This is a genomic window from Shewanella polaris (genome assembly GCF_006385555.1).
Classification (GTDB): domain Bacteria; phylum Pseudomonadota; class Gammaproteobacteria; order Enterobacterales; family Shewanellaceae; genus Shewanella; species Shewanella polaris.
Genome location: NZ_CP041036.1, coordinates 2,710,557 through 2,825,899, shown reverse-complemented (window position 1 = coordinate 2,825,899; position 115,343 = coordinate 2,710,557). Strand labels below are relative to the sequence as shown.

Below are 115,343 nucleotides of genomic sequence, written 5' to 3'. Positions count from 1 at the left end.
GAAGCCCGCTGGATGATAGAAGAGTATCGGGTGTCATGCTTTGCTCAAGTACTTGGCACCGCTTACCCAATTTCAGAAAAACGAGTGTTAAATCATATTAGCCAAGTGTAATCGTAATCAATTTTGTTAATTCATGAAGATGTAAATTATACCGATGTTACTTAGGTGATATCGGTTTTTTATTGTTTATGCTTTTGAGTAAAGCTTTTAAATTCAACTTATTAATTATCAAATTGGTTTAAGTAGTTCGGAGGTTTTTTAAGTGAAAATTCAGAATAGCTTTCATTTTAATGTTTTAATTATTAAATGACTTTCATGATTATTAGAAAAAATCACCGATTTAAGGCGTTTTACATACTATCCTTGCAACAGAACTGAAAGTTTTTCGTAATTATGGTTTAAATGTGATCTGACTATTGATATACTCTAAGGCAAGAATAACGTGATTGTTAATCTTCTCTCTGTAAGGTAAATGTCATTCCCAACTTCAGTTTTTGTTGTATGTATTGTGTATATAGCATCATGTAGTTGAATAAAATAAGACAGGCCTTCCCCTACAAAACGACCTAAAAAGATTGGAGTTATTATGGAAGTTCATGAATACGAAAATGCTTACTATCAAGTAAAAGATGACGTGTTAGAGTCTTTACCTTCTGATGAAGAATAAGACGATTGAACGAGCATATTGATGTTATGACTAAAGAGTCGGTACATTAAATACTCCGGCATCGAAATAAAAATAGCAGCTTAGGCTGCTATTTTTATTGGGTTGTTGATGTCTTTCATGATCAATTTAATCAGGATGATGCCTAAATAATAGGTGCCGTTTTGCTATTAGCACTCGATAATGTTTTGCTTTTGAATATTATTAGAATACCAATACCAATACCAATACCAATACCAATTAACGACAAAATATCAACCTTCAATACGACCTTTTTCAAGTAATATATCAACAATAATCCAAGAATTGGCGTTTTTATGGAGACGGATTGTACGATCGTCAATCCAGTTTTCGCCGCCTTTTAACCCTTCTATTTTGACTTTTACAGTAACATCATCGGTAAATTTTCGGAAAAAGTCGATATCAATTTCATCAATAGAGATAGTGACCTGACTCATGGATAAACCTAATACATGTCTTTGCACCTGTGATGCAATATGATAATGATCCATTATTTCTTTGAGATCTGGGGCGACAAACCTTTCTGCTTTCTTAACATCACGTTCAACATAAATAGCATTAAAGAAACCAAGTGTAACTTGTTCTGGTGAGAGTAGATCATCTGATTGACTGCATGCAGTGAGGATGAACAACAGAAACAAAGGCAACATTTTTATGGAAGTTATTTTTAGCATAAAGCCCTTTTACTGTTTATATTATTTTGTTGCTAGTATCCTGATTTATGCCATCGCTGACAAGGATAGGTATAATAAAAATAATACGAGTATGGAACATGATATCAAAACATTTAGGTTCTAAATCCTAAATTATTGGTTTGGTACTTTCGTTTATTGATACTAAATGATATCAATGTTGAGTAGTCCACTTGATGATTAAACAGTGTCGGTGCAAGGTTATTAGGTGTTCTAGTATGATAAATTCCATATTCCGTAACTGACTAAACAATGTTTAGTTTACTACTTGGGATATGGTTGAATAATATTGGGTTGTGATAATAGGCATTGAAGAAGCGATTATGTGTTCGAATAGTTGAGAAAGTGAGCACTTTGATTAGAATGACTTGACGCAATAAATAAGGCGTGTCATATCTTATTAAAATACGGTTAGACAAGGATACACAATTTATAAGATGTTACTTTATAAGTTATGGGTGATTAGCATTTTATAAGGTACTCTTATTAGCATAAAGGAGTAATGTTTGAGCATTAGGTTCTTTATTACTCCTAATTTGTGATACCGGATGTCTAAAATTGTTATCCACAAATTCTGTGGACAACTTTGTTTATCTTCCTAGGTTGCTTTAGTAACCTTATGTATTTATTTGTATTTTTTTTATGGTTAAAAAATAACGCAAATTTAGTATCAGATTGACTTGGCTATAATAAAAAAGCCTCTAAATGAGGCTCGTTTTATTCATTGATGACAATCAACCTACCATTTCTTTTTAGGTTGGAACAACATATCCAGATCATCGCCTTCTTTTTTCTGTTTTGGTGCGCTTGGCTCACTATTCTTTTGAGCTCCCATTATTTCATCGAGCAATAATTTCGCCTCATCTACTTTGCGGGCTATAAAAGGATCATTAGGCGTCTGCGCTTTGATGGTGTGCAATGTGTTTAAGGCTTTAGTGACCATCTGTTTGCTGGAACCGTATTGTTTCATAAAACATGCGGCACGAGCTCGACTAATCATCGACTCAACATTGATCCTCAATTGCAGGCTATCAATACGCATTTCTTCTTGTACAAAAATAGAGGGGTCAACTTTTCCTTTATTATGTTCAGCTCGTAAAATAGCTTTAAGCTTTTTAAGGGTTTTTACTAATTCTAAAACTTGTCTATCATTATCAGGTAAGCGAAAATTCTCAATAGCAGGGACTTGGGCTGGTGAACTTGATACTGTGGATATTTGCGTTTTTATATCAGCTAAACGGCGTTCATAATCAGACTTTAGTTGACCAGAAGAATGGACAATTGATTGCTCTAAAGCATCTTTAATTCGACGATAAAGTACTAGCATTATATGGCTAGAAGATGGGGTCATACCAGTATTAGATAAGACATTATCGGTTTCGTCTATGATGGCTCGTTGTCGAGACATTTCTACTCTACGCTCGGCTTCTGCGCGTTCTTTTTGTTGCTGGACAATACTAAAGCCGATTATCAGCAGTAATAGCGCCCCAATAAGAATTAATATCAAAATTAAGGACATAAAGGTTCCGTTTTATCTTGGATATCACATGGTTAATATAGCCAAATAGCTATAGCTACAAGTTGTTTTGATACTGGATGAAATAATAGAAATAAAATTTCATCAAAAAGAATCTATATCTTAGCGTAAGTTATCGCGGCTGTCGTTGAATAATAAGTCATTTTGTTGATAAATCATTAAACTGTTAACTGTCTATGTTTATGAAAAGCCAACTCAATTCATAACAGCACTATTATTACTTGCTCGTTATTACTATTTACATTACATTTCATTTACTATATAACGTTTTATTATAGTTGAACAATCGTTCCTGCTCAGTGAAATAACATAGATTTTTTCTTATTTGCATATCATGCGGATGAGTGACGGTTAAATCAAGGATAAAACCATGAAACTGCAACAACTTAGATATATTGCAGAGGTTGTTAAACATAACCTTAATGTGTCATCTACGGCTGAGAATCTTTATACTTCACAACCGGGTATTAGCAAGCAAGTCAGAATGTTAGAAGATGAACTAGGCATTCAAATATTCGGTCGCAGTGGTAAACATTTGACTCATGTGACGCCTGCGGGACAACAAGTTATTGATATTGCCAATGATATACTCGGCAAAGTCGATAGCATCAAGAAAGTGTCCGAAGAACATACTCAGCCTAATCAGGGCGAGTTAAATATTACCACCACTGACACTCAGGCTAGATATGCTCTGCCACAAATAATTAAAGAATTTATTAAGCGGTATCCTAAAGTGAATTTGCACATGCACCAAGGTACGCCATCACAAATTAGTGAGCAGGCTGCTAGAGGCGATGCTGATTTTGCTATTGCTACTGAAGCAATGCATTTATATACCGATTTAATTATGCTGCCTTGTTATCATTGGAATCGCTCAATTGTTGTAACTCGTGATCATCCGCTTGCTAGCCAATCCGCAAAAATCAGCATAGAAGATTTAGCGACGTATCCATTGGTGACTTATGTATTTGGTTTCGATAAAGCGTCTGAAATTGAGAAGTCATTTAAACGTGCAAATCTGGATCCACGAGTCGTGTTTAGCGCAACGAGTGCCGATGTGCTTAAAACCTATGTTCGTTTAGGATTAGGAGTAGGGGTGATTGCTTCTATGGCAATTGATCCGGCGGTAGATAATGATTTAGTCGCGATTGATGCGAGTCACCTGTTTGCTCACAGTACAACTAAGATAGGTTTCCGCCGTGGTAGCTTTTTACGCAGCTACATGTATGACTTTATGCGAAATTTTGCACCGCATTTAACCCGCGATGTAGTTGAGAAAGCGGTTGGACTTCGCGATCAACAATTGATCGATGAAATGTTTGCTGACATGGTGTTACCTGTTCGCTAGTTATTATTTACGAAAGCTAATCCATAAAAAAACCTCGCTAATTAGTGAGGTTTTTTATGGATAATAAAGACTTAGTATGAATTATTTGATTTTAGTCTGGTGCGTAACCTGTCAGACCAATTAACTCTCCATCCAAATAGGCTTTACCATCTGTCATAGCTAAACGTCCTAAGCTGAACCATTTCACTACAAGAGGGTAAATGGCATGTTCTTGTTCGTGAACACGTTCGGCTAAGACTTCCGCATTATCTTCAGGATAAATAGGGACTTTAGCTTGTAATATCACTGGACCAGCATCGAGCTCTGGAATAACAAAATGAACGCTAGCGCCATGTTCCTTGTCCCCTGAGTCTATAGCACGTTGATGTGTGTGTAATCCGGTATACTTAGGCAATAATGATGGATGGATATTAATCATTTTACCGAGAAAATGGCTGACTAATTCATCAGTTAAAATACGCATAAATCCAGCAAGAATAACCAGATCTGGTTGGTATTTTTCTATTGCCTTTAATAAGCGCGCATCGTAATCGCTGCGAGCTTCATTGGCATAAGGAATAACACAACTGGTATCAATTTCGCTTTGATGAGCACGAATTAATCCATAAGCATCCGGTTTGTGGCTGATAACACCAACAACGTCAGCATTTAGGTTATCGTCACAGCCATCGATGATAGCTTGAAGATTGCTGCCACTACCGGAAATCAGTACCACAACACGACAGCTTTGGCTCATTTAAATGATCTCCACTTGCTCTTCGTCGTCTTGACGAGTTGCAATTTCACCTATTAACCAAGCATTTTCGCCTTCAGCAGTTAATAACGCTAATGCTGCATCAACTTTATTTGTAGGTAGCGCAATGACCATACCGACACCACAGTTAAATGTTAGAAACATTTCATGTTGTGCAATGTTACCGTTTGTCATTAACCAGTCGAATACAACAGGCCACTGCCAAGAGTTACCTTTAACGACTGCTTTGCAATCATCAGGAAGGACGCGTGGGATATTTTCCCAGAATCCACCGCCGGTAATATGCGCCATTGCGTGAATGTCTGATTGTTCAATCAGTTTCAATAAAGATTTAACATAAATTTTTGTCGGTTCGAGTAGATGGTCAATTAAGGGCTTTCCGGCAAGGTCTTGTTGTGGATCAGCTTTGCTGACTTCTAATACCTTCCGAATTAACGAGTAACCATTTGAATGAGGACCACTTGAGCCAAGAGCGATTAATGAGTCACCCGCTTTGACTTTTGTGCCATCAATAATGTCTGCTTTTTCAACCACACCGACACAAAATCCGGCAAGATCGTAATCTTCGCCTTCGTACATGCCTGGCATTTCAGCCGTTTCACCACCAATTAATGCACAACCTGACTGGAAGCAACCTTCTGCTATGCCACTGACAACTGAAGTTGCAGTTTCAACATCAAGCTTACCTGTAGCATAGTAATCGAGGAAGAAAAGTGGCTCAGCACCTGAAACAATTAGGTCATTGACACACATAGCAACTAAATCAACACCTACAGTGTCATGCTTTTTATAATCAATGGCTAATCTTAATTTGGTACCAACACCATCAGTGCCAGAAACGAGTACTGGGTGTTTATATTTAGTCGGTAATTCGCATAGTGCGCCAAAACCACCTAAATTGCCCATAACTTCTGGACGGCGAGTGCGTTTTACCGCAGATTTAATGTTGTTTACCAACGCATTACCAGCATCAATATCAACGCCAGCATCTTTGTAACTTAGGGGGGTAGTAGTGGTCACGGAGGATCCTCTAGGGTACATCGTTTTATGGAATTTTATGCGCCGATATTCTACCAGTTTGTGTTGCTCGTCGAAAGTCATGTTTTTACTTTATCCCATAAAGAAAACGATGAATCGTCTATTTTTTATTGGTTTAGGTCACGATTTACTGCAATTTTGAAACTTTATGTTTTATACAGAGGATAAATCGACTAACATTTGTCAAATTTGCCTGAAATAGTCAGAAATCTAGGAGAAATAAATGAAAGTCGTTGAAGTAAAACATCCTCTGGTTCGTCATAAAGTCGGTTTAATGCGTGAAGCGGATATCAGCACCAAACGATTTCGCGAACTTGCCACTGAAGTTGGCAGTTTATTAACCTATGAAGCGACAGCTGATTTTGAAACGGAAACGGTAACAATTGAAGGCTGGAATGGCCCTGTTACCATCGAACAACTTAAAGGTAAAAAAGTCACTGTAGTGCCTATTTTACGTGCGGGTTTAGGCATGATGGATGGTGTTCTTGAGCATCTCCCTAGTGCGCGTATTTCTGTTGTCGGTATATATCGTGATGAAGAAACGCTTCAGCCTATACCTTATTTCGAAAAAATAGTCAGTAATGTTGAAGAGCGTATCGCTTTAGTTGTTGATCCAATGTTAGCTACTGGTGGTTCAATGATTGCGACTATTGATTTGTTGAAGAAGCGCGGTTGTAGTTCAATTAAAGCGCTAGTGTTAGTTGCTGCACCGGAAGGTATTAAAGCTCTTGAGCTTGCACATCCTGATATTGAATTATACACAGCAGCAATTGATGATTGCTTAAACGAGCAAGGTTATATCTTGCCTGGTTTAGGTGATGCAGGTGACAAAATATTTGGTACTAAATAATGCTATAACGTAATTATTTGAATATAAAAATGGGAGCCAATTGGCTCCCATTTTTATATCTGTATCATGATTACAACACCATAGCCGCAATCCAACCGAATATCAGTAAAGGAATGTTGTAATGAATAAAGGTTGGGATCACACTGTCGCGAATATGGTCATGTTGACCATCCGCATTAAGACCGGCAGTGGGGCCTAATGTTGAATCTGATGCAGGTGAACCAGCATCACCAAGCGCCGCAGCAGTTCCCACTAACGCAATTGTAGCCGCGGGAGAAAAACCAAAGCTAAGTGCTAACGGCACATAAATGGTAGCGATAATTGGAATCGTTGAGAACGAAGATCCAATTCCCATGGTAATTAATAACCCAACAATTAGCATCAATAACGCGGCTAACGCTTTGTTGTCACCTATGATGTCGCCTAAAGAGGTCACCAGTGTTCCCACTTCCCCTGTTGATTTTACTACAGCAGCAAAACCTGCCGCTGCAATCATAATAAAACCAATATTGGCCATCATAAGCACGCCTTGATTAAACAGATCTTTACTTACGTCATGTTTAATGATCCCTGAAAAACGGAAAATAACAAACCCACTTAAGGCGCCAAATATCATTGAGTCGGTTTGTAACTGAACCACTAAAGTGACCACAATTGCCGAAAGTGAAACCAACAAGCTTTTACGGCTGATCGTGATTGATACATCATCATTGAGCACAGGTTGTTCGATCAAATATTGTCTAGGTTTACGATAACTAATAAATATAGCGGTAAGTAAACCTACAACCATGCCTGTAGCGGGTAATAACATTGCTTTGGGAATTTGTTCAGCTATCGCATTTAACCCATTGGTGTTCAAATTTGCCAACAAAATGTCATTAAGAAAAATCCCACCAAAACCGATAGGCAATATCATATACGTGGTCACCAAACCAAATGTGATAATGCAAGCTATAAGGCGGCGGTCTATATGCAGTTTGGAAATGACATGCAATAACGGTGGAATAAGAATAGGGATAAAGGCGATATGAATAGGCAAAATATTCTGCGATGAAACTGCCATTAATAATATTGTGGCTAATAATAACCATCGCACAACGATAGTATTACTGCTATTGGGTTCTTTACCGAGCTTTTTTATAATAAAGTGAGAAATTAATGTTGTTAAGCCTGAATGCGACAACGCAGCAGCAAATGCGCCAAGTAATGCATAACTTAATGCGATTTGAGCACCGCCACCGAGGCCGTCGTTAAAGGCTGCGATTGTTTGATGAATATCTAATCCACCGACTAAACCTGCCGCCACTGCACTAATTGTTAATGCCACTACAACGTTAATTCGAATAAAGCTTAAAAACAACATTAAGCAAACCGCGATAACAACCGCATTCATAATTATAATTCATAAAAGTAAGTGAGGCGGGTATTCTTGACTGTCTCACCTCTATTTGTCCAGCCTAGATGCATTTTTTCGTTGTTGATGCTTGTTTTGGCGGGTTTCTTCGTCAGAATTACTCGAAAAATGTGATGTAAACAATATTGAGAGTACTTTACGCTTGAGTCATGGATAACTGAAATCAGATTTGATTGTTATATTGGGTTCTCATCTTACGTTAAAAAGCCACATTTTATTTTTCGATAATTAATTTGTCATAGAGTAATTTTATATTAGTGAGTCTGTATGTTTTATTTTTCAGCAGGTAAACCAATTTTCATCTGAAATAACTTATAAGTCAGCTAATTTAGATGTATGGTATACGACTGATATAAGTCCCAACGGTATAATGAATTGCTAAGTTGATCACAGTTACTCATCAAACTAGCCATGAAATAATTCCGTTGTTGAGTGTTTAAGCCATTAAATGGAGATAGATAATGAGCGTATTAGTAGGCCGTCCAGCCCCAGATTTTACAGCCGCAGCCGTTCTTGGTTCTGGCGAAATTGTTGACACATTTAACCTTGCTACCGCAATTAAAGGTAAGCCTGCAGTTATTTTCTTCTACCCACTTGATTTTACTTTTGTATGCCCATCAGAGCTAATTGCTTTTGATCACCGCATGGAAGAGTTCACTAAGCGTGGTGTTGAAGTGATTGGTGTTTCTATTGATTCACAGTTCACTCATAATGCATGGCGTAACACTCCAGTAGACAAGGGTGGTATTGGTCAAGTTAAGTACACTCTAGTTGCTGACGTTAAACATGAGATTTGTAAAGCATATGACGTTGAGCATCCAGAAGCGGGTGTTGCTTTCCGTGGTTCTTTCTTAGTGGACAAAGAAGGCCAAGTTCGTCACCAAGTGGTTAACGATTTACCATTAGGCCGTAACGTTGACGAAATGATCCGTATGATTGATGCACTTCAGTTCCATGAAGAACACGGTGAAGTTTGCCCAGCTGGCTGGTCAAAAGGCGAAAAAGGCATGACTGCTAGCACTGAAGGTGTTGCTGCATATCTAAAAGACAACTCAGCTAAACTATAATTTTGCTGATTAGAATTAAAAAAAGCTGCTTCGGCAGCTTTTTTATTGGGTGAAATTAATGTTTTTTATCGAGAGCTCGCTGTAGATGAATGGCATGAGATAATAAAAAGATTAGTATCCATTATTCGCTTGCTGAGTCGCTATCATCTTCTACAGCCGCCAATGGCCATCCACCTAAGGCTTTCCAACGGTTTACAATGTAGCAAAATAATTCTGCAGTGCGTTCGGTATCATACAATGCAGAATGTGCTTCTTTATTATCGAAATCGATCCCAGCCATTTTACAGGCTTTAGCTAGGACGGTGTGACCAATAGCAAGTCCGGCGAGAGTTGCGGTATCAAAGCTAGCAAAAGGATGAAAAGGAGAACGTTTTAAACTATTTCGTTCAATAGCCTTATTAACAAAACCTAAATCAAAAGCGGCATTGTGCGCGACAATGATACTGCGATGACAATCTGCAGCTTTTTGGGCTTTTTTTACTTCTTTAAAAATGTCTAAAAAAGCGACTTTCTCGTCTACAGCACCACGAAGTGGGTTTGTTGGATCTATACCATTAAATGCTAAAGATTCAGGTTCTAAGTTCGCACCCTCGAAAGGCTCAATATTAAAATGGAGGGTTCTATCAAGTTTAATGACCCCATCACTATTCATTTTTAATAAGCTGACGGCAATTTCAAGCAATGCGTCTGTATTGGCATTAAAACCCGCAGTTTCGACATCGATAACAACAGGAAAATAACCACGGAAGCGGTGTTTAAACTTGTTAGCGTCGCAAATATCAGTCATTACAGTCTTTATCCTCAATAGCTATCATTTATCGGTGCAAATGATGTAAGCCGAGTATTATGCGCAAACTCAAGCGCAGTGTCATGTCTGATTGTGATTTTTATCCTCGATTAAGCATGATTGTTTACTAAAGTAACAGACTTTGTAGCCGATAGTAAAAAGGTAATCAGGTATAAAGGGTAGTTTTATGTGGCGAAAACTGATGGTCCTCGCAAGTTTGTGTCTTTGCTCAACAGCTCATGCTGATTTGAGGTATTACGTTGCGTCACTTGAAAACTCAGCTTGGCGTATTGGTGAGAATAATCCAATTGAGTGTCGTCTTGAACATGATATTCCGGATTATGGTCGGGCGATATTTACGAGTAGAGCTGGTAAAAATTTGAATTTAAATTTCACTTTAGATATGTGGCTTAAGCCTGATTCTGTCACCAAAGCGACATTAATTAGCCGAGCTCCTAGTTGGCGTCCTGGTCACAATTCCAAAGAGATCACACAGCTGACTTACAATAAGCAATTTAATGGTGAAGTGCCTAAAAAAGCAGCTTGGTCGATGTTGAGTGAGTTGAGTCAAGGAATGGAACCGACGTTTTATTATGCGGATTGGTATAACCACAATTCTAAGATTGCAGTAGGGTTATCTTCGGCCAATTTTGGCGGTAAATACCGTCAGTTTCGTGCTTGTTTAGCTAATTTATTACCTTACAGTTTTGATGATATTGCGTTTACTGTATTGAATTATCAAGAAGGTGGGGTTGACCTTACTCGTTCATCTACGCAACAATTACAAAAAGTGCAACGTTACTTGTCTTTTGATCCAGAGGTTGAACTTGTATTTATTGATGCTTATACAGACAGTTATGGAGGACGCTCAGTTAACCAAAGAGTGTCGGATAAACGCGCTGATTCTATCAAAGACATTTTAATTGCTAGCGGTATCCCCAAAGATCGTATCCATTCAGCCGGTCATGGTGAAAAACGTCATGTTACGGGTAATGATCTTGCTGAAGACCGACAAGTGAACCGTCGTGTTGTTATTAAAATAACTAAACCTATATAATGCTATTTCAGCTTTTTAGTTTCTGCTAGTAAAATACAATATTAAATTTCTTTTATACAATAAAGTTATTCGTTTTGTAACAATTGTTGTTGAGGTAATTGTTAATATAAAAATATGATTGTTGAACACCAGCATAAAAATCTCACTTCGAGATGCCCGAATTTAGGCTCCAATATTGAGATGATGGCATATCCACTAGATGCTATTATTCATCAATTCATCAGTACTTTGCATAATTCAAGTAATGACTTTGCCCATTAGAATCTATGTTTAATGATTCTTGCTTGGCATAATCAGTTTTGAAGCTCAATTAATGTCAGTTACTTGCACCTTTAGATTACTACGTTGAGTAATCTAAATACACTTAGGACCTTTACACTGATGAAGTTTGAATTGAAAAAACTCAAAACGTTTTAGTAATTGCTCAAATAGGTAATATGAGTGATATTTTTGCAAAAAAGGATAAAAAAAACCCACTTAATCCAAGTGGGCTAAATAATTTGCAATCAACAAATTTAAGGAAGGAAGTCAAGCATAAGAACTGGGTTTAACTGAGGTATTTGGTTACATCAGTGTAGAGTTCTTTGTTTTCAACATCTGAATCAGACGTGTCCTGAAAACAAGGTAATAATAGAATGAATATACTAATGTGACAAACGAAAAAAAATACCATTTAGCATTATAAAAACTAATGAATTAATGGTTATTTCAATATATATCTTTCAATTTAGTTGTCTATCTCATTGGTTTTCGGTTTGTTATCTATATTCTCTGCATAACTATTCGGATTAGTTAAAGGTGTAACAATATTATTTAACAAATGGCACATCATGCTCAGGGTGATTAGGTAAATTTATTGATTCGTTATTTTATTTAAGCTCCAGTATTATTATCAATTATTGGATGACTGTTTATCATCTTGACTTGATGTTTGATAGGTTTTGCGTTAATGCTTGGCTGAATATGAGTTAAGTATACCTGCCTTGGGATAACCTATGAGTTGTCGTCATTGGTTAAATGATCTCTCATCAAGAATGGATAGGTAATTGTCTTTGGTGATCAATTATTGTGGACTAAAAATGTCTGGCCTCTGTTTTAAAGAAAATATTTGTTGCTTACTGATATCTTGATACTGTTTGGTTGCCTTAAAACATTGCAGGCATCTTAGCTTGTTTAATACCGCGCTAGACATTTCAGTTGAAAACTCTTTTGGAAAACATATCAGCGTACCTAGCAGAGAGAAATGCCAATAATTGATGGCAGTTACTAATAAAGGTAATATTAAGTTGATTTATTATCTGCCTGTTATGCTCCTTCAAATGCCTTCATTTATAGTGTCCTATTAATGTTAAGTCGATTCAATAATAAGGTGCTATCAACCAAAATTAGTTAACGTGGTGTAGCGTATCTTGTTCAACAGATTGTTAATCTTTTGGGGAAATACATTAATAAAGCTTCATCTATTACCGTTATTGAGGTTTTTCGAGTGTTTTAGCGCATTTTGAGCAAAATAAAGTCTATTTTTCACTTGGTGCATTATTCACAAGCGTGATGGTACTAGGTATAGTAAGCCAACTTTTACAACCAAAAAATTGATGTTCAAATTATGTTTGTTTGGCCTATTTCAGTCTATTACGAAGATACCGATGCCGGTGGTGTTGTGTACCATTCGAATTACTTAAATTTTTTTGAACGGGCCAGAACCCAATGGTTAAAATCCATGGGTATTCGCCAAGCTGAACTGTTGGCAGAAGATATTGCTTTTGTCGTTAAACACGTTGATATAGATTTTCGTAAAGCGGCAAAATTTGAACAAGACTTATTGATTGAATCCAAGGTTATAGAATTAAAAAAAGTGTCGTTGGTGTTTCACCAGCGCCTAGTTGATTATCAAGGTGATTGCTATTGTGAAGCGACAGTGGTTGTCGCGTGTATATCTTTATCACGTATGCGTCCCCGCGCTATCCCCCTAAATATTGTTCAGGAGTTTGACAGTGCACGCTGAAATTTCATTTATTGGCTTGTTTTTAGAAGCCAGTGTATTAGTAAAGTTAGTTATGCTGACCTTATTGGGGTTATCGATTGCCTCATGGGCTGTGATTATTCAACGCAACAAATTATTAAACTCCGCAAGAGTGAAGTCATTACGTTTTGAAGATACGTTTTGGTCTGGTGTTGATTTAAACCGTCTTTACAAAGAATTGATTGCTCGTGGCAGTGCTATCTCGGGCTTGGAATCAATGTTTGTCGCTGGTTTTAAAGAATATACTCGGTTGAGTAAAGTAAACAGTAAAGCCCCTGAAGCCGTTATGGATGGCACCACTCGAGCGATGCGAGTAAGTTTGTCGCGTGAAATGGAAAAACTTGATAATCATTTGCCACTATTAGCAACCATTGGGTCCACTAGTCCTTATATTGGTTTATTTGGTACTGTATGGGGGATTATGAATTCCTTTATTGCACTTGGTGCTGTAGAAAATGCCACATTGGCTATGGTTGCACCAGGTATTGCCGAAGCATTGATTGCAACGGCAATGGGCTTGTTTGCTGCTATTCCAGCCGTGATTGGTTATAACCGTTTTACAACGCAAGTTGATAAAATTGAAATGACTTATGCTAACTTTATGGAAGAATTCTCAAACATATTGCAACGTCAAGCATATAGCGAGAAGGAAGCTGTTTAATGTATCAGCGTAAACGTCGTCGTCCAGTTGCTGAAATCAACGTGGTACCTTATATCGATGTTATGTTGGTGTTGTTGATTATTTTTATGGTGACAGCGCCTATTGTATCGCAAGGGGTAAAAGTGGAATTACCTCAAGGTAATGCGGAATCGTTACCTCCTGATAGTAAGCCTCCGATAGTGGCATCCATTGATGCAGCGGGACAATATTTTTTGAATATCGGCAGTAGTTCTAATTCAGATGCTATGGACTTAGAGCAGGTATCGACTGAAGTTGGAGCATTAATTCAACTTGAGCCATTAAGGCCTGTGGTTGTAAAAGCCGACCGCACTATTCCTTATGAAAGTGTTATTCAACTAATGATTAGCTTGCAAGGTGCTGGAGTACCGGCTGTAGGGCTAATGACCGATTCACCAAAGGAGAAATAGGTGGCTGGAAAATCAGATTTAACCTTACCCGTTGCTATTTCTGCTGGTATCCATATTGGGTTTATTGTCATTCTTGCTTTAGGCATCAGTTTTGAGGATAAGCCCAAACAAATGCAAACGGCAGCGGCAAGTGCGCCGGCTGTAAAAGCTATTGTGATTGATCAACAGAAAGTTAATGAAAGAGTTGAGCAATTAAAGAAACAAAAACAAGATGTGGCTAAGCAAGAAAAAGCCCGTCAAGCTGAGTTAGAACGTAAAGCATTAGAAGCTCGTCGAAATCGTGAGCGCGAACAAGAAAAAATTAAAACCTTAGAGATCCAGCGCAAACAAAAAGAGCAGGAAACTCAAAAGGCTAATGATGCTGCTAAAGCCGCTCAAGCAAAACAACTGTTAGAAAAAGACCGAGCAGATAAAGCTGAAGTGGTGCGTAAGCAGAAAGAACAGGAACAAAAAGTAGCAGAAGATGCCGCTAAACAAGCATCTGAAAAACGTAAGCAGGAAGAAGCCGCGGCTAAAAAAGCACAAGAAGAGCGTCAGCGTGCTGATGATGAACGTAAACGTAAAGAAGATGCTGAGCGTAAACGTAAAGCCGAAGCTGATGCCAAGGCACGTCAAGAGCGTGAGATGGCTGAAGCAATGGCTGCAGAACAAGACTCGCTATCTAAAACGCGCAATAAACAAGTTTTATCTGAGGTAGAGAAATATAAAGCAATGATTATCGCCACAATTCAACGTAACTTGGTGGTAGATGAATCCATGAGAGGTAAGAGTTGCCGGGTGTTTATTCGCTTAGCACCAGACGGATTTGTCACAAGCAGCCAAACATTGGATGGTGATCAGGTTGTTTGTCGTGCAGCTAAAGCGTCAATAAATAAAGCGGGACGTTTACCTGTATCGCAAGAACCTGCTGTATATCAACAATTAAAAGAAATTAATTTAACCGTTTCACCGGAATTTAATTAATATCAATCGTATTCTATGATGGAATTGAGTTAAAGGAGTCGCATGAAAAACTTGGCTAAATGGCTAGCACTGACTTTACTAGTGTTAACTACACCCGCTCGCGCAGCGTTAGATATTGTGATTACTGAAGGGGTCGATGTAGCAAGACCTATCGCTGTAGTCCCTTTTGTATGGTTGGGAGAAGGTCCAGCACCGGCATCTATTTCTGATGTTGTCGCATCTGATTTGGCTCGCAGTGGTACATTTAAAACTCTTGATGTGCGTGCATTACCACAATCAACTATTTCATCTGTGAATGGTTTTATTGCTCAGAGTTGGGTTAACGTAGAGGCTGAAGCGGTTGTTCTTGGTTCGGTTAAGCCCTATGGTACCGATCAATATTTAGTCAGCTTTGAGTTGATTGATTTAGTTAAAGCACAACTCCAAGCCGGTAACGGACCACAGAATAACAACGAGTTATTACTTGAAAGCCGTGAAACAGTGATCAGTGCAAATCAATTTAGACAATATGGCCACCGTATTAGTGATATTGTTTATGAAAAGCTTACTGGTATTCGTGGTGCATTTTTAACTCGTATTGCCTACGTTGTCGTTAAGCCTGGTCAAAAAGCACCTTATCATCTAATGATTGCAGATTATGATGGTTACAATGAACAAATGTTATTACGTTCACCAGAACCGTTAATGTCACCAACGTGGTCCCCAGATGGACGTCGTTTAGCTTATGTTAGTTTTGAAAACAGAAAAGCGGAAATTTTTGTTCAGGATATTTATAGTCAAACTCGTACTTTGGTGAGTAGTTTTGATGGGATAAATGGCGCGCCTGCATTCTCTCCAGATGGCAAAAAATTAGCAGTGACCTTGTCAAAGGACGGTCAGCCAGATATTTATATCATTGATATAGCGACCAAAGCTGCTCGACGCATTACTGAACATTACGCAATTGATACTGAGCCTTCTTGGTTCCCAGATGGTAAATCGATTTTGTTTACGTCAGAACGAGGTGGGAAGCCACAGTTATATCGCGTAAATTTAGATACAAATAAAGTCTCGCGTATGACTTTTGAAGGAGAATGGAACCTCGGTGGTTCAATTACCCCAGATGGTCGTAGTATGATTTTTGTAAACCGTACGAATGGTAAATTCCATATTGCCCGAATGGATCTTGCAACACGCTTTATGCAGGTGCTTTCATCAACCCAACTTGATGAATCGCCAAGTGTTGCTCCTAATGGCACTATGGTTATCTATGGTACAACCCATCAAGGTAAACAAGTGTTAGCTGCTGTTTCTATGGATGGCAGATTTAAAGCAAGATTGCCAGTCGGCCAGGGCGAGGTGAAGTCACCAGCATGGTCTCCGTTTCTCTAAATAGATATTGATAAGGATTTAAAATGGATCTGAATAAGTTGTTTAAGGCTATGTTGGTTGCAGTTCCGCTTATGGCACTGAGTGCCTGTAGCTCAACTTCAGACTCTGAAACTGATGCTAGCGGTTCGATGAGTGGTACTAGTAGTGAATACGGTGCCGGTGGCGTTGAAACTGGCGGTGTAGCACCTGTTTTAAGTGCTGTAGAGCAACAACGTTTAAAAGAACAAGAATTGCGTCGTCAAAATATCATTTATTTCGATTTTGACCGTAGTGAAGTTCAAAGCGAAAATGCTGAAATCATTCAAGCACATGGTAATTATTTAGTTGAACACCCAAATGTCCGTGTTCTGATTGAAGGTCATGCTGATGAACGTGGTACGCCTGAATACAATATCGCGCTAGGTGAACGTCGAGCTAAAGCGATTGCTAAGTATTTACAAGGTATGGGTGTACAGCCTAGCCAAATGAGTATTGTCAGCTATGGTGAAGAAAAACCATTAGATTACTCTCGTACAGATACTGGTTTTGGTAAAAACCGTCGTGGTGTGTTAGTTTACTAATAGTTAAAGATGTAAGGCCAACCGGTAACGGTTGGCCTTTTTTAGGAGTAAAAAAATGAAAAAAGTCATATTAGTTGCGGCAATGTTATTCACTACCGCGACTGCGTTTGCTGCCCCAGCACCTGTTTCGGATGCATCGAATGGTTCAAATGATGATCGAATCGCTAAGTTAGAGCGCATCATTAAGGCAAAGCAACAAGGTGACTTTGACATGCAACGCCGTATGGATGCACTGCAAAATGAAGTGTTGGATTTACGAGGCATTACTGAGCAGCAAAATTATCAAATGAATCAAATGATACAGCGTCAACGTCAACTGTATGAGGAAATTGCTAATCTTACTGCTAAGTCATCAACCCCAACAGCTACCATTCCAGCTGATGCTACTACGGTGGCTGCAGCTAGCTCAACTTTGGGTGAAACTGGAAGCTATGAGGCTGCTGTCAATTTGGTGTTAAAAGAGCGCAAATATGATGAAGCAATACCAGCATTTCGTAATTTTATTGCTACATATCCAGATTCTAACTATGCAGCAAACGCTAACTATTGGTTAGGTCAACTTTTATATAATAAAAACGAATACAGTGACGCGAAACAAGCGTTTAGTACAGTGGTTACTAAATTTGCAGACTCTAATAAGCGTAGTGACAGTTTAGTCAAACTGGGAATGATCGCAGAAAAAGAAAATGATTCAGCAGGTGCAAGAGCCCTCTATAATAAAGTCTTAAAAGAATATGCAGATAGTGCATCCGCTCGCCTTGCACAACAGCAATTATCGGCACTGAAAGGCTAATTAAGACAAAAAACAGCCTCTTAGTCTGTTTTTCATGCAAACAACAAGAAATTATAAATTTGCGCTTGCATGAGAAATTGAAAAAGGTATTATAGGCGCCCTCAGAACGGCATAGCTTTCTGAGGGGATTAAAAGCATTAACCGATGTGTATATTTTACAAAACTGAATGGATAGTTAGTTCAGTTGGTCTTGAAATAGAGACGGTTGGCTTTTGTTCCAGCAAGAATATGAATTCATGCAACACCAAGATGGGTCGTTAGCTCAGTTGGTCTTGAAATAGAGACAGTTGGCTTTTGTACCAGTAAGAATAGTAGTTCTTGCAACACCAAGATGGGTCGTTAGCTCAGTTGGTAGAGCAGTTGGCTTTTAACCAATTGGTCGAAGGTTCGAATCCTTCACGACCCACCACTTTTTAAATAGTGTCTAAACAATTTAAATGTTACACCAAGATGGGTCGTTAGCTCAGTTGGTCTTGAAATAGAGACAGTTGGCTTATGTACCAATAAGAATAGTAGTTCTTGCAACACCAAGATGGGTCGTTAGCTCAGTTGGTAGAGCAGTTGGCTTTTAACCAATTGGTCGAAGGTTCGAATCCTTCACGACCCACCACTTTCTAAATAGTGTCTAAAGAATTTAAGTGCAGTACCAAGATGGGTCGTTAGTTCAGTTGGTCTTGAAACAGAGACAGTTGGCTTTTGTTCCTCTCGCAACACCAAGATGGGTCGTTAGCTCAGTTGGTAGAGCAGTTGGCTTTTAACCAATTGGTCGAAGGTTCGAATCCTTCACGACCCACCACTTTTTAAATAGTGTCTAAACAATTTAAGTGCAGTAGCAAGACGGGTCATTAGCTTAGTTGGTCTTGAAATAGAGACAGTTGGCTTTTGTACCAGTAAGAATAGTAGTTCTTGCAACACCAAGATGGGTCGTTAGCTCAGTTGGTAGAGCAGTTGGCTTTTAACCAATTGGTCGAAGGTTCGAATCCTTCACGACCCACCACTTTCTAAATAGTGTCTAAAGAATTTAAGTGCAGTACCAAGATGGGTCGTTAGTTCAGTTGGTCTTGAAATAGAGACAGTTGGCTTTTGTTCCTCTCGCAACACCAAGATGGGTCGTTAGCTCAGTTGGTAGAGCAGTTGGCTTTTAACCAATTGGTCGAAGGTTCGAATCCTTCACGACCCACCACTTTTTAAATAGTGGCTAAATAATTTAAACGTTGTACAAATGGGGCATATACTCCAGTAAGAATGAATATTCTTGCAACACCAAGATGGGTCGTTAGCTCAGTTGGTAGAGCAGTTGGCTTTTAACCAATTGGTCGAAGGTTCGAATCCTTCACGACCCACCACTTAATTTATCCTTTCCACTAATTTATCTCTCAATAATATAAAGTCAGTAAAAACTTCCGCTACTTTTGTTCTTTCTTCGTCGTTAAATCAATAACTATCAATATATCTATCACAGCTTCAATCACTAAAATTCAAACTTCCTCTGTATTTGTTCAAGCAATTAAGTCTATTTAGGTTTGTAATCATTCAACTTTAACTTTCTATAACGGATGTTTACGAACTTACCATTGTATTTTAATTTCACCCTCGAATTGTACATTGGGTTGCCATACAAAATCATGCTTTAGCTTTTGCTTATCTACTTTTGTCTCATAGACCTATTGCTAATGTTACTTGTTTGTTAATTAGCTCATATTGCTCAAGATTAGAACAATATAAATAGGGAGATAATAATGAAAAAACTAAAGTTAAATCTTTTTGTTGCAAGTGCTTTATTGGCTATGAGTGGGGGAGCTCAGGCTGCAACCGATATGACATTTGGTGGCTACATAAAAGCAGATGTGATGTTTAGTGACTACGGTAATGGGGCGCCTGATTCTGGTTCTCTTTCTCGTCAGTTTTATGTACCAGGTACCATTTATGGGACTGAGGGTAATGGTAAGCAAGTTGTTGACTTTCAGGCTCGAGAATCTCGCTTTAACTTTAAAACTGTAACCGATATTGATGGACATAAGTTAACTGGTTTTATTGAGTTAGATTTTATGACTCACAGTGATGGTAATGAGCGAGTATCGAATAGTTACTCACCAAGAATCCGTCATGCATTTATGAGCTATGATGAATGGACCGTCGGCCAAACATGGTCCACATTTCAAAACCCAGGAGCCTTACCTGAAAACCTTGATTTTGTAGGTGCACCGGAAGGCACACCCTTTGTAAGACAATCACAAGTTCGTTATACCAGCGGTAATTGGCAATTCTCTATTGAAAACCCAGAAACCACTGTAACTCCTTATGGTGGTGGCGCTCGTATTACCAGTGGAAGTGGTGTAATTCCTGATTTTGTGGGTCGTTATAACTTTAGTTCTTCAAATGGTTCGACTTTCTCCGCTGCGGCGATTGTCAGACAACTTAACGTTGAGCAAGTCGTTGGTGGTACAGCTTATGACGCATCCGAGTTAGGTTATGGTGCTAGTTTTGCCGGTGTCATCCCTGTAGGTAAAGACGATTTTAAGTTTACCGCAACTTATGGTGAAGGCCTTGGGCGTTATATGGCATTAAACTATGCTAATGCTGGTGTAATTGATGCTAACGGTGATATTCAAGCGATAAAATCATTTGGGGGTTTTGTCGCTTATCGTCACTGGTGGACGGAGCAATGGCGTTCAAGCTTTACGTTCTCAGGTTTTTCTGCGGATAACGATGTTGCGTTAACAGGTGAGGCTGTGAATAAAGAAGCGTATTCAGCATACGTGAATTTATTGTATTCTCCGTCAAAACCGCTCACGTTTGGTGTTGAATTTATGCATGCGTTGAACGAGCGTGAAGATGGTATTGATGGTGATTTAAACCGAGTGATGTTTTCTGCAAAATACGTACTGTAGTGTGATGCTATAAAACAAAAGGCAACCGTATGGTTGCCTTTTTTAATTACTGTATAAACTAATCAATTAAGGGATTAATTTAATAGGTTATTTTGGCGAACATACGCTTCAAATTCAGTGCAACCGCCAATAGGTTGTTCATCAATAAAGATCTGCGGTACTGTTTCAACTGTTTTACCTACACTCTTAGAGAGATCTGCTTTAGAGATACCCTCTGCATGAATATCGATATACTTAAATTTAAAATCTTCACTTTGTGCGGCTAACTTTTCAGATAATTCAACGGCACGGACACAATATGGGCAAGCTGGACGGCCAAAAATAACGACAAACATGGTGACTCCTGTTTAATGATATGAGCAATTTATACCATATGATCTTTTTAAATCATAATTCAGGGCGATTAATTTTGTTTTAACTCATATCGATTTGATATTTTCCTTGATAATCAAAAAATGATTCGATTAAATCCCATCGGTGTTTATTTTTTTTTAAGAGTAGTAAATCGGGTTTTCTAAAGCGATCTTTGTCAGCTAAAACGTCGGCGATGGTGTTGTAGTGTGGGTGTGGTAATCCTGGTGTACGAGTATGACTGAATACAAATACTGCGTAAAAAGCCCGTTGTTGTGCTTTGGTTGAAAACTGAAAACTTTGTTTAAAATCATTACCCTCAATATCGATATATTGGATTAATAATTTACCGTCTTTATCCTGTAGCAGCATTTCTTGGCATTTAAATAAATGATGGTGTTGTGCATTTAACACTTGCTTAAGTCGTTTGTCTGGATCAATTAACGTTGAATTACACTGTTGGCAAATGCGCGCCGCAATATCGTTTTCGGCGCCACAGTCTGGACATAGTTTAGATCTGAATCTAAAGTCACATTGCTCTGTATCATTAATAAGGCCCTGACAGCGTCGCCCAAAATGCTCAATGATGTCACCTTCTGTATCGACTAACCCCCAAAATGTGTTGGCAAATTGACATACCGGGCAGTGTACTTGTACTGGGACCGATTTACTGTTGGGTTTAGGTTGACCCACCTCGGGATAAAATAAATCATAACCATTTGCGGCGTAGTCAATGACAAGACAATCAGTTTTATTTGCTGCCAACCGCAAACCTCGGCCAATCATTTGTTGGAATAAGCTTACTGATGCTGTAGGGCGAAGTATGGCAATAAGATCAACGTGTGGCGCATCAAAACCTGTGGTTAATACAGCAACATTGACAATAAATTTAAGCTTTTTAGATTTAAAACGTTCAATGATGTCATCACGGTCTGCATGTGGTGTTTTTGCTGTTATTAAAGCAGCGTCATCATTCATTAACATCATTATTTCATTTGCATGACGTACCGTCGCGGCAAAGATAAGTACTCCTTGGCGGTGCACTGCTAGTTGCTTGACTTGTTTAATGATTGCGGTGGTGGCTCTGCCTTGGTGATGCAGTAAATTATCAACCTCAGCTTGTGGGTATTCATTGGTTTCGGGTGGCGCTAAGCTACTGAAATCATATTGAGCACTGAATCCATCAAAAATAGTAGGCTGAGTTAAATAGCCTTTTTTGATTAATGGTCGCATCGGTAATTCAAAAATACATTTTTCGAATATCGGTTTATCGGTATTACCGACTTTACCGTGATAATGATGACGATATATCCAACCTATGCCTAGTCTATAGGGCGTCGCAGTAAGCCCAAGTAATTTTATATTTGGATTTTTAGTGCGTAAGTGAGTAAGCAACTGTTGATATTGACTAGTCGACTCATTACTGACTCTATGACATTCATCAATAATAACTAATGAAAAAGGTTGGTCGAATTTGGTTAGTGCTCTGGAGGCTGATTGAACGCTAGCGATAACCGTTTTGCCGCTGGCTTTTTTTTGTTTAAGCCCAGCTGAATAGATACTAGCATCTTGTGTCAGCAGACCAACTTTTTCAGCATTTTGTGCCACTAATTCTTTAACGTGGGTTAGCACTAATATATTACCAGTTGCAATTCTTGCCAGTTCGGCAATAACGATGCTTTTACCTGCACCAGTAGGTAATACTAATACGGCTGATTGTTGGCTTTGTTTAAAATGCGTTACAGCGGCATCTACAGCTTGCTGTTGGTAATCTCTAAGGCTAATGGTCATATGTGTGTTGGTTATGTTTGTGAATGTATGTGAAGTGATGGATCTTATTTGGCAACAGAATAACATAGACCTTCAAGGGTATTTAGCTAGATAATGTTAAATAAGCGTTATTTGTAGTCGATTAATTCGTAGTATTTTGCGAGTTAACCACTGTTTTATCTGTTGGCTTAGTGTAGATTTATCACAAATGTCAGGTAATTATTATAATAAAATCGAAAAATTAGGAGTATACCGCATGAAATATTTATCATTACTTGCATTGCTAGTCGTAAGTCACTGCGCCATGGCGGAGCAAGGATTGGTTGTAGAGATATCGATTGAAGAACATGCCGCACAATCTCAAGATGTGACTATTTCAGTATCCAAAATCGTAATGGGCTTTAATGAATCCGTATCGCTTGATGTTGAAGGGGATTATGGCGTGACCATTGTTTCTGAAAAGTCACAAGCATCTAAAGTTAATTTAGTGGTGAGCTTAAGTGACCAATCTAATGGTGCTCCTGAATTATTAGGTGATAAGTCTCTTAAATTGAATGTTGGTAATTCAGCAAACTATCAGATAAGCCATAATGACCATTCATACAAAGTCACTATTGACACCCGTTACGGTGAATTACCTGCAGTCGAAGAACAAAAATAATCACAATTAATGAATAAAAAAAGCCCCTCAAGGGAGGGGCTAAGAGAGAAATTGGTCAGGATTTCTCTGGGTGGGTAGGACATCACAAATTGGTATGTATTACTCAGTTTTGTTTAAGCGTGACTCAATCAATGTATCAATTACTGCTGGATCAGCCAGAGTTGAAGAATCACCTAAGTTAGTCACTTCGTTTGCTGCAATTTTACGTAAGAATCGACGCATAATTTTACCTGAACGCGTTTTGGGTAAACCACTTGCCCATTGAATCAAATCCGGTGTGGCGAGGGCACCAATTTCTTTACGTACCCATTGACGTAATTCTTGGCGTAATTCTTCTGTGGGTTCAACTCCGCGAGTTAAGGTAACATAGGCGTAAATACCTTGGCCTTTAATGTCATGTGGATAACCCACAACGGCCGCTTCAGCAACGAGATTATGTGCCACTAATGCGCTTTCAACTTCAGCGGTACCTAATCTATGGCCTGACACATTAATCACGTCATCAACACGACCAGTAATCCAATAGTAACCATCTTCATCACGACGCGCGCCATCACCAGTAAAATACATGCCGCGGAATGTTTTAAAATACGTTAGCGCAAATCTATCATGATCACCGTAAACGGTACGCATTTGTCCTGGCCATGAGTCTAGAATGACCAAATTACCTTCTGTTACGCCTTCAACAATGTTGCCCATGTTGTCGACTAAAGCAGGTTGTACACCAAAAAAAGGTCGTGTTGCGGAACCTGGCTTGGTGTCGGTAGCGCCCGGTAATGGACTAATCAAAATACCACCGGTTTCGGTTTGCCACCACGTATCAACGATAGGGCATTTTTCATGACCGATCACCTCATGGTACCAACGCCATGCTTCTGGATTTATGGGTTCGCCTACTGATCCCATAATGCGTAACGAGTCGCCTTTATAGCTGCTAAATTGTTCTTTGCCTTCAGCCATAAGCGCACGAATTAATGTCGGTGCTGTATATAGAATATTAACGTTATGACGGTCAATCATTTCACCAAGGCGGGCAGGTGTTGGGTGATTAGGTACACCTTCATGAATTAATACTGTGGCAGCATTGGCAAAAGGACCATATACCATATATGAATGACCAGTAATCCAACCTACATCAGCAGTACACCAATAGACTTCATCAGCCTTGTAATCAAACACATATTCGTGTGTCATTGATGCATATACCATATAACCGCCAGTGGTATGCAGCACACCTTTAGGGTTACCAGTAGAGCCTGAGGTATAAAGTAAAAACAATGGGTCTTCGGCGTTCATTTCAGCTGGAATACAATGCTCTGAAGCAACGTCCATAAGTGAGTCCCACCAAATATCTCGGCCTTCAACCCAATCTATGTCACCACCGGTGCGCTTTAATACGATGACTTTTTCAACACAAGTCACATCAGGGTTTGATATTGCTTCATCAACGCTACGTTTTAAAGGAATTTTACGACCACCACGAACACCTTCATCTGAGGTGATGATGACTTTTGATTTACCGTCAATTACCCTTGCTGCAATTGAATCTGGTGAAAAGCCACCAAACACCACAGAATGAACTGCACCAATACGAGCGCAAGCTAACATAGCGACGGCCGCTTCTGGCACCATAGGCATATAAATCGTGACGATATCGCCTTTATTTACGCCTTGACTGCGCAGGGCGTTGGCAAATTTACAGACGTCTGCATGTAATTCAGCGTAAGTTATTTTACGCTGTTCATTAGCGTCATCACCTTCCCAAATAATCGCGAGTTTATCGCCATGTTCTTCTAAGTGACGATCTAAGCAGTTAGCAGATGCGTTAAGCGTGCCGTCGTAAAACCAGTTAATTGATAAGTTATGATCGTCAAAAGAGGTTTTTTTAATTTTGGTATAAGGTTTAATCCAATCAATACGTTTGCCGTGTTCTCTCCAAAAACCTTCTGGATTAACGATGGATTCCTGGTACATTTTCTTATATTGATCGTTATTAACCAGTGCGTTTTTTGCAATGTCACTAGGAACTTTGTAAAGAGACTGCGAGCTCATAGGGCTTCCCTTTCTAAAAATGGCGTGGTTAAAGTATCATCTGCAACCGACTACCAACACTATTAGACCTTGGTCTAGTTTTAAAATATCCTTAATATTTAGTCTGTTGCACATGGTAGAATCATAAATCTTGGTAATAGTTTGTGCCACAATTACTCATTTTATCTAATGTAGGTTGTTTTACGTTCAACGTGTTAAGTTGTGATAAAAATAAAATAGATGGTTAATAACAATAAAACGATAGCGGAAGATTGAATGAATTTAACTTTAATAGTAGCAATCATTGCGGTGTGTTACGTGTCATTGTTATTTACTTTGGCGTGGGGTGCTGAACGCTGGTTTAGTAAGATAAGCCAAAAAGTCCAAGTATGGATTTATGGTCTCAGTCTTGCTGTGTATTGTTCATCATGGAGTTTTTTAGGCACAGTAGGGCAGTCTGCAAACGATTTGTGGTCTTTTTTACCGATTTTTGTGGGTCCAATTTTGGTATTTACCCTTGGTTTTGGCATGCTGCGAAAAATGGTCGTGGTATCTAAAGCACAAAACATTACTTCTGTTGCCGATTTTATTGCTGCCCGTTACGGTAAGTCACAGTTACTGGCAGCAATTGTTACCCTCATCGCCTTATTTGGCATCATGCCTTACATCGCTTTACAGCTTAAAGCGATGGTGTTTAGTCTTAATTTATTTCAGCCTGATGATAATCCATTAAGTCCGATCGTTGTGCCGTTATTGATCACCATGCTTTTAGCGATTTTTGCTATTTTATTTGGTACTCGAAAATTAGATGCAACAGAGCATAATCCCGGAATGATGGTCGCAATAGCGTTCGAGTCGTTAGTCAAATTAGCCGCATTTATCATTGTGGGTGCGGTAATCAGTTTTGGTTTTTTCGATGGCTTTGGGGATATCTGGCAACAAGCATCTGCCAAAGGACTCATTGAGAATAGTCATTTACGTCTGGAATCATTTTTGCCGGAGTTATTTGTCGGAATGGCAGCATTTTTGTGTATGCCGAGACAATTCCATGCGATGGTTGTTGAGTGTGGTGGCGAACATATTTTGCAAAAATCACGCTGGATTCTACCTATTTATTTAGCGTTGTTTGGCATGTTTGTCGCGCCGTTGGCATTAGCAGGTAAAGTATTGTTAGGCGATTCTGTTTCTGCCGATACCTATGTGATTAATTTACCGCTTGCGCTCGATCAACCCTTATTGGCTGTCATTGCATTACTTGGTACTTTATCGGCCGCTACCGGTATGGTGATCGTTGCTGTGGTGACGATTAGTGTGATGGTCAGTAACGAATGGTTGGTGCCGTTTTTATTGCGTACAGGGCAGATTCGAGAAAAAAACTTTAGTCAGTTCTCGCAATTGTTATTAAATGTCCGTCGCTTTGCCATTGTGGTGATTTTAGGTTTTGGTTATCTAAGCTATTTAACCTTGGCAGATAGCGATTCGTTGTCGCATTTAGGCATGTTGTCATTTGGGGCGTTTTCTCAGTTAGCCCCTGCATTGGTCGGCGGTTTATATTGGAAAAATGGTAATCGTGCTGGAGTATATTTTGGCCTCGCTGTTGGTTTTTGTTTGTGGTGTTTTATTTTACTACAAGGCGCTGGTCAAGCTCGATTCATTGGCGGTGAGTTTGATTTACTCAATAGTATTACTCCCAATGTCAGTGACACATTAATTGCGTTACTTGCAAATGTGGTGTGTTACGTACTCGGCTCTATTTGGTTCAGAGCTGGTGTTGCTGAGCGCATTCAAGCAAGTAACTTTGTTAAGCCTTGGTCTTCAAAGCAAGGTGCTAACAAGCGTCAGGGGCCTATATCGCAACAAGATTTACTTATTTTAGCTAGCCGTTTTGTTAGTCCTACCCGCGCTTATGAGAGTTTTAGCCGTTTTTCGCCCGATGCAGTAAAAAGTGACAGTTGGTATAAAGCCGCGCCAGAGGAGTTAATCGCCCACACCGAGCACATGTTGTCAGGGGTACTCGGGGCATCAAGTGCTTCGTTAGTGATGGACTCGGTCCTACAAGGGCGAGATCTGGCGTTAGATGAAGTATTTAGCTTAGTAGATGAAGCTTCATCAAAAATTATGTTAAGCCAAGATATGCTCCGTGGCGCTATTGAACATGCCTATGAAGGGATGAGTGTGGTTGATAAGGATCTTAATCTCGTTGCTTGGAATTATCGCTACGCGGATTTATATCAATACCCAGAAGGTTTTTTACAAAAAGGTATGCCCATTGCTGATGTGGTTCGATTTAATGCTTCTCGCGGCTTTTGTGGTGATGGAGATATGGAGAATCAAATCGCAATTCGAGTGCAGCACATGCGTAATGGTACCGCGCATACCTCAGAACGCGAACGTAGAGATGGTAAAGTGATTAAAATTCAGGGTAATCCAATGCCCGATGGTGGCTTTGTGATGACATTTACCGATATTACTCAGTATCGCTTGCAAGAAAAGGCATTACTTGAAGCCAATGAAACCTTAGAAAGTCGTGTGCAAGAGCGTACCTATGAATTAGCGATGCTAAACAGTGAATTACTTGAGTCAAAAGCCCAAGAAGAGCTCGCTAATGCCTCTAAAACCCGCTTTTTAGCCGCTGTAGGGCATGATTTAATGCAGCCATTAAATGCTGCTAGATTGTTTACTGCGTCATTGTCGCAATACCCAAACTTAGACCTTGAAGCTCGTACGATGTTAACACACGTTAACAGTTCGCTAAAAACTGCTGGTGAGTTGCTGACGGATTTATTGGATATCTCAAAATTAGATTCTGGCATGGTGGATGTTAATCGCCGTGATTTTGCCATCTCTGAGATTATCAATGGTTTATCTATTGAGTTTGATGCAATGGCAGGGGATAACCAAATTTCGTTTTCTATGGTGCCATGCTCAGCTACGGTAAATTCTGACCCGTCATTGTTACGCCGAATATTGCAAAACTTTTTAACTAATGCTTATCGTTACGCCCGCGGAGGCAAAGTCTTATTTGGTTGTCGTCATCGCGGTGATTTTATCGAGATCCAAGTATTGGATACTGGCTGTGGAATTGATGAGTACGATACTCAAGAAATATTTAAAGAGTTTAAACGCCTAAATCATCCCAGTAGCCGTAATGTCAGTGGTTTAGGGCTAGGCTTAGCCATTGCTGATAGAATAAGTAAAGTGCTCGATCACTCCATTCAAGTGCAATCAGCGCTAGGACAAGGCTCCATGTTCTCTATTATTGTGCCGCTAGGACAAACTGTTAGCCAAGTGAAAAATAAACCATTGCCGACATTATTACAGCCTCTAGCAGGCGTTAAAGTGTTATGTATTGATAATGAAGAAGCAATTTTGGCTGGACTTGAGTCATTATTAAGTCGTTGGCAATGTGAGGTTATTTGTGCAACAGATCTTGCTGATGCTCGGATTAAGTTGGGACTTAAAGGTGTCGCCCCAGATATTATTTTAGCAGATTACCATTTAGATGATGACCAAAATGGCGTTGATGCTATGGACAATATTCGTTCACGCTATGGTGCCCATTTACCGGGTATTCTTATTACCGCAAATACCAATAAAGACTTGGTAGATGATATTGAACGACGCGGTTATCACTATATGGCTAAGATGGTTAAACCTGCCGCATTGCGTGCGTTAATTTCTAGTTTGGTTAAAAAGTAATTGATCAAACAGATTTGCGGATAAAACATATTAAAACTCGCATTGTACTCGAACGCGCTAAATGGTTTTTAGGCTATCCATTATCAAAATTAAAATGGCTCGATGATAATGAGCATGACGGTGAAATGGTGTCAGAGCGCGCAACTGTGTGATTTATAAATCGGGCCGATGAGAGAATCTACGGCCCTTATTATTAATCAACTAACTAATTTATTAACTTTATACCCCAAGTTGAAGTAAATTAGCTTTTGATGGCCTCAAGCCTGAACTCCAAAATATATTTATTTGAATGTGACTAACCGTGACTAATAAATTGAGCCGTCACGGGGGTAGTATCAATGCCTTTTGCGACCGTGAGCATCGCCGCGGTCAATTTACTTAATTGCTTAGCACTGATGGTGTAGGGCGGCATAAGATAGATATATTTATTAAACGGTCGAACCCAAACACCAAGATCAACAAAGGCTTGTTGTAATTCGGCTGTGTTCACTGTATTGACCATTTCAATCACCCCAACAGCCCCTAGCACACGAACATCATTCACTTGAGGTAAATCAATCGCACTAGCAAGTTCTTGCTTGAGCTGAAATTCAATGTTTTCAACTTGTTGCTGCCACTCGCCTTTAAGAAGTAAGTCTAAGCTGGCTGTTGCTGCTGCACATGCCAATGGATTACCCATAAACGTAGGGCCGTGCATAAATACACCTGCAGGTGAGTCACTAATGCCATTAGCAACTTCGTCACTGCATAAGGTGGCGGCGAGGCTAATATATCCTCCAGTTAAGGCTTTACCTACACACAAAATATCCGCTTCGATATTGGCATGTTCATAAGCGAATAGGGTACCTGTTCGACCAAATCCGGTCGCTATTTCGTCTAATATCAGAAGTACATGGTATTGATCGCACAGTTGACGTAATTTAACTAAATAACCAGGCGAGTAAAACCACATTCCGCCTGCACCTTGCATAATAGGTTCAATAATCACTGCGGCAATATCTTGATGATATTGAATAAATGCGGCTTCTAAAGCAAGTGTATCAGTCTGATTCAGTGGTTCATTAAACTTAGACGTTGGTGCAGGGATAAATACTTGTTTAGTCACATTATTGCCAAACATGGTGTGCATACCACCATCAGGATCGCACACGCTCATCGCCGCAAATGTATCACCGTGATAACCACTTTTTACCGTCATAATCCGTTGTTTTTGTGGTTGATCCCGCCCTTGCCAATATTGAAGCGCCATTTTTAAAGCCACTTCTACAGCAATTGAGCCTGAATCGGCTAAGAAAACCTTCGTTAAGTTATCACTGGTCATTTGCACTAAACGTTTTGATGCTTCAATAGCTGGCTGGTGGGTTATGCCGCCAAACATCACGTGACTAAGCTGTGAAAGCTGTTGTTGCATCGCCGCTAAAATGGTCGGATGACTATAACCGTGTACGCATGACCACCACGAACTCGTACCATCAATGAGTATCTTGCCACTGTCTAATGTCAGCTCACAGCCTTGAGCTGAAACGACGCCATATACAGGCAGAGACTGGGTCATGGAGGTATAAGGGTGCCAAATGTGTTGTTCATCGAAAGCGTAATCAATAGTGGTTTTTTGGTCGGAAAGTGCCATAATTATAGGTGCTCGTTTTTTGACCGCTTGTAAAGCGTGAAGTAATAGCTGCGTTGACAGTTTACGGGCTCAGGGTATCCTAGCCAACATAAAATAAAAAAAGGAATGATCCATGTCGTTAGCTGAAGTTCGTCACGATTGGCAAAAAGAACAAATTGAAGCATTATTTGCGTTGCCTATGAATGATTTATTGTTTAAAGCACACAGTATTCATCGTGAAACATTTGACCCTAACGAAGTGCAGATCAGCCGTCTTTTATCAATTAAAACGGGTGCATGCCCTGAGGACTGTAAATATTGTCCACAAAGCGCACGTTACGACACTGGTCTTGAAAAAGAACGTTTACTTGAAATTGAAAAAGTATTAACAGAGGCTAAAAGTGCTAAAGCAGCAGGAGCATCACGTTTTTGTATGGGGGCCGCTTGGCGTAACCCACGTGACAAAGACATGCCATATTTAACGCAAATGGTAAAAGATGTCCGTGCCTTAGGTATGGAAACTTGCATGACATTAGGTATGTTGTCGTCTGAACAGGCTGATACATTAGCTAATGCGGGTTTAGATTATTACAACCATAACCTTGATACCTCACCTGAATATTACGGCGACGTTATCACCACTCGCACTTATCAAAGCCGTTTAGATACATTAACAAACGTACGGGCTTCTGGGATGAAGGTATGTTCTGGTGGCATTGTGGGTATGGGCGAGCAAGCAACCGATCGCGCAGGTTTACTGCAACAATTGGCCAATTTAGAACAACATCCAGATTCTGTACCAATCAACATGCTGGTTAAAGTGGCCGGTACGCCGTTTGAAAAAATAGATGATCTTGACCCACTTGAGTTTGTGCGCACTATTGCAGTAGCGCGTATTATCATGCCTAAATCACGGGTGCGCTTATCTGCTGGACGTGAAAGCATGAGTGATGAACTGCAATCAATGTGTTTCTTTGCTGGTGCTAACTCTATTTTCTACGGTTGTAAGTTGTTGACGACGCCTAACCCTGAAGAAAACGATGACATGAGTTTATTCCGACGTTTAGGGTTACACCCAGAGCAAGGCCCACAAGCCAATATCGAAAATGATAGTGCATTATTAGCCAAAGCCAGCGCTAAACAAGATAAGTCGACTAAACAGTTTTTTGATGCCGCGGCGTTATAATTTTATATGACCGTATCAGGACAACCTGTCATTGGATTGCACCCATTAACTCAGCGGATAAGTGATAAGCTTGCTGAACTGCAGGCTACTGGCCTTTTACGCCAACGACATATGATGGCAACAAAACAGCATGCGGTGATTGATTTTAGCCATAATGATTACTTAGGCTTAGCCCGTGAACCCGCTTTAGCTTTAGCACTTTATGCTGGGGCACAGCAGTATGGTGTCGGCAGTCGCGCATCACCTCTTGTGAGTGGTTATAACCAAGCTCATGTAGCGCTTGAAAAACGTTTATGTGAACTTACTGGTCACCAAGCTTGCATGTTATTTAGTTCCGGTTTTAGTGCAAACAGTGCGTTAATGAAAACCCTATTTAACAGCGATGACATTGTAATAGCCGACAAATTGGTGCATGCCTCTGTCATAGATGGGTTGCAAGACAGTGGCAGTAAAATTCGTCGTTTTTTACATAACGATATTAGCAGTGCAGAGCGCCTTATTGAGCGTAATCCTCATACTGCTGTTGTTACCGAAAGTGTGTTTAGTATGGATGGCGATATAGCGCCTATTTCTGAACTATCCGCGCTATGCCAACAGCATGACTGTTGGCTGATTGTCGATGATGCCCACGGTTTTGGTTTGCTATCTAGCTCATTTGTTAATGCCGATAATGTCGATATTCAAGTGGTAACATTTGGTAAGGCAATTGGGGGGCAAGGCGCGGCTATTTTAGCCTCGCAAGAGGTGATTGATTACTTAATTGCGACTTGTCGTGAGTATATTTATTCTACCGCGTTGTCACCAGCTAATGCTCAGTTAGCCTTAGCTGCGATAAATTGGCAACAAGCTAATCCACAGCTATTGACACAACTAAAGGCTAATATTGCATTGTTTAGGCAACTTGCAGTGGAAAACAAACTTAATATTACATCTTCAACGACCGCTATTCAGCCGATTATGATCGGTGATAATCATCGCGTAATGGCAATTGCAGAGCAGTTAACACAACAAGGTTTTTTGGTGGGTGCTATTCGTTCACCAACGGTACCAAAAGGGCAGGAGCGTTTACGTGTGACGTTAAACGCACAACATCAAGCTATTGATATTCATGAACTTGTTGCCGCAGTAGCTGTTCTTATTCATCAACATGATAATAATTCGATGCAGGCTGTATTAGTTCCACAAGCAGTTGATAAATCAGTAGTCAAATAAGTCGTACCTTTGAGAGCCCCCATGACGTTAGATAATCCGGTTGCAAACACATTTTCAATAGCTGCTGCTCAATACAAGCAACATGATGTATTGCAACGCATTAGCGCCAAACAGTTGCTACAACAGGCTAACTTGTGTGGCACCTTACTTGATGTCGGAGCCGGTCCCGGGACATGTTTTAAAGCTTTTGAACGAGTAAACCAAATAGTTGCAGTTGATATCTCTCATGGCATGCTTACACAGTTGGTTCAACAGCATCCTGATTATTTGCCTCTTTGCACTGATGCCCAAGCACTAGGTTTGCAAAGTGATTCTATTGACAATATCTATTCCAATTTAGCCTTACAGTGGTGCCAAACCTTACCTAAAGCGTTTGCTGAGTTTCATCGAGTATTACGATCTGGAGGTGAATGTTACCTCAGCGTAGTGGTAGATGGCAGTTTAGCTGAATTGGAAAGCTTAGGTTTCCACGTCAATCAATTTGATTCAGTATCCACGCTTAAGACTGCATTTAACGTATCTCAAGTGACGCCGGATGACTGGCACAGCGTCGATATTAAGGTTGAGAGTATTAAGGTTTATTTCGATGATTTACGCAGCTTACTATATTCAATAAAAGGTGTGGGGGCGTCATTTGATCAACATGGTGCAGGTAAGCAGCGTCACGCGCTCACCAAGCGACAATGGCAGCAACGTGTCGCGTTGGCAGAAAGTCTGCGTACCGATAAAGGCTTGCCATTAACTTATCAAATTGCGTATATCCATGCTAAACGAGGCTGACGCTATGCTATATTTTGTGACAGGAACCGATACTGACAGTGGTAAAACCTTAATTTCGGCAGCTCTTTTAGCTAAAGCCCAAGGCGATAAATGTGGTTTTAAACCGATAGCTTCAGGATGTGTTCCCACCGACGCAGGATTGCGTAACAGTGATGCTTTAATGCTAATTGCGCAGTCGAACATGGATTTGCCATATTCGGCGATTAATCCTATTTGTTTTGAGCCTGCTATTGCACCGCACATTGCCGCTAAACAAGTTAATCAGATTTTAACGGCACAAACAGTACTTGATGCTATGTATCATCCGGCGATGCAACAAGCTGATTTTGCATTAATTGAAGGCGCTGGTGGTTGGCGTTTACCATTAGGTAATGGTGAGTTTTTGTCTGATACCGTTAAATTATTGCAGGCCAAGCTACAAAAATCTCGACTAATTCAAGGTCAACTGGCGGCAGCTAACGTTGGTGTTATTTTAGTTGTAGGCATGAAGTTAGGCTGTTTAAACCATGCATTGTTAACTCAAGAGGCGGTACTGGCCGACGGATTAACGATAGCAGGGTGGGTGGCGAATCAAGTCGATATTGAAATGGCTTTTATTGACGACAACCTCAACAGTTTACAGCAAATGATGCAGGGACCATTTTTAGGTTATGTGCCTCATTTAAAAGCGGCTACAGCGGATAATGCCGCTGCTTATCTGCAATTACCGAAATAATCCGCAGTAGAAAATATTAAGCCCAACTTTTTCTGCTGTTAGCTTTTCAGTATGAGCATGCAAAAGTGGGCGAACAATCAATTGATATTAGCAGAAAGGTTAATTTGCGATTGGCATCACTCTGTTACGACCCAAACGCTTTGCTTCGTAGAGTAACTTATCTGTTGCTTCAATCAACTGGGATACATTTTGTTTCGGCTTCCACTCACATACGCCAAAAGAGGCGGTAATTGAGTCGATGACTTTGTCACTACGCCTATCTTTAACACTGAGTTTCTCTAGTGCTCTTCGAATCCCTTCTGCTAGCTGTCTGGCTACTCTAAACTGGCTACTTGGTACAATAATGGCGAACTCTTCACCACCAAAACGATACAGTTTAATCCCGTCGCGGCAAGCTTCTTGAATCCGTTTTGCGACTGTTTTCAAGACTAAGTCACCAAGTTGATGACCAAAGGTATCGTTGAATACTTTAAAGTGGTCGATATCAATGATAATCAAACATGTTCCAGCAGGAGATAAACTGACTTGTGCTTCAATGTCGTGGTCAAATGCGCGGCGATTTAATACATTAGTTAATGCATCAAATAACATGTCTTTTTCGGACTCTGCTAAGCGAGTTTTGAGAATATTAATTTCGGATTGGGCTTTTTGTAACTGTTCAGTAAAACTCTCGGTACTGGAACGAATGTTAGATGATTCTTTAACAATACTTCTAATAACACCGATGACTTGTTCGAGTGAGAAGCCTTGGTTTTCAAGGTCATTTAATTTTTTAAAATCTTTCTCTATTTGAGTTTGAAAGGTTTCGGTGTCTAAATTAGTATCTTTAAGTGATTGAGATAATTCGCATACCATAGCATCAAGGTTTTTGCGCATATCACGCACATTAAGCTCAACCGGATCTGCCACATGCTTTCGGTATAATAATTCACTGGTCACGGGTGAATAAGTTTGATTCTGTTTGACTGCGGTATCCAATTCTTGGTTAAGTAATGGATTTTGCTCACCGACATAAGCATACCAAAGTGCATAATTTGTTGGTGTAGTGGGGATTTTGTATTTTAACATTAACGGCACCGCTTTTTTTAAATTAGCAGCAGCGGTTTGCAATAAGGTGTTAGACATTAAGTGCCTCGTGAGCAGGACAATGAAAAGACATTAAGATGAATTTAGTATAGTAAAATAAATAATAGGACATTATCATTTTGCCAATCACAAAAAAAGCATCATAAGATGCTTTTTATTGAATAAACGAAGGCTAAAATGCATAAGAAATAGCAAACATGGGGCCTGTAAAACTGTAGTTAATATTGTGATCAAAAGTTTTTATATTATTATCATTTATTCTACGTTGTTTTTCTATTGAGATATCAACATCATAATAATTGTAGGCTAGTTTCAGTGACCAGTTGTCACAAATTTTTGCTTCAACACCTAAACGGACATCGATTAACGACCCGTCAACATCGTCATATTTAATGGTAAAATATTGTGCATGTGCAGAAAATGTTAAATCTGGATAAAACTCGTAAGAACCATAAACGCCTAAATTTGGTAATGGTGCAGTAACGCTGTAATCAACGACGTTTGGTGTAGCGACCACATTACTACATTGACTTGTTAAGCTTGAATCTAGCGCACATGTGCCTATATTTCCCTGAAATTCAATTTCGACAAACATAGTGTGTAAACCCACGGAAACTCCTACTGCATAATTTGATCCTTGCCAAATATCATAACCGTAGCCGATACGTAATATATCAATGTTGAATTCGGTATTGAGGGCTGCTCCTGTTTCAATCAAATAGTCCTGACCGTCAATATCTTCAAGGATAAAGTCCTGACTTATTGAGTTGTTATTAGCTTCGCGATCTAAGGATTTCCAATCGATGAAAAGTTTATGTCGTTGATTAAATTCGTAGGTAAATTCAAAGTAGGGTAGGTATTGTTCTTCAGCGAGTAAAAATTCATCTTCAAAATCTATTAGAAAAATACCACCATTTTTAGGATTTGTGACAGCCATATTTGAATCGGAGTTAGCATAAAACACACCTATGTCTATGGTGTATTTATCTGTTGTTGATGAATGGTCACTCTGGCTCTGAGCTGAAATCGCCGTCTGAGTACCAAATAACATTATGGCAATACAAAAAAAAGGTTTAATCATTGAAACTCCGCATTTATTCTTTTTTACTAGTGTCACAAGATATGCGTCTTCATATGATGCTGTTGTCGTATCTGATACCTAATTTATGTAACGATGATATCCAAAAAGGGATGTTAAATGCATCAACATAAACAATAGACCAGGATAAATAGGACAAACAGTTCGATATACATACTAGCACTTTGTCATTAAATGTGAAGTTTTTGTAGCGAGTTGTTGTGCTAAATCAAGTTTTCATTGGTAGTTTGAGCTCAAACACGTAAAAGTACCCATTTTAGTGTCAAAGTGTGATGTGACAGTGAGTTGTGAATAAATAGAGAAAATATAGAATGATATTTTGGCCAAATGCACCTAAAAGTAGAGTAAATAATAGACTCTACTTTTAGGTAGTTGTGAACTAATTGTTATGCATTGTAAGCGATTGCTTTGGTTGCTTAAATATTGAATCTATTCAGCTTCATCGGTGTCAGATGCATCACTTTCAATATCGTCAAATTCTATTTCGACTTTAGCGCTAGAGGGAGTATGAATCGTGCCTACAACAGCATAAAAGGGTTTGCCTTTTGCTAAGCGACAATATTTAATCCACAATAATTCCATTGCGGTTGAGGCGGGCAATTTACCTTGGGAAACTTGTACAAATTGATCTTCATCAACGTTACATGGAATTTGACTACCTTCAGCCAAATTTTTCATTGCTTGACCGTGTTGTTCAAGCAAATCCGCTTCTTTACTGGTAAAGTCACCACAACGTTTAAATCCTTTAGGGAAATTAACGTCATCATAGAAGCGTTTAGAAGAGTGAAAGCTGTCATTGGTCCCATTGGTATGAGCTCCAATAGCTTGTTTCGCATTGATAAATGATTGCTGAGACATGGCTAATACCTTCCAGATTATGAGATATAAAGATTTGCAACTGGAGTATTGGCTAGTATTATCATTTTTTAAATCAAAATATTTTGTCCTTATTGGTAAAGAATTTTTATGGATACAGATTTATTAAAAACCTTCTTAGAAGTATCTCGAACTAGGCACTTTGGTAAAGCGGCAGAAAACCTTTATCTCACTCGAAGCGCTGTTAGTTTTAGGATAAAACAATTAGAAAATATTTTGGGTATAGAACTTTTTGAGCGCTTACGTAACAATATTCAACCAACACCTGCAGGTGAAAGAATGCTTGGTCACGCTGAAGCGGTTCTTAATGCTTGGGAAAGGGCAAAACAGGATATTACTTTAAACCAACAGCACAACGCTCAATTGACATTATCTACTGGTAATAATATTTGGGATTCGTATTTTCAAGGCTTTTTACAGCCATTACATTTGTGCTTAGAAGGTGTTGCTTTAAGAACTGATGTTTTGTCTACATTGGTAATGAACCGCCAACTAATAGCACGCACTTTAGATATCGCAATCACTTTTGATCCCCCTAAATTGGACGAAGTGACATTGGTTAAGCTTGCTCAAGTCAAACTATACTTAGTGTCTAAACAACAGAACGTTAATCTAACTCAAACACCTAATTTGCCTTATGTTAAAGTGGATTGGGGGACAGCCTTTAATATTACCCACGCTCAAGATTTTACGATGTTACCGATACCGGTATTACATACCAGCTCTGCCCGTATGGCCTTGGATTTTATCCTCAATAATGGTGGTTGTGCATTTTTACCTGAGGCACTTATTCAACCCTTGTTAGATAATCGCACATTATTTTATGTGAATGATGCTAAATGTATTCGCCGACATGTGTATGCTGCTTATTGGGCCGAAAATGAACGACTGGCATATATTGAAAAAGCTATTTCAATTTTGACGCTCAATGAAAGCACCGATTAGTTATTTTGGGTGTCGATTAAGACAGTAATGGCCAAATGATGATACCCCATGTGAACGCGCACAATACTAAACTGATAAAGACTGCTGCTGACGCAATATCTTTTGCCTGTCCACTGAGTGGGTGGATCTCATCACCAACCCGATCAACTACCGCTTCAATAGCTGAGTTCAATAATTCAACAATCAATACAATTAACACGGCCATAATAAGTAAAATACGTTCAGTACTGCTGATGTTGAGTAGCAGTGCAACGGGTAGCATTAGGCAAGCAAGCACTGTTTCTTGTCTAAATGCCGCTTCGTTTTTCCATGCTGACTTTAGACCTAATATTGAAAACCCTGTAGCTCGAAATACGCGTTTTAGACCATGATTGTTCTCTGGTTTCATTTGGCTCATTATCTTTTTGATTTTAATTCTGTAGATTGTAACATTCCGTTCATATGCTTCCAGCAGTAAATTATCTCAAATGTTGTATATCATTTTGGGTTGAAGTTTTGGGTGGACAATCCATTCGAATGTACTAGGCTTTGCTGTGTCCATTTTAACGTTGTTAGGATAATGAAAGTTTGATGCTCGATTGTAGAAAAGCAGATAAATTACGAGTGTCGAAAGGCATATATTAATTTTTATTAATAAATACATTATGTGCCGTTAAAAATGTACCGCTAAGGTAAGTCAGTACTTAAAGGATCTCAACTATCGCAAGGATTGCATATGAGTAAGATAATCTATTTTATATTTTTGATATTATTTGGACTATATTGTTTCCCCACACACTGTGAAGTTTTACCCACACCTCCCATTCAATTAGCAACTCAATATGATCCTGATATAGAGATATCTAAGTATTTAGTCAGCGAAAAACTTGACGGCGTTCGGGGTTATTGGGATGGCAAAAGAATGTTGACTCGCAGTGGCCGAAACATAGTATTACCTGACTCATTTATCATTGGGTTCCCTAATGTCGCTATTGACGGTGAACTTTGGCTGGGCCGTAACCATTTTGAACAGATTTCGGCCTTAGTTCGACGCCAACAAGTCCCTGAAGAAGACTGGCAGGAAGTTAAGTTTATGATGTTTGATTTGCCACAGCATTCTGGCCCTTTTATTGAACGCTATTTAGCGATGAAAATGTTGGTAAAAAGTGCGAACTCTAAACATTTACAGGTTATTAAGCAGGATACAGTGGCTTCAGCTGAAGCTCTATTTTCACAGCTCGATTCTGTCGTTAATGCTGGCGGTGAAGGATTGATGTTACATTATCAGCAAGCTTATTATGCCGTTGGTCGTAGTGAATATATTGTTAAACTAAAACCAAAATATGATGCTGAAGCGATAGTGATTGGCCATACACAAGGGAAAGGTAAATATCGTGGCATGTTGGGAGCTTTGGTCGTAAAAACATCTTCTGGCATAGTGTTCAATGTAGGTAGTGGTCTAAGTGATAAACAACGAGAGAATCCACCTTTAATAGGATCTACCATTACCTATCAATATTTAGGCTTAACTCAAAAAGGCACACCAAGGTTTGCCACATTTTTGCGTGAAAGGCCTAAACAATAATTCGTTTGTCTGATAAGCACACTATAGTCGGTTTTGATTTAGAGATCATATTCTGATTAACCTTGTAAGTTTGATTATATTCATCACCATTTAGTTTCTAATGTGATGATTTTGAGTGATTAAGGCGCAATGAATGATTAAAGATGTTTATCTAGCAAAAATAAACTCCGTGCTATTCGTCTGTATGGGTAATATATGTCGCTCTCCCACTGCGGAGGCAGTATTTAAACAACAGGCAGAGAGACATAATTTACAACTTAATATCGACTCAGCTGGAACCATGGCTTATCACAAGGGTAATGCACCTGATCATCGTAGCGTCGTTGCCGGGGTTAAACGCGGATTAGATTTTTCGGGTATGAAAGCAAGGCAAGTCAGCAATAGTGATTTTGAAGATTTTGATCTTATATTGGCTGCTGATGAAGCAAATTTAGCTGATTTGCTTGAGCGTTGTCCTACAGATTATCAATATAAATTACATTTGATTTTGGCGTTCGCTGACAGTGAGGAGCAGGAGGTGCCTGATCCTTATTATGGCGGTGAGATGGGGTTTGAATTGGTCATCGATTTACTTGAAGCCAGTCTTACAGCGTTAGCTGCTCAACTGGTTGCTGCCAAAAATAGACTTTGATTAAATATGGTGTATGTAACTAATCACTAAAACTAACAACTAATATTGTCATTCTAAAAGAGTTATTACCAAACTAACTATGCACAAAGTTAATCGTTATGACGCTTGCCAGAACGTTTTAACTTTTCTTGCTCAATCTTTTGTTGCTTCAAGGCTTCTTTTTCAGCCATCTTACGTGCCACTTCAGTTTTTTCTTTTTCAGCCATTTCGGGAGTTTCAAGGCTTAATAAGCCGATTTTCCCTGAACGGTATTCATGCAGTAATAGTTCTGACACTTTATGGTAATCAACTCGTCCGCCAGGACGAAGTGCTCCGCGAGATCGACTAATGGCTTCGAGTAATTCAATATCGGTAGCTGGTAGCGATTTAAGCTTATATCGTTCACAAATTTCGTCAGGATAAGCTTTAAGAAAGTAATCGGCAGCGAACATGGCTACGTCTTCATATTCCATCGCGGTATCTTTGATTGCGCCGGTGACAGCAAGTCTATAACTGCTGGCTTCATTATCCACTTTCGGCCATAAAATCCCTGGAGTATCAGACAGCACAATTCCGTTACGTAAATTAATACGCTGCTGATTTTTGGTGACCGCGGGTTCATTACCAGTTTTGGCAATAGTTCGGCCTGCTAACGTATTAATAATTGTAGATTTACCGACGTTAGGAATACCCATTATCATGGTACGGATGTCTTTTTCCATGGTGTCACGATGCGGCACAAGTTTACGGCAAAGATCTGGAATACTTCTTACCATTCCTGGTTGTAAAGTGGTGATTGCTGATGCCTGAACGCCTTGTTCACGCTCTAAGTATTCAATCCACCGAGCAGTGACTTCAGGATCGGCTAAATCAGATTTATTGAGCAATTTAATACAAGGTTTATCACCACGGAGTTGCGACACCATAGGATTTTCACTGCTGTAGGGAATACGTGCATCTAGCACTTCAATAACGAGATCCACTTGAGGCATTGCCTCTTCAATCTCTTTACGTGCTTTGTGCATGTGTCCTGGATACCACTGAATTGCCATGATGTTGCCTTATAATCGAATGCTAGAACGAAGAAAAAAATCTAATCAATATAATGGGCATATTGTACCTTGTTAGATAACTAAAAGCATAAAAAAAGCGCCCTAAGGCGCTTGGTATCTATGCAAATCAGATTAAATAACGCCTAACTCACGTAATCTTTCCATTAAGTAACTGTTGGCTGTGTAGCGCTCAGATAACACCACTTCTGGATTGGGGTGTAAAAATAAAGGTAGTGAAATTCGAGACTTAGTTTTATCAGCACCTTCAGGATTAATGACTCGGTGAGATGTCGACGGGAAGTAACCACCTGAAGCTTCTTGCAACATGTCACCGATGTTAATAATGATACTGCCAAAGTCACTGGGAACATCAATCCATTCACCGCTTTGGGTTTTAACTTGTAACCCTGGTTCATTTGCTGCAGGTAATAAGGTGATGAGATTAATATCTTCATGTGCTGCAGCACGAATAGCCCCCATTTCTTCATCACCTTGCATTGGTGGGTAATGTAAAATTCGCAATAAAGTTTGTTGGCTTTGGGCAATCATGTCTGGTAACGGAATAGTATATTTAACAGCCACTTCTGGTGGAGTGTATTGCTCAATCCAGCTAAGTAACTCTGATGCTAAGGCATTGGCATGTTCATAATAGGCAAGAATATTTGCTTTTAATGAATCAGGAATACGGCCCCAAGGATACACGTGATAATATTCTTTGATATCTTTTACGTTGTTGCCTTTGGCTGTTTCAGAAATCGATGCTGGGAAAAAACCATCATGAGTTTCTGCTTTAAACAAAAAGTCATGTTTTTGTTCGGATTGAAAGAAACTGTACCATTCTTTATAAATATCTTCGACAAGTTGCTTTTGAATAGGGTGGTTTGATAATACCCCAAAGCCCGTTTCACGAAGAGATTCAACAAAGCGCTCAGCACTATCTGGTGCAAGGTAATCAATTGTATTTAGTTTCATTATGTATTTCTTATTAGTGTGTTGACCCACTGCAATGGTAACCTTAGTCACACTTTGTCGCAATTATTTGCGCGTCTTCGCTTTGCAATGGTTGAACTGATGCCGCAGATCTCACGTATTGTTTATTTAAGCGACAAGTAAACTCAATGAGAACAGTAATGAATAATTTAACTGAATTTGAAAAATACGTTATTGAACAGAAAGGCACTGAACGTCCTTTTAGTGGTGAATATGTCGATCATGATGTTCAGGGCATGTATTTGTGTAAAAAGTGTCTTGCACCTTTATATAAAAGTGAACATAAGTTTAATGCTCATTGTGGCTGGCCTGCATTTGACAACGAAATTGAAGGAGCGGTAAAGCATACTCTTGATGCCGATGGTCACAGAACCGAAATTACCTGTGCACAATGTGGCGGTCATTTGGGCCATGTATTTGAAGGTGAACATTTAACAGAAAACAATATTCGTCATTGTGTCAATTCTGTGTCGATGGTGTTTACACCATTGGATGAACTAAGCCAAGTAAGCTCTGCTAGTACGCCAAACGAGAAAGCAACCTTTGGTGCAGGGTGTTTTTGGTGTATTGAAGCCATTTTTTCGCAGCTTAAAGGCGTACAGAGTGTTAAGTCGGGTTATTGTGGTGGCGACGCCAAAGATGCCAATTATGATGCGGTCTGTTCTGGTCGTACGGGTCATGCTGAAGTGATACAAATTGAGTTTGATCCCGCAGTGATTAGTTATGAGACTTTATTAGCAGTGTTATTTGAAAGTCATGACCCAACGACATTAAATCAGCAGGGTAATGACAAAGGACCACAATATCGTTCAGTTATTTTTGCTCATAATAGTCAGCAAATTGATGCTGCTAATCGGTTTATTAACGCATTAACTGAACAACACGTTTGGCCTAAACCAATAGTGACCGAAGTGAGTGCATTTGATACTTTTTACCCTGCTGAGAATTATCATGAAGACTACTTTGCCAAACACGGTGAGCAGCCTTATTGTCAATTAGTGGTTAAACCTAAGTTTGATAAAGTCATGAGTAAATTTGCCGATAAACGTAAAAACTAATCTTGAATTTAATAAAAAGGGGCAACGATTGCATATACAATCGTTGCCCTTTTTTTGTTCTGGATTTTTCAATCAACTCGAATTCAATAATGTCACATGTTTACGCTATCTCACTAATGTCTAACAAGGGCTGACAACCAAGCTATTATCGCTGAATTAAGCGCATTTAATTCACTTGAGTATATTCGGTGTGTTAAATGTATCTGCATGAACTCTTGGTAATTGAGATTACACATGGATACATGACAAATAAAAAAGCCATGCAGAGCATGGCTTTTTTGTTAAGGAGTCGAAAGATACCTTAAGGTGTTACTTACCTGGGCGAGCCATACCTGATGATGCACTATTACCTTGGGCCACTTTTTCGACGTTGGCTTCTGTTGTTTGTGCGTCATAAGAACGTCCTTGCGGAACTGCTTGTTGTTCACGAACATCTACTGTTGGCTTAGTCATATCTGATGACACCATAGAACCAAAGCGACTGGTTTTAGCAACAGTTTTAGGTGCAACGTCTGCCGGTGTAGTTTCACTAACATCGACTTTAACTTCTGGTGCTATTTGCGGTTTAGCCTTGCGTGTAATCGCAGCAGGTTTGGCCATAGGCGCAGAAGCATTTGACGCAACGGCTTTTTCACGTTCATTGTTTCGTGCCGGTTCTGCACTGATGGGTTCTGCTTTAACTTTCACTTCAGCCGTTACCGATACAACTGGTTGCTCTACAACCTTGGTTGGTTCAATCACTTTTTCAGCAGTTGGTTGTACAACAGGCTCGACAGCTTTTGCTTCAACGACATTTTCAACAGCTTTGGTTTCAGCTTTTGCTTCAACGACAGTTTCAACAGCTTTGGTTTCAACTTTTGCTTCTACAGCAGGAGTCTCTACCACTTTAGTTTCTGCTACCACTTCAACTGGAGCGACTTGTGTTTCTGTTTTCGTCTCGTTCACTTTCACTTCGGTAGGTTGGTCTGCTTTTGTTGCAGGCAGTTTACTTTGTGATTGCTCGGCATCTAGTTGCTTTTCTAGCTCATCAACAGAGGTAAATACTGCAGGTTGAGTAGTGTCACTTTCATCACGACGACGACGTTGACCAGCAGCACGAAGGTGACGCGGACTACGACGACTACGACGTTGACCTTCGCGACCTTCAGCTGAGTCATCATCATTTTCTGCAACCGTTTTCTCTTGGCTTGCAGTTTCTTCAGTAGACGCATTTACGGCGGATGATTGTTCATCAGTCTGTTCAGCATTTACCGTGTCGGTTTTTGCTAGTGTATCTTTACCAGTTTGGTCATGACCAGCTTGCTGAGTCATGTCAGTTGTTGATAGCGTCGGTGCTATTTCGGCGTTATCTGCAGCAGTTGAAACTGCCGTGTTTTTCACTTCAGCAGACGATTCACTTCGGTCTTTTCTTGGCTGACGACGGCTACGAGTAGCTTTTGCTTCTGTTTTTTCTTCAGTTGCTTTGGCTTCTACTGTATTGGTTTCTGACACATTAGCGGCTATCGCTGCTGTGTCTTTATCGATGTTATCGGTGGTGTTAGTGTCAGTTGCTTTTACAACTGACTCTTCATTTTGCTCATTTTCAATACGAACTTTACGACGAAGGTTACGACGTTGACGACGCTCTCGTGCGGCTTCTTGCTTAGGCGACTTTTCAGTACTGACTTTAACTTCAGCAGTTTTAGCCTCAGCAACTTTAGTATCAGTAGTTTGCGGTAGTGGCTTATCTACTTTTTCAGTTTGTGGTTTGTTGCGTGCGTTGTCGTCTTGAGTATTGGTTTTGCTATTTCGATCATTACGCTTGTTACGAGTACGCGGTTCTACACCATCTTTTGGCTTATCACTGTCATTACGCTGACGACGATTGTCATTACGACTGTCATTGCGTTTGTCATTACGATTAGCGTTATCGTTGCGGCTGTCATTACGACGTGGACGACGATTATTTGTCTGACTATTGTTTTTAGTCGGAGTGCTGGGTTTAACTTCTTTAGTGTCGGTGCTGCTATCAGAAAATAATGCACTAATAGCGGATACGATACGAGCGAAGAAACCAGGTTGAGTTGGCGCTGCAGCGGTAGGTGTTTTCGCAACTGGAGTAGCAGCTACTGGTGCTTCTGGCGCTTTTTGTGGTGACGCGAAGCCTTTTAACGCTGGTTCTTGCGAAGCTGCACGTTCAAGTTTACGAGGTTCATACAGATTTGCAGCAGGCTGTTCTACACGCTTGTAGCTTGATTCACAGACTTCGTCATCACTTTTACGACGAACGACACGGTAGTCAGGTGTTTGCATATTAGCATCTGGGATGATGTACACTTCAACTTGATGACGTTCTTCTGTAATACGAATTGCTTTACGTTTTTCATTTAATAAGAATGCCGCCACATCAACAGGCACAATAGCTTCTATTTGGGTGGTATTCTCTTTAATCGCTTCTTCTTCCATTAAACGCAGGATAGAAAGCGCTAATGATTCAGTACTTCGAATCGTACCTTGACCATGACAACGTGGGCATATATGTGCCGCTGATTCTTCAAGTGAAGGACGTAAACGTTGGCGTGACATTTCCATTAAACCAAAACGAGAAATACGGCCTAATTGTACGCGTGCACGGTCATGATGCACTGCATCACGTAAACGGTTCTCAACTTCACGCTGATGACGCACTGGTGTCATGTCGATAAAGTCGATTACTACTAAGCCACCTAGGTCACGAAGACGTAATTGACGAGCCACTTCATCGGCTGCTTCAAGGTTAGTGTTTAATGCAGTTTCTTCAATATCGCCGCCTTTTGTTGCACGGGCAGAGTTGATATCGATAGACGTTAATGCTTCTGTTGGGTCAATAACAATTGATCCGCCTGAAGGCAAACGAACTTCCCGTTGGAACGCCGATTCAATTTGTGATTCAATCTGGAAGTGAGTAAATAGTGGCACTTCAGAATCGTATAGTTTTACGCGTTCTACAAAGTCAGGGCGAACCAAACCAATGTGCATTTTGGCTTCTTCGAAAATACGTGGGTGATCGATAAGGATTTCGCCAACATCACGACGTAAATAGTCACGAATAGCGCGTACAATCACGTTACTTTCTTGATGAATTAAGAATGGTGCTGCTTTACTTTGAGCGGCTTCTAGAATGGCATCCCAATGATGTTGAAGTACTTTTAAGTCCCATTTTAGCTCTGTTGATTCTTTTCCTACACCTGCAGTACGAACAATTAAGCCCATACCATTAGGTACATCTAACTCAGACATCGCTTCTTTGAGTTCGGTGCGTTCATCACCTTCGATACGACGAGAAATACCGCCAGCACGAGGGTTATTAGGCATTAATACTAAGTAAGAGCCTGCAAGACTAATAAAGGTTGTTAGTGCTGCGCCTTTGTTGCCACGTTCTTCTTTATCAATCTGAACGATAACTTCTTGGCCTTCCTGAACAACTTCTTTAATGTTTGGGCGACCTTGGAATGAATAACCTTTAGGGAAGTATTCGCGACCAATTTCTTTTAGGGGTAAAAAACCGTGACGATCTGCACCGTAATCAACAAATGCAGCTTCAAGTGACGGTTCTACTCGAGTGATTTTACCTTTGTAGATATTAGATTTTTTCTGTTCGTGACCTGGACTTTCGATGTCTAAATCATACAGCTCTTGCCCATCTACTAGGGCTACGCGCAACTCTTCTGATTGAGTTGCATTAATTAACATACGTTTCATGATGACGTGATTCTTCTGAATGAGGTCATCAAACAACACGATTTTTCTGCATTACGGGCCTGAATTAATCGGTATAACCTCACGGTTAGATCCAGGCAATTAGGTGCTCATTACTGTAAAACGCAGTCACTGCGTGTCGCATCCTATTTATGGCTCATTTTCTAATGTTTACAAAAACAAGGAATTGGTTGAGTTTCAACCAACCCCATAAATTATGGTATTTTAATCCGTTAATGCCCAAGTCGAATCGGTTTGTTTGATAACAAGCTAAAATGTTGTTCGAATTTGGGGCGATTTACTCCAGTTAAATTAAAATCTTTACTAAATACTTACGGTTTAATTGTACAAACGGTTTTTGTCGTTTTTTAATGAATACAATTTGCAAATCAATGAGTTGCTACCGGTAAAGTCTGTTTTTTTAACTGTTAGTTTTTCGCATTTGGTGAAAGTTGTGAACACTTTATCCACTGTTTACTCTCAACCTGTGGGCAAATATAGCAACAATCGTTATTTTCAGCAATCAAAAGCCCATATTCTTTCATGTATTTATTTCAAGTCTTATGTGGCAATAGCCAAGCATTTACAAGATAAGGTACACTATTGGGGTCCCCACTATATGGCGCATCATGAATACTGAAACTACTCCCCAAGTTGAATACGTGACTATCGACGAAGATCATTTTGAACAACGAATCGATAATTTTTTGCTAACTAAATTAAAAGGTGTTCCCAAAAGTATGATCTATCGGATCGTACGTAAAGGGGAAGTGCGGGTGAATAAAAAACGTATTAAACCTGACTACAAATTACAAATAGATGACATTGTTCGTATACCACCAGTTCGAGTTGCAGAAAAAGACAATCGCAAAGCACCTTCGCCTAATTTATCGAGAGTGTCGCAGCTTGAAGACCGTATTATCCATGAAGATAATCATTTAATTGTCCTAAATAAACCTGCTGGTATTGCTGTGCATGGTGGTAGCGGTGTCGATTATGGTGTGATTGAAGGTTTGCGTTCACTGCGTCCGCAGCAGAAGTTTTTAGAATTAGTACATCGATTAGATAAAGATACCTCTGGCGTTTTGCTTGTGGCTAAAAAGCGCAGTGCGTTAAAGCATTTGCATGAGCAATTACGCAGTAAAACCATGCAAAAAGATTATCTAGCTCTGGTTCGAGGTGATTGGCAAGCAAGCGATAAAGTGGTTAAGGCACCATTATTAAAAATCACCTTAAAGTCGGGCGAACGTATCGTACGGGTTAATAAAGAGGGTAAAGAGTCGGAAACTCGTTATAAAATCATGCAACGTTACCAGGGTTGTACTTTGGTTAAGGCGAGTCCTGTGACTGGACGTACTCACCAAATTCGGGTGCATTGTCAATATGCTGGCCATGCAATAGCTTGCGATGATAAATACAGCGAACAGCAATTTGATGACAGTATGCGTGTATTGGGACTAGACCGTCTTTTTTTACATGCGGCGGAGCTTAAATTTACTCATCCTGAAAATAATGAAATCATGCGAGTTAAAGCGCCTTTAGATCCAGTGTTACTCAATACGCTTGATAAATTAAAAAGAGTCTAGCACCCACAGTGGTGTGTAAATGAAGTAAGGAATGGTATTGGATAGTCAAGATAAGGCTTTTGAGCTGGTCATTTTCGATTGGGATGGCACACTCATGGACTCGGTAGGTCACATAGTGTCTTGTATGCAAGATGTAGCACGAGAGCTTAGTTTGCCTATTCCATCAGAACAGCAAGTGAGAGATATTATCGGCTTATCTTTACCTCAAATAATGCCGATTCTATTTGCTGAGCATCAGAATCATCAGCAGATTATTAGTTGCTATCGACGACACCATATTGCTAATGAGCAACCTACGCCTTTATTTGAGGGCGTCGAATCGCTGATCCGCAATCTACATGCCGCAGGTTATCAATTGGCTGTAGCGACGGGCAAAGGACGCGAGGGGCTAGATAAAGTACTTGAACTCACGGGATTAGGTCAGTATTTCCATGCGACACGTTGTGCAGATGATGCTGAAAGTAAGCCGCATCCTGAGATGTTATATTCGCTATTGACTCATTTTGATATTACTGCGGATAGAGCCATTATGATTGGTGATTCGGTTCACGATTTAACTATGGCCAATAACGCGGGTATGGCGGGTATTGGCGTGAGTTATGGTGCCCATAGTGAATCAAGATTGAGAACGTTAAAGCCACGCGCAATTGTCGACCAGCCACTTGAGATACGTCAATATCTTTAACTTTGTTGGCTTATGTTTATGATTGAACTTGACCACGACAACTATAGCAGCGTCGGATAGTACGTACTGTCGACGCTGTATATCATTAGCTTACTAATTTTCTGCGCTGCATGTCCTGTTATTTTACACGTATGTTCACATTTCTAAAGTTAACCATTTCCTCATAATTAACCGGCATTAAACCATTATTTTATGGAGTGTTCAGATTCTTTGCTGAGTACATCAACGCCGTGCTGTTCTAGTAAATAAATAAGCTTAATCAATGGCAGGCCGATTAAAGTATTAGGGTCATCACCTTCTAAACGATCAAAAAGAGCAATACCTAATCCTTCACATTTAAAACTCCCAGCACAATAAAGAGGTTGTTCTGCGTCGATGTAATAGCGAATTTGCGCAGCAGATAAATGCTTAAAATGTACTGTAAATGGTTCAACATACGATAACATTTGTTTAGTGACATTATTGAACACCGCAAGACCAGTATAAAAAGTGATTGCTTGGCCTGAAGCAGCGCTTAATTGAGCTATCGCATTGTCGATTGTATTTGGCTTGCCGATAATCTGACCGTTAATTAACGCAACTTGATCTGAGCCAATAATGAATTGTGTCACTGGTGTTTGACCAATTAAGTTCGCGCCAGCTAATGCTTTTTGTTCTGCCAACCTTTTCACTAAGGCTAATGCTGTTTCATCTTTAAAAGGCGTTTCATCAATATCAGGATTAACACAGTCAAAAGGTAACATTAATTTTCGCAATAATTGCTGACGGAAAGGTGAGGTTGATGCAAGTACAAGTTTGAATTTCATTGGGTTTGTTTCATTATTTCTTGGCTAATAACAGAATATTAGTCAGTTTACTGTATTCATCAATGTAAATGGATCATTTTTCTCGAGTAATGCTTGTGTGATGGGGCTGGGTTCGGTAAAATTTGCCAACTTTTAAATTTAATGCCGGATTGAAGAGTATCTAAAGTTCATTTTTAGGTGAGGTTACCGTATTTTTACGGAAATTTTCTTTGACTCCAGCGTTTTCAAACTATAATATGCGCGCCTTATGCAAACAGTAAAGATACCGGTTTCAATTGATCCTATACGCGCTGCCTCTAGTAGTCTTCGATATGAAGGTTTCATTTTAGGTAAGCAATTAAAGCGATTAAGCGAGTTATGTGCCGGCGACTGTTCCGACGTAGTTGTGTCGTTAGAATGTGGTGTCGATTTACAGGGGATAGTCTACCTTCGCGGGAAGGCTGTGACGGAGCTCACTCTGCTATGTCAACGCTGCATGACACAATTTACTACTGAGGTTACGGTCGACTTTTGTTTTAGTCCTTGTAAGACTGAGGCAGAAATCGATGAGCTCCCGGATGCGTATGATCCAATTGAGTGTAATGAGATTGGCGAAGTACGTCTGCATCAATTGATTGAAGATGAATTGATAGTCGCTATGCCTATTATTCCGATGCATGATGATAGTAATTGTAAGTTGGGATCGAAAGATATAGTTGTAGGCGAGATCGAACCCGCTCATGAGGAGCGTCCAAATCCGTTTGCAGTGTTAGAAAAACTGAAGAGCAAGTAATCGTAGGAGACAGGTCCAATGGCTGTACAAAAGAATAAAAAATCACGTTCAAAGCGTGGTATGCGTCGTTCACATGATTCATTGAGCACTGCTCAATTGTCAGTAGACGCTACTAGTGGTGAAATTCATCAACGTCACAATGTGACTGCTGATGGTTTTTACCGCGGTGTAAAGGTTATCAACAAGTAATTTGTTGTTAATCTAATGAAAGATCTGACGCTTGCGTTAGATGCGATGGGGGGCGATCACGGTCCCCACGTAACAGTGCCTGCAGCCTTGCAGGCATTGAAATTTCACACAAGTTTAAAAATTATTTTGGTTGGTAATGAAACCGAAATAGAAAAATATCTACCTCAAACATCCTCTACTGATTTAGCTCGCATAGAAATTATCCATACCACTGAAGTTGTCACCATGAGTGATAGGCCAATTCATGCTTTGCGTTCGCGTAAAAACAGTTCCATGAGAATTGCGCTTGAACTTGTTCGTGATGGTAAAGCCACTGCTTGTGTCAGTGCCGGTAATACCGGTGCATTAATGGCAATGGCTAAAGTGCTATTAAAAACCTTACCTGGTATTGATAGGCCCGCTTTGGTGTCTTGCTTACCGACTATGACAGGAAAGCCTGTTTATTTGCTTGATTTAGGTGCAAATGTCTCTTGTGACTCCGATACCTTATTTCAGTTTGCAATCATGGGGTCGGTATTATGTGAAGCAGTCCATAAGAAACCCCGTCCTAAAGTGGCATTACTTAATGTCGGTATTGAAGCGATTAAGGGCAATGATCAAGTTCAACAAGCAGGGCAAATTCTTCAACAGACTGAACAAGTCAATTATATTGGCTTCGTTGAAGGGGATGAAATTTATACTGGTAATGTTGATGTGATTGTCTGTGATGGCTTTGTCGGCAATATTACTTTAAAAACGTCAGAAGGGATTGCCAAGTTATTAGTTCACCAATTAAAACGTGGCTTGAATGATGGTTTTTTTGTTCGTTTACTCTCCAAACTCATCGCTCCTCGTATACAAGCTGTTCTCAATAAGATGAACCCCGACCACTACAATGGTGCAAGTCTGATAGGATTGCGCGGAATAGTAGTAAAGAGTCATGGTAACGCGGATGAAGCTGCATTTTTACAAGCATTAAATTTAGCAGCAACAGAAGCAAAACGTCGTCTTCCTGAAATGATTAAAGATCGTTTGGAGTCGATTCTTTTAGACATCAATAGCTGATCTCATATATGCACACAAAAATTCTCGGAACAGGTAGCTATCTACCTGTGCAAGTTCGTAGCAATCAAGATCTCGAAAAAATGGTTGAAACCAGTGACCAATGGATTGTTGACCGAACCGGTATTTCAGAGCGGCGCATTGCTGCATCAGACGAATCGGTTTCAACAATGGGTTATCAAGCGGCATTAAAAGCACTTGAAATGGCTGGGATCGATGCAAGCGAGCTTGATATGATTGTTTGCGGAACCACAAGTGCATCAAATGCATTTCCTGCTGCCGCATGTGAAATTCAAGCCTTATTAGGCATTAAAAATATTCCAGCCTTCGACATTGCCGCTGCGTGTTCAGGTTTTATTTATGCTTTATCGATTGCGGATCAATTCGTAAAAACAGGTTCGGCTAAAAAAATACTGGTTATTGGCTCTGATGTATTGTCACGAATGTGTGATCCTGCTGATCGCTCAACTGTCATATTATTTGGTGATGGGGCTGGTGCCGCTGTTATTGGTGTAAGTGATACTCCAGGTATCATTGCGACACACATTTATGCTGATGGTAGCCAAGGGGATTTATTAAAATGCTCTTTTCCTCCTCGTGCGAATGAAAGTTCTGAAGCTGTAGGCTTTATGACGATGAAAGGCAACGATGTGTTTAAAGTCGCAGTTACGCAATTGTCTAATGTGGTTACTGAAACCTTGCGTCTTAATAATGTCGATAAATCAGAAATTGATTGGCTCGTGCCACATCAGGCTAATTTTCGCATCATTAATGCCACGGCAAAAAAACTGCACATGAGTTTAGATAAAGTCGTATTAACCTTAGCGAAACATGGCAATACATCTGCTGCCTCTGTGCCTATTGCATTAGATGAGGCTGTGCGTGATGGCCGAATTCAGCGTGGACAATTATTATTGCTTGAAGCGTTCGGTGGCGGTTTTGCATGGGGCAGTGCATTAATTCGTTTTTAATATTTACTTTTTAATTCTTTATACAGGTAAGCGTTTATGGAAAATGTTGCTTTTGTATTTCCTGGCCAAGGTTCGCAGGCCGTAGGAATGTTAGCCGAATTGACTCAATCTAACGATATTATTGGGAAAACCTTCGCTGAAGCGAGTGAAGTGTTAGGCTACGATTTATGGGATTTAGTGGCCAATGGTCCAGCTGAAATCTTAAATGAAACAGACAAAACTCAACCTGCGTTGCTGACAGCAAGCGTGGCTATTTGGCGAGCATATCAAGCGTCAAATAAACCATTGCCATCTTTACTTGCTGGCCACAGCCTTGGCGAGTACTCCGCATTAGTGTGCGCCGGTGTGATGGCATTTACTGATGCGGTTAAATTAGTTGAATTGCGTGGTAAGTTAATGCAACAAGCGGTTCCTGCCGGTTCTGGCGCCATGTATGCCATTATTGGTCTTGATAATGATGCTATCGCTGAAGCGTGCACAGAGTCTGCTCAAGGCGATGTGGTGAGCCCTGTTAACTACAACAGCCCTGGTCAAGTCGTTATTGCTGGCGAAAAAGTCGCAGTTGAACGAGCTGCTGCTGCATGTAAAGTTGCTGGGGCTAAAATGACAGTGGCCTTGCCTGTGAGTGTGCCATCACATTGCTTATTAATGAAACCAGCCGCTGATGAATTAGCTAAAGCCTTACTTGAGGTGACATTCTTAGAACCTACAATCAATGTTATTAATAACGTCGATGTCGCAATGCCTACAAGCGCACAAGCAATCAAAGATGCATTGGTGCGTCAATTGTATTGTCCTGTACGTTGGAGCGAAACAGTAGAGTTTATGGCTACACAAGGCGTTACACAGCTAATAGAATGTGGACCAGGTAAAGTATTAACCGGTTTAACGAAAAGAATTAATAAATCGATAGCCGCTAAAGCGGTCAATGATGTTGCCTCATTTGCAGCATTAGTCGAATAAGGGAGTTGATATGAGCTTTAGCATTAGTTTAGAGGGTAAAATTGCCTTAGTCACAGGAGCCAGTCGCGGTATTGGTCGTGCAATTGCTGAATCATTAGTTCAAGCTGGGGCATTAGTTATTGGTACCGCAACCAGTGAGAAAGGCGCTGCAGCGATTCAAGCATACTTAGGTGACAAAGGCTTTGGGATGGTGTTAAATGTCACCGATTCTCAGTCAGTGGCTGATTTATATAGCCAGATCAAAGAAAAGGCTGGTGATGTTGATATTCTTGTCAACAATGCTGGTATTACCCGTGATAATTTATTAATGCGGATGAAAGATGATGAATGGCAAGATATTATTGACACTAATTTGACATCATTATTTAAATTGTCTAAACCAGTAATGCGATCTATGATGAAAAAACGTTTCGGACGAATTATCAGTATCGGTTCAGTTGTTGGTACAATGGGCAATGCCGGCCAAGTAAATTACTCGGCGGCTAAAGCTGGTTTGATTGGATTTACAAAATCTCTTGCAAGAGAGGTTGCATCTCGTCAAATAACAGTGAATGCTATCGCACCTGGATTTATTCAGACCGATATGACAGATGAGCTGACAGATGAGCAGCAACAAGCTATTATGTCGCAAGTTCCGATGGAACGATTAGGGCAAGCACAAGAAATTGCCAATGCAGTATTGTTTTTGGCCTCGGATTCAGCTGCTTACATCACAGGCGAAACCTTGCATGTGAATGGCGGTATGTACATGGTTTAAGAGCGATGGGTAGGCAACTACCTTCATTTGAGTCAGTGTTAGTGACAATTCAATGTTAATTTTTGTGGTTAGACCACAAAATCTAAGCTTGCATTGTTATCTAATTCGAATAAACTACTCGCAATCTTACGCAAGTGCGTAATTTGAATAGGAAAGAAAACTAATGAGCAACATCGAAGAACGTGTAAAGAAAATCATCATTGAGCAACTTGGCGTTAAAGAAGAAGACGTTAAATCAGCTGCTTCTTTTGTAGACGATTTAGGTGCCGATTCTCTAGACACTGTTGAATTGGTTATGGCTCTAGAAGAAGAGTTTGATACCGAGATCCCTGACGAAGAAGCTGAAAAGATCACTACTGTTCAAGCAGCGATCGATTACGTTTCTAAAAATCAGTAATCAAGAATTCACAAAAAAAGGCGGCATTTATGCCGCCTTTTTTTGTTTAAAACATTTGTAAACGCTCGTTTCATTTAATTGCAAGAGAACATCCTTCCTTAACTTTCTTTAGCTATATCGCAATAAATGGCATCGTGGCAGATTTTATTTAAAGGTGAATATCATGTCTAAACGTCGTGTCGTCATCACAGGTCTTGGTCTTGTGACTCCTGTGGGTAATGATGTCGAGTCTACTTGGAATGCCTTACTGGCTGGTAAGAGTGGTATTACTCCCATTACTAAGTTTGATGCGAGTGAGTATGGCACTCGTTTTAGTGGTTCAGTGAAAGATTTTGACGTCGAACAATACCTAAGCAAAAAAGATGCCCGTAAAATGGATTTGTTTATCCAATATGGCATGGCGGCGGGTATTCAAGCCGTTAAAGATTCAGGCTTAGATATGAGCCAAGAAAACCCCGCTCGCATCGGTACCGCTATTGGCGCGGGTATGGGCGGAATGTGGTTAATCGAGCAAGGCCATTCAGCATTATTAAACGGCGGACCACGCAAAGTGTCACCCTTTTTTGTGCCAAGTACTATTATCAATATGATCGCAGGCCATTTGTCGATTATGTATGGTATGACAGGCCCCAACTTTGCGGTTACCACTGCGTGTACTACGGGCGTACATAATATCGGTTTTGCAGCACGCACCATTGCCTATGGTGATGCCGATGTCATGGTCGCAGGTGGCGCTGAAGATGTGACTAGCCCACTAGGTGTTGCTGGTTTTAGTGCCGCTAAAGCATTATCGACGCGTAATGACGATCCCACTGCAGCAAGTCGTCCTTGGGATAAAGACCGTGATGGCTTTGTTATTGGTGATGGCGCAGGTGTTATTGTTATGGAAGAGTATGAGCGAGCTAAAGCGCGTGGTGCTAAAATTTACGGTGAGTTAGTTGGTTTTGGTATGAGTGGCGATGCATTCCACATGACATCACCTCCAAGTGACGGTGCAGGCGCAGCGGCTGCGATGGTTAATGCCATTAATGATGCCCAAATAGAGAAAGAGCTTGTGGGTTATATTAATGCCCATGGCACCTCAACTAACGCTGGTGATAAAGCCGAAACGGCTGCCGTTAAATCGGTATTTGGACCACATGCCTACGAGGTATTGGTGAGTTCGACTAAATCAATGACGGGGCATTTGTTGGGCGCAGCTGGCGCAGTTGAAGCCATTATTACTCTGCTTGCATTACGCGATCAACACGTACCGCCAACAATCAACTTAGATAACCCAGATGAAGGTTGCGACTTAGATTTTGTTGCCCACACATCTCGCCGTCATCAATTTGATTATGCCTTATGTAATTCATTTGGTTTCGGTGGTACAAACGGTTCATTATTATTCAAAAGAATGGATTAATATTATTTGCTCAAAAAAAGCGCCGATGGCGCTTTTTTTATCTCTTTTAATGATTGGTATTAATACAAAGTGTATCGTTAAGTTTCGATATATCTTGCGATGACTAGGAGGCTGTATGGCCGGACAAGATAGGCAGATTACATTACGTTTTTTAGCTGAGCCCGCAGATGTAAATTTCGGCGGTAAAGTGCATGGCGGCGCAGTAATGAAATGGATCGATTTGGCTGCTTATGCAGCCGCCGCTGGCTGGAGTGGTAAGTATTGTATTACAGTTTATGCAGGTGGCATCCGCTTTGTTAAGCCTATTCATGTGGGGAATATCGTCGAAGTGACTGGTAAAGTCATTTATACTGGTACGACATCCATGCACATTGCCATAGACGTGAAGGCGGGCGATCCTAAAGAGTCAGCACGTTATTTAACCACGCATTGTATTGTGATCATGGTAGCTGTCGACGATGAAGGGGAACCGACTCCAGTTCCTGAGTGGATCCCACAAACTGCCGATGATATTCGTCTACGTGACGCCGCTTTACGTTTAATGGATATGCGTAAACGCATTGGGGCAGAAATGGAAGCTCACGTTAAACCTTCAGTTGAATAAATAAGGGGAAAGTATGGCTAAGGTAGCATTTATTGGATTAGGCGTTATGGGGTTCCCAATGGCGGGGCATTTAACTCAGCAGGGTCATGACGTCACAGTGTATAACCGTACCAGCGCGAAAGCGAAAAAGTGGGTAGCACAGTATGGTGGTAAGTCTGCTGATACACCTAAAGATGCAGCTCAAGGTCAAGACATTGTTTTTATTTGTGTCGGTAATGATGATGACCTACGCCAGGTAGTATTGGGTGAGCAAGGTGCTGTTCATGGTATGCATTCTGGCGCTATTTTAGTTGATCATACTACGGCGTCTGCAGATGTCGCTCGTGAAATTGCCGCGCAAATTGAACCACTTAATATCGGATTTTTGGATGCCCCAGTTTCAGGTGGTCAAGCGGGTGCCGAAAATGGTGTATTAACCGTGATGATGGGGGGGGAACAAACTCACTTTGATGTGGTTAAACCTGTTATCGCTGCTTATAGCCGTTGTGCAGAATTGTTAGGGCCTGTTGGTTCTGGACAGTTAACTAAAATGGTTAATCAAATTTGTATTGCTGGTGTGGTTCAAGGCTTAGCGGAAGGGCTTCATTTTGCCAAAAGTGCTGGTTTGGATGGCTTGAAAGTGATTGAAGTTATCAGTAAAGGTGCGGCACAAAGTTGGCAGATGGAGAACCGTTATCAGACTATGTGGCAAGGTCAATATGATTTTGGTTTTGCTATCGACTGGATGCGTAAAGATTTAGGTATAGCGTTAGATGAAGCTCGTCAAAATGGTAGTCATTTACCTGTCACAGCGCTAGTTGATCAGTTCTATTCAGAAGTACAGGCGATGAAAGGTAATCGTTGGGATACCTCTAGTTTACTTGCCCGTTTAGAAAAGTCGCGCAGTTAATATCGATTAATACTTTTGTCGTTCCATTCTAGAATCGCTCGATACTTTTTAAACAAGCCGGTTATGTGAGTAACTGGCTTTTTATGGGTATTTTTCTGTTTCTGGTTAGATTTTGCTAAATTAGTACTTTTTGTTGGTAAGTGGTTTGTTAGCTAAAAACCATCGATTTACATGATGTAGCGCACATATTCAAAGTATTAACACTGCTATTATTATTTGATATAAATTAATTTTGCTTAAAGTGGACTAATTAACTAAGTTTACATTGCCAATCAATTTTAGATTGTTTTGTATATAACGTTGTTGAGTAAACTCTCAAGTAAAGTGTCGTGTTGTAGTGTGGTGATCCGTATCAGATAAAAAGAATGCGGGCACATACTAAATTGGAGGAATGAATAGTGAGCAATAAATTACTAAGCGCATTGTTTGCGGCCGGTTTTGCGGTAATGATGATGTCTTCTGCATCATTTGCTGCTGATGAAACCCTCGCAGAGTTTCACGTTGAAATGGGTGGCTGTGAAACTTGTCACGCAGATGGTGAGCCATCAAAAGATGGTGCATATGAATTTGAGCAATGTCAAAGTTGTCATGGTTCATTAGCCGAAATGGATGAAAACCACAAGCCACATGATGGTATTTTAATGTGTGCAGATTGTCATGCACCACATGAAATCAAAGTAGGCGAAATGCCAACTTGTGATACTTGTCATGATGATGGCCGCGTTGCTAAATAAGCTATTTTAGTCGTTTAAAATTAGTAGCTGAAAAATACCGACATTATGTCGGTATTTTGTTTTTAACGGTATAATAATGAAGTAGACATCCAATACTTTTGTACTAATAAGATTAATTTATTCTCGCTTGTTAGTGGTAATGGTATATACGCACAAAGAACTCTTCGATAGAAAAACTTCATAAACAAACTTATTCATCAATTTTCAATTTACTTGCGTTAATTAGAACGTTATTCCCTAATGTATTGCCTAAAATTCTCATTCAGCATGTATCAACTCATTCAGTTTTAACCTCGTATAATTTGGAAAAATCATCATTCCTTTTAAAAAAATGTTTAATTAAAGGATGAAAGACGGTGAGTTAAACACTCATTTATATTACTCAATATATATTCGCATACCTCTTTATAGGTATTAAAATTCTTTTAATTTCAACTAGATGCGCAACAAAAGTGCGCAGGCATGCACTTTTGTTGCGCAAATGTTGATGTAATAAACTTAACTGAATTTCTATTTCTATTGTAAATCAGCATGTTAACTTTTTGGCACGGCTTTCGCAGTCATTTAATCATGAAATCGTTAATGTGAAAGGGTAGATGTATGTCAACAATCCAGTCTAGTTGTGCTTATTGTGGTGTCGGGTGCGGTGTTAGCGTGTCTTCGACTAAAGCCGATTGGGTTGATGTCGATGTGGCCGATGTATCATTAATGGGTGATAGTAATCATCCTGCTAATCAAGGGCATTTATGTGCAAAAGGAGAGCGTTTACTCGACAGTTTAGCTCAACCCAATGTGCTTCGTTATCCTAAACTTCGTTCAGGTAAACCACTTGATTGGGACAATGCGAGCACCTTGATTGCAGACACGTTTGCGCAAACCATTGCGGAACATGGTCCAGATTCCGTTGCACTTTACTTATCAGGGCAATTACTCACTGAAGATTATTATGTAGCAAACAAGTTTGCTAAAGGTTTTTTACAAACTGCCAATATTGATACTAACTCGCGTTTATGTATGTCGTCAGCGGTTAGTGCTATGCAGCGCGCTTTTGGTGAAGATGTGGTGCCAGGTTGTTATGATGACTTAGAACAAGCAGAGGTCATAGTGCTAGTCGGTGCTAATACAGCTTGGACTCATCCAGTGCTTTTTCAACGGATATTAACTGCGAAAAAAGCCAACAACGCGCATTTAGTGGTTATCGACCCTTTATCAACCGCCACCGCAAAACAAGCTGACTTACATTTAGCCATTAAACCGGGTGCTGACTTAGCGCTTTTTCATGGTTTACTCGGTTATCTAGCAGATCAAAATAGTGTTGACCACGCATACATTGCTGCACACACAGAAGGCTTTGATACTGTGGTTTCCCAGGCGCAACAATTAAGCGCCAATTTAACCCAACTTGCCATTGAAGTCGGTGTTTCAGTCACCCAGCTTACAGATTTTTATCAATTAGTCGTCAATAACAATAAAGTGCTTACGGCATCTTGTCAGGGGGTTAATCAATCAACCATCGGTACCGATGTGACGAATGCGATGATTAATTGCCACCTTGCGCTAGGGCACATTGGTCAAACTGGTTGTGGATTCTTTTCGTTAACAGGGCAGCCTAATGCTATGGGCGGCCGTGAGGTAGGAGGCTTAGCGACTCAGTTAGCGTGTCATATGGGATTTTCACAACCGGAGCAGCAGTTACTAGCTGATTTTTGGCAAACTGACAGAGTAGCAGATCAGAAAGGGTTAGCTGCGGTTGAGATGTTTGATGCCCTTGCCGAAGGTAAAATCAAAGCTATTTGGATTATGGGTACCAATCCTGTGGTGTCTTTGCCCAACAGTGAAAAAATAGCACAAGCATTAGCCGATTGTCCTTTTGTGGTGGTGTCTGAAATCAGCCCAGACTCAGATACAGCCAAGCTTGCTGATGTATTACTTCCTGCTCAAGGCTGGTCGGAAAAATGCGGTACCGTCACAAATAGTGAGCGTACTATTACCCGCCAGCGTGGCTTTATCACAGCCAAAGGACAAGCTAAACCTGATTGGTGGGCGCTTAGTCAGGTAGCGAAAAAAATGGGCTTTGATGGCTTTAATTTTGATGACAACGTTAGTGTATTTAGCGAGTTTGCAGCATTATCAGCTAAGGTTAAACAGGTTTTTCCGACTAAGATGTTTGATCTTACTGGGCTAACAGATTTATCCAAAGCACAATATGATGCATTAGCACCAACTCAATGGCCTATTGCTTTGTCGGCTCAAATTGGTCAACAAAACGTGCGTGTTTTCAGTGATGGTGTATTTGCTACCGCAACGGGTAAAGCTCAGTTTGTTGCGCCAGCCGCTAATATTTCGCAGCAATTGTTACCGAGTAACACACTGTTACTTAATAGCGGCCGCAGTCGGGATCAGTGGCATACCATGACTCGCACTGGGCATATTGCTAGCTTACGAGCTAGTATTCCAGAACCTGTTGTTCTCATCCATTCATCACAACTCAGCACATTTTCTTTAACAGAAGGTGGCTTGGTCCGAATTGAAGCCATTCAAAATCAAATTAAACAATACTCTGCTGAGCTCACTAACCCTGATTTCATTATCCAACCTTCATTCACGGTCGCTCGCGCCGTTGTCGATGATGAAATACCGACAAATATGGCTTTGATGTCGATGCATTGGTCTGCACAGTTTTCGCTGACCAAAGGAGTGAATCAGGCATTAGATGCACGTGTCGATCCAATATCAAAACAACCAGGGTTTAAGTGTCAACCAGTGACATTAAGTCCTGTTGAACTGGCTCTGCAAGGTGTGGTTTTTGGTCAACACGACTCTTCTGCTCACGGGCTATGTTGGCAAGTAACACAAACGCTGGAGAACGGAGTGTGTCATCACATTGGTTTTACAGATATCGACGACGGTTTTGCCTACCAAGCGACAGCCCATTCACTAAAATGGACCTTAACGATAGATGGCCAGCCTTTATATATCCAATGCAATATGGAGAAAGGGTTACTGAAAGCACTAAAGTTGTTATCTGACACTAAAGTGAATGTCGCGTTAACCCAAATGAATGCGTTTATTGGTAAACCTTTAGATAACCAGCTCATTAAGCAATTACATCAACAAATAAAGGCGGGCAACAGCCCATTAGTGTGTGCTTGTACTGGTGTAACCGAAGCGAAGATTAGCGCCGAAATGAATAACCAATTTAATGATCAAGTGATGAGTGATGGTGTCGCTAACATCAGTTTTGAACAGGCATTAGACAACACTCAATCATTATTAGGTTGCGGGCGTCATTGTGGTAGTTGTAACAGTGAAGTAAAGCAGTGTGCCAAGCAAAGTTGGCTGGATGCATTATCGTACACAGAAATTGAACATCAACATGCAGTAGAAGAGGAAGTTGCCTAATGAATAGCGTAGACGCAATGATAAAAGGTCATCAGCCAATTAACTCTTTAGGCAGTATTACTGATGGATTACATACCCGTGAACTGCAAGCTGGCGAAGTCGCCATTGTTGGCGCTGGTTGTGGTCAGTTGGATTTGATGACCATTAAAGCTGCTCGAATTGTCGCCCAAGCAGATGCATTAGTGTTTGATAGCCTTGTGAGCAGCGATATTTTAACGTTGGTGACGCCATCTTGTCAGCGCCACTTTGTTGGTAAACGTTGCGGCCAGCCAAGTGTTAAGCAAGAAGATATTAATACATTATTACTGAGTTTGGCTCAGCAAGGATTAAAAGTAGTACGTTTAAAAGGCGGAGACCCACATATTTTTGGCCGAGGTTCTGAAGAGGCGCTTTACTTGGCACAGCAGGGGATCCGGTCACAGTTTATTGCCGGTGTTACCGCGGCGTTAGGTTGTGCATCAAGTACAGGTATTCCATTGACTTTTCGTGGTATGGCGCGCAGCGTAACCTTGATAACTGGCACTAAGATGACCGATGTCGATAATGTAAATGCGCCTACGCAGTGGCAGGCATTATTAGCGGCACAATCGACATTAGTATTTTATATGGGTAAAGAACAAGCCGCAAGAATCTCTATTGGGCTACTCGATACACTATGCGCAGCTGATTTGCCGGTGGCATTCGTTACCAATGGCGGTAGAGCAAACCAAATTGTTACTTATGCAACCGTAGACTCTATGTCTGATGCCGCGTTAACCATTAAAGACTCTGGACCAACATTAATCATTATTGGTGAAGTGGTGAGTGTCGGGCAACAGCTTGGTGCTTTACTCGACGATATTGATTTTGCTTCACCACAGCCAGCTGATGAGTATGAGGCACTTTATGCCTAAAATTGGCGAGTTAACCCTGACATCAGTCGATGAGTTTGATTTTCGGTTATTGATAAAAGCCTTGGGTAAGGGTGAGAAAGGCTCGCGGGCATTAACTTTTGCTGAGGCCAGCTTATTGCTTGAAGGTTTTTCGAAAGGGAAAGCGACTCGGGTACAGATGGCGAGTGCCATGATGTTAATGCGCGTTCGTGGTGAAACGACAGAAGAAGTCGCTGGAATGGTGGCTGGTTTACGCCATACGTTAGACCATGATTGGCGTTCATTAGCTGTTGACATTGATTGGCCTGTGTATGCGGGTAAGCGTGAGCAGTTACCTTGGTTATTGTTGGTGGCTAAATTATTAGCTAGCCAAGGTATTCGTGTCATGTTGCACGGCGACAGCCTAGCGTTACCACATCGCCGCCATGTTGAATCTTGCTTAAGTGCGGTAAATATTGCTTGTTGTACTACCCCAAAAAGCGCTAATGCGGCATTGCAATCAGATAACATTGTTTATGTACGCGCAGGTGACTTAGCCCCCGTGTTAGATGAGTGTCGTCAATTACATCAAGAATTAGGATTACGCAGTTTAATTCAAACTGCAGTGCGTTGTATCAATCCTGCAAATGCGCCGATAAGTCTGCGCAGTTATTTTCATCCAGGGTTAGATAATTTGCACCAAGGTATTTGTGAGGTGTTATTTGCAAACGGTGAATATCATGATGGCAGTATTGCTATTTTTAAAGGTTTACAAGGCGAAACAGAATGTAATCCAAGAGTGTCGACTACGATAACTGTCGTCAACGGACAGACAGATAATATAGCGGTATCGAGCTTATCTATTCCTACGTTATTAGAAGGCTTTTCTGGTGCAAAAGTGGGTCAAGCAGAATTGTCGAGCGAGATTCTTGCGCTGTTGTGGGGCGAGAAGCAGCCATTTGTAAGCAGTGAACTAACAGCATTAATGTCGCGCACCATGATTGAGCAAGCGCTTAGCAGTATTACGGCCACTTTGGCTACTGTGTTGCTATTAGTGAGTCGTAAATCAGCTATGACAGAACCCAATACAACTGCAATTATTACAGCAGAACAAGCAGTTGATTTAAGCCTGAAATGTTGGGAAAACCGTTTTAATACAACAGATAGTCCACTAAAACAATGGCGGAGCAGGGAGTTTTTATGCGCAGTTTAATATTTTGTGATCCGAGTTTTTCTGCCGTGCCTGTAGTCGATTGTGATGTGGTGCAGTATCAAGCTTGTATGGCGGCATTTGGACATGTCACTGTGCTGACTTCTGTGAGCCAAGTTGAGCAACGATTACATCAACAAACATTTGATACCTTATTGGTATTAACTGACACATTACACGGTCAAATCCAAGGGCTAATTCAACGTACATTAACAAGTAAGCCTATGGTGATAGTTGTCAATGCCAAAACCTGGCAGCAGACAGCGTTAACCGATTTACTTGATTGTGGCCGCATTACTTTTATCCCAGAGATGTTAACGGTAAATCGATTAACCAGCGTGATAAGTTTGGCCCAAGCGCGTTTTGATGCTGCCAGTAAAACCTTAGCTGAATTTAAGAAATTGGATGATGAAATTCGCAGTATAAAACTGCTCAGTCAGGCAAAATTAATTGTCATGGCGCAAGGATTTGATGAAGCTAAAGCACATCAGATTATTCAACAACAAGCGATGCAAAAAGGGTTGTCTTTGGCACAAATGTCGGCACAAATTATTGCCGTGGCCAGACCGCAAAAAAGTCCGTTGGCACCAGAGACTTTAGCTGTGAGCAATAATGGTGCGCCTCATGTTGGTGCGATTATCCCTAAAGTGGACAAGTTATCGTCACAACGTAAAGGTTGTTAAGTTTTAATTTAAGGTAAATCAATCAATTATAGTTTTTTATTTGTTGGCATAAAGCCTGCAACATCACAGTATGATACTGAATGTCGATAATGGTTTTAAACCATTTATGTTCAAACAGTAAAATTTAAAAAATCGGGATTGTAACTGGCAATGGCGCCAACTCTTTAAGCGGAGTTGGCGCCATTTTGTTTTTTTACAGTCCGTGGCATGAAGGAGTAGGATATGGCAGTCTCAAAACCCAAATTAGTGGTCGTCGGTAATGGCATGGTAGGTCATCACTTTATTGAGCAATTGTGTAGTTTAGGGCTTAATAAAACGTTTGATGTACATGTGTTTGGAGAAGAGCCTCGTCCAGCCTATGACCGAGTGCAATTGTCAAAATATTTTGAGACCGGTAGTGCCGATCCATTAATGTTAACCAGTGCACAAGACTATCAAGACTGGGGCATTTCGCTTCACTTAAACACCCCTATAACCGCAATTGATATAGCGGCTAAAACGGTCACGAGTGCCCAAGGTGATAATTACCATTATGATCGACTCGTACTGTCTACAGGATCATTTCCGTTTGTGCCTCCGATTCAAGGTAACGATCGCGCTCAATGTCTAGTCTATCGCACCATTGAAGATCTTGAGGCCATTCAAGCTGCTGCGCAAAACAGCAAAGTTGGGGTTGTTGTTGGTGGTGGATTATTAGGGTTAGAGGCCGCTAATGCCATGAAACAACTCGGAGTGAAAACCCATGTTGTTGAGTTTGCGCCACAATTGATGCCCGTTCAGCTAAATGACAAAGCGGGTGATTTGTTGTGTAGTAAAATTGAACAACTCGGCGTGAGTGTTCATACATCAAAAGCCACCACCGCGATTATCGACGGTGAAACGGCATTACATAGAATGACCTTTAATGATGAATCTTATCTTGAAACTGACATGATTGTCTTTTCTGCCGGTATTCGTCCACAAGATTCATTAGCACGTGTTTCAAATATCAATATTGGTGAACGTGGCGGTATTGAAATTGATGATTACTGCTTAACCTCTGCGCCAGATGTCTATGCTATTGGTGAATGTGCATTATGGCAGCAAAAAATATTTGGTTTAGTGGCTCCAGGTTATCAAATGGCCCGTGTTGTGGCTTCCCATATTGCCTCATTAGGATCAAATACTGTTTCACAGTCATTTACGGGTGCAGACATGAGCACCAAGTTGAAGTTGTTGGGTGTTGATGTAGCCGCAATTGGTGCTAGCCGTGGTTTTGATAATGCACAGTTTGTTGAGTTATCTGATAACCAAGCGGGCATTTATAAAAAATTATGGTTAGACGAAACCGGTAAATTTTTAAAAGGTGCGGTATTAATTGGTGATAACAGCGATTACAGTCGCTTGCTCGATGCCTATTTATCTCAAGACGAGATTGAAGGTTCTGCGGTTGAGTTATTGCTAGCCGGTGCTGAAAATGAAGCTGATTTAAAAGACACTTCTATTGTGTGTTCTTGTCATCAAGTAACCAAAGGTGACATCGTCGAGTCTGTTAATGCGGGTAACCATAAAATAGCCGAGATTAAATCATGCACTCGCGCAGCATCGGGTTGTGGTGGTTGTGCGCCGTTAGTTCAAAAAATTATTGATCAAACGTTGCAAGCTGCAGGGCTCGATTTTAATGCTGGGATTTGTGCCCATTTTGATCATGACCGACAAGCCTTGTATCACTTATGCCAAGTGGAAAGCATTAATGATTTTAATACCTTAATCACTCAGCATGGCAAACCTTCTGCCAGTGGCCACAAATATGGTTGTGAAATTTGTAAACCTGCAGCCGCATCTATCTTTGCCAGCCTACAAAATCATTATGTGCTGGATCAAAATCTTGGCCATGTACAACTTCAAGACACCAATGATGCTTACTTAGGCAATATCCAAAAAGACGGTACTTATTCTATTGTACCGCGAGTAGCTGGTGGCGAAATAACCCCAACAAAACTCATCGCTATGGGCCAAATTGCCCAGGAATATGACCTCTATACCAAAATAACTGGTGGACAGCGTATTGATATGTTTGGTGCACCGCTATCGCAGTTACCTGAAATTTGGAAAAAACTCATTGATGCTGGTTTTGAAACTGGCCATGCCTATGGCAAATCACTAAGAACAGTTAAGTCATGTGTTGGCAGTACTTGGTGTCGTTATGGCGTACAAGATGCAGTCGGTTTCGCTATCGATTTAGAAAATCGTTACAAAGGCTTACGCAGTCCGCACAAATTAAAATTTGCAGTGTCAGGTTGTACTAGGGAGTGTGCAGAAGCTCAAAGTAAAGACATTGGGATTATTGCAACCGATAAAGGTTGGAACTTGTATGTTGCCGGAAATGGTGGCATGCGTCCTCGTCATGGTGATTTATTTGCTACCGATTTATCCACCGAAGACCTATATAAGTACATCGATCGTATTTTGATGTTTTATGTCAAAACCGCTGACAAATTACAGCGGACTTCTACTTGGATGGACTCTTTAGAAGGTGGTCTAGCTTATTTACAATCAGTCGTTATTGATGATGTTTTGGGGATCAACTCGACCTTAGAGCAACAGATGGATCATATTGCCGCCACATACCAATGTGAATGGAAAACCAGTCTTGATCAACCTGAGTTTTTGGCTCGCTTTAATGAGTTTGTTAACCCAAATGATGCACCAACAGCAGATGCTAATGCTTATCAACGTATTCGAGATCAACGTTTCCCTAGCATTAAAGATGCTGGGGCAGGAACGATTGCCGTTAAAGATATTACAGATGATATCGAACAACCCGCAGTGGAGGAATTAGTATGAGTTGGATAAACGTGTGCAGCGAAGCAAACATGCCGAAAGGCACTGGCGTAGCAGCTTGGGTAGCGGGTCGTGCAGTGGCTATTTTTAACCTCGGTAATGACGGTTTGTTTGCCCTTGATAATATCGATCCTGCTAGTGGTGTGAGCTTGTTAGCCAGAGGGTTGATTTGTGAAATTGACGGTGAGCTTTGTGTTGCTTCGCCTCTCTATAAACAACATTACCGTTTGAATACGGGACGTTGTATTGAAAATGATGATTTAGTCGCTAAACCATTCGACATTAAAACTGAGCAAGGCAATGTTTTTGTCTTAGCTCAGTCATAAAGGAGGCAATATGAGTGCTGAAAAATTTAATCTGTTTTCTTTTCGCGGCAAAATGAAAATAATGCATTTGAGCTGGATGGCCTTTTTTATTACTTTTGTGGTGTGGTTTAACGCCGCCCCGTTAGTCAGTGTGATTGCCGACAGTTTAGGGCTAACTAAATCGCAAATTAAAACCTTGTTGATCCTCAATGTGGCGTTAACCATTCCCGCACGGATTATCATTGGCATGGTTACCGATAAATATGGTCCAAGGATCACTTACTCAGCATTGATGGGGATTTGTTCTATACCTTGTTTTATGTTTGCAGTGGCAGATACCTTTGAGCAATTAGCCTTGGCACGTTTTCTGATTGGCTTTATTGGCGCCGGTTTTGTGGTTGGTATTCGTATGGTGAGTGAATGGTTCCCGGCTAAAGAGTTGGGTACTGCAGAAGGTATTTATGGTGGTTGGGGTAACTTTGGTTCTGCCGCTGCAGCCTTTAGTTTACCTGCCGTTGCACTTGCTTTTGGTGGCCCTGACGGATGGCGCTATGCCATTGGTATTACCGGTTTAATGAGCTTATTGTTTGCGTTTGTGTATTACTTCAACGTTACCGACACCCCAAAAGGTTCAACCTACTTTAAGCCGAAAAAAGGTGGTGGCTTAGAAGTGACTAGCAAAAGTGATTTTGTACTACTGATCATTATGAAAGTCCCTATGTATGCGACGTTAGCCCTGTTGGGTTGGAAGTTGTCTCCTGCAGGTGTGAGTATGTTTACTCAAGATGTCACTTATCTGATTTATCTTGGTTTAGTCGTGGTATTTGTGTTTGATTATTATCAAACGTATCAAGTGAACAAACACTTGTTTTCAATTGAAGTCCCAGAATTTGAACGTTATGAGTTTAAGCAAGTTGCTGTATTGAATATATTGTATTTCACTACGTTTGGCTCTGAGCTTGCCGTTGTGTCCATGTTGCCACTATTCTTTGCCGAAACGTTTGAACTGGGGATGGCGCAAGCCGGTATGTTGGCTTCAAGTTATGCCTTTATGAACCTCATGTCTCGTCCTGGTGGTGGTTGGTTAAGTGATAAGTTTGGTCGTAAAACTACCTTGCTTATTCTCACTGCGGGTTTGGCTATCGGTTATTTATCGGTCGCGCAAATTGATTCATCTTGGTCATTAACTTTAGCTGTAATGGTTGTCATGGCTTGTTCGTTCTTTGTTCAAGGTGGCGAAGGTGCTGTATTTGCTGCAGTACCTCTCATTAAACGCCGTTTAACGGGTCAAATAGCCGGTATGACAGGAGCTTATGGTAATGTTGGTGCCGTATTTTTCTTAACGGTTTACTCGTTAGTGTCTACTCAAGTGTTTTTCTATGTGATTGCAGTGAGTGCCATATTTGGTTTTGTGACATTATTTTTTATGAAAGAACCCAAAGGTCATATTGCTGAAGTAAACGAACAAGGTGAAGTGACGTTAATCAGCGTAAGTTAATACTTGATTTAAATGATATTTACAGACGTTGTGATTAAAACTCAAACTGCTTATATTTATGCAGTTTGAGTTTTTATGTAACAAACTTTTTAACCAAACAACGAGAGCTTATATGGCTGAAAAGTCGTTAGAAAAAACACTGGATAATGGTGATGATATGCTTCCTTTTGCAGCAACATTGCAGCTTGTTGTTGGCCAAGCTTCCGAAAAGGGCCGCAAGTTACAAAATGAAGATGCAATAGGAATTCGTATTCCTTCAGGGATACCGCTCATGTCGAAGGGTGTTGTGAGTGTGATCAGTGATGGTGTCAGTACCGCTGAGGGGGGCGCACATGCTTCAGCCATTAGTGTCAGTAACTTTCTAGCGGATTACTATTCCACTCCAGAGACGTGGAGTGTACAAACATCGAGTACTAAAGTATTAACGGCATTAAACCGCTGGTTATATGGATTAGGGCAAGATTATCGGGATGCTAGACGAGGTTTTGTTTGCACCTTTAGTGCGTTGGTGTTTAAGTCTTGTTCTGTGCACATGCTTCATGTAGGTGATTCACGGATTTATCGTTTTCGCCAGAGTGAGTTACTTCAATTAAGTCATGATCATAGTGCCAACATTAGCTCATCAAACCAATATCTTACTCGTGCATTGGGGATGGATGTCAAATTAGATGTTGATTACAAAATTTTGTCGGTAGAAGTCGGTGACCTGTATTTAATGACAACAGACGGGGTTCATGACCAATTTACTGAGTTTGAAATACATCAAGAGTTAAGCGAGTTTTGCCAATCATATCCTCAGTTAACCGATGACTTATGTGAGCAATTTTGCCAATCTTTGATTAGAAAAGCGTTTGATTCTGGTAGCAGAGATAACCTTAGTGCGCAGCTTTTAAGTGTGAGTCAATTACCTAAACAAGCCATCGATGATGTATATCATTGTTTATCTCGACAGCCATTTCCGCCACCGTTAAGTGAAGGAATGAAGCTAGATGGTTATCAGGTTACCCATATCATCCATCAATCACAGCGCAGCCAAGTGTATCGGGTAGTCAATGAGCACGGCCAAGTTTTTTGCATGAAAACCCCTTCTGTTAATTACTTAGACGATGCAGCCTATATTGAACGATTCATGCTGGAAAGCTGGACGGGACAACGTATCAATAGTGCACATGTGGTCAAGGTGGTTGAGCAACAGAAAACGAAGTCTGCCTTGTACTATTTAACCGAATTCTTATCAGGAATAAGTTTAGCTGAGTGGCTGACTCAGCATAAAAAAGCGCCAGTGGAAGATGTGTTATTATTGCTCAAACAAATCGAATTAGGCATTAGAGCATTTCATCGCCGTGAAACGCTGCATCAAGATTTAAAACCCGATAATATTTTTATTACGCGTGAGGGAGTGGTAAAAATTATCGACTTTGGTTCTTGTTACATTAAGGGCATTGCGGAAATAAGCAGTCCGTTAGCGCGTGATCGGATTCTTGGTACTGCAGATTATACCGCTCCAGAAGTGATGTTTGGTTATCAAGCTGATGGGCGTGCCGATTTATTTTCTCTGGCAGTTATTGCTTTTGAGATGTTGGCAGGAGAATTACCTTTTAAAGGTAAATTGGAACGTTGTCGAAATCGGCAAGATTATTTACGGTTAGAATATGTTAGCGTGCATAAATTAAATCCTATGGTACCAGAGTGGATTGATCTGGCATTAAAAAAAGCACTTAATATTGAACCTAATTTACGTCAAGCTGATACCTGTGAGCTTATTCATCAATTAACAACGGCAAGTCTAAATCGAAATGCTAAGCATTTTGTTCCGTTAATTAACCGTAACCCAGTTCGTTTCTGGCAAATCACTTCTATCGTTCTGTTTTTAGCATTGATGGCCAGTTTACTTATTTGATTAAGCGATTAACGATAATTGCTTACTTGAGTAAAGCATTTTGATTTTATGTTATCTAATTTATGCATTATTCAATCTAATTAACTAAAATAGAGTTAAATCGATCAGAATTAAGATAATTACCAAACACTAGTACTAAAGTCTATTTTTGTTCTTATAGCTATCCTTTTGGCTTATTTGCAGATGAGGTGCTGATTGTTAGTATTACCATGTATGAATATAGGCTTGGCATTGAGTCATGTATTTTAATCACATGGAGTGTATGAAATGTTTAAAGTCGTAAATTGGATGATAGTATCAAGGTCTCAGCTGTTAACAGACTTATTGGATTGGCGTTGGCCGCAAGAGTTTTTAGCTAAATTATCTAAAAGCCAGCCAAGCTCTATGGCCAAAATGTTAGCTGTAGAACCTATTTCAATAGTATTTTTTGACTTATCAACCATTGACTTACAACAGGTATATCAATTACAGCGTCTTATTGAACGTGAATATTGTTCTATCCATACCGTCTTTATCAATTTCCCTAAACAACTCGATACTCGATTTCTTATTCACCCCACAACGACGTTAGGGGTATTTTATGCTGACAGCAGCTTAAACGAAATTAGTCTTGGCTTAAATAACATCATGAAAGGTCGTAGAGTCATTCCTCAAGAATTATTACGTTCAGCCCTGAACGATGAAAATGACGAGGACAGTGAACCGTTAACCATCCGCGAGCGTGAAGTATTACAGACTTTATTATCTGGTAGTACTAATTTAGATATTGCTAATCAGCTATTTGTCAGCGAATCAACTATTAAAACCCATTTATACCGAGCATTTAGAAAAATTGGGGTGTCTAGTCGTGGACAAGCAATTGCATGGGCGCAAACTCACATGCATGAGGTGAGAATATAATATCTTTAGTGTTTTTAAGATTGAAATGTAATAAAAATGGGTATCAATTGAATTGGTACCCATTTTTTATTTGGCTTTGTCGTTAACAACCTAACCAGAGCATTGTTTTATTAGCATCCTTGATGCTAAGAGAAACCGTGTCTAAAACCGCTTCACGAATAGGCAGTTGTCCTTGCATTAATTCATCACGTCTAAACCAATGTAAGGTAAGTACCTCACCAATGGGTAAGTTTTGTAGTTGTTGTTCAAATTGTGCGGTAACTTGTAAGTTATCTGCTGCAATCAATAAATCTCCAGCGCTAAGGCCAGCTTGATGTGCCGGACTATTTTGGATTACGCTTAACACTTTTAAACCCATTGATTCAGTCTTTGTTTTAGCACCAAAGCCATTGATATACCCCTTAGCATCACCGCCACCTAAATCAGTATTACCTTCACTTGCTCGAAGAGTCATGGACACCCCGACCTGAGCCAATAAAGCTTCAAGCGGAATATCATCACAGTTGTTAAGATAGGCAAATAGATCATCACAAGGGCGGTTTAGTATCGTTTCGACAATTCGCTGATGACTAAACGGATCGGTTCCGATGCCAGTTAAGCCGTATTGTTGCCAAAGCGTTCGCATTACATCATCTAGGCTGTGCTTACCTTGAGATTCAATACGAATGGTTAAATCCAAAAATAATGCAAACAGTGCCCCTTTGGTGTAATAACTGACAATGGCATTGGCGGCATTTTCATCTTGCTTATAAAATTTGGTCCACGCATTAAAGCTTGATTGCGTTAACGTTTGCTTAAAACGGCCTTGGCCTCGATATACTCGAGTCATAATTTGGCTGAGCAGGGTGAGATAACCTGCTTGATCAATACATTGTGATTTAAAAGTAATTAAATCATCGTAATATGATGTGATGCCTTCATACGCCCATAATTGAGACGTATATGATTCTTGTGATAAATCAAATGGGGTAAATTCAGCTGGTTTAATCCGTTTAACATTCCATGAGTGGAAGTATTCGTGGCTACATAATGATAAATAAGTGCAATAACCTTTATCCACAGGCGCATCTAGCGACAAGGGTAAGTCATTACGCGAACACATCAATGCAGTAGATGCTTTATGCTCTAAGCCGCCAAAACCATTATCTAAAACCGTTGTCATAAATACATAGCGCTTAAACGGTGCTGGAGTGCCAAACAAATCGATTTGATATTCGCAAATCGCTTTTAAATCATTGGCCAATCTAGCCATATTGGCTCGGTGTTTACCACTGAGAACGATATCGTGTGGAACACCGGCCGCATAAAATGTTTCGATGGTGAGTTCACCCATTTCAACTGGATGATCGATTAAATCGTCATAATTTTCTGCGCTAAAATCACCAAAACCAAATTGCTCGCCGGTTGTTCTCGTCATGCTGGTGGCCAGCGTCCAATGAGCTAAGTTTGCAAGAGCAGGCTTGGCAATAGTGACCTTATGTGGCTGAGACTCAAGGCCATTAGCGGCTAGAAACACGCTACTGCCATTAAAAAAACCATGATTAGTATCAAGGTGCGCTGTTCGAACAGACAAATCCCATGCATAAATTTGGTAGCACAAGCTAATGTGGCTACCTTGGTTATCCAATTGCCACGTTTGTTTATCTAATTGAGTGACCGAAAGTGATTGTTGATTCTCTTTGGCATCAATTTCAATGATGTTTTTAGCAAAATCGCGGATCATGTAACTGCCAGGTAACCATGCCGGTAATGAGAAAATCTGAGATGGATTGGCGTTTTTTAGCGTAAAGGTAACTTCAAATAAATGAGCTTTTGGGTCGACCGCATGAATATGATAATGCATAAAGAATTCCGAATGAGTGGCAAGTCGCAATCAAAACGATTGAGCTATAATAACCAATGCTGCCAAAATTGACTCACTTAAGCAAACGAATCCCATTTTAGGTAAAATATTAACCATAAAAAGCGTTTTTACTGGAGTGATAGATCAAAGACTTGATAGTATTATCAATAGTTACAATGCAGTTATTTAATGAGGATCCTCCTAATGGCCGAAGAAACCATATTTAGCAAAATTATCCGCCGTGAAATTCCAGCGGATATTTTATACCAAGATGAGTTAGTCACCGCATTTCGGGATATTGCTCCGCAAGCTCCTACGCATATTTTGATTATTCCTAACCATTTAATCGCGACAACGAATGATGTTAAAGCGTCTGATGAAAAAGCATTAGGGAGAATGATAACAGTAGCGGCAAAACTTGCTGATGAAGCGGGTATTGCAGAAGACGGTTATCGCTTAATAATGAATTGTAATAAGCATGGCGGTCAAGAGGTGTATCATATTCATATGCATCTTTTAGGGGGCAAACCATTAGGCCCAATGCTGAGTCGCGGATAATGAAAACTAACAGTGATTTTTTTCCATTAACAGAAGTTGCTACCCGTTTTGTTAATCAACTTGCTCAATGTCGTCGTTTAGGGCTTACGGTGCAAGAAGCCAGCGAGCATCATGTGTTAATTGAGCTGCCTTACAGTCAAGATATTATTGGTTACCCTGACACCGGAGTCATTCACGGTGGAGTGATCACGACCTTGATCGATACTGCTTGCGGCACCGCAGTGGTATGTGCCATTTTGAAAAAGTATCAATCGTTAGAATTGTCTCCAACATTGGATTTACGTGTCGATTACATGAAACCTGCAGAGCCACATAAATCAGTTTATGCCTTTGCTGAATGCTATCGTTTATCGTCAAGCGTTGCCTTTACCCGTGCGATTGCCTATCAAGACAGCATTGATGAACCTATTGCTCATGCTGTGGGTTCATTTATGCGCATTAGTCCTGAAATGGTCGGTGAAGAGTTTCGTCAAGCGTTAATGGGTAATTTGCCGGGGGCTAAATCATGAGCGAGCCAAGCAAAATAGATCCAGCAAAGGGTTTAGATGTTCAAGATGTGGTTAAACGCGCCATTGAACTGAATGATTATAGTTATCTACTTGAGAAAGTACCTTACTCACAATTCATTGGTATGTCTGTGGCCCGTTTTGGCGATGAAATGGTATTTAGACTCCCCGCTAAAGATGACAATATTGGTAACCCGATTTTACCTGCGATACATGGCGGAGTGATTGCTGGGTTTATGGAGATGTCGGCAATTGTGCAATTAATGGTATTTATGCAAGCCAAGAAAGTGCCTAAAATTGTTGATTTTTCGATTGATTATTTACGTGCTGGTTTACATCAAGATACGTTTGCCGAATGTAAAATTACTCGCCAAGGTCGTCGAGTTGCGAACGTGAGCATTAACTGCTGGCAAACCAACCGTAAACAACTTATTGCCACAGCTCGAGCTCATTTTTTGCTGGATTAGTAATATAGTGAGTTTTATTGTTCCACAAAATTAATTTAGCCAGTTTATTAGAAGGACTATAGTATGAAAATAACATCATTATGCTTTATCGCTTCTGCACTGTTACTGAGTGCATGTGCACACAATACTGCGGGAATTGCTGTCGATTCTAGTGGGCTGGTTAGAGTAGATAGCGCCTCATTTGCGAGCGATATCAAGGTGACAAATATTTCATCACACATGGTGGCTGATTTACTTAAAGCATCGGCATTAATTCAAAGTAAATCTAGTACCGACTTACGGGTACAATATAAATTTACTTGGTTTGATGCTAACGGATTGACTGTTGAAGATGAAGCAAGCAGTTGGAAATCGGTTAAATTACATGGCATGCAACAATTACAAGTGAGCGGTGTGGCGCCAAATACCCAAGCAATTCGCTTTGAGATTTACGTACGCGAAACGTTTTCTTATTAATTAGATAACGTCAGTGTTGTTAACCTAACTCAAGTTAACCGGTAGGGGCAAAAATTTTTAAGGCTAACACTTTATTTATCTTCAAGGTGTTAGCTTCAATACCCAGAATATGTTGTGTTATTAAAATGTATGACTGTTCGTGTAATCAGATTGTAGATAGTTTATAATTATGACCGCCAAGGGGTGTTCAGTAAAACTGAACTGAGATGTCTTTATGACGAACCCTTAGAACCTGATCCGGCTTATACCGGCGTAGGAATGGGCCACACTATCTTTATGTGCACCTCTTATTCGCTACTCTTGCCGGATCTCAAAATAATTATTTGAGGTCCTATGTTCACGAAAAATTCTACTGGGTTATCCCACACGCCAATTGCTTTAGCTGTTATTACAGCATTGAGCTCGCCTGTTGCTATCGCTAAAACCGCTGATGTTGAGCGCGTTACACCTGAATCTGAAAAAATGGAAGTGATTGTTGTTAATGCTGACTTTAGTAATATCAGCCTTGATAAAATGCCGTCAAGTGTGACGGTTATTGATGCACAGCAACTAGAAGACGAAGGGGCGCAACATTTTGAAGATGTGCTCAATTCTATTGCCAACTTTAACTGGTCTGGTGGCAGTTCTCGTCCTAAATATTTCCAAATTCGTGGTGTTGGTGAACAAGAACAATATCAAGGTGCACCCAACTCATCCGTAGGCTTTGTGGTCGACGATATCGATCTATCTGGCCTTGGTATGGTATCGAGCATGTATGACATGCAGCAAGTTGAAGTCTTGCGCGGTCCACAAGGTACCCAATATGGTGCTAATGCGTTAGCCGGATTAATTTACTTAAAAAGTAATGACCCTACAGAATCATTTGAACATGGGGCAAAAATCAGTTTAGGTGACGACAACCTTCGCACGCTTTCTGGCTTTAGTTCTGGTCCACTCAGTGATTCGGGTAAATTGCTCTACCGAGTATCACTAGAACAACATAACCAAAATGGCTATCGTGACAACCTCTATCTTAACCGCGATGATACCAATGAACGTGATGAGTTAACGGCGAGGGCTAAGTTTCGTTGGTACGCGACTGATGACTTACAAATCGACTTAACTTTATTGCACGCCAATTTTGATAATGGTTACGATGTATGGACATTGGACAACAATCGCACTAACACCTTAACCGACCAACCTGGGGTTGATACCCAAAAAACCACAGGGACAGGAATTAAGTTCATTTATACTGGAGTGCAAGGATTTGATTTCACTTCGTTAACTTCATTTGCACAAACAGATCATCACAATGGTTATGATGGCGATTGGGCAAATCCAGAGTATTGGGCAAGCAAGGAATGTACTTTGTATGACGATGACTACAATCCTGTTGGCAGTGAGCCATGCGTTTATGATTATACTTGGGATAAAAAGGGTGACCGTAAAACTTTTACTCAAGAGTTTCGCTTGTCGTCAAAAACGGCTGGACGTATCTGGGCGGGCAGCACTGACTGGTTAGTGGGTGTGTACGCAATGAATTTAAAAGAAGATAACGACTTGTACTCCGAGTACAATTCTTACCCTGATGAAGTGTTACAGTCGAGCTATGATGCGACAAACTATGCTGTATTTGCTCAACTAGACAGCCATTTAGGCGATGATTACTTATTGTCGACAGGGTTGCGTTTCGAGCGTCGCGATACTGATTATAGTGACACTAACGAAGATAATTTTACCCCATCAGAAGATATGTGGGGAGGCCATATAGCATTGTCAAAAGTCATTAATGATAATCACAATGCATATGCTCGTGTTGCTCGCGGTTATAAAGCGGGTGGTTTTAATATGACATTACCTGCTGAATTGTCAGACAAGAAAGAATTCGACACTGAGATTTTATATAACTATGAAGTCGGTTTGAAATCGAGCTGGTTTGACGGAGAAGTGGATTCTACATTGGCGCTATTTTATATGGATCGCCAAGATCAACAAGTCGCCGCATCTTTACAAGATCCAGATAGCCCACAGCGGTTTATTCTATTTACCGAAAATGCAGGCAGTTCAAATAACTATGGCGCGGAACTCGATGCAAAATGGTATTTGACAGAAAACATTGAATTTTATGGCAGTTTCGGTTGGTTAGAAACCGAATATGGCCAATATCAATACAGTGACAAATACGGTTCTACCGTCGATTTATCTGGCCGCGACTTAGCGCATTCGCCTAAATTTACTTACAGTGCAGGTATGACCTATGTTGCAGACTCAGGCTGGTTTGCAAACGTGAATGCCAGTGGTAAAAGCCAGTTTTATTATTCAGACAGCAATGAATCTCAGTCAGAAGCCTATACCATTTATAACGCTCGCTTAGGCTATGAAACGCCAACATGGTCGGCATATTTATGGGGCCGCAATTTGTTTGATGAACAATATGGCGTGCGTGGTTTTTATTTTGGCAATGAGCCAGATCAAGACTGGGCTGACAAGCAATATATTCGTTACGGCGACCCACGCCAAATGGGCGTAACATTAGAAGTTCAATTTATGTAATGGCTTGAGGCCGTTGCAACCTGTGTTGTAGCGGCTTTTAATAAGGAATAAAAGATGAAGTTAACTGCAGAAATCAGCATGTATCCGTTTAATGAAAACTATCTTGATCCGATCCAATGGTTTATCGGCAGAGTGGATAGTTATGACAATATTCAACGAGTCACTAACGCGATGGCAACTCAAGTGTGCGGTGAGTATGCCGATGTAATGTCGATGTTAGCCATTGAAATGCAAGCTGCACATAAAAAATGGGGTAAAGCTGTTTTTGTGTGTAAATTTATTGGTGGTGAGCTCGATCTTGCTCATAGCGAATAACTGCAATGAATGATCTATTTATAACGCTACAACAAGCCTTTAATGAAGCGTCATTAATGACGTTTTGGGAGGCTGTTGCCGTTATGCTAGCGCTTGCTTACTTAATTCTTGCCATGCGGACTAACATCTGGTGCTGGTCTGCAGCATTTATTAGTACCGCCATTTATACTGTACTATTTTGGAATGTATCGTTATTGATGGAGTCAGTCCTTAATATTTATTATATGGGGATGGCGGTATATGGTTATTGGCTGTGGTTGCACGTGCCACCGTCTCAGCAAAGTAATTTGCACAATACAGATTTGCAAAATGGTACTCAGCACAACATCGAAACGAATCATCTTAATATTACCAGTTGGTCTTGGAGTACACATGCTAGGCTCATCGGCGCTACATCATTAGTATCTTTGCTGGTGGGATATGGTATGGCTCATTACACGTCGGCAGCATTTCCCTATGTCGACGCGGCAACCACTTGTTTTGCTATAGTAACAACCTATCTAGTGGCTAAAAAAGTGCTGGAGAATTGGCTCTATTGGGTCGTCATTGATTTTGTGTCTATTTACCTTTACTTTCAAAAAGGCTTAATGCTGACATCGGGTTTGTTTGTTTTATATGTCGCGATGGCGGTTGGTGGATACATGATGTGGCGTAAGAAATATCGTCATCATATAATAACGCAAGACAATACGAGTCAAGAGGTGGTTGGAGCATAGCCAACCACAATACCATTTCATTAGAGAAAATATTTGATGTCCCAACCCTTGTTATCTCTACCCATTGATGTGCTCGACATTATGACGAAAACAATGCCAATGGCGTTGTTTAATAGACTTGAAACACAATGTACCGCCATATCATTGCTCAACGCAGGGATCAGTAATCTTAATATTAAGTTATCTTGTGATGATGGCGATAAGGTTTTAAGGGTTAACCAACGCCATAGTAATTGGTGTGATAGGACACTCGAAATAGAATGTTGGCATACGGCTATTGCGGCTCACATTGCCCCAACCCTAGTTTGGGTCAGTGATGACAACCAACTATATTTAAGTGAGTTTATTCATCAACCCAATATCGACTGGTCAATTTTTTCAGCGATCAACAGTTACTCATCTCTGCAGAATGGACAAAACAAGCCAATTTTAACCGTTGATGCTGTTCCTTTATTAACAACACTATTTAGCACACTTATTACCCTACCAGCACCCAATAAAAGTATTACTGTGACTGAGCAGTGGCAACAATATGCGCAGCAGTTAGACCTATTAAGTTCATCGCAAATCGCTCCACAATGGCATGATGCTTGGCATCAATTGTTACGTTTAAATGGGCTTGTTCGACATTGGTTATCACAATTAGAAGCCTGTATGTTGCTGCCGACTTTTTGTCATCGAGATTTAACCCCGCACAATTTACTGTTTAGTGGCGGTAAATCTAATCAGCTGTTTTGTATTGACTATGAATATGCTGTGGCGAGTCATCCATTGTTCGATTTAGCAAGCGTTGTGGCCAGTCATCAGCTATCAAAAACACAAGTGAACCAATTAATCGATAACGTGATCAGACAATATTGTCAGGTCGCTAGCCTCACAGATGTGGCGGCGGCGAAAGCTGCATTACCCGCTGCAATGAATTGTTTTTGGTTATTTTCAGCAATGTGGGCATTACTGATGGCAGCCAAAGATCCACAAAAAGCAACAAAATACTTACAATATTTTACACATTACTTTACATTAATCACTTGCTAATATGCTCCGATAACGTAAAAGGTTCTTACAAAGTATAAGTGAAGCACGTTTTGATAAAGGAATTATCTGTGTCTAAAAAAGTGATTATCCTACTATTAAGTTGCCTATTTTTTGTTGGCTGCTCAACCAAAATAAGTTATTTCTTTTTGGATTGGGCGATAGAGTGGGAAGTTGAAGAATACGTAGAGTTAACCTCAGATCAGCAAGACAAATTTGATGTCATTATCGAATCATTTTTAATTTGGCATCGCCAACAAGAATTGCCGCGTTATCGTGATCAATTGTCTTTATTATCGACACTGACGAATCAACAAACAATGACCCCAGAGCTATGGCTTAACCAAGTGTCATTGGCAAAGGCACATTGGCATCGTATTTTTGATTTTGTCATGCCAGAACTATTACCTATTATGGCAAGTTTCACTAATGAGCAAGTGAATCAAGTGTTAACCCAACTTAAAAAAGAACAACAAGAATTAATCGAAGAATATGCCGGTAAAGATCAAGCCGAATTAATAAAAGACTCAGACAAAAGAATCGTAAAACAATTAACTGAATGGACCGGCAACGCTACTGATGAACAAAAAAATATTATTCATCAAGCTAATACGGAACGTTTAGCCACGTTAGACATGTGGCTTGAGTATCGCCATGAATGGCTAAGTCAATTTGAACAAGCACTTAAACGCCGTCAGCAAACTGATTATTTTACCCAACAAATGAAGTTGTTAATGATCTCGCCTGACGAACTGAAATCTAAAGTTTATCGCGATAATGTTGATGAAAACACCAGAAAATTTGGTTCAATGTTGATTGCGCTTAATAAAACATTTAGTCAAAAACAACGAAAGCACTTCGACAAAAAATTAACTGAATTAGTAGAAGATTTAACTGAACTACACTTAGACAAATAATGTCAATTTTTATCAATTAATGCTTAAGATGAAATGTTTTTAATCTTCAGCGGGTCTCTTACTACAACAACGATTTCAGTCAGGATTATTTATGCAAACACTAAGTGGATTATATCAACAGTTTTTAAATGTAATTAAACATACAGAAGGCTTAGCCGCTTTAATGCTAAGGCTTTATCTTGCACCTGTGTTAATGCAGGCAGGGTACAATAAATTGTCACATTTTGAAGACACTGCTGCATGGTTTGGTAATCCTGATTGGGGCTTAGGTTTACCAATGCCTGAAGTCATGGCAGCATTAGCAGCAGGCACTGAATTATTTGGTGGTTTTTTAATCTTGATTGGTTTAGCCACTCGACTCGTTGCATTGCCAATGATGGTCACCATGTTAGTTGCTGCTTTTGCGGTGCATTTGCCTAATGGCTGGTTGGCCATTGCCGATCCAAGTTCATGGCTAGCGAATGAGAAAGTGTTGGCTGCAGCGGAAAAGCTAGCAGAGGCAAAATCTATTTTACAAGAGCATGGTAATTATGAATGGCTAACCAGTTCGGGTAATTTTGTTATTTTAAATAACGGTATTGAATTCGCGATAACGTATTTATTCATGTTACTGGCTTTATTTGTGATTGGTGGTGGCCGTTACACCAGTGTTGACTATTTTATAGGACGTCGGTTTTTGAAGTAACCTTGTTTATTGGCAAGTTGATCCAACGCAGTTAACAAGGCTAAGAGCTGTTTGAGAAGCGTTTGCTATCACGAGTTTAGGTTACATAGATCAATCCCAAAAAATCCCACCTTATGCGTGGGATTTTTGTTAATATCGGCGTCATCATTTATTCAAAAGGATTGTATCTTGGACGCCAAACAACTGTTATTGACTCGCCAATCGACGCCTCGTTTAATTGCTCCAGCACCCAATGCCGAACAACTCACATTTTTACTTGATGCAGCAGCAAGAGTACCAGACCACGGTGCACTAACGCCTTGGGAGTTTATTATTGCGGTAGATGATGGCTTAGCTAAGTTGGCAAATATTTTTGTTGATGCGGCTAAAAAAAGTGGTGCAGACGAAACTTTTCTCACTAAAGTCGCCAACATGCCTTATCGTGCACCTATGGTGATTACGGTAGTCGCTAAAACACAAACGCATGATAAAGTACCTGCTTTAGAACAGCATATTGCAGCGGGTTGTGCGACGATGGCAATGCAGCAAGCTGCATTTGCGATTGGACTAGGTGCAGTATGGCGTACTGGTGATTTTGCTTTTGATGCTAATGTACATCAACAATTAGGCTTATCGAAACAAGATCAAATAGTGGGCTTTTTATACGTAGGTACGCCTGCGGTAACCGCGCCTGTAAAACCATTAAAAAATGGTCAACAATTCGCCCGTTATTTATAAGTTAGGTCAACAGAGAGTACGAGCCTTTATTGAAAAAACAGGCTCGTTATATTGTCGTTTAGTCTTACTGGCTATTCGTAAAACTCAAGTGGGATCATGTTTTGATAGACATAATAGCCTAATGGTCCCATTAACAAACTGATCATCGACCACACTATACGTTGAGCATTTTTGATATGTGCTTTCGAGGTAAAAGCTCGATAGCAAAAGTGAATATGTAAAACCAGTAATGCGATAAGCATTAATACTAACGTAATATCCATATTATCCATGTCATGTTCCTTTGCGTTCCAGCAATGACTTATTTAAGTATAACCCTAAATTAGAAATCTGCAGTAAAAATAGAATCCATGTTCTTAAACGGCTATTTACTGCGAGTAAGATTAATTTACTTTAAAAATTAACGGATTAATAGTCTGTAAATCATTAAAGATTCATAATTTTTTAATTCTTGCACAAAGGTACTACTTGTCCATCATCGCTTATCGAATATTTGAATTGAATCATATTTTGTTGGGGTAACCACAATGGATATTTGTACATGGTCACATTAAATAGTGGACTGTTCACTAACGTGGTCAACCAAGCGCTTACTTTTGGGTAGGGAATAGCGTTGAACCATACAGGTTCAACATTAGCAAATTGGCGTATAAACGGAAAAATAGCCAAATCAGCTAGTGTAGGGGTGTTGCTGCACAAATAGTTTTGTTGTTGTAATTGATCTTCCAGCAACTGAATAAATTGTTCAGCTTGTTGTCGATACCAAAGCTGACTGTTTTCAGGAAATCTATCTGCATACTTATATTTATCTAACCAAGGTTTAAAGTCATTATCGTTAGCATTAATGAGTGATTCTGTTAATGGCTTATCTAACCAATACTGTAGTGATAGATATTCGTTTGCTGTTAGGTATTTTGTATCCGGTGCAGGGTATTGGGTTAACGCAAAACGCATAATATCCAGGCTTTCACTGATAACTTGGTTATCTGCCGTCACTAACACCGGTACTGTCCCTTTGGCCGAAATAGCCAACATCTCTGCAGGTTTGTTTTTAAGTTCAATCTCACGTACTAACGGATTCAGTTGACTTAAATGAAGCCCAAGACGAGCCCGCATGGCATAGGGGCAACGACGAAATGTGTATAAAATAGCAGAATTCATTAGGTGTCTATAAAATTAAATCTTGCTAATAGAGTAACGCTTTCTGGCTCAAAACCGCAAAATAAAATCCTAATCGCAAAGTAAAAAAAGGGTTTAGATAGTTTTAGTATTTTTTTGAGTGTGACTTAGGTATACTTTCCGCCGTTTTTTTGAGCCTGTGCACAATGCGTAGGCCTTATTATATGCACTGTAATATGCACTGGAAATTAAGTTCCAGCCAGCGGAGTCAACATTTTTATGCAAGAGCCTAAACACAAAACTAAACTAGATACTATGTCAAAAACCATATCAGCATCATCTCAATCCCAAGTTGCTGTGTGCGCGTTATATAAATTTGTTGCGTTACCTCATTTTGAGGCTGTCCGTCAGCCATTGCTTAGCGTCATGGAACAAAACGACATAAAAGGGACTTTGTTACTTGCTCAAGAAGGCATTAATGGCACTGTTGCCGGAACGTCATCAGCGATTGACATTTTATTGGCTTGGTTGGGCACTCAACCTGGTTTAGATCATATTGTAACTAAGCTATCTTTTGATGCTGAAATGCCGTTTTACCGCACCAAAGTTAAGCTAAAAAAAGAAATCGTCACTATGGGGGTTGAAGGCATCGATCCTCGTAAAGTCGTCGGGACCTATGTAAAACCAAAAGACTGGAATGCACTGATTTCAGATCCAGATGTGGTGTTGGTTGATACTCGTAATGATTACGAAGTACAAATTGGTACTTTTAAAAATGCCGTTAATCCAGTAACCGAGACTTTCCGTGAGTTTCCTGAATATGTAAAACAAAACTTAGATCCAGCTAAACACAAAAAAGTGGCGATGTTTTGTACCGGTGGTATTCGCTGTGAAAAATCTACTGCATATTTAAAAGAGCAGGGCTTCGATGAGGTATATCATCTTGAAGGCGGCATTTTAAAATACCTTGAAGAAGTAGAACAAGAGCAAAGCTTATGGGAAGGTGAGTGCTTTGTGTTTGATAACCGTGTAGCGGTAAATCACAGCCTAGAAAAAGGCCAATACGACCAATGTAATGCTTGTCGTATGCCTATTACTGAAGCAGAAAAGCAAACTGAAGCGTATGTTCAAGGTGTCAGCTGTCCTCATTGCATTGATAAAGTGCCGCAAGAACAACGTCAGCGGTTTATTGAGCGTGAACGTCAAGTACAATTAGCTAAACAACGCGGTGAAGCGCATATTGGCAGCGATGTAAAACAAGTCATTGATGCTCGCCGCCAACAAAAAGAAGCTCAGCGTAAAGCACAAGAAAAAGTACACAGCAAAGGGTAGCATTAATTACTTATTGAATAATATTATATTCAAATAGGCTATTCATTAGGAATAATTTATTAAAAACGTAAATTTATTCCTAATGTTAGCAATCTTTTCTGTTCTTGTTCTAAGTCTCGGCAGAGTAGGTCATTTTGAAAGTATTGATTATTTGATAGTGATAAAGTCACCGTTTGTTCATCAACAATTACTGTAATGAGCTCAATACTGTTCCCCATTCTACCAATGTTGAGCACCATCGCCAGCCTAAAAATAACCAATAATCGGATCAATAATGTTTGTTCATCTTGATCTAGTTGCGCGATAGAATCGATATCTATTCGTTTTCGTTGATTGGTTACTAATAAAGCCAGAAGGTGCTGTTGTTGCTGATTAAAACCGGGAAGATCGCTTTTTTCAATAATGTATCCGCCATGCTTCTGGTGAGCCCGAGAATTAATTTGAATACCAATTTCATGTAAGGTTGCAGCATCGTTAAGTAACCACAAATAGTTGTCGATTTTCCATTTTGATGCAACTTGTGGATATAGATGTTTGATTGAGTTGATCACATTGTTCGCTTGTACAGGGTCAATATGATAAAGCTTAGCTAAGCTGTTGATGGTGTGTTGTTTAACTCCTTCTCGTTGCTCTATGTGTGACAACTCATATAGCACGCCTTCTCGTAATGCCCCTTGGGCAATCTGCATCTGATGTATAGATAATCGTTTAAAAAAACTGATCAAAATACTCAATCCTGATGCTAATAGGGGGATCCGTTTAGGGTCTAGGTATTCGAGCTGTATTTGGTCAATGTGGGAAACATTAATTAGGTAGCGTTTTAATTTATTTAAATTGTCTAAGTTTAATGCCTGCGGTTCATCCGCTAAGCTATTCAATGCATCTGATATTGCTTTAACCGTACCAGAACTGCCTAATACCAATTGCCAGTGAGGTTTAAAGTAGGCATTGCTGAGTTGTGAAAATTGTTTGTCTGCGGCACTTTGAGCTGCTTTAAAATGTTCTTTGGTTAATTCACCTGAAGCAAAATAACGTTGATTATAGCTGATACAACCGCATTTTAAACTGGCTAAGTGACTAGGAGAATTGAATTTTCCTACTATCAACTCAGTAGAACCTCCGCCAATATCAATAACCAAGTTTTGCGCCGTTAAGGTTTGGCTGTGTGCAATACCATTATAAATAAGTCGCGCTTCTTCATGACCAGAAACTATCTCAATGGGATAAGGAATAATATTTAACGCAGCTTTAATAAATTGTTGGTAATTAGTTGCGACACGCAAAGTGTGCGTCGCAACGAGTCTTACTCGAGTTTGTTCAAGCTCAGAAAAACGTTGATTAAACTCAGTTAAGCAAGCTAAACCACGCTCGATGGCTGCATCGTCAAGCGAGCCATCATCCTGAAGCCCTTTAGCTAATTGGACTTGACGTTTTTCTTTATGCAGAATTTGGATTATACCATGCTGCTCACGGGCAATAACCAAATGAAAGCTATTAGATCCCATATCGATAGCAACAAAATGCAGAGATGGTTGTGTGGATGACACCTATTTTTAAGCCTTTTTTTGTGATTTTTGTTCAAGCCATTCGATTTCTGAATTGGCATTATGGTCGGTCTTTTTTTGCGCTATCTTAGTTTCATATTGAGATAAATATTGATGTATTGCAATCTGACTTCGCACTTTTCGCTTATTGCCTCTGGGCTTGTATTGATTATCCTGATACTGATTAATCATCCGCGCTTTAGTATTATCACTAAATTGAATCTGCAAAATATCCATTACCATCTTTTTTAATTTAACATCATAGATCGGCGTGCACACTTCAATGCGCTCATCTAGATTTCGGCTCATCCAGTCAGATGAACCTATATACAATTTTTCTGTTCCGCCAGCATGAAATAACATCACCCGAGAATGCTCTAAAAAACGATCAACAATACTAAATACTTGAATATTATCACTTACACCTTCCATTTGTGGTAATAAACTACACATGCCACGGATCAACAATTTAATAGTGACTCCAGCTTGTGATGCTTCATACAGTTTGTTAACCATAATCTCATCAACTAAGTTGTTCAGTTTTAGAGTAATTGCTGCAGGTTTATTTTGTTTGGCAAATTGAATTTCTTTGTCGATTAACTCAATCCAGCGTTGACGAGAATTAAACGGAGAAACAATGAGGTGCTCAAAATTGTCTTTGTGATATGGCCGTTTAAGTAAATCAAATACTTGTTTAACTTCTTGAGTAATCTGTTGATCTGCAGTGAACAGTGAGAAGTCGGTATAAAATCGAGCCGTGCCTTCATTGAAATTGCCTGAGCCAATATGAGCGTAAAGCACCGTCTTATTATTTTCTTTACGCGAAATAAGACACAGTTTGGAATGCACTTTTAAACTGGGGATACCATGATGTACTTTTACGCCCCCCTCGGTTAAGCGTACAGTCCAGTCAATATTGGATTGTTCATCAAAACGGGCGAGAAGCTCGATTACTGCTGTGACACGCTTGCCATTTTTAACTGCATCAATTAACGATTGCATAATATGACTGTTTTTTGCCACTCGATATAAATTAATTTTAATAGCTGTCACTGCGGGGTCATAAGCGGCTTGACGCACTAGTTCGGTAAAATGAGAAAACTTATGGTACGGATAGTTAAGTAAAATATCGTGTTGACGGATAGCTTCAAAATTATTTGAACAGGCCTTAAACTGTACGCTAGTTAATGCAGGCATTTTGTCATTTAGTAGCTTTTTGCGCCCAAGATTAGGGAAATTAATAAAGTCTTTAAAACTGTGATAACGGCCACCAGGTATTAGGCACTCAGTTGAACTGATGTTAAGTTGTTTTTTTAACATGTTGAGCATGTGTTGAGGCATTTCACGATCAAACACAAGTCTAACGGGTTGAGCATATAAACGCTTTTTAAGACCATTAGACATCTGTTCTAATTGAGTTTTTTCAAGTTCAATTGAAATGTCAAAGTCAGCATCTCTGGTCATTTTCATTGAGAATACTTCAATGTTGTCGTATTCAAAAAAGGGTTTAAATAACTGATCTATACAGTGGCGAATGATATTGTCTAGAAGAATAAGGTGACGGATTTTGGTCTTCTTTTCTGAAGGTAACTCGATAAAACGTGGAATATTAACCGAAGGAATTTCAACAAAAGCATATTGTTTGTCACCACCGAAGTGTAAACAAACACATAAATAAGTGGCGTCATCATTAATGTTTTTGATTAGTTCACTGTTTTTAACTAATACAAATGGAGCAATGTGGCGCATTAAATTATCATTAAAATATTTACGTAACCATTGGCTATGAAATTCATGAAGTTGTAATTCATTAACCAAAAAAATGTTACAACGAGCTAGTTCTTTCATTAAATCGATATAGATAGCATCGAATCGTTCTTGTAAATGGATGACTTTTTGTTGAATTTGATCTAATAAATTTCTGCTTGCATTGGATTCATCAGAAAGGCTTGCCAATAATGTAGATCGTCGGACTGAGGCCACTCGGACTTTAAAAAACTCGTCCATATTACTAGAAAAAATACCTAAAAATCGAACTCGCTCAATCAGTGGCACATTTTTGTCATAAGCTTCTTGTAGAACTCGCTCATTAAAAGATAACCATGATAACTCTTTATCGATATATAGATGATTTGTATTAGTAGTCACAGTTTTCCCTATAGAATCAATGGTTGTAACGTATTGAGTAGCCGTATATTTAGTCGCTATTTTAAGAGAGATAATTAGCCTTCAGTTCTATTTTAAGTGGCTTTGATGACAGAAATATTTATTGGCATAAAATGGTACCGTATAAAACAATGATAAATGGTTTAGCAAGTGTCATAAGTATGTTATTTTGAGCGCTTTTTTCGATTAGACGACAGAAGGTAAGTCAATGTTAGTTGGATTTGATTACGGCAGTGCCAACTGTGCAATAGGGGTAATGATTGATGATGCGGTATCGTTATTACCATTATCAACTCATTCAGATTTTATGCCTTCAACCTTGTATGCAATGGATCGCGAGTTAATTGCCGAAGCGGTATACCAAGGGTTACCAGAACACTTAAAAGCAGAGTATTCTCATTTGCGCAGTTCGCAGTTAATGCGTGCAAAGCAAATGCGTCATGAGCTTGATCTGTCGCCGAATGAACAAGCTGTGTTTGTCGGCCAAGACGCTATTGATGCTTACCTAGAAATGCCAGAAGAAGGGTTTTATGTCCGTTCACCAAAATCATTTTTAGGTGCCAACGGCTTACGACCTGATCAAATCGGCTTGTTTGAAGATATCGTCACATTAATGATGCAACACGTTAAAACCTCGGCCGATAAAGCACTGCATGCTAAGTCTCTGACTGCTGCATCTCATGCTGTGATCGGTAGACCCGTTAATTTTCAGGGCATAGGTGGCGAAGATAGTAATCGCCAAGCAGAGGCTATTTTACGCCTTGCAGCTTCTCGAGCGGGTTTTACTGAAGTGACCTTCTTACTTGAACCATTAGCTGCAGGAATGGATTTTGAAGCTAATCTTGATGCCGACAATACCGTACTCGTTGTTGATGTTGGCGGCGGTACCACAGATTGTTCTGTCGTAAAAATGGGACCATCGCACATTAAGCAACAAGATCGCAGTTCAGATTGCTTCGGCCATTCAGGGCAACGTATCGGCGGTAATGATTTAGATATTGCCCTTGCCATGACGGGATTAATGCCAAGCTTTGGCGCTGATACCTTAATGATAAATGGCAAACCGACACCGCGGGCTCCTTTTTGGAATGCAGTAGCGGTAAACGATATTAGTGCCCAACGTGAGTTTGTCAGTTTAGCGTCGCGTAAGTTGGTCGAGTTATTAATTAAAGAATCGCAACAGCCTGAGCTGTTAGTCCGTTTACAAAAAGTACAAAAGAATCAAATGAGTTATCAAGTTGTACGCCAAGCTGAAGCGGCCAAAATTAGCTTGTCAGATAGCGATAGCACCCAATGCGCTTTAGATTTCATTGAAAAAGGCTTGCTTGTACCATTAACTGCGGCACAATTTGAACAAGCTATTAATGAACCGCTTAATAAAGTAGAAGCTTTGATGAAGCAAGCGATACAAACTGCTGTCTCTAAAGCGGAGCAACAAGATTGTGAGATGCCAAGTACTCCTGATATTGTTTACGTCACTGGCGGTACCGCTCGAAGCCCTGCGATATATAACAGAATTGCTAGCGTGTATCCTAATGCAAAAGTGGTGGTGGGTGACCATTTTGGCTCGGTAACTGCTGGGCTAACACGCTGTGCTCAAACTGCCTTTAACTCATTAACATAGCTATTAATCAACAAGGTTAACCACATTAACGATATAGGTATGAGTGAGCATGATGGTAAGAGATAAGTATTTGTGGCGATAGGTTTTTTACTACGTAATGAATGCCACTGAAAGAATACCAATAAAGCAGATAATGAAAGACATAACATTAATGATGTGGCTTTAATGACATTGCTCGAAACTTTATATACTAATCCTATTTTTCGATAATAAACGTTCAACACGACAAGGTGTTACCGATGAAAAAAATACTAATTGCGCTATGTTTAACGACACTGCTTACTGCCTGCTCTGACAACGAAGTCGGTGATGTTTCACTTGGAATGTTTACTACACAAGACATAAAACTAAACATTTTAAAAGATGAAATTGTATCAGGCGTCACGTGTCACATCGCCTCAATAGAAGAGAACCTCAGTTTTTCAGATCCAAGTGATAGTTCTATCTCTTGCAGGCAAACGGGTGAAATCACCAAAGATATGATTGCAAAAATAGATAAGAGTAAATCTGGTGAAGTTGTATTTAAAAAATCAAAAAGCATATTTTTTAAGACAATGAAAATTAGAAGAATATTCGATGCTGAAAATCAAACATTAATGTATGTTTCATACTCTACCAAAGAAACATCGGGAAGCTTTAAACACAGCCTTTCGACGGTACCACTTTGGGGAACTAAGGCATATATTGAGCCAACACAAGTTCAATAAAGCCAAAGGTCGCTCCCTGGCTCAGGGCGTCTGCGTGGATTATCTGCTATCTCGTCATGCTGAAATATGCATGGAAAGAGGCACGGGAAACTTGCGACTAATGGTGTTGAATAAAAAATTGTTGTAAAAGGCACAAAATATTTGTAAAGGTTTAGCATTATTATGCTAAGTCCTTTCTGCCCAGAAATGTGTTTGGGATATGGTCTGTGGCTACTAACGTCGTAGCGCTTCGCCCACACCAGACCAAGAGGAAACCAACGGCTGTTCCCTCTTAACTCTTTTAAAAAAATGGCCCAGCCGCCCCGCAACATTTTCGCTATTTACAAAACAAGAGCTGCGAAAAGGTCGCCATGGGGATTGATCCAGCTTTTGACTTCAATAGTATGCAGCTTCGGCCCATCTTATTAATAAAGAGTGAAAATGCTAACGCTTCCGATGGTACATCTGATGTGAATGGATTCACGAATATCGTGATGGCAGGACGCCAAAGAACGACCTGTACCGCGAAAGCTAAGCTCACATCTGATAGGCAGGATGCCTGAATGCCTTGTAGCACATGGATGTGCGAGAAAGGCCATGTGAGCATCACGCATTCTTGTATAAAGAGCCTTCAACGACCTCAAATTCAGAGTTGAATTTATCCATTTATAGGTTACAGGCACTAACTCTTTTTTGGACATAAACGTTTTAAAAAGCCAGTGTTTAAATTTACTTTTTATAAAAGTTTACCTTGCCCCCACTAAATTTGAGTGCTCATTTGTTAAATCATCCTGTTGAATTTGCTCGTTGAGAAAATAATAAAAGGTGATCGCAACTCAAATAGAAAGGGGTTATGTTGTTACTACAAAAAGGGTGGTTATGTATTTTCTCTAAAGGTGTAATCAGAACAGACGATTAACAGAAGTGCTGTACAAAAAACGACCATTGTAAAAAGTAAATTCCTACAGCACAAAACATACCGATTAATATGGATGTGGCATTGGCCAAGTCCAACAAGCGATTTATGCGCCGCAAACAACGCGGCGCATAAATACTAAAACGTTAGATTTTCAAATCTGCCGCATTGGGAACCTCGTTAATAAGTTATATGCGGCAATTCAAAGAGGAATAAAGATGACTAAAATAGTTGATGAAGTAACGTCAGCAAATGCTGATTATGTGGCTAACTTCGGTGATAAAGGCAATCTTCCAATGCCTCCTGCACGACAGTTTGCCATTCTTACCTGTATGGACGCTCGCTTAGACCCTGCTAAATATGCGGGCCTTGCAGAAGGTGATGCTCATGTGATCCGTAATGCTGGTGGCAGAGCCAGTGATGATGCAATACGTTCCTTGGTAATTTCATATAAGTTACTTGGAACGAAAGAATGGTTTGTTATTCATCATACGGATTGTGGGATGGAAACATTCAATAATGAAATCATGGGTGATCTGTTATCAGTTAGCTTAAAAACTGCAAGCGTAGATGCCTCTGGTTGGCATGATAGTAATGCCGGTGGTGGTACAACAGATGGGAAGTTCATCGAATGGCTTACCATTAGTGATCAAGCTAAAAGCGTCTTGGCCGATGTTCAACGAATTAAAAGTAGTTCAATGGTTCCAAGTGATATTCCGATTTATGGTTATATTTATGACACTAAATCTGGAAGACTTGTAGAAGTTCCCGAGGCAACAAAAGCCGGTAAAGCAAGTTAGAAAACTAATCGGGTAGCCGGAGGTGTCTGACCTCCGGTCCCAAACAACTCTGGATGAGGCTCCGAAATCCGAGAAAATAAATATGGTGTCATTAACTTAAGTAGCCAAGATGTTCTCCATAGACTGAATATTCCTGCTGACAACTGGTTAAAAATCACTACAGAGTTTGGGGGACTATTCAAAGATGCGGTAGGGGCTTTGCCTGCATTAACAGACTATTGTGAACATTTAGAGCGAAAGCGACGACAAGATGCAGCCAACTGCCAGCGCTGGTTGTGCGCCTAAGCATTAATTCTTGAAAAACCACCATCTTCCTTATACTTGATTTATATCAATATTTTCTGCTGTGCTGAATTTCTTAGATGACCATAAATCACTAATTTAACGATAATATTTTAGCCATATCGATAAAAATTGATGAGTTGATCACATAAAATAATATGGCCACCCATGATTGTTGGCTAAATAACAAACAATAAACTAAGCTTTATTTACCCTTTTTAAATGGTAATTGAAGATGGCCAGACCAAGACAAACTATCGTTAGCTTAGACTATACATAAAATAATATGGCCACCCATGATTGTTGGCTAAATAACAAACAATAAACTAAGCTTTATTTACCCTTTTTAAATGGTAATTGAAGATGGCCAGACCAAGACAAACTATCGTTAGCTTAGACTATACGCCTTACTATCACTGCTGCTCCCGTGTTGTGCGTAAGGCTTTTCTTTGCGGAATAGATAACTCGACAGGTGAGAACTTTGAACATCGGCGAGAGTGGGTAGATTCGCGCATTCTTGAGTTGGCGACCATTTTTGCCATTGATATTTGTGCTTATGCCGTCATGAGCAATCATTTGCATGTTGTTTTGAAGATTGATGCAGATAAAGCAAAAGGCTGGTCAGATAAAGATATTCTGATCCAATGGCATAAAGGTTTTAAAGGCACATTGTTGACTCATAAATTTGTTAAAGGCGAAGACTTAAACGAGTTTGAGCATAAAACGGTTAATGACTGTGTGGCCCAATACCGACAAAGGTTAGTTGATATTAGTTGGTTTATGCGTTCCTTATGTGAGCCTATTGCCAGAATGGCTAATAAAGAAGATAAATGTACGGGCCGATTTTGGGAAGGAAGATTCAAATCCCAAGCGTTACTTGACGAAGCCGCTGTTCTGAGTTGTATGGCTTATGTCGATTTAAACCCTATTCGTGCCAAAATGGCAACGACACCAGAAACCTCAGACTACACCAGTATTCAACGCCGTATAAATTCAGCGATGAAAAGCGAACAACCATCAGAGCTATTACCGTTTGTGGGTAATGAGCGCTTAAACATGCCTAACGGGCTCATGTTCAGCGTGAAAGACTACATTGTACTGGTTGAAGATACTGGCCGGATAATTCGACAAGATAAGCATGGCGCCATTAGCGCAAGCAGTCAGGACATTCTTAATCGACTTAATATTCCAGCCGAGAACTGGATTAAAATCACCACTGAATTTGGTGCATTATTTAAAGGTGCCGTTGGGGCATTACCTGCCTTAACCGAATACTGTGACCATTTAGAGCGAAAACGACGACAAGGCGCTGCAAATTGTCAACGCTGGCTGTGCGCTTAAGCATTAATTCTTGAAAAACCACCATTTTCCTTATATTTGATTGATATCAAGATTTTCTGCTGTGCTGAATTTCTTAGATGACCATAAATCACTAATTTAACGATAATATTTTAGCCATATCGATAAAAATTGATGAGTTGATCACATCGATCGTAACCCTCGCTAAAGCCATGAAAACGAGTTATGTTATTTGTTCAAAAAATGGGTGGCTTCGTTTTGTGACTTACACTGTTTAATCCCAGGCGGAGTGGTCACTGAGCAAGGTCTGTGGCGCAGCGTTAAATCAGACTATTTATTTCCTGTTAAGGCGGTCTCAACCGTGTTCAAAGCTAAGATGTTGGCTGCTCTGCGCCAGCGTGAACTGACCATTCCCGAGGCCAATAACCTCATCAATAAGGCGTGGTGCGTATACAGTAAAGCGTGTCTTTATAAAGCTGAAACCGTAGTGGCTTATCTCGGGCGTTACACCCGAAAAGGCATGCTACATGAATCACGGCTTAAGGCGGTCACCAAAGATCGTATTGATATCAGCTACACCGACTATGTCGATAACCAGCGTAAAATCATGCAACTGACTCCTGAAGAACTCATTAGGCGTTACTTATTACATGTACTGCCTAAAGGGGTGATGCGGATAAGGCATTTTGGTTTTTTAGCCAACAGCTGTCGGCGTAAAATGCTCGCCAAAATTAGAGAGCAACTGGGGAGTAAAGCAAAAGACATCCCAGCAGCAATCACTGACACATTAGGCCACTGGTGTTGTCCGCAGTGCGCCAATGGACGGCTAATGTTTATGGGACTGGTGCCACTACTAACGATGTTAGCGCGTGAAGCAAAGTTGAAGCTGTCAGGTTAGTCAGATTAAGTGGAGGGTGTCAGCAAATAAAGCAGACTCAGCTAATCTTGGATTAGGTGGGACGATGGCACACGATTTGGCATCGAGAAATCAGTAAATAAGGCAATAATCGAGCAATGGAAAAAGATGAAAGCCAACAAAATCCACCCTAAAAGGTTTAATCAGAACAGACGATTAGCCGAAAGGTTGTACAAAATACCACTACCGTTAAAAAGCAAATTCCTATAGCATAAAACATACCGATTAATTTGGATGTGGCATCGGCCAAGTCCAACAAGCGATTTATGCTTTGCAAACAACGCAACGCATAAATACTAAAACGTTAAGAGGCTCTTGGGAGTTGTTCATGGAAAAAATAATGCAAAATAAATCTGGAACAGTAAAAAACCCTTTATCTGTTATTGCGATTTTCGCGGGTATTGCAGAGATTAGTGGAACATTAGTATTGCCTCATATAGCTGCCGAAAATCAGTATCTTTTTATATGGTTCCTGATGATATTTCCATTCACGTTAGTGGTGATGTTTTTTCTTACTCTAAATTGGAATTACAAAGTTTTATATGCGCCTTCAGACTTCAAAGATGAAGAACACTTTATGAATTTACAGAAAGCAAGTACATCAGAAGTCTTAGATAAAATGAGAAAAGAATTAGCTGAAGAAGATGAGCAAAGCCCCTCTTTATCTGAACACTCTACTCAAGATCTAAAGGTTGATTTAGAAGAAGCACAGAGGTTAGCTGAAACAGCTGAGTTAAGATTTTCAACCGGAAGGATCAGCACAAAAGAAGAGAGGGAGAAACAGAAAGAAATTGTAAGAAGCATAAATAAAATAAGAATAATGGAGACTAGGCTATTAGAAGACATTTTGTTTGATAAGCTCCAGAAAGAGTTGGATTGCTCAATTCAGCGAGATATGAAATTAGAGAATAGTAATCTTAAATTCATGTTCGATGGATTCGTTAGGAGAGGTGACAACTTGACGGCCATTGAGTACAAGCGAATGAACCGGAATACAATGAATTCTTCAATGTTTTCATCGTTACCTCATAGATATAATGAAGTTTTTCAAAGTTTGACGGAAACAGAGAAAAAGAACTTTTCACTTATATTAGCGGTTGCCACTGAAGACGACCCAAATTACATGAAAGAATATTTTAATAGAATTCTTGCTCCCCTTAAATTCAAATTCCAAGTGCGCGTCTACTCAGTAGATGATTTATCAGAAGAACAAACGGAAGTGAGTAAAGCCTCTTAACAAGTTACTCAAAAGGACGAAAAACGCTTGGCTTGCGCTCCTTCGTCGCTAATTTTAGCCAAGCATTTTACGCCCATTAGTAAGGCGTTAGGGGTTTTATGTTTCAATCTAATATGGAGAAGTTAAGTCATGAAAGACATTGATCACCCAGTATTGTATTCAACTATGAGTACGTTGGCTTACAATATTAATAAAAAATACTATGGTGATAAACATTACTTATGGTGTACCCCTTATTTTGGTTCAGATTTTCAATCTCCTCATTTCACTGTCCCTCCAAGTTCATCTCCACTTGAAATATACAATACTTTAAAAAATGAAGTTGATGGTTCTGATTTGCATAATACGAAAATAAAACTGAATCGAAGAGGCATAAGAAATGGTGCTGGTATTATGCTTAAGCTTAAAAAAATTAGCCAAGAAATTCACGATGAAATAGTTGTTATCTCAAAGCTTGCAAAAGACCAGCAGTTCAAACCTTTGCTTTGCGTTATATCTAGAACTGAGGCATTACCATTTTATCAAAAGGTTGATGTCAAAAAACGTGCAAACCCGATGTCACATGAGTATATCGTATCTGATTTACCACAGACCGCATTCGATATTATAAGGATTGGATAAAATGAATGAACTAAAGAATATGGTTTCTAATGAGTTAGTGTCTGATGCGAGATCGGCATTCTATTATTTAGGGCGTTATTTAAAACAAGCCACGATTTCTGAAGACTATGAAAAAGATATTTTTGATGATGGTTTAGAAAGTCGACCAAGTGAAGTAGTAAAAAACCTGACTATTAAGCTTATTGAATTTATAGAAAACTCTCAAAAGAAGAAGTGTTTTGATTTTTCGAATAATGAATATAATCATTGGATGGATTTAATTGATTCTGTAGAAAGCCAGCTTGATTCAACTCCTTCAGATGAGTTAGTTGACACAGCTAGGGAATCTATTAAAGAGCTTAGTAACCCTGAACAATATTCACAACTTTGGAGGACAGAATCTGAACAGCTCGAATCTAACAATATTTATGAACAATTATCAAAAATGATTCCCTGTGAAAACACTCTTGAATTTGGCTGTGGTATAGGTAATGGCACAATTCACCTTGCAAAAGACAGAGATGTATTATCTCTGGATAATAACCAAAGTCTCATTGAACAAGCTATGACACGATTAGAAAGCCAAGATATAAAGTATCAAATACATAAATGTGACTTTTTTAATCTTGGTGAGATAGAAAAACAACTTATCTGTACTTTTGAACCCAAAGTGATCGTTGGCTGGTTTATTGGATCTCATGGTGAAGATATATTTAAAAATACAAAGGAAGAGCCTCATCCGATAACAAAATCAAAGTTATATAGAGAAAAAATTGAAGACATAATCATTTCAAGTGATGTTTGCATTGACTCTGTTGAATATATTCATTTAGCTAATAGAGGGGAAGTCGTTGTTGGGTTTAGTGAAAAAGAGATATTTGATTCTCAAAAAGCTGATTACGATACTCACGTATTTAAAAAAATTGGCTTTGAAGTAGTCGAAGTTAATCAATTAGAATGGATACGGGAAAAAAGCGAATTCTCATACGGGCAAGCTCATAATCCCATTCTGGCTAAGGGTGAAAGAGTACCTGTAATCACTTCAATAATTGCAAAGAGAATTTAGCTATCAGGTTAAAAAATCAGACAACCCCTAACGAATAAGGATAGGCCGCGCGAAGCCGCGTCCTATCCCAAGTGTTGAACAAGCCCGAACACGTGAGATGTGACTCTTTATTATGTAATTAACAGTTCGAGAAAACGCGCTGTTTGATGTGATTGTTAGCTAGCTACTTTTCAGTAGGCAGCAAGTTTCCTTAGCCTCTTTGCTAATTAGTTAACTCGCTATATTTCAGTATCTTAAATTAACCCTCCACGGTATTCAGTTAAGCCATTATCCTTATTATCATTTTCAACATTAGGTTCAGGGTATTAAGTTTGTCGGTCGTTTCACTATGCCCATAAAGTGCATTGGTTGCTGACAACAGGGGCAACGGCGTGTTGCTAATCTGCGCTTTATCTCGGGAATGATTGGAAATACAGCCCCAGCAACCGCCAGCATCAGTTGTATTTGTAGCCTGAGTTTTTTGGCATTGCCTCTGAGTAATCCATAGTCTCTCACTCGTCGTAACCCTTTCGGTAATACGTGTTGCAGTATTAACCAGAGAAATTCAGTAGCGGGTAAGGTTCGTACTTTTGTAGACTGAGTTTGACTGTCTTTATACTCAAAACTAACAAGCCCATCGACATCACTTTTGATGCTTTTATCTGGCAGTACGCCGCGATAAAGATAGCGTGATAGATATTGCAGTGCAGGCAAACCTTTACCCATATGCTGGCAATCAGCCACCCACTTTTTCGGCAGTGAGGTTGGCAGTTTGAGATTCAGTTTTGCCAACTGTTCCAGTAAACGTGCGCGCCACACTTTAGCCAAATTGAAAGCGTTGAACAGGTATTTGCCCTTATTCTTTTTCCAGTGTTGTTGGGTTTTGTTGAAACTGCCCGCTGGAATAATAAAGTGAATATGCGGATGTAAATCTCGCCGCCGGCTGTGAGTATGCAGCACGCCAGTGAAACCAATATCACCGGCAAGTTTTGGTGAGTTAAGTGCAAAGTCTTTGAGCACACTGGCAGCCACTGAAAACATGGCTGGATAGAGTGCTTCCGGTTGATATTTAGCCACCACACGCAGCTCATATGGCAAAGTAAATGTCACCATAAAGTAATCGACAGATAACAATTTAGCCTGTTGCTTAGCTAACCAATCCGCTGTGGTGTTGTACTGGCATTGGGGACAACTGCGATGACCACATGACAGCGGGAAATCTGCTGTATGAGTGCAACCCTGACAAACCCAGTGGCTAGCTCTTTGGGTGTGAACGCGACAGCTCAGCATGGCATTAATGGCATGGCGCATTGATGTTGTTATTTGGCCATCATAAGCTTGATTAAACGCATCAAGATGGTCACGTAAAATATCGATAAACTTCATATGTCACACTCCCACTTCAACACCAAATTATTAGTGAGCTGGTTAACCGACAAGGCCGTGTTTTTACGGGTAATATGAGTGAGACGTGTATACCTTGCTGTGGTGTTGAGGCTGTTGTGACCGAGCAAGTGTTGTACTGAGCGTAAATCTAATCCTTGCTCTAGCAAATGAGTCGCATAGCTGTGACGTAAATTATGTGGACTGATAGATTTGTGAATGTTGCACTCAGAAATCACTTTTTTCATGGCCTTTTGAATACCACCGCGGTCCATCAGCGAGTCTGGCTTGCCATCTTTACCGGGAAATACATGCCGAGGATGGCGATGGGTTTGCCAGTAATACCGAAGCGCTAACAATGTGCGTTGTGGTAAAGGTACTAGCCTATCCTTGCCGCCTTTGGCGTCACGAACATGCACCTGCATCAACGCTGAATCGATATCGCCAACCTGTAATGAAATTGCTTCACCGAGGCGCAACCCCATACTGTATAAGGTTAAAAAGCACACTTGATATCGCAGCTTATGGGTGAGGCTAATGACGATTGAGACTTCGGCAGGGGTTAGAATATCCGGTAGGCGTTTGACCTGCGGCGGCTTAACAATGTTGAGCCACTCCCAAGATTGATTAAGGACATACCGGTAGAAAAACTGTAATCCATTGCGGTCGAGTTTTACGGTACTCCAGGAGTGAGAGGCAATTAAATCAGCAAAATAACGCTTCAAATCATCGGTTGAAAGGTTATCAGGGCAACAGTCAAAATAAGCACTAATGCGCCTAACTGCGCGACTGTACGCATCGATGGTAGCAGGCCGCTTGCCTTGCAGAGTTAAATTGGTAAGATGTTGTTCATAAAGAAAATCAAAGCGTTGTTGTTCATGAGTGTCCATGGTGATACTCCTAGGTAATGCCAAGGTAGGCAGGGTCTAGTAAGTATTTATGATGGTGAGAAAGATGGGCTTTTATCTTTTCTGCCGCAGAGCGGCTTCGTTCAACAAGTCACTTAAAAGGGCAAATAACAGTTGGTTTTTGCTCCTGCGTCGCTTATTTTAACCAACTATTATTTGCCTCTTAGTGAGGCGTTAAATGGATTTTATGTATCGGCATTTTCTAATCAAGTATGCAAAACCTGAACATTCACAAAAATTTATTAATCAAGGTGAAATGTTTTTGCAGCCATTAAGCTTCTATCGCAAAGAAGATCACAATGACGAAGTTGGTGATTTAAACGAAGGCGCACACAAAGTTAAACCTTTTTCTAAAGGAATTCTAAAAAGAGTATTAGAGAATGGCGAAACTGAAATTGTTGGTACGATGACAAATGGCATTCATCGTGAGTTTAGTCATGAGTATTCGTCATTAGCTGTTTACTGTATCTATTACTTAATTATGCCTGCTAGCGATTACACCAATGAATTAGATGTTATCAATGAGAAACTTCTTAAAGAATTTGGTGGCTCGGCAACGGTAATCTACAACTTAGAAAAGTTCTTTGATCGTTTAGATATTTACTTAGAAGAAAATTCATATTCTTATAAAAGACAGTCGGTTGAATATATTGATGTTATGAAATACTTAAAAAAACTTACTCCTTTTCAAAAGGATAAGAAATATTAACATCAAAATGAGTTAAGGTTGGCAGTGAAAAACAAAGTAGAAGATGAACCAATGTTATTAAGTATTGGTGATTTAAATGATATAGCGTTTACTGTTAGTTTGGGTGAATAATCCATTTAAAATTTAGTGGGGTCAGTGTAAACTTTACTTGAATTCCATACATTTATTAATCCCAAGACCTACCTTTAGAGCCTTTTTTCTAAAACGTTTATACCCAGAAATGCGTTACGTTCGATTACAGCCAGAAACCAAAATCTCAATTCAGTTTACCGCTATTTTTTCCACCCCAAAAGGGTATCTATCAACTCGATAATAGTGTGCTACACACATTTGGTGGCTTGGATCATTGCCACAGGTACTGGCTAAAATAGCAGGTTGAAAATAGTAGGGTTGAGAGAGTCACTTAGTGCGCTTGAATTTTCACTTAATATGATACAAAAATGCCTGTTAGCGCAACTAACAGGCATTTTAATTCAAATCATTTCGGTTTAAGAAAGAGTTAACATTCGACGATGTTCACCGCAAGACCACCTTTGGCGGTTTCTTTGTATTTGCTGCGCATATCTTTACCGGTATCCATCATGGTCTTAATGACTTTATCCAATGAGACTTTGTGATTACCGTCGCCGCGTAATGCCATACGTGAAGCATTAATTGCTTTTACCGCTCCCATAGCATTGCGCTCAATACAGGGTACTTGCACTAAGCCACCAACAGGATCGCAGGTTAAGCCTAAGTTATGCTCCATACCAATCTCTGCGGCGTTTTCAACATGCTCAACCGTACCGCCCATTATTTCAGTCAGTGCCCCAGCTGCCATAGAGCAGGCTACGCCTACTTCACCTTGACAGCCGACTTCAGCGCCGGATATAGAGGCATTTTTCTTGTACAAGATACCAATGGCAGCCGCAGTGAGTAAATAACGGCTGCAAACGTCAATATCGACTTCTTGGACAAACATATCGTAGTAACACAATACTGCAGGAATAATTCCTGCCGCGCCATTGGTGGGGGCGGTGACAACACGATCGCCTGCGGCATTTTGCTCGTTAACCGATAAGGCAAATAAATCGACCCAATCCATTGCTGTTAATGGGTCAATATTATTACGACCTTCAGCTTTTAAACGTCGATACAGTGCTGGTGCACGACGACGCAATTTTAGTCCGCCAGGTAAAATGCCTTCTTTTTGGTAACCACGGTCGACGCAATTTTTCATGGTTTGCCAAATATTCCACAAACCTTGTTTTACGTCTTCTTCGGACGCAATACTCAACTCGTTAGCCATCATTAGTGATGAAATACTTAAGCCGTTATCGCAACATAGTTGCAGTAACTGTAACGCACTATTGAAATCATAAGGTGCTTGTTCAATAGGGGTTGCCGGAGAGGCATTTCGTTGAGTTATTTCATCTTCATCGAGAACAAATCCGCCACCAACAGAATAATACGTACGCTGAAAAATGCATTCACCTTTTGACAATGCGTATAAGGTCATCGCATTTGCATGGGCGGGTAAGGTTTTACGTCTGTGGTAGGTAACCCCCTCTTCACGAGAAAATTTAACCATCTGTCCATTTGCTAAGATTAATTTTTGACTTGTCGATACCGTTTCTAAAATAGCGTCAATACCGTCGGTGTTGACGGTTTCGGGATCTTCACCCATTAAACCTAAAATGACCGCTTTGCCAGTACCATGGCCTTTACCTGTTTGACCTAAAGATCCAAATAATTCTGTTTGTAATTCATCGGTTTTGTCTAATAAATTAAGATCTGCGACATGTTGGATAAAAATTTTACCCGCCTTCATCGGGCCAACTGTATGTGAGCTAGAAGGACCGATACCAATTTTGAACATGTCAAATACGCTAATCATGTTATTTAACCCTTGCTGAGTCGTTTATTGTTTTAGTTATAAGTGAGTATAATCGTCAAATGGAATGTTGGCGGTTTATCTCATATTCTTGGTAGAGTATCCCACACATTAATCGATGACAGTTCATTAGATTTTTTTATGCATTATTTTCACATTAGCCAGCCTTATACATAATGTGTAATGTGACTTGATTAACCTGACGTAATAGTCAGCTTTATAGATAGGGGGAATGGTTTGAGCTATTTAATGATGGATCTTGCAGGCTTAACAGTCTCTGCACTTGAAACTGAGCAATTACAGCATCCACAAGTGGGTGGAATTATATTGTTTAGTCGAAACCTAGAAAGTAAAAGTCAATTAATTAAATTAGTTAAAGAGGTCCGTCATATTCGACCTGAACTATTAATTGCTGTTGATCATGAAGGTGGCCGAGTTCAACGTTTTCGTGAGGGCTTTAGTTTGATCCCTGCCATGGGGGATATTTTACCTGCTGCGAAAGGGGATATGGCATTAGCTAAACGATGGGCGAAAGAATGTGGTTTTTTAATGGCCATAGAGCTATTAGCCTGTGATATTGATTTAAGTTTTGCACCTGTGTTAGATGTAAATGGCATTAGTGAAGTGATTGGCAAACGCAGTTTTAGTGCCGATCCTGTTGAAGTGAGTGCATTGGCTGAACAGTTTATTGTTGGAATGAATGAGGCTGGTATGGCCGCGGTGGGTAAGCATTTTCCTGGTCATGGTAGTGTCGCCGCTGATTCACATATTGCGATGCCTGTTGACCCGCGTAGTAAAGAGCAGGTAGAAGCTTTTGATATGTTGCCGTTTAAACAGCTCATTGCTAGCCACCATCTACAAGGGGTTATGCCAGCACATGTTGTTTATACCAATATTGATCCTAATCCTGCAGGGTTTTCTACTTACTGGTTACAGACTGTTTTACGTCAACAATTAGGTTTTAATGGGGTGATTTTTTCTGATGATTTAGGCATGAAAGGCGCCAGTTTTGCCGGTGATTATGTTGCACGAGCCAAAGCAGCATTAGATGCGGGATGCGATATGATTTTGCTGTGTAATGACCCTGTTGGTGTTAACGCTTTATTAACTGAGTTTGATTGGCCTGCGGCAGAACCTATGCACACCGCATTATCGCTAAAAGGCAATAACGCACAAACTTTGGTGGCACTTGAGGAGCAAATACGTTGGCAAGCGGCACAACAATTGGCGAAGGACATTAACGTCATTGTCCAGTCGTTGTAAAGTAGTGCCTGTTGAGTAAAAAACCGGATCAATTGATCCGGTTTTTTAGTGTTAAGCTACTTGTGTATTAACCAGTATAAGGTACAGGTTGGCTAGCGGTAGAAGGCTCGATTAAATCAATGGGCTTAACGTTAGTAGGCTGAATCATTTTACGGATTTGCATCACAATACCCAGCTGTGGGTTATCAAAATAGTGGATTTCACCACTGCGAACTCGGCGGTTTTGGATTAACGGAATGCTTTCCAAGAACGGTGCTAATTGCTTTTTACTTTCAATGTCGAGTGCTGCATATTCGTTAAAGGCCAAAGGGCTTGATTCAACCATTTTTTGGGTTACTTTACGCAAGGCCAAATTATTTTCAATATAAAGATAATGGCTGAGATAAATGTTAATTGAACCGTCTAATTCCCATACTGGAGTGATTTTGGGCGCCTCATAAAAACTGCCTAACGCACTGAAATCAGTATTAGGCATCGCGTCTAATTGAGTTGGCTTTTTAACACTTAGACCATGATATTCAAAACTTTTAGAGAAATCCTGGCCGCCAAAAATTCGAATCGGCTTTGCTCGTCGACGTGATTGCATATTTTGTTGCCACGTTAGGTGCACTAGGCTTTTAACATAAGGCTCACGTTGAATAGTTCGAATAATATCGTTAAATTTGCCTTGGCTTTGTGCTAACAGTAATGGTCCTTGCCCTAAGTAAGCCGTTTGTGGCTTGCTGGCTGCAATATTAAATGGTACTTGGCTTGGATATGTGGTTGTAATATTACTGACTTTAGGATCATTACAGTTGCTAGCATCGCTGGCCCAGTCAGTTGAGGAGCAACCATTTAAGCCAACGGCAACCCCAGTAATATCGGTACTGATCACCGGAGTAATGATATCCACGGTGTCTTTGCTTAACTTAGGCGGTGTAGCATCTAACCACTTTTCAACTGAAGCTTGTTGGCGTTCAAATACAAATACTTCTACTTCAAACCATGATTCTGCATGGGCTGAAAAGCTGTGGGATAGCGCTGTGATAGCGGCGATAGCAATCGCAATTTTACGTAGCACTATTTAGTCTCCAAAATTTGATGTTTAGCAAACTGTTCAAGCAAGGTTTTGATTAACTCAAGACGCTCTTTACTTGTCTCAGCAGGAATGTTGAACTTTAACTTATTTGGCCCGTCCATTCGATAGATTTGTGGCTGATTTTGCAACAAACCAATGATAAACATTGGATCAACATGATTTTCTTGGCCAAATTCGACGCTACCACCTTTAGCATGCATTTCTATTTTAACAATACCCAATGCAGTTGCTTGATGTTTGTATAGGGTAATGGCCATTAAATTACGGGTTGGAGTCGGTAGCATCCCAAAGCGGTCAATAAACTCGACTTTTAGCTCATCAAGCATGGCTTCAGTTTCGCAATTCGCAATCCGTTTATACAAGGATAAGCGCATGTTGACGTCACTGACGTAATCTTCTGGCAATAATGCCGGGATCCGTAAATCAATTTCTGCTTTGGCACTCATCATGTAGGCTAGCGAAGGCTCTTTGCCTTCTTTGAGGGCTTTCACCGCAGACTCAAGCATTTCCATGTATAAACTGAAACCAATTTTTGAAATATGACCACTTTGTTCATCACCGAGTAACTCACCGGCACCACGGATTTCTAAATCTTGGGTGGCCAGTAAAAAACCGGCGCCAAGATCTTCAAGTGCATCAATTGCAGCAAGACGTTTACGTGCGTCAGCGGTCATGCGTTTAGGATGTGGTGTCATCATATAGGCATAGGCTTGATGATGTGAACGTCCAACACGACCTCGGAGCTGATGCAACTGTGCTAAACCGAACATATCAGCTCGGTCGATAATGATGGTATTGGCACTGGGTACGTCAATACCCGTTTCAATAATGGTGGTACACACCAACACGTTAAACCGCTGATGATAAAAGTCTGACATGACTTTTTCTAAGTCGCGTTCGCGCATTTGACCATGGGCTGTGATAACACGAGCTTCTGGAATTAAATCACGAATGTTTTGCGCGGTCTTTTCAATGGTTTCAACATTGTTGTGTAAATAATACACTTGGCCACCACGTAAAATCTCACGCAAAATGGCTTCTCGTGCCGTGGCTTTATCATATTCACGTACAAAAGTTTTTACCGCTAACCGTTTGGCTGGTGGCGTGGCGATAATCGATAAATCACGCATGCCTGACATGGCCATATTGAGGGTTCGCGGAATTGGTGTGGCCGTTAAGGTTAAAATGTCGACATTGGCTCGAAGTGCTTTAATCTTTTCTTTTTGTCGCACACCAAAACGGTGTTCTTCGTCGATGACTAACAAACCTAGGTTGTCGAAGTTAGCTTCTGATGACAGTAATTTATGGGTACCGATAACAATATCGACTTTTCCCTCTGAAAGCTGTTGGACCACACCAGTTTGTTCTTTGGTGGTTCTAAAGCGTGACATGACTTCAATAACAATCGGCCAATCGGCAAAGCGGTCTTTAAAGTTTTCGTAGTGTTGCTGGGCCAGCAAAGTAGTCGGTACTAACACCACTACCTGTTTACCGGCATTAACAGCGACAAATGCCGCACGCATGGCCACTTCTGTTTTACCAAAACCTACATCACCGCATACTAAGCGATCCATCGCGGTTGGTGCTTGCATGTCTTCAAGTACGGCATGAATAGCACTTTCTTGATCGACCGTTTCTTCAAACGGAAAGCCTTGGCTAAATTGTGCGTATTCTTGTTCATCAATATTCATCGCTTCACCCGGACGAGCTTGGCGACGGGCATAAACATCGAGTAATTCTGCTGCTACATCCCGAATTCGTTCTATGGCTTTTTTCTTGGCTTTGGCCCAGGTTTCGTTACCCAGTTTATTTAAATGGGCATCACCATCACCACTGGCGTTAAAACGGCTAATTAAGTGCAGTGATGAAACCGGAACATACAGTTTGTCGCCACCGGCATATTCTAGTTTTAAATATTCAGCAACTAAACCGCCGGTATCGAGAGTTTCCAATCCTTGGTATAACGCCACACCGTGTTCAAGATGCACGATAGGTTGGCCGACTTTCAGTTCGGCTAAGTTTTTGACTAATACATCTGAGCTAACTTGTTTTTGCTTCTCTCGGCGGCGTTGCTGTGAGATACGTTGACCAAACAATTCGGTTTCACAAATGATGCTCACGACACCTTTTGGGGTGTCTGTTAACACACAACCACGGGCTAAAGGTGACACGATTAAACCGATATTGTCTTTGGCTGCTAGGTAGTCGCTTAGGTGCTCAAACAGTTTGGGTTTAATGCCAATTTTTGCAAATAAGTCTAATAAGGCTTCACGGCGGCCTTCAGATTCAGCACTGAACAGTAGTTGTGGATGTTTTTGACTGTATTCTTCTAATGCTATAAGAGGTTGTTTGAGTTTGTGATTAGCATTGATATCTGGCAACTTTTCAACATTAGCAATAAGGGCATGTGTTGGTAGTGCGACTTCGGCTAACGGTTCACCGGCATTATTGGTGTCGGTAGCAATATGTTGCTGTAATAACTGGGTTCGATTGTAAGATTTAAATGCCGCAAATAATTCATCATTGAGCAGATAAAGTTCTTTCGGCGCCAGTAATGGGCGCAGAGGATCGACACGTCGATCTTCGTAGCGCACATTAATTTCATGCAAGTGGGCTAAGCTGGCTTTTTCAATATTGCCTATGGTGATGAGTTGACTGTTTTGTGGCAAGTAATCAAACAACGTGGCGGTTTCATCGAAAAACAGCGGTAAGTAGTTTTCAATGCCTGCAGGCATTAAGTTACGGCTGACGAGTTGATAAACCGATTCTGCCTCTTTTGAGATCACTTCAAAGCGACGACGATAACGTTGTCTAAAGCCTTCAATAGCATGGTTGTCGGTTGGGAATTCTTTTGCTGGCAACATCCTAATAGTGTCACGGGCCATGCCTGAACGCTGTGTATCAACATCAAAATAACGGATTGATTCAACTTCGTCATCAAATAACTCTATGCGTAATGGTTGTCTAGATCCTGTCGGAAAAATATCAATAATAGAGCCACGGATAGCAAACTCACCGTGTTCGTATACTTGATCAACTAAATGATAACCCGTGTCTGTAAGGTGTTGTCTAGCTTGTTGTAATCCGTAGGTGTCGCCTTTTTTTAACACCATAACATTAGCGGTCATAAATGATTTTGGCGGTAAACGAACCATTAAGGTGTTTACGGGCACAATCACCACATTATGTTGGCTTTGGCTAATATTAGCTAAGGTTTCCAGTCGCTGGGAAATCAGGTCTTGATGTGGCGAGAAGCTATCGTAGGGCAGGGTTTCACGGTCGGGAAACAGGCACACATTCACATTGATGTGATTTAATAAATAACTCAGCTCGACCTCAAGTGACAAGGCACTGGGCGTGTCATGGGTGACAATAATACTGGTGCCAGGATGGTTATTAATTAAATTGGCTAGGGTGATGGCTTGTGAGACCCCACCTAAGGTTGCCAAAGTTTGTGTTTGTTGGCCTTTTTTTACACTCGGCGGCGTGAGTACACTAAATAGGTTCATTAAAATCTTTTTCAGTTCCGTTTTCGATCAAGTCGTATTGAATGAGGCGAGGCTTCAGCTGCGCTGCTTATCGATATTCTGTTTACGTTTTTTGAGCATTTTTTGCTGTACATTCAAACTTGCTCTGACTAATTGTTCAATATCATCTTCAAGTATTTGACTAAATTCAAGTTCACAACGCCAAAAAGCAGGTTCCGTGTCGTCATCAGTTTGTAAGGGAGTACAGGTTTTTATTTGGCAAACACACAATAATGCGACTAATTCAGTATGCAAATAGATGTGGGTTTTAACGTGTTCATTCAACTCGAGTGGCCGTGATGAAATGATACTGACCCCACTACCACCAAATTGATCGCCTTTAAATAACTCACCATCCTGAACTTCTTTTTCTAGCACATGTTGTAATACTAAATCGACTTTACGTGATTGTAGTTTTAAAAAGTCGACCACAGCTTTTGCATCATTGTCTAAATTTCGCAGTTGCAATAAGCAACTGGCTTCAAGACTTTTCACTTCTGTGAGTAATTTTAAACCGATAGATTGCATGTCGCGAAGTTCATCATCTGTGGGTAAAGGATGATTTTGGTCCCACAAAGTGAGGTACACATTAAAGTGGTGAGGCACACTAAAATAAGAATTGCTGTCAGGTATCAAGGTTTGCCTCTTTATTTATCACACTAATAGCCCTATTATCGTGCCCAAGTTAATGATTTAGCAAGTCATACAGGCTGGCTTATTGTTTTCATTTCCATATTTCGCCTGATTGTCTGATTAATACGCCCAAATGGGCACACAGGATTAGTATTTTTTTATGAATTTAGGATTTTCATTTTTCATCGGCTACCGCTATTGGCGAGCCCGAAAAGCCAATGCTTTTGCGTCTTTTATTACCTTTTTTTCGGTATCGGGTATTTTTCTTGGTGTTGCGGCATTGATTGTTGTCAGTTCGGTGATGAATGGATTAGAAGGTCAGCTAAAAAATCGCATTTTAGGTGCGGTGCCGCAACTGACTCTGATCAGTGACGTTGGCTTTAGGGATTGGCAACAAACCACTCAACGTTTGTTGGCTGATAAAGATTTATTGCAGAATATCCGCGGCATTGTGCCAAGTGCCACAACCCAAGCCATGATCCAATCGAGCAGCAACATTCAAGCGATACAAATGTACGGAGTATATCCTGAACAAGAGCAATCGTTGTCGAGCATTGCATCTCATACCTATTCTGATGCCTTTTCATCGTTACAAGCTGGAAAGTATTCAATTGTGCTTGGTACAGACCTAGCTCGTAAATTAGATGTTCGAGCGGGAGATAAGGTGAGGGTGTTAAGCGGTGATGGGGTGGTGTATTCACCTATGGGACCCGTTCCTAGTCAGCGTAAATTTACTGTTGCCGGTGTATTTGAAATGGGGTCGCAAGTCGATTCGAGTGTGGCTTATGTGCATTATAAAGATGCGCGTAAGTTGATGCGTGAAGACAGTAATAGCGTTAATGAATTACGGGTGTATTTGAACGATCCTTTTTCTGCGCCTGCGATAGCACCGAAAATAGTGGCTGCATTTGCTAAGCAAAATATTGAGATTCAAACCCGGGACTGGCGCCAAGATTATGGCCATTTATTTGCCGCCGTCAAAATGGAAAAAAACATGATGTCGTTGATGCTCAGCTTAATTGTGGCCGTGGCTGCATTTAATATTGTGTCAGCGTTGGTGATGATGGTGGTGGATAAAACCACCGATGTTGCGGTGTTAAAAACCCAAGGATTAACCACCACTTCGGTGATGAACATTTTTATTGTTCAAGGTTCGCTAAATGCATTGTTAGGGTTAATGTTGGGTGCCGCCGTTGGCATAGTGTTAACGCTCAATTTAAATGAAATATTAACAACTTTGGGTATTTCTATTTTAGGCGTAGGCCAGACATTGCCAGTGCAATTATCGCTAACGCAATTAAGTTTTATCATTTTAGGTACTTTGTTTATTACCTTAATTGCCACCCTTTATCCTGCATTGTCCGCCGCAAGGGTTCAACCTGCTACTGCTTTGAGATACGAATAATGAGTCAGACACAACAAGCGTTATTACAAGTTCAACATGTTAGTAAACATTACCATGACGGTGAAGTGACCACTCAGGTATTATCTGGTGTTGATTTAACTGTATACAAGGGAGAACAGTTAGCCATTGTGGGCAGTTCTGGGTCGGGTAAAAGTACGCTGTTACATATTATGGGCACCTTAGACACGCCCACGTCTGGAACTGTGTTGTTAGACGGCGAAGATTTATATCAATTGTCTAGTGCGCGTCAGGCGCAAATACGTAATCAAGATTTGGGCTTTATTTATCAATTTCATCATTTGTTGCCAGAATTTACCGCTATTGAAAATGTGGCAATGCCTGCATTCATTCAAGGTAGAGATAAAAAGCAATCCTTAATCGATGCGCAGAATTTACTTGAACGTGTGGGGTTAGGCCATCGTTTACAACATATCCCTGCGCAGTTATCGGGTGGTGAGCGTCAACGTGTCGCGATTGCCAGAGCGCTCATCAACAAACCAAAGTTAGTATTGGCCGATGAACCTACAGGTAATCTGGATGCCAGCAGTGGCGATAATGTTTATGCGATGATCCGCGAGTTAGCACAACAATTTGGTACGGCGTTTGTGGTGGTGACACATGATCATAAATTAGCCGCAAAAATGGATCGTCAATTGACAATGAAAGATGGCATTTTGCAAGTTGTTGCGTCTTCATCTCCTGCAGGGCTAGCCGAATGAGTAAGTGGTTACCGTTAACAATTGGCTGGCGTTTTTTCCGCGCTAGGCAGTCTAATGGCTTTATCGGCTTTATTTCGTTTGCTTCTACTGCAGGCATTGCATTAGGGGTTGGCGTGCTAATTGTGGTGTTATCTGCCATGAATGGTTTTGAAAAAGAGTTACAAGACCGTTTATTAGGCGTGGTGTCTCACGGTGAACTGGTTGGCGTTAATCAACCGATTGCCGATTGGCATGATATTGCTAAAAGCGCCGCAAATATACCACAAATCACCGGTGTTGCTCCGTTTGTTCGTTTGCAAGGTTTAGTGCAGAAACCCGGCGGTTTTCAAGGGTTAATCGTTAACGGTATTGATATTAACTATGAATCTGATGTGTCGAGTATTGCTGACTATATGTCTGCCGATGCGTGGCAGTCATTAGCCGGTGATGAAAATCATATTGTGCTCGGTCGTAGTTTATTGATCAAGTTGGGCTTAAAAGTAGGCGATACTCTGGCAATGTATACCCCTGACGCCAATAACAGTAAGTTAACCTCGGCCAAAAGCCACCGTTTTGTGGTATCTGGTGTGTATAATTTAGGTGGGGAAATTGAATCGACCCAAGCTTATGTGTCACTTAACTATTTGGCTGATTTACTTGAGTTAGGTTCCGCTGTTTCTGGGGTACGAATTCAAGTCGATAATGTGTTTAATGCGGCGAGTATTACCCGTGATTTAGGCTTTGCTCAAGAGCAATATCTTTATATCAATGATTGGACTCGCAGTCAGGGACATTTGTATCAAGATATTCAGTTAGTGCGATTAATCATGTATTTAGTGTTAGCGCTCGTTATCGCCGTGGCATGTTTCAATATAGTGTCGACACTTGTTATGGCTGTGCGTGATAAAGCCTCTGAAATTGCAATATTAATGACCATGGGGCTATCGCGTGGCGCCATTATGACCATCTTTATTTTGCAAGGTGCGCTAAATGGTGTGATGGGTTGCACTATTGGTGGCATATTAGGGGTTACTCTAGCCTATAATTTAAGTGCAATTGCTAGCAGTATTGAGCAATTACTAGGTGTTCAGTTATTGGCTTCTGATATTTATTTCATTGATTTCTTACCATCTGAATTACATTACCAAGATGTATTTGTGGTGCTGTTCATGGGGTTATTTATGAGTCTTGTTGCCACGATTTATCCAGCGTGGAAAGCAACTAAAATCGCGCCAGCTACTGCATTAGCGGGTAGATAGATTTTATAAACGAATGAGGTTGATATGGACAGTGATTCAAATTTATGTTCACTAAAATGTCCTACGTTAGCCTCGGGTAGTTTAATCATCAGGCCATTTACTCTGGATGATTTAAGCGCATTTACTGCCTATCGAGCGGATCCTAATGTTGCTCGATATCAAAGTTGGACGGATTATCACTATCAAGATGCACTAAGGTTATTCAATTCAATTAATTACCATGATTTTGCTAAAGCAGGGCAATGGTATCAATTAGCCATTAGTGATCAGCATGCGTTGTTAATGGGTGATCTGGCAGTGCATTTTATTGACGACAATCAAGTTGAAGTGGGTTTTACTGTTGCTCCAGCATTTCAAGGGCAGGGAATTGCAGCGCAAGCGCTCACGCGTTTATTGCAATATTTGTTTGTGGACTTATCTCGTCACCGAATTATCGCTCAAACTGATTGCCTTAATTTAGCCAGTGCAGCGCTTTTAGAAAAATTGCAGTTCCGTCGTGAAGGCCATTTTATTAATAATGTGTTTTTTAAAGGTGCATGGGGTGATGAATATCTGTATGCCATGTTGGCGAGCGAATTTGATAATCAATATCTTGATCATGAATGATAAAGAAAACTGTTATGGCTTGTAACCAATGCACTGATTCAATATTTAAACAAAAAATTGGTCGGTGTAAACGCTGCATGTGGCAACTAACGCTACTGAGCTTGTTTACTTGGCCCGTTTGGTGGTATTGCTACGCTGATACTCCTAAGTCAGTAGAATCTATCGCATTACTTTTCTTTGCTATTAGTTTTACGGGGTTACTTATCCTGCACTTGATCGTGTTGACTTATCGTACTCTGACACAACAGAATCAGTAAAATGGTTCAATCTATTTCAGGATAAAAAATGAGCGTTATATATTATCCTGAGCGAAGCTTAGAGCGGATTGATCTGCTTTTGTTGACCAAAGGTGTCAGCGTCAGTACCGAGCTTCCAATAGCCCGTGGC

General features: G+C 40.2%; 101 protein-coding genes, 6 tRNA genes, 2 pseudogenes and 1 riboswitch (2 of these 110 cut by a window edge). Of the genes and pseudogenes, 79 read left to right on the top strand and 30 right to left on the bottom strand.

The features are described 5' to 3' along the window. Positions 1 to 111 carry the 3' portion of an ATP-dependent RNA helicase HrpA gene (gene hrpA / locus FH971_RS12340; RefSeq protein ID WP_140234489.1) on the top strand. Its footprint begins 3,765 nt before the window's first position, so the window shows 111 of its 3,876 coding nt (coding positions 3,766-3,876); its start codon lies off the left edge, out of view; its stop codon occupies positions 109 to 111. A gap of 807 nt (positions 112 to 918) precedes the next feature. On the opposite strand, the gene FH971_RS12335 is transcribed toward hrpA, so the two are convergent. Further along, complete coding sequence (locus tag FH971_RS12335; protein ID WP_140234488.1) at positions 919 to 1,359, bottom strand: nuclear transport factor 2 family protein; 441 nt, start codon at positions 1,357 to 1,359, stop codon at positions 919 to 921. Positions 1,360 to 2,116: 757 nt separating this feature from the next. After that, the gene (locus FH971_RS12330) at positions 2,117 to 2,896 is read right to left on the bottom strand and encodes a hypothetical protein (RefSeq protein ID WP_140234487.1); all 780 of its coding nucleotides are present in this window, start codon (positions 2,894 to 2,896) and stop codon (positions 2,117 to 2,119) included. Positions 2,897 to 3,284: 388 nt separating this feature from the next. Between FH971_RS12330 and cysB the strand changes: the two genes are divergently transcribed. Then, positions 3,285 to 4,262, top strand: coding sequence for an HTH-type transcriptional regulator CysB (gene cysB / locus FH971_RS12325; RefSeq protein ID WP_140234486.1), 978 nt, complete (start codon positions 3,285 to 3,287; stop codon positions 4,260 to 4,262). Positions 4,263 to 4,353: 91 nt separating this feature from the next. Here cysB and purN read toward each other — a convergent pair whose 3' ends face one another. Both purN and purM read right to left on the bottom strand, forming a co-directional pair. Further along, entirely contained in the window at positions 4,354 to 4,998 is a 645-nt protein-coding gene (gene purN, locus FH971_RS12320; protein WP_140234485.1) for a phosphoribosylglycinamide formyltransferase, read from the bottom strand. Next, on the bottom strand, positions 4,999 to 6,036 hold the full coding sequence (gene purM, locus FH971_RS12315; RefSeq protein ID WP_140234484.1) for a phosphoribosylformylglycinamidine cyclo-ligase: 1,038 nt from the start codon (positions 6,034 to 6,036) through the stop codon (positions 4,999 to 5,001). A gap of 241 nt (positions 6,037 to 6,277) precedes the next feature. Between purM and upp the strand changes: the two genes are divergently transcribed. After that, on the top strand, positions 6,278 to 6,904 hold the full coding sequence (upp, locus tag FH971_RS12310; protein WP_137226740.1) for a uracil phosphoribosyltransferase: 627 nt from the start codon (positions 6,278 to 6,280) through the stop codon (positions 6,902 to 6,904). 70 nt (positions 6,905 to 6,974) lie between these two features. Here the strand turns inward: upp and FH971_RS12305 are convergent, their stop codons facing one another. Next, on the bottom strand, positions 6,975 to 8,297 hold the full coding sequence (locus tag FH971_RS12305; protein WP_140234483.1) for a Na+/H+ antiporter family protein: 1,323 nt from the start codon (positions 8,295 to 8,297) through the stop codon (positions 6,975 to 6,977). Between the two features lie 482 nt (positions 8,298 to 8,779). Here FH971_RS12305 and FH971_RS12300 point away from each other — a divergent pair, with 482 nt between their 5' ends. Continuing rightward, positions 8,780 to 9,385: a peroxiredoxin gene (locus FH971_RS12300; RefSeq protein WP_137226743.1), complete on the top strand. Its 606-nt coding sequence runs from the start codon at positions 8,780 to 8,782 to the stop codon at positions 9,383 to 9,385. A 121-nt stretch (positions 9,386 to 9,506) separates the two neighbouring features. On the opposite strand, the gene rnt is transcribed toward FH971_RS12300, so the two are convergent. Continuing rightward, positions 9,507 to 10,172 (bottom strand): ribonuclease T, encoded by a 666-nt coding sequence (gene rnt, locus FH971_RS12295; RefSeq protein ID WP_140234482.1) that lies wholly within the window; start codon positions 10,170 to 10,172, stop codon positions 9,507 to 9,509. A 187-nt stretch (positions 10,173 to 10,359) separates the two neighbouring features. Here rnt and FH971_RS12290 point away from each other — a divergent pair, with 187 nt between their 5' ends. From FH971_RS12290 to FH971_RS12220, 15 genes are all read left to right on the top strand, one after another. Next, positions 10,360 to 11,229, top strand: a complete 870-nt coding sequence (locus FH971_RS12290; RefSeq protein WP_140234481.1) for a flagellar protein MotY — start codon at positions 10,360 to 10,362, stop codon at positions 11,227 to 11,229. A gap of 1,603 nt (positions 11,230 to 12,832) precedes the next feature. Continuing rightward, on the top strand, positions 12,833 to 13,234 hold the full coding sequence (ybgC, locus tag FH971_RS12285) for a tol-pal system-associated acyl-CoA thioesterase (RefSeq protein WP_140234480.1): 402 nt from the start codon (positions 12,833 to 12,835) through the stop codon (positions 13,232 to 13,234). Continuing rightward, the gene (gene tolQ / locus FH971_RS12280) at positions 13,224 to 13,913 is read left to right on the top strand and encodes a protein TolQ (protein WP_140234479.1); all 690 of its coding nucleotides are present in this window, start codon (positions 13,224 to 13,226) and stop codon (positions 13,911 to 13,913) included. The genes ybgC and tolQ overlap by 11 nt, the downstream gene beginning before the upstream one ends. After that, entirely contained in the window at positions 13,913 to 14,341 is a 429-nt protein-coding gene (gene tolR / locus FH971_RS12275) for a protein TolR (protein WP_137226748.1), read from the top strand. The genes tolQ and tolR overlap by 1 nt, the downstream gene beginning before the upstream one ends. Beyond that, positions 14,342 to 15,304 (top strand): cell envelope integrity protein TolA, encoded by a 963-nt coding sequence (tolA, locus tag FH971_RS12270; RefSeq protein ID WP_140234478.1) that lies wholly within the window; start codon positions 14,342 to 14,344, stop codon positions 15,302 to 15,304. It abuts the gene before it with no gap. A gap of 42 nt (positions 15,305 to 15,346) precedes the next feature. After that, positions 15,347 to 16,675 (top strand): Tol-Pal system beta propeller repeat protein TolB, encoded by a 1,329-nt coding sequence (gene tolB / locus FH971_RS12265; RefSeq protein WP_140234477.1) that lies wholly within the window; start codon positions 15,347 to 15,349, stop codon positions 16,673 to 16,675. A 23-nt stretch (positions 16,676 to 16,698) separates the two neighbouring features. Then, entirely contained in the window at positions 16,699 to 17,235 is a 537-nt protein-coding gene (pal, locus tag FH971_RS12260) for a peptidoglycan-associated lipoprotein Pal (protein WP_137226751.1), read from the top strand. A gap of 55 nt (positions 17,236 to 17,290) precedes the next feature. Further along, positions 17,291 to 18,028 (top strand): tol-pal system protein YbgF, encoded by a 738-nt coding sequence (gene ybgF / locus FH971_RS12255; RefSeq protein WP_137226752.1) that lies wholly within the window; start codon positions 17,291 to 17,293, stop codon positions 18,026 to 18,028. Between the two features lie 333 nt (positions 18,029 to 18,361). Next, a tRNA-Lys gene (locus tag FH971_RS12250) sits at positions 18,362 to 18,437 on the top strand. A gap of 125 nt (positions 18,438 to 18,562) precedes the next feature. After that, positions 18,563 to 18,638: transfer RNA gene (locus FH971_RS12245), tRNA-Lys, on the top strand. A gap of 110 nt (positions 18,639 to 18,748) precedes the next feature. Continuing rightward, positions 18,749 to 18,824: transfer RNA gene (locus tag FH971_RS12240), tRNA-Lys, on the top strand. Between the two features lie 125 nt (positions 18,825 to 18,949). Then, positions 18,950 to 19,025, top strand: a tRNA-Lys gene (locus tag FH971_RS12235). A gap of 110 nt (positions 19,026 to 19,135) precedes the next feature. After that, a tRNA-Lys gene (locus FH971_RS12230) sits at positions 19,136 to 19,211 on the top strand. Between the two features lie 87 nt (positions 19,212 to 19,298). Continuing rightward, positions 19,299 to 19,374, top strand: a tRNA-Lys gene (locus tag FH971_RS12225). Positions 19,375 to 19,767: 393 nt separating this feature from the next. Next, positions 19,768 to 20,919 carry a DcaP family trimeric outer membrane transporter gene (locus tag FH971_RS12220; protein WP_140234476.1) on the top strand — a complete coding sequence of 384 codons (1,152 nt, stop codon included), beginning with the start codon at positions 19,768 to 19,770 and terminating at the stop codon, positions 20,917 to 20,919. A gap of 74 nt (positions 20,920 to 20,993) precedes the next feature. Here FH971_RS12220 and FH971_RS12215 read toward each other — a convergent pair whose 3' ends face one another. Together FH971_RS12215 and radD are read right to left on the bottom strand one after the other, a co-directional pair. Beyond that, the gene (locus tag FH971_RS12215; RefSeq protein ID WP_140234475.1) at positions 20,994 to 21,254 is read right to left on the bottom strand and encodes a GrxA family glutaredoxin; all 261 of its coding nucleotides are present in this window, start codon (positions 21,252 to 21,254) and stop codon (positions 20,994 to 20,996) included. A 79-nt stretch (positions 21,255 to 21,333) separates the two neighbouring features. Beyond that, positions 21,334 to 23,061, bottom strand: coding sequence for a DNA repair helicase RadD (gene radD / locus FH971_RS12210; protein ID WP_140234474.1), 1,728 nt, complete (start codon positions 23,059 to 23,061; stop codon positions 21,334 to 21,336). Positions 23,062 to 23,296: 235 nt separating this feature from the next. On the opposite strand from radD, the gene FH971_RS12205 reads away from it, so the two are divergent. Continuing rightward, the gene (locus tag FH971_RS12205) at positions 23,297 to 23,701 is read left to right on the top strand and encodes a hypothetical protein (protein WP_140234473.1); all 405 of its coding nucleotides are present in this window, start codon (positions 23,297 to 23,299) and stop codon (positions 23,699 to 23,701) included. A gap of 99 nt (positions 23,702 to 23,800) precedes the next feature. Here the strand turns inward: FH971_RS12205 and acs are convergent, their stop codons facing one another. After that, the gene (gene acs, locus FH971_RS12200) at positions 23,801 to 25,753 is read right to left on the bottom strand and encodes an acetate--CoA ligase (protein ID WP_137226757.1); all 1,953 of its coding nucleotides are present in this window, start codon (positions 25,751 to 25,753) and stop codon (positions 23,801 to 23,803) included. A 255-nt stretch (positions 25,754 to 26,008) separates the two neighbouring features. Here acs and FH971_RS12195 point away from each other — a divergent pair, with 255 nt between their 5' ends. Further along, positions 26,009 to 29,431: a hybrid sensor histidine kinase/response regulator gene (locus FH971_RS12195; RefSeq protein WP_140234472.1), complete on the top strand. Its 3,423-nt coding sequence runs from the start codon at positions 26,009 to 26,011 to the stop codon at positions 29,429 to 29,431. Between the two features lie 295 nt (positions 29,432 to 29,726). On the opposite strand, the gene bioA is transcribed toward FH971_RS12195, so the two are convergent. Further along, positions 29,727 to 31,061 carry an adenosylmethionine--8-amino-7-oxononanoate transaminase gene (gene bioA, locus FH971_RS12190; RefSeq protein WP_140234471.1) on the bottom strand — a complete coding sequence of 445 codons (1,335 nt, stop codon included), beginning with the start codon at positions 31,059 to 31,061 and terminating at the stop codon, positions 29,727 to 29,729. Positions 31,062 to 31,173: 112 nt separating this feature from the next. On the opposite strand from bioA, the gene bioB reads away from it, so the two are divergent. Genes bioB through bioD form a run of 4 tightly spaced genes read left to right on the top strand, consistent with a single transcriptional unit; the run spans position 31,174 to position 34,933 of the window. Further along, positions 31,174 to 32,226, top strand: coding sequence for a biotin synthase BioB (gene bioB, locus FH971_RS12185; RefSeq protein ID WP_140234470.1), 1,053 nt, complete (start codon positions 31,174 to 31,176; stop codon positions 32,224 to 32,226). 6 nt (positions 32,227 to 32,232) lie between these two features. Further along, the gene (locus FH971_RS12180) at positions 32,233 to 33,438 is read left to right on the top strand and encodes an aminotransferase class I/II-fold pyridoxal phosphate-dependent enzyme (protein WP_140234469.1); all 1,206 of its coding nucleotides are present in this window, start codon (positions 32,233 to 32,235) and stop codon (positions 33,436 to 33,438) included. A gap of 21 nt (positions 33,439 to 33,459) precedes the next feature. Continuing rightward, positions 33,460 to 34,218 carry a methyltransferase domain-containing protein gene (locus FH971_RS12175; RefSeq protein WP_140234468.1) on the top strand — a complete coding sequence of 253 codons (759 nt, stop codon included), beginning with the start codon at positions 33,460 to 33,462 and terminating at the stop codon, positions 34,216 to 34,218. A gap of 4 nt (positions 34,219 to 34,222) precedes the next feature. Then, complete coding sequence (gene bioD, locus FH971_RS12170) at positions 34,223 to 34,933, top strand: dethiobiotin synthase (RefSeq protein WP_137226763.1); 711 nt, start codon at positions 34,223 to 34,225, stop codon at positions 34,931 to 34,933. Between the two features lie 99 nt (positions 34,934 to 35,032). On the opposite strand, the gene FH971_RS12165 is transcribed toward bioD, so the two are convergent. From FH971_RS12165 to FH971_RS12155, 3 genes are all read right to left on the bottom strand, one after another. Next, a complete protein-coding gene (locus FH971_RS12165; RefSeq protein ID WP_137226764.1) occupies positions 35,033 to 36,058 on the bottom strand; it encodes a GGDEF domain-containing protein in 1,026 nt (341 codons plus the stop codon). A 133-nt stretch (positions 36,059 to 36,191) separates the two neighbouring features. Next, a complete protein-coding gene (locus tag FH971_RS12160) occupies positions 36,192 to 37,100 on the bottom strand; it encodes a DUF481 domain-containing protein (protein ID WP_140234467.1) in 909 nt (302 codons plus the stop codon). 447 nt (positions 37,101 to 37,547) lie between these two features. Continuing rightward, positions 37,548 to 37,976, bottom strand: a complete 429-nt coding sequence (locus FH971_RS12155) for a MaoP family protein (RefSeq protein ID WP_137226766.1) — start codon at positions 37,974 to 37,976, stop codon at positions 37,548 to 37,550. A gap of 108 nt (positions 37,977 to 38,084) precedes the next feature. Between FH971_RS12155 and FH971_RS12150 the strand changes: the two genes are divergently transcribed. Then, positions 38,085 to 38,939, top strand: coding sequence for a LysR family transcriptional regulator (locus FH971_RS12150; RefSeq protein WP_140234466.1), 855 nt, complete (start codon positions 38,085 to 38,087; stop codon positions 38,937 to 38,939). A 16-nt stretch (positions 38,940 to 38,955) separates the two neighbouring features. Here FH971_RS12150 and FH971_RS12145 read toward each other — a convergent pair whose 3' ends face one another. Continuing rightward, positions 38,956 to 39,327: a diacylglycerol kinase gene (locus FH971_RS12145; protein ID WP_137226768.1), complete on the bottom strand. Its 372-nt coding sequence runs from the start codon at positions 39,325 to 39,327 to the stop codon at positions 38,956 to 38,958. Between the two features lie 327 nt (positions 39,328 to 39,654). On the opposite strand from FH971_RS12145, the gene FH971_RS12140 reads away from it, so the two are divergent. Both FH971_RS12140 and FH971_RS12135 read left to right on the top strand, forming a co-directional pair. Next, positions 39,655 to 40,503, top strand: coding sequence for a DNA ligase (locus FH971_RS12140; protein ID WP_140234465.1), 849 nt, complete (start codon positions 39,655 to 39,657; stop codon positions 40,501 to 40,503). Positions 40,504 to 40,636: 133 nt separating this feature from the next. Continuing rightward, a complete protein-coding gene (locus tag FH971_RS12135) occupies positions 40,637 to 41,134 on the top strand; it encodes a low molecular weight protein-tyrosine-phosphatase (RefSeq protein ID WP_140234464.1) in 498 nt (165 codons plus the stop codon). A gap of 89 nt (positions 41,135 to 41,223) precedes the next feature. Here the strand turns inward: FH971_RS12135 and ylqF are convergent, their stop codons facing one another. Together ylqF and FH971_RS12125 are read right to left on the bottom strand one after the other, a co-directional pair. Next, on the bottom strand, positions 41,224 to 42,165 hold the full coding sequence (ylqF, locus tag FH971_RS12130; protein WP_140234463.1) for a ribosome biogenesis GTPase YlqF: 942 nt from the start codon (positions 42,163 to 42,165) through the stop codon (positions 41,224 to 41,226). A 132-nt stretch (positions 42,166 to 42,297) separates the two neighbouring features. After that, complete coding sequence (locus FH971_RS12125) at positions 42,298 to 43,137, bottom strand: isopenicillin N synthase family dioxygenase (RefSeq protein WP_140234462.1); 840 nt, start codon at positions 43,135 to 43,137, stop codon at positions 42,298 to 42,300. Between the two features lie 158 nt (positions 43,138 to 43,295). Here FH971_RS12125 and FH971_RS12120 point away from each other — a divergent pair, with 158 nt between their 5' ends. Next, positions 43,296 to 44,213 carry a bifunctional methionine sulfoxide reductase B/A protein gene (locus tag FH971_RS12120; RefSeq protein WP_140234461.1) on the top strand — a complete coding sequence of 306 codons (918 nt, stop codon included), beginning with the start codon at positions 43,296 to 43,298 and terminating at the stop codon, positions 44,211 to 44,213. A gap of 309 nt (positions 44,214 to 44,522) precedes the next feature. Here the strand turns inward: FH971_RS12120 and rne are convergent, their stop codons facing one another. Continuing rightward, complete coding sequence (gene rne, locus FH971_RS12115) at positions 44,523 to 47,933, bottom strand: ribonuclease E (RefSeq protein WP_140234460.1); 3,411 nt, start codon at positions 47,931 to 47,933, stop codon at positions 44,523 to 44,525. Positions 47,934 to 48,559: 626 nt separating this feature from the next. Here rne and rluC point away from each other — a divergent pair. Together rluC and FH971_RS12105 are read left to right on the top strand one after the other, a co-directional pair. Next, complete coding sequence (rluC, locus tag FH971_RS12110; RefSeq protein WP_137226775.1) at positions 48,560 to 49,516, top strand: 23S rRNA pseudouridine(955/2504/2580) synthase RluC; 957 nt, start codon at positions 48,560 to 48,562, stop codon at positions 49,514 to 49,516. Between the two features lie 31 nt (positions 49,517 to 49,547). Continuing rightward, complete coding sequence (locus FH971_RS12105; RefSeq protein WP_140234459.1) at positions 49,548 to 50,201, top strand: HAD-IIIA family hydrolase; 654 nt, start codon at positions 49,548 to 49,550, stop codon at positions 50,199 to 50,201. Between the two features lie 185 nt (positions 50,202 to 50,386). Here the strand turns inward: FH971_RS12105 and FH971_RS12100 are convergent, their stop codons facing one another. After that, the gene (locus tag FH971_RS12100) at positions 50,387 to 51,007 is read right to left on the bottom strand and encodes a Maf family protein (RefSeq protein WP_140234458.1); all 621 of its coding nucleotides are present in this window, start codon (positions 51,005 to 51,007) and stop codon (positions 50,387 to 50,389) included. A 247-nt stretch (positions 51,008 to 51,254) separates the two neighbouring features. On the opposite strand from FH971_RS12100, the gene yceD reads away from it, so the two are divergent. The 20 genes from yceD to FH971_RS12000 all read left to right on the top strand — a co-directional run bounded on the left by yceD (position 51,255) and on the right by FH971_RS12000 (position 73,301). Next, the gene (yceD, locus tag FH971_RS12095) at positions 51,255 to 51,779 is read left to right on the top strand and encodes a 23S rRNA accumulation protein YceD (RefSeq protein WP_137226778.1); all 525 of its coding nucleotides are present in this window, start codon (positions 51,255 to 51,257) and stop codon (positions 51,777 to 51,779) included. Between the two features lie 18 nt (positions 51,780 to 51,797). Next, positions 51,798 to 51,968 (top strand): 50S ribosomal protein L32, encoded by a 171-nt coding sequence (gene rpmF, locus FH971_RS12090; protein WP_137226779.1) that lies wholly within the window; start codon positions 51,798 to 51,800, stop codon positions 51,966 to 51,968. A gap of 15 nt (positions 51,969 to 51,983) precedes the next feature. After that, complete coding sequence (gene plsX, locus FH971_RS12085; protein ID WP_140234457.1) at positions 51,984 to 53,012, top strand: phosphate acyltransferase PlsX; 1,029 nt, start codon at positions 51,984 to 51,986, stop codon at positions 53,010 to 53,012. A gap of 8 nt (positions 53,013 to 53,020) precedes the next feature. Then, positions 53,021 to 53,980, top strand: a complete 960-nt coding sequence (locus FH971_RS12080; RefSeq protein WP_140234456.1) for a beta-ketoacyl-ACP synthase III — start codon at positions 53,021 to 53,023, stop codon at positions 53,978 to 53,980. A gap of 36 nt (positions 53,981 to 54,016) precedes the next feature. Further along, positions 54,017 to 54,943, top strand: a complete 927-nt coding sequence (gene fabD / locus FH971_RS12075) for an ACP S-malonyltransferase (RefSeq protein ID WP_140234455.1) — start codon at positions 54,017 to 54,019, stop codon at positions 54,941 to 54,943. Between the two features lie 10 nt (positions 54,944 to 54,953). Beyond that, positions 54,954 to 55,700, top strand: a complete 747-nt coding sequence (gene fabG / locus FH971_RS12070; RefSeq protein ID WP_137226783.1) for a 3-oxoacyl-ACP reductase FabG — start codon at positions 54,954 to 54,956, stop codon at positions 55,698 to 55,700. A gap of 163 nt (positions 55,701 to 55,863) precedes the next feature. Next, positions 55,864 to 56,097 (top strand): acyl carrier protein, encoded by a 234-nt coding sequence (gene acpP / locus FH971_RS12065; protein ID WP_011496723.1) that lies wholly within the window; start codon positions 55,864 to 55,866, stop codon positions 56,095 to 56,097. A gap of 163 nt (positions 56,098 to 56,260) precedes the next feature. After that, a complete protein-coding gene (fabF, locus tag FH971_RS12060) occupies positions 56,261 to 57,502 on the top strand; it encodes a beta-ketoacyl-ACP synthase II (RefSeq protein WP_140234454.1) in 1,242 nt (413 codons plus the stop codon). Positions 57,503 to 57,617: 115 nt separating this feature from the next. Continuing rightward, on the top strand, positions 57,618 to 58,106 hold the full coding sequence (locus tag FH971_RS12055; RefSeq protein ID WP_137226785.1) for an acyl-CoA thioesterase: 489 nt from the start codon (positions 57,618 to 57,620) through the stop codon (positions 58,104 to 58,106). A 13-nt stretch (positions 58,107 to 58,119) separates the two neighbouring features. Beyond that, the gene (locus FH971_RS12050) at positions 58,120 to 58,995 is read left to right on the top strand and encodes an NAD(P)-dependent oxidoreductase (protein ID WP_137226786.1); all 876 of its coding nucleotides are present in this window, start codon (positions 58,120 to 58,122) and stop codon (positions 58,993 to 58,995) included. 398 nt (positions 58,996 to 59,393) lie between these two features. Beyond that, positions 59,394 to 59,729: a tetraheme c-type cytochrome CctA gene (cctA, locus tag FH971_RS12045; RefSeq protein WP_137226787.1), complete on the top strand. Its 336-nt coding sequence runs from the start codon at positions 59,394 to 59,396 to the stop codon at positions 59,727 to 59,729. 600 nt (positions 59,730 to 60,329) lie between these two features. Beyond that, positions 60,330 to 63,131, top strand: a complete 2,802-nt coding sequence (locus tag FH971_RS12040; RefSeq protein ID WP_140234453.1) for a nitrate reductase — start codon at positions 60,330 to 60,332, stop codon at positions 63,129 to 63,131. Then, positions 63,131 to 64,024 (top strand): uroporphyrinogen-III C-methyltransferase, encoded by an 894-nt coding sequence (cobA, locus tag FH971_RS12035; protein ID WP_137226789.1) that lies wholly within the window; start codon positions 63,131 to 63,133, stop codon positions 64,022 to 64,024. The genes FH971_RS12040 and cobA overlap by 1 nt, the downstream gene beginning before the upstream one ends. Next, a complete protein-coding gene (locus FH971_RS12030; protein ID WP_167496014.1) occupies positions 64,017 to 65,195 on the top strand; it encodes a glycosyl transferase in 1,179 nt (392 codons plus the stop codon). The genes cobA and FH971_RS12030 overlap by 8 nt, the downstream gene beginning before the upstream one ends. Next, entirely contained in the window at positions 65,183 to 65,875 is a 693-nt protein-coding gene (locus tag FH971_RS12025) for an ANTAR domain-containing response regulator (RefSeq protein ID WP_167496013.1), read from the top strand. The genes FH971_RS12030 and FH971_RS12025 overlap by 13 nt, the downstream gene beginning before the upstream one ends. A gap of 222 nt (positions 65,876 to 66,097) precedes the next feature. Beyond that, a complete protein-coding gene (gene nirB, locus FH971_RS12020; protein WP_140234451.1) occupies positions 66,098 to 68,701 on the top strand; it encodes a nitrite reductase large subunit NirB in 2,604 nt (867 codons plus the stop codon). After that, on the top strand, positions 68,698 to 69,024 hold the full coding sequence (gene nirD, locus FH971_RS12015) for a nitrite reductase small subunit NirD (RefSeq protein ID WP_140234450.1): 327 nt from the start codon (positions 68,698 to 68,700) through the stop codon (positions 69,022 to 69,024). Before nirB ends, nirD begins: the two co-directional genes overlap by 4 nt. Before the next feature lie 10 nt (positions 69,025 to 69,034). Further along, positions 69,035 to 70,501 carry a NarK family nitrate/nitrite MFS transporter gene (locus FH971_RS12010; RefSeq protein ID WP_140234449.1) on the top strand — a complete coding sequence of 489 codons (1,467 nt, stop codon included), beginning with the start codon at positions 69,035 to 69,037 and terminating at the stop codon, positions 70,499 to 70,501. 112 nt (positions 70,502 to 70,613) lie between these two features. Then, positions 70,614 to 72,401 (top strand): bifunctional protein-serine/threonine kinase/phosphatase, encoded by a 1,788-nt coding sequence (locus FH971_RS12005; protein ID WP_240778295.1) that lies wholly within the window; start codon positions 70,614 to 70,616, stop codon positions 72,399 to 72,401. Between the two features lie 267 nt (positions 72,402 to 72,668). Further along, entirely contained in the window at positions 72,669 to 73,301 is a 633-nt protein-coding gene (locus FH971_RS12000; protein ID WP_137226795.1) for a LuxR C-terminal-related transcriptional regulator, read from the top strand. An 82-nt stretch (positions 73,302 to 73,383) separates the two neighbouring features. Here the strand turns inward: FH971_RS12000 and FH971_RS11995 are convergent, their stop codons facing one another. Beyond that, positions 73,384 to 75,144, bottom strand: coding sequence for a M61 family metallopeptidase (locus tag FH971_RS11995; RefSeq protein WP_140234448.1), 1,761 nt, complete (start codon positions 75,142 to 75,144; stop codon positions 73,384 to 73,386). A gap of 204 nt (positions 75,145 to 75,348) precedes the next feature. Between FH971_RS11995 and hinT the strand changes: the two genes are divergently transcribed. The 11 genes from hinT (at position 75,349) to FH971_RS11940 (ending at position 84,048) form a co-directional block, all read left to right on the top strand. Next, positions 75,349 to 75,702 (top strand): purine nucleoside phosphoramidase, encoded by a 354-nt coding sequence (hinT, locus tag FH971_RS11990; RefSeq protein WP_137226797.1) that lies wholly within the window; start codon positions 75,349 to 75,351, stop codon positions 75,700 to 75,702. Beyond that, positions 75,702 to 76,211: a PaaI family thioesterase gene (locus tag FH971_RS11985; protein ID WP_137226798.1), complete on the top strand. Its 510-nt coding sequence runs from the start codon at positions 75,702 to 75,704 to the stop codon at positions 76,209 to 76,211. Before hinT ends, FH971_RS11985 begins: the two co-directional genes overlap by 1 nt. Beyond that, entirely contained in the window at positions 76,208 to 76,675 is a 468-nt protein-coding gene (locus FH971_RS11980) for a PaaI family thioesterase (protein WP_140234447.1), read from the top strand. Before FH971_RS11985 ends, FH971_RS11980 begins: the two co-directional genes overlap by 4 nt. A gap of 63 nt (positions 76,676 to 76,738) precedes the next feature. Beyond that, a complete protein-coding gene (locus tag FH971_RS11975) occupies positions 76,739 to 77,131 on the top strand; it encodes a YcfL family putative periplasmic lipoprotein (RefSeq protein WP_137226800.1) in 393 nt (130 codons plus the stop codon). A gap of 169 nt (positions 77,132 to 77,300) precedes the next feature. Continuing rightward, positions 77,301 to 77,407, top strand: a riboswitch (TPP riboswitch). Positions 77,408 to 77,464: 57 nt separating this feature from the next. After that, positions 77,465 to 79,666, top strand: a complete 2,202-nt coding sequence (locus tag FH971_RS11970; RefSeq protein ID WP_140234446.1) for a TonB-dependent receptor — start codon at positions 77,465 to 77,467, stop codon at positions 79,664 to 79,666. A 54-nt stretch (positions 79,667 to 79,720) separates the two neighbouring features. Further along, positions 79,721 to 79,981 (top strand): hypothetical protein, encoded by a 261-nt coding sequence (locus FH971_RS11965; RefSeq protein WP_137226802.1) that lies wholly within the window; start codon positions 79,721 to 79,723, stop codon positions 79,979 to 79,981. Positions 79,982 to 79,986: 5 nt separating this feature from the next. Continuing rightward, a complete protein-coding gene (gene pnuC, locus FH971_RS11960) occupies positions 79,987 to 80,697 on the top strand; it encodes a nicotinamide riboside transporter PnuC (RefSeq protein WP_137226803.1) in 711 nt (236 codons plus the stop codon). A 36-nt stretch (positions 80,698 to 80,733) separates the two neighbouring features. Then, the gene (locus FH971_RS11955; RefSeq protein WP_140234445.1) at positions 80,734 to 81,732 is read left to right on the top strand and encodes a phosphotransferase; all 999 of its coding nucleotides are present in this window, start codon (positions 80,734 to 80,736) and stop codon (positions 81,730 to 81,732) included. A 68-nt stretch (positions 81,733 to 81,800) separates the two neighbouring features. Then, the gene (locus FH971_RS11950; RefSeq protein ID WP_140234444.1) at positions 81,801 to 82,646 is read left to right on the top strand and encodes a DUF6279 family lipoprotein; all 846 of its coding nucleotides are present in this window, start codon (positions 81,801 to 81,803) and stop codon (positions 82,644 to 82,646) included. Between the two features lie 91 nt (positions 82,647 to 82,737). Beyond that, positions 82,738 to 83,331 (top strand): HvfX family Cu-binding RiPP maturation protein, encoded by a 594-nt coding sequence (locus tag FH971_RS11945; protein WP_137226806.1) that lies wholly within the window; start codon positions 82,738 to 82,740, stop codon positions 83,329 to 83,331. 168 nt (positions 83,332 to 83,499) lie between these two features. Beyond that, positions 83,500 to 84,048: an NAD(P)H nitroreductase gene (locus FH971_RS11940; RefSeq protein ID WP_140234443.1), complete on the top strand. Its 549-nt coding sequence runs from the start codon at positions 83,500 to 83,502 to the stop codon at positions 84,046 to 84,048. 71 nt (positions 84,049 to 84,119) lie between these two features. On the opposite strand, the gene FH971_RS11935 is transcribed toward FH971_RS11940, so the two are convergent. Next, a complete protein-coding gene (locus tag FH971_RS11935) occupies positions 84,120 to 84,320 on the bottom strand; it encodes a hypothetical protein (protein WP_137226808.1) in 201 nt (66 codons plus the stop codon). A gap of 172 nt (positions 84,321 to 84,492) precedes the next feature. Continuing rightward, positions 84,493 to 85,209, bottom strand: a complete 717-nt coding sequence (locus FH971_RS11930) for a glutathione S-transferase (RefSeq protein ID WP_137226809.1) — start codon at positions 85,207 to 85,209, stop codon at positions 84,493 to 84,495. A gap of 273 nt (positions 85,210 to 85,482) precedes the next feature. Between FH971_RS11930 and trhO the strand changes: the two genes are divergently transcribed. Next, positions 85,483 to 86,499 (top strand): oxygen-dependent tRNA uridine(34) hydroxylase TrhO, encoded by a 1,017-nt coding sequence (gene trhO, locus FH971_RS11925; protein WP_140235585.1) that lies wholly within the window; start codon positions 85,483 to 85,485, stop codon positions 86,497 to 86,499. A 59-nt stretch (positions 86,500 to 86,558) separates the two neighbouring features. On the opposite strand, the gene FH971_RS11920 is transcribed toward trhO, so the two are convergent. Together FH971_RS11920 and ppk1 are read right to left on the bottom strand one after the other, a co-directional pair. Then, positions 86,559 to 88,046 (bottom strand): Ppx/GppA phosphatase family protein, encoded by a 1,488-nt coding sequence (locus FH971_RS11920; RefSeq protein ID WP_240778293.1) that lies wholly within the window; start codon positions 88,044 to 88,046, stop codon positions 86,559 to 86,561. Positions 88,047 to 88,052: 6 nt separating this feature from the next. Further along, positions 88,053 to 90,191 (bottom strand): polyphosphate kinase 1, encoded by a 2,139-nt coding sequence (gene ppk1, locus FH971_RS11915; RefSeq protein WP_140234442.1) that lies wholly within the window; start codon positions 90,189 to 90,191, stop codon positions 88,053 to 88,055. A gap of 226 nt (positions 90,192 to 90,417) precedes the next feature. On the opposite strand from ppk1, the gene yegD reads away from it, so the two are divergent. The 9 genes and pseudogenes from yegD (at position 90,418) to FH971_RS11870 (ending at position 99,635) form a co-directional block, all read left to right on the top strand. Next, the gene (gene yegD / locus FH971_RS11910; protein WP_140234441.1) at positions 90,418 to 91,833 is read left to right on the top strand and encodes a molecular chaperone; all 1,416 of its coding nucleotides are present in this window, start codon (positions 90,418 to 90,420) and stop codon (positions 91,831 to 91,833) included. Positions 91,834 to 92,072: 239 nt separating this feature from the next. After that, positions 92,073 to 92,540 (top strand): CreA family protein, encoded by a 468-nt coding sequence (locus tag FH971_RS11905; protein WP_140234440.1) that lies wholly within the window; start codon positions 92,073 to 92,075, stop codon positions 92,538 to 92,540. Between the two features lie 1,113 nt (positions 92,541 to 93,653). After that, complete coding sequence (locus FH971_RS11900) at positions 93,654 to 94,235, top strand: beta-class carbonic anhydrase (protein ID WP_140234439.1); 582 nt, start codon at positions 93,654 to 93,656, stop codon at positions 94,233 to 94,235. 57 nt (positions 94,236 to 94,292) lie between these two features. After that, positions 94,293 to 94,520, top strand: a pseudogene (locus tag FH971_RS20565) (transposase); the annotation flags it as partial. A 360-nt stretch (positions 94,521 to 94,880) separates the two neighbouring features. After that, positions 94,881 to 95,858 carry a transposase gene (locus FH971_RS11890; RefSeq protein ID WP_140234438.1) on the top strand — a complete coding sequence of 326 codons (978 nt, stop codon included), beginning with the start codon at positions 94,881 to 94,883 and terminating at the stop codon, positions 95,856 to 95,858. A gap of 223 nt (positions 95,859 to 96,081) precedes the next feature. Next, a pseudogene (locus FH971_RS11885) lies at positions 96,082 to 96,714 on the top strand (IS91 family transposase); the annotation flags it as partial. 346 nt (positions 96,715 to 97,060) lie between these two features. Beyond that, positions 97,061 to 97,969 carry a hypothetical protein gene (locus tag FH971_RS20470; protein ID WP_206194421.1) on the top strand — a complete coding sequence of 303 codons (909 nt, stop codon included), beginning with the start codon at positions 97,061 to 97,063 and terminating at the stop codon, positions 97,967 to 97,969. Between the two features lie 129 nt (positions 97,970 to 98,098). Next, on the top strand, positions 98,099 to 98,590 hold the full coding sequence (locus FH971_RS11875) for a hypothetical protein (protein WP_140234436.1): 492 nt from the start codon (positions 98,099 to 98,101) through the stop codon (positions 98,588 to 98,590). 1 nt (position 98,591) lies between these two features. Continuing rightward, positions 98,592 to 99,635 (top strand): class I SAM-dependent methyltransferase, encoded by a 1,044-nt coding sequence (locus FH971_RS11870; protein WP_206194420.1) that lies wholly within the window; start codon positions 98,592 to 98,594, stop codon positions 99,633 to 99,635. A 297-nt stretch (positions 99,636 to 99,932) separates the two neighbouring features. Here FH971_RS11870 and FH971_RS11865 read toward each other — a convergent pair whose 3' ends face one another. Next, complete coding sequence (locus FH971_RS11865; RefSeq protein WP_140234435.1) at positions 99,933 to 101,000, bottom strand: IS91 family transposase; 1,068 nt, start codon at positions 100,998 to 101,000, stop codon at positions 99,933 to 99,935. Then, positions 100,997 to 101,887 (bottom strand): tyrosine-type recombinase/integrase, encoded by an 891-nt coding sequence (locus FH971_RS11860; protein WP_140234434.1) that lies wholly within the window; start codon positions 101,885 to 101,887, stop codon positions 100,997 to 100,999. Before FH971_RS11860 ends, FH971_RS11865 begins: the two co-directional genes overlap by 4 nt. Positions 101,888 to 102,083: 196 nt before the next feature. On the opposite strand from FH971_RS11860, the gene FH971_RS11855 reads away from it, so the two are divergent. Continuing rightward, entirely contained in the window at positions 102,084 to 102,614 is a 531-nt protein-coding gene (locus FH971_RS11855; protein WP_140234433.1) for a hypothetical protein, read from the top strand. A 499-nt stretch (positions 102,615 to 103,113) separates the two neighbouring features. Here FH971_RS11855 and FH971_RS11850 read toward each other — a convergent pair whose 3' ends face one another. Next, positions 103,114 to 104,490: an L-serine ammonia-lyase gene (locus tag FH971_RS11850; RefSeq protein WP_140234432.1), complete on the bottom strand. Its 1,377-nt coding sequence runs from the start codon at positions 104,488 to 104,490 to the stop codon at positions 103,114 to 103,116. A gap of 234 nt (positions 104,491 to 104,724) precedes the next feature. On the opposite strand from FH971_RS11850, the gene nagZ reads away from it, so the two are divergent. Next, entirely contained in the window at positions 104,725 to 105,750 is a 1,026-nt protein-coding gene (gene nagZ, locus FH971_RS11845) for a beta-N-acetylhexosaminidase (RefSeq protein WP_140234431.1), read from the top strand. Positions 105,751 to 105,817: 67 nt separating this feature from the next. On the opposite strand, the gene FH971_RS11840 is transcribed toward nagZ, so the two are convergent. The 3 genes from FH971_RS11840 to FH971_RS11830 are packed head-to-tail and all read right to left on the bottom strand — an operon-like array spanning position 105,818 to position 110,991. Further along, complete coding sequence (locus FH971_RS11840) at positions 105,818 to 106,810, bottom strand: peptidoglycan binding protein CsiV (protein WP_137226821.1); 993 nt, start codon at positions 106,808 to 106,810, stop codon at positions 105,818 to 105,820. Next, positions 106,810 to 110,337 carry a transcription-repair coupling factor gene (gene mfd, locus FH971_RS11835; RefSeq protein ID WP_140234430.1) on the bottom strand — a complete coding sequence of 1,176 codons (3,528 nt, stop codon included), beginning with the start codon at positions 110,335 to 110,337 and terminating at the stop codon, positions 106,810 to 106,812. The genes FH971_RS11840 and mfd overlap by 1 nt, the downstream gene beginning before the upstream one ends. Before the next feature lie 54 nt (positions 110,338 to 110,391). After that, positions 110,392 to 110,991, bottom strand: coding sequence for a hypothetical protein (locus FH971_RS11830; protein ID WP_140234429.1), 600 nt, complete (start codon positions 110,989 to 110,991; stop codon positions 110,392 to 110,394). Positions 110,992 to 111,148: 157 nt separating this feature from the next. On the opposite strand from FH971_RS11830, the gene FH971_RS11825 reads away from it, so the two are divergent. The 5 genes from FH971_RS11825 to FH971_RS11805 are packed head-to-tail and all read left to right on the top strand — an operon-like array spanning position 111,149 to position 115,213. Then, on the top strand, positions 111,149 to 112,393 hold the full coding sequence (locus FH971_RS11825) for a lipoprotein-releasing ABC transporter permease subunit (RefSeq protein ID WP_140234428.1): 1,245 nt from the start codon (positions 111,149 to 111,151) through the stop codon (positions 112,391 to 112,393). Then, the gene (lolD, locus tag FH971_RS11820) at positions 112,393 to 113,112 is read left to right on the top strand and encodes a lipoprotein-releasing ABC transporter ATP-binding protein LolD (RefSeq protein WP_140234427.1); all 720 of its coding nucleotides are present in this window, start codon (positions 112,393 to 112,395) and stop codon (positions 113,110 to 113,112) included. The genes FH971_RS11825 and lolD overlap by 1 nt, the downstream gene beginning before the upstream one ends. Then, a complete protein-coding gene (gene lolE / locus FH971_RS11815) occupies positions 113,109 to 114,350 on the top strand; it encodes a lipoprotein-releasing ABC transporter permease subunit LolE (protein ID WP_140234426.1) in 1,242 nt (413 codons plus the stop codon). The genes lolD and lolE overlap by 4 nt, the downstream gene beginning before the upstream one ends. Before the next feature lie 24 nt (positions 114,351 to 114,374). Continuing rightward, positions 114,375 to 114,956, top strand: coding sequence for a GNAT family N-acetyltransferase (locus FH971_RS11810; protein ID WP_140234425.1), 582 nt, complete (start codon positions 114,375 to 114,377; stop codon positions 114,954 to 114,956). A 14-nt stretch (positions 114,957 to 114,970) separates the two neighbouring features. Next, positions 114,971 to 115,213 carry a DUF3624 domain-containing protein gene (locus FH971_RS11805; protein WP_140235582.1) on the top strand — a complete coding sequence of 81 codons (243 nt, stop codon included), beginning with the start codon at positions 114,971 to 114,973 and terminating at the stop codon, positions 115,211 to 115,213. A 58-nt stretch (positions 115,214 to 115,271) separates the two neighbouring features. Here the strand turns inward: FH971_RS11805 and FH971_RS11800 are convergent, their stop codons facing one another. Further along, on the bottom strand, positions 115,272 to 115,343 hold the 3' end of the coding sequence (locus FH971_RS11800; protein ID WP_140234424.1) for a siderophore-interacting protein. Its footprint extends 720 nt past the window's final position; only the last 72 of its 792 coding nucleotides appear in the window; its start codon lies off the right edge, out of view — the gene reads right to left on this strand; the stop codon is at positions 115,272 to 115,274.

Bases quoted from the DNA above. Each gene is read 5' to 3' on its own strand.
- FH971_RS12335 (WP_140234488.1), bottom strand. From the start codon at position 1,359: ATGCTAAAAATAACTTCCATAAAAATGTTGCCTTTGTTTCTGTTGTTC.
- FH971_RS12330 (WP_140234487.1), bottom strand. From the start codon at position 2,896: ATGTCCTTAATTTTGATATTAATTCTTATTGGGGCGCTATTACTGCTG.
- cysB (WP_140234486.1), top strand. From the start codon at position 3,285: ATGAAACTGCAACAACTTAGATATATTGCAGAGGTTGTTAAACATAAC.
- purN (WP_140234485.1), bottom strand. From the start codon at position 4,998: ATGAGCCAAAGCTGTCGTGTTGTGGTACTGATTTCCGGTAGTGGCAGC.
- upp (WP_137226740.1), top strand. From the start codon at position 6,278: ATGAAAGTCGTTGAAGTAAAACATCCTCTGGTTCGTCATAAAGTCGGT.
- FH971_RS12305 (WP_140234483.1), bottom strand. From the start codon at position 8,297: ATGAATGCGGTTGTTATCGCGGTTTGCTTAATGTTGTTTTTAAGCTTT.
- FH971_RS12300 (WP_137226743.1), top strand. From the start codon at position 8,780: ATGAGCGTATTAGTAGGCCGTCCAGCCCCAGATTTTACAGCCGCAGCC.
- rnt (WP_140234482.1), bottom strand. From the start codon at position 10,172: ATGACTGATATTTGCGACGCTAACAAGTTTAAACACCGCTTCCGTGGT.
- FH971_RS12290 (WP_140234481.1), top strand. From the start codon at position 10,360: ATGTGGCGAAAACTGATGGTCCTCGCAAGTTTGTGTCTTTGCTCAACA.
- tolR (WP_137226748.1), top strand. From the start codon at position 13,913: ATGTATCAGCGTAAACGTCGTCGTCCAGTTGCTGAAATCAACGTGGTA.
- tolB (WP_140234477.1), top strand. From the start codon at position 15,347: ATGAAAAACTTGGCTAAATGGCTAGCACTGACTTTACTAGTGTTAACT.
- pal (WP_137226751.1), top strand. From the start codon at position 16,699: ATGGATCTGAATAAGTTGTTTAAGGCTATGTTGGTTGCAGTTCCGCTT.
- ybgF (WP_137226752.1), top strand. From the start codon at position 17,291: ATGAAAAAAGTCATATTAGTTGCGGCAATGTTATTCACTACCGCGACT.
- FH971_RS12220 (WP_140234476.1), top strand. From the start codon at position 19,768: ATGAAAAAACTAAAGTTAAATCTTTTTGTTGCAAGTGCTTTATTGGCT.
- FH971_RS12215 (WP_140234475.1), bottom strand. From the start codon at position 21,254: ATGTTTGTCGTTATTTTTGGCCGTCCAGCTTGCCCATATTGTGTCCGT.
- radD (WP_140234474.1), bottom strand. From the start codon at position 23,061: ATGACCATTAGCCTTAGAGATTACCAACAGCAAGCTGTAGATGCCGCT.
- FH971_RS12205 (WP_140234473.1), top strand. From the start codon at position 23,297: ATGAAATATTTATCATTACTTGCATTGCTAGTCGTAAGTCACTGCGCC.
- acs (WP_137226757.1), bottom strand. From the start codon at position 25,753: ATGAGCTCGCAGTCTCTTTACAAAGTTCCTAGTGACATTGCAAAAAAC.
- FH971_RS12195 (WP_140234472.1), top strand. From the start codon at position 26,009: ATGAATTTAACTTTAATAGTAGCAATCATTGCGGTGTGTTACGTGTCA.
- bioA (WP_140234471.1), bottom strand. From the start codon at position 31,061: ATGGCACTTTCCGACCAAAAAACCACTATTGATTACGCTTTCGATGAA.
- bioB (WP_140234470.1), top strand. From the start codon at position 31,174: ATGTCGTTAGCTGAAGTTCGTCACGATTGGCAAAAAGAACAAATTGAA.
- FH971_RS12180 (WP_140234469.1), top strand. From the start codon at position 32,233: ATGACCGTATCAGGACAACCTGTCATTGGATTGCACCCATTAACTCAG.
- FH971_RS12175 (WP_140234468.1), top strand. From the start codon at position 33,460: ATGACGTTAGATAATCCGGTTGCAAACACATTTTCAATAGCTGCTGCT.
- bioD (WP_137226763.1), top strand. From the start codon at position 34,223: ATGCTATATTTTGTGACAGGAACCGATACTGACAGTGGTAAAACCTTA.
- FH971_RS12165 (WP_137226764.1), bottom strand. From the start codon at position 36,058: ATGTCTAACACCTTATTGCAAACCGCTGCTGCTAATTTAAAAAAAGCG.
- FH971_RS12160 (WP_140234467.1), bottom strand. From the start codon at position 37,100: ATGATTAAACCTTTTTTTTGTATTGCCATAATGTTATTTGGTACTCAG.
- FH971_RS12155 (WP_137226766.1), bottom strand. From the start codon at position 37,976: ATGTCTCAGCAATCATTTATCAATGCGAAACAAGCTATTGGAGCTCAT.
- FH971_RS12150 (WP_140234466.1), top strand. From the start codon at position 38,085: ATGGATACAGATTTATTAAAAACCTTCTTAGAAGTATCTCGAACTAGG.
- FH971_RS12145 (WP_137226768.1), bottom strand. From the start codon at position 39,327: ATGAAACCAGAGAACAATCATGGTCTAAAACGCGTATTTCGAGCTACA.
- FH971_RS12140 (WP_140234465.1), top strand. From the start codon at position 39,655: ATGAGTAAGATAATCTATTTTATATTTTTGATATTATTTGGACTATAT.
- FH971_RS12135 (WP_140234464.1), top strand. From the start codon at position 40,637: ATGATTAAAGATGTTTATCTAGCAAAAATAAACTCCGTGCTATTCGTC.
- ylqF (WP_140234463.1), bottom strand. From the start codon at position 42,165: ATGGCAATTCAGTGGTATCCAGGACACATGCACAAAGCACGTAAAGAG.
- FH971_RS12125 (WP_140234462.1), bottom strand. From the start codon at position 43,137: ATGAAACTAAATACAATTGATTACCTTGCACCAGATAGTGCTGAGCGC.
- FH971_RS12120 (WP_140234461.1), top strand. From the start codon at position 43,296: ATGAATAATTTAACTGAATTTGAAAAATACGTTATTGAACAGAAAGGC.
- rne (WP_140234460.1), bottom strand. From the start codon at position 47,933: ATGAAACGTATGTTAATTAATGCAACTCAATCAGAAGAGTTGCGCGTA.
- rluC (WP_137226775.1), top strand. From the start codon at position 48,560: ATGAATACTGAAACTACTCCCCAAGTTGAATACGTGACTATCGACGAA.
- FH971_RS12105 (WP_140234459.1), top strand. From the start codon at position 49,548: ATGGTATTGGATAGTCAAGATAAGGCTTTTGAGCTGGTCATTTTCGAT.
- FH971_RS12100 (WP_140234458.1), bottom strand. From the start codon at position 51,007: ATGAAATTCAAACTTGTACTTGCATCAACCTCACCTTTCCGTCAGCAA.
- yceD (WP_137226778.1), top strand. From the start codon at position 51,255: ATGCAAACAGTAAAGATACCGGTTTCAATTGATCCTATACGCGCTGCC.
- rpmF (WP_137226779.1), top strand. From the start codon at position 51,798: ATGGCTGTACAAAAGAATAAAAAATCACGTTCAAAGCGTGGTATGCGT.
- plsX (WP_140234457.1), top strand. From the start codon at position 51,984: ATGAAAGATCTGACGCTTGCGTTAGATGCGATGGGGGGCGATCACGGT.
- FH971_RS12080 (WP_140234456.1), top strand. From the start codon at position 53,021: ATGCACACAAAAATTCTCGGAACAGGTAGCTATCTACCTGTGCAAGTT.
- fabD (WP_140234455.1), top strand. From the start codon at position 54,017: ATGGAAAATGTTGCTTTTGTATTTCCTGGCCAAGGTTCGCAGGCCGTA.
- fabG (WP_137226783.1), top strand. From the start codon at position 54,954: ATGAGCTTTAGCATTAGTTTAGAGGGTAAAATTGCCTTAGTCACAGGA.
- acpP (WP_011496723.1), top strand. From the start codon at position 55,864: ATGAGCAACATCGAAGAACGTGTAAAGAAAATCATCATTGAGCAACTT.
- fabF (WP_140234454.1), top strand. From the start codon at position 56,261: ATGTCTAAACGTCGTGTCGTCATCACAGGTCTTGGTCTTGTGACTCCT.
- FH971_RS12055 (WP_137226785.1), top strand. From the start codon at position 57,618: ATGGCCGGACAAGATAGGCAGATTACATTACGTTTTTTAGCTGAGCCC.
- FH971_RS12050 (WP_137226786.1), top strand. From the start codon at position 58,120: ATGGCTAAGGTAGCATTTATTGGATTAGGCGTTATGGGGTTCCCAATG.
- FH971_RS12040 (WP_140234453.1), top strand. From the start codon at position 60,330: ATGTCAACAATCCAGTCTAGTTGTGCTTATTGTGGTGTCGGGTGCGGT.
- cobA (WP_137226789.1), top strand. From the start codon at position 63,131: ATGAATAGCGTAGACGCAATGATAAAAGGTCATCAGCCAATTAACTCT.
- FH971_RS12030 (WP_167496014.1), top strand. From the start codon at position 64,017: ATGCCTAAAATTGGCGAGTTAACCCTGACATCAGTCGATGAGTTTGAT.
- FH971_RS12025 (WP_167496013.1), top strand. From the start codon at position 65,183: ATGCGCAGTTTAATATTTTGTGATCCGAGTTTTTCTGCCGTGCCTGTA.
- nirB (WP_140234451.1), top strand. From the start codon at position 66,098: ATGGCAGTCTCAAAACCCAAATTAGTGGTCGTCGGTAATGGCATGGTA.
- nirD (WP_140234450.1), top strand. From the start codon at position 68,698: ATGAGTTGGATAAACGTGTGCAGCGAAGCAAACATGCCGAAAGGCACT.
- FH971_RS12010 (WP_140234449.1), top strand. From the start codon at position 69,035: ATGAGTGCTGAAAAATTTAATCTGTTTTCTTTTCGCGGCAAAATGAAA.
- FH971_RS12005 (WP_240778295.1), top strand. From the start codon at position 70,614: ATGGCTGAAAAGTCGTTAGAAAAAACACTGGATAATGGTGATGATATG.
- FH971_RS12000 (WP_137226795.1), top strand. From the start codon at position 72,669: ATGTTTAAAGTCGTAAATTGGATGATAGTATCAAGGTCTCAGCTGTTA.
- FH971_RS11995 (WP_140234448.1), bottom strand. From the start codon at position 75,144: ATGCATTATCATATTCATGCGGTCGACCCAAAAGCTCATTTATTTGAA.
- hinT (WP_137226797.1), top strand. From the start codon at position 75,349: ATGGCCGAAGAAACCATATTTAGCAAAATTATCCGCCGTGAAATTCCA.
- FH971_RS11985 (WP_137226798.1), top strand. From the start codon at position 75,702: ATGAAAACTAACAGTGATTTTTTTCCATTAACAGAAGTTGCTACCCGT.
- FH971_RS11980 (WP_140234447.1), top strand. From the start codon at position 76,208: ATGAGCGAGCCAAGCAAAATAGATCCAGCAAAGGGTTTAGATGTTCAA.
- FH971_RS11975 (WP_137226800.1), top strand. From the start codon at position 76,739: ATGAAAATAACATCATTATGCTTTATCGCTTCTGCACTGTTACTGAGT.
- FH971_RS11970 (WP_140234446.1), top strand. From the start codon at position 77,465: ATGTTCACGAAAAATTCTACTGGGTTATCCCACACGCCAATTGCTTTA.
- FH971_RS11965 (WP_137226802.1), top strand. From the start codon at position 79,721: ATGAAGTTAACTGCAGAAATCAGCATGTATCCGTTTAATGAAAACTAT.
- pnuC (WP_137226803.1), top strand. From the start codon at position 79,987: ATGAATGATCTATTTATAACGCTACAACAAGCCTTTAATGAAGCGTCA.
- FH971_RS11955 (WP_140234445.1), top strand. From the start codon at position 80,734: ATGTCCCAACCCTTGTTATCTCTACCCATTGATGTGCTCGACATTATG.
- FH971_RS11945 (WP_137226806.1), top strand. From the start codon at position 82,738: ATGCAAACACTAAGTGGATTATATCAACAGTTTTTAAATGTAATTAAA.
- FH971_RS11935 (WP_137226808.1), bottom strand. From the start codon at position 84,320: ATGGATAATATGGATATTACGTTAGTATTAATGCTTATCGCATTACTG.
- FH971_RS11930 (WP_137226809.1), bottom strand. From the start codon at position 85,209: ATGAATTCTGCTATTTTATACACATTTCGTCGTTGCCCCTATGCCATG.
- trhO (WP_140235585.1), top strand. From the start codon at position 85,483: ATGTCAAAAACCATATCAGCATCATCTCAATCCCAAGTTGCTGTGTGC.
- yegD (WP_140234441.1), top strand. From the start codon at position 90,418: ATGTTAGTTGGATTTGATTACGGCAGTGCCAACTGTGCAATAGGGGTA.
- FH971_RS11905 (WP_140234440.1), top strand. From the start codon at position 92,073: ATGAAAAAAATACTAATTGCGCTATGTTTAACGACACTGCTTACTGCC.
- FH971_RS11900 (WP_140234439.1), top strand. From the start codon at position 93,654: ATGACTAAAATAGTTGATGAAGTAACGTCAGCAAATGCTGATTATGTG.
- FH971_RS11890 (WP_140234438.1), top strand. From the start codon at position 94,881: ATGGCCAGACCAAGACAAACTATCGTTAGCTTAGACTATACGCCTTAC.
- FH971_RS20470 (WP_206194421.1), top strand. From the start codon at position 97,061: ATGGAAAAAATAATGCAAAATAAATCTGGAACAGTAAAAAACCCTTTA.
- FH971_RS11875 (WP_140234436.1), top strand. From the start codon at position 98,099: ATGAAAGACATTGATCACCCAGTATTGTATTCAACTATGAGTACGTTG.
- FH971_RS11870 (WP_206194420.1), top strand. From the start codon at position 98,592: ATGAATGAACTAAAGAATATGGTTTCTAATGAGTTAGTGTCTGATGCG.
- FH971_RS11865 (WP_140234435.1), bottom strand. From the start codon at position 101,000: ATGAAGTTTATCGATATTTTACGTGACCATCTTGATGCGTTTAATCAA.
- FH971_RS11860 (WP_140234434.1), bottom strand. From the start codon at position 101,887: ATGGACACTCATGAACAACAACGCTTTGATTTTCTTTATGAACAACAT.
- FH971_RS11855 (WP_140234433.1), top strand. From the start codon at position 102,084: ATGGATTTTATGTATCGGCATTTTCTAATCAAGTATGCAAAACCTGAA.
- FH971_RS11850 (WP_140234432.1), bottom strand. From the start codon at position 104,490: ATGATTAGCGTATTTGACATGTTCAAAATTGGTATCGGTCCTTCTAGC.
- mfd (WP_140234430.1), bottom strand. From the start codon at position 110,337: ATGAACCTATTTAGTGTACTCACGCCGCCGAGTGTAAAAAAAGGCCAA.
- FH971_RS11825 (WP_140234428.1), top strand. From the start codon at position 111,149: ATGAATTTAGGATTTTCATTTTTCATCGGCTACCGCTATTGGCGAGCC.
- lolD (WP_140234427.1), top strand. From the start codon at position 112,393: ATGAGTCAGACACAACAAGCGTTATTACAAGTTCAACATGTTAGTAAA.
- lolE (WP_140234426.1), top strand. From the start codon at position 113,109: ATGAGTAAGTGGTTACCGTTAACAATTGGCTGGCGTTTTTTCCGCGCT.
- FH971_RS11810 (WP_140234425.1), top strand. From the start codon at position 114,375: ATGGACAGTGATTCAAATTTATGTTCACTAAAATGTCCTACGTTAGCC.
- FH971_RS11805 (WP_140235582.1), top strand. From the start codon at position 114,971: ATGGCTTGTAACCAATGCACTGATTCAATATTTAAACAAAAAATTGGT.